94 protein-coding genes, 2 tRNA genes and 1 pseudogene (1 of these 97 running past the window's edge) are annotated in these 115343 nt (G+C 59.8%); 52 read left to right on the top strand and 45 right to left on the bottom strand.

The features are described from left to right. Window positions 1–1014, top strand: the 3' portion of a protein-coding gene (locus P272_RS0106145; protein WP_029678664.1) for a deoxyguanosinetriphosphate triphosphohydrolase. Its footprint begins 270 nt before the window's first position; only the last 1014 of its 1284 coding nucleotides appear in the window; its start codon lies off the left edge, out of view; it ends in the stop codon at window positions 1012–1014. Between the two features lie 57 nt (window positions 1015–1071). Next, window positions 1072–3162, top strand: a complete 2091-nt coding sequence (dnaG, locus tag P272_RS0106140; RefSeq protein ID WP_029678662.1) for a DNA primase — start codon at window positions 1072–1074, stop codon at window positions 3160–3162. 92 nt (window positions 3163–3254) lie between these two features. Here dnaG and P272_RS0106135 read toward each other — a convergent pair whose 3' ends face one another. Beyond that, window positions 3255–5174 carry an alpha/beta hydrolase gene (locus P272_RS0106135; RefSeq protein ID WP_029678661.1) on the bottom strand — a complete coding sequence of 640 codons (1920 nt, stop codon included), beginning with the start codon at window positions 5172–5174 and terminating at the stop codon, window positions 3255–3257. A gap of 564 nt (window positions 5175–5738) precedes the next feature. Here P272_RS0106135 and P272_RS0106130 point away from each other — a divergent pair. Further along, the gene (locus P272_RS0106130; RefSeq protein WP_081709076.1) at window positions 5739–6512 is read left to right on the top strand and encodes an HAD family hydrolase; all 774 of its coding nucleotides are present in this window, start codon (window positions 5739–5741) and stop codon (window positions 6510–6512) included. A 10-nt stretch (window positions 6513–6522) separates the two neighbouring features. On the opposite strand, the gene P272_RS0106125 is transcribed toward P272_RS0106130, so the two are convergent. Further along, window positions 6523–6855: a nucleotide pyrophosphohydrolase gene (locus tag P272_RS0106125; RefSeq protein WP_029678659.1), complete on the bottom strand. Its 333-nt coding sequence runs from the start codon at window positions 6853–6855 to the stop codon at window positions 6523–6525. A 67-nt stretch (window positions 6856–6922) separates the two neighbouring features. Here P272_RS0106125 and P272_RS0106120 point away from each other — a divergent pair, with 67 nt between their 5' ends. From P272_RS0106120 to P272_RS0106100, 5 genes are all read left to right on the top strand, one after another. Next, window positions 6923–9076: a DUF2075 domain-containing protein gene (locus tag P272_RS0106120; protein ID WP_029678657.1), complete on the top strand. Its 2154-nt coding sequence runs from the start codon at window positions 6923–6925 to the stop codon at window positions 9074–9076. A 105-nt stretch (window positions 9077–9181) separates the two neighbouring features. Next, complete coding sequence (gene uriH / locus P272_RS0106115) at window positions 9182–10126, top strand: uridine-preferring nucleoside hydrolase UriH (protein ID WP_029678656.1); 945 nt, start codon at window positions 9182–9184, stop codon at window positions 10124–10126. A 5-nt stretch (window positions 10127–10131) separates the two neighbouring features. Next, the gene (uriT, locus tag P272_RS0106110) at window positions 10132–11580 is read left to right on the top strand and encodes a uridine transporter UriT (protein WP_029678655.1); all 1449 of its coding nucleotides are present in this window, start codon (window positions 10132–10134) and stop codon (window positions 11578–11580) included. 244 nt (window positions 11581–11824) lie between these two features. After that, the gene (locus P272_RS0106105) at window positions 11825–13006 is read left to right on the top strand and encodes an SLC13 family permease (protein WP_029678654.1); all 1182 of its coding nucleotides are present in this window, start codon (window positions 11825–11827) and stop codon (window positions 13004–13006) included. A gap of 100 nt (window positions 13007–13106) precedes the next feature. Then, window positions 13107–14309, top strand: a complete 1203-nt coding sequence (locus tag P272_RS0106100; protein ID WP_029678653.1) for an MFS transporter — start codon at window positions 13107–13109, stop codon at window positions 14307–14309. Window positions 14310–14355: 46 nt separating this feature from the next. Here the strand turns inward: P272_RS0106100 and P272_RS0106095 are convergent, their stop codons facing one another. From P272_RS0106095 to P272_RS0106085, 3 genes are read right to left on the bottom strand one after another with little or no spacing between them, the layout of a single operon-like run. Continuing rightward, window positions 14356–14961, bottom strand: a complete 606-nt coding sequence (locus P272_RS0106095; RefSeq protein ID WP_029678652.1) for a DNA-3-methyladenine glycosylase — start codon at window positions 14959–14961, stop codon at window positions 14356–14358. Continuing rightward, window positions 14958–15344, bottom strand: a complete 387-nt coding sequence (fdxA, locus tag P272_RS0106090) for a ferredoxin (protein ID WP_029678651.1) — start codon at window positions 15342–15344, stop codon at window positions 14958–14960. The genes P272_RS0106095 and fdxA overlap by 4 nt, the downstream gene beginning before the upstream one ends. After that, window positions 15341–16072, bottom strand: a complete 732-nt coding sequence (locus P272_RS0106085) for a helix-turn-helix transcriptional regulator (protein WP_029678650.1) — start codon at window positions 16070–16072, stop codon at window positions 15341–15343. Before P272_RS0106085 ends, fdxA begins: the two co-directional genes overlap by 4 nt. Window positions 16073–16130: 58 nt before the next feature. Between P272_RS0106085 and P272_RS08900 the strand changes: the two genes are divergently transcribed. Then, the gene (locus P272_RS08900; RefSeq protein ID WP_052323216.1) at window positions 16131–18788 is read left to right on the top strand and encodes a multicopper oxidase domain-containing protein; all 2658 of its coding nucleotides are present in this window, start codon (window positions 16131–16133) and stop codon (window positions 18786–18788) included. 25 nt (window positions 18789–18813) lie between these two features. Here P272_RS08900 and P272_RS09440 read toward each other — a convergent pair whose 3' ends face one another. From P272_RS09440 to P272_RS0106065, 3 genes are all read right to left on the bottom strand, one after another. Then, the gene (locus P272_RS09440) at window positions 18814–19059 is read right to left on the bottom strand and encodes a TM2 domain-containing protein (protein ID WP_172636718.1); all 246 of its coding nucleotides are present in this window, start codon (window positions 19057–19059) and stop codon (window positions 18814–18816) included. Window positions 19060–19609: 550 nt separating this feature from the next. Further along, window positions 19610–19686 (bottom strand) — tRNA-Arg (locus P272_RS0106070). A 44-nt stretch (window positions 19687–19730) separates the two neighbouring features. Then, window positions 19731–21626 carry a 1-deoxy-D-xylulose-5-phosphate synthase gene (locus P272_RS0106065; RefSeq protein ID WP_044097845.1) on the bottom strand — a complete coding sequence of 632 codons (1896 nt, stop codon included), beginning with the start codon at window positions 21624–21626 and terminating at the stop codon, window positions 19731–19733. A gap of 178 nt (window positions 21627–21804) precedes the next feature. On the opposite strand from P272_RS0106065, the gene purE reads away from it, so the two are divergent. The 3 genes from purE (at window position 21805) to P272_RS0106050 (ending at window position 23974) form a co-directional block, all read left to right on the top strand. After that, complete coding sequence (gene purE / locus P272_RS0106060) at window positions 21805–22311, top strand: 5-(carboxyamino)imidazole ribonucleotide mutase (protein ID WP_029678645.1); 507 nt, start codon at window positions 21805–21807, stop codon at window positions 22309–22311. Next, a complete protein-coding gene (gene purK, locus P272_RS0106055; RefSeq protein WP_029678644.1) occupies window positions 22295–23461 on the top strand; it encodes a 5-(carboxyamino)imidazole ribonucleotide synthase in 1167 nt (388 codons plus the stop codon). The genes purE and purK overlap by 17 nt, the downstream gene beginning before the upstream one ends. Before the next feature lie 69 nt (window positions 23462–23530). Further along, window positions 23531–23974, top strand: a complete 444-nt coding sequence (locus tag P272_RS0106050) for a Fur family transcriptional regulator (RefSeq protein WP_029678643.1) — start codon at window positions 23531–23533, stop codon at window positions 23972–23974. On the opposite strand, the gene P272_RS0106045 is transcribed toward P272_RS0106050, so the two are convergent. Next, window positions 23946–26555 (bottom strand): bifunctional lysylphosphatidylglycerol flippase/synthetase MprF, encoded by a 2610-nt coding sequence (locus P272_RS0106045; protein ID WP_081709073.1) that lies wholly within the window; start codon window positions 26553–26555, stop codon window positions 23946–23948. The genes P272_RS0106050 and P272_RS0106045 overlap by 29 nt on opposite strands. A gap of 52 nt (window positions 26556–26607) precedes the next feature. After that, on the bottom strand, window positions 26608–27972 hold the full coding sequence (locus P272_RS0106040) for an alpha/beta hydrolase (protein ID WP_029678641.1): 1365 nt from the start codon (window positions 27970–27972) through the stop codon (window positions 26608–26610). 189 nt (window positions 27973–28161) lie between these two features. On the opposite strand from P272_RS0106040, the gene P272_RS0106035 reads away from it, so the two are divergent. Continuing rightward, window positions 28162–29082, top strand: coding sequence for a metal ABC transporter solute-binding protein, Zn/Mn family (locus P272_RS0106035; protein WP_029678640.1), 921 nt, complete (start codon window positions 28162–28164; stop codon window positions 29080–29082). A 169-nt stretch (window positions 29083–29251) separates the two neighbouring features. Then, window positions 29252–31372, top strand: a complete 2121-nt coding sequence (locus P272_RS0106030) for an LTA synthase family protein (protein WP_044097866.1) — start codon at window positions 29252–29254, stop codon at window positions 31370–31372. On the opposite strand, the gene purD is transcribed toward P272_RS0106030, so the two are convergent. The 6 genes from purD to purT form a co-directional block, all read right to left on the bottom strand. Beyond that, entirely contained in the window at window positions 31369–32640 is a 1272-nt protein-coding gene (gene purD, locus P272_RS0106025) for a phosphoribosylamine--glycine ligase (protein WP_029678638.1), read from the bottom strand. The genes P272_RS0106030 and purD overlap by 4 nt on opposite strands. Before the next feature lie 18 nt (window positions 32641–32658). Next, window positions 32659–33708 carry a phosphoribosylformylglycinamidine cyclo-ligase gene (purM, locus tag P272_RS0106020; RefSeq protein ID WP_029678637.1) on the bottom strand — a complete coding sequence of 350 codons (1050 nt, stop codon included), beginning with the start codon at window positions 33706–33708 and terminating at the stop codon, window positions 32659–32661. A gap of 45 nt (window positions 33709–33753) precedes the next feature. After that, on the bottom strand, window positions 33754–35259 hold the full coding sequence (purF, locus tag P272_RS0106015) for an amidophosphoribosyltransferase (RefSeq protein ID WP_029678636.1): 1506 nt from the start codon (window positions 35257–35259) through the stop codon (window positions 33754–33756). 17 nt (window positions 35260–35276) lie between these two features. Next, window positions 35277–39056, bottom strand: a complete 3780-nt coding sequence (locus P272_RS0106010) for a phosphoribosylformylglycinamidine synthase (protein WP_029678635.1) — start codon at window positions 39054–39056, stop codon at window positions 35277–35279. 79 nt (window positions 39057–39135) lie between these two features. Further along, window positions 39136–39888, bottom strand: a complete 753-nt coding sequence (purC, locus tag P272_RS0106005; RefSeq protein ID WP_029678634.1) for a phosphoribosylaminoimidazolesuccinocarboxamide synthase — start codon at window positions 39886–39888, stop codon at window positions 39136–39138. 77 nt (window positions 39889–39965) lie between these two features. Next, entirely contained in the window at window positions 39966–41273 is a 1308-nt protein-coding gene (gene purT, locus P272_RS0106000) for a formate-dependent phosphoribosylglycinamide formyltransferase (protein WP_155805026.1), read from the bottom strand. Between the two features lie 134 nt (window positions 41274–41407). Between purT and P272_RS0105995 the strand changes: the two genes are divergently transcribed. The 5 genes from P272_RS0105995 (at window position 41408) to P272_RS0105975 (ending at window position 46206) form a co-directional block, all read left to right on the top strand. After that, window positions 41408–42460: a methionine ABC transporter ATP-binding protein gene (locus tag P272_RS0105995; RefSeq protein WP_216476238.1), complete on the top strand. Its 1053-nt coding sequence runs from the start codon at window positions 41408–41410 to the stop codon at window positions 42458–42460. Next, on the top strand, window positions 42457–43137 hold the full coding sequence (locus P272_RS0105990; protein ID WP_029678630.1) for a methionine ABC transporter permease: 681 nt from the start codon (window positions 42457–42459) through the stop codon (window positions 43135–43137). Before P272_RS0105995 ends, P272_RS0105990 begins: the two co-directional genes overlap by 4 nt. A 25-nt stretch (window positions 43138–43162) precedes the next feature. Beyond that, window positions 43163–44044: a MetQ/NlpA family ABC transporter substrate-binding protein gene (locus P272_RS0105985; RefSeq protein ID WP_029678629.1), complete on the top strand. Its 882-nt coding sequence runs from the start codon at window positions 43163–43165 to the stop codon at window positions 44042–44044. 33 nt (window positions 44045–44077) lie between these two features. Beyond that, window positions 44078–44941, top strand: a complete 864-nt coding sequence (locus tag P272_RS0105980; RefSeq protein ID WP_029678628.1) for a MetQ/NlpA family ABC transporter substrate-binding protein — start codon at window positions 44078–44080, stop codon at window positions 44939–44941. A 77-nt stretch (window positions 44942–45018) separates the two neighbouring features. Continuing rightward, complete coding sequence (locus P272_RS0105975; protein WP_029678627.1) at window positions 45019–46206, top strand: glycosyltransferase; 1188 nt, start codon at window positions 45019–45021, stop codon at window positions 46204–46206. On the opposite strand, the gene P272_RS0105970 is transcribed toward P272_RS0105975, so the two are convergent. Both P272_RS0105970 and P272_RS0105965 read right to left on the bottom strand, forming a co-directional pair. Next, window positions 46203–46979, bottom strand: a complete 777-nt coding sequence (locus P272_RS0105970; protein ID WP_029678626.1) for an ABC transporter permease — start codon at window positions 46977–46979, stop codon at window positions 46203–46205. The genes P272_RS0105975 and P272_RS0105970 overlap by 4 nt on opposite strands. Beyond that, window positions 46976–47908, bottom strand: coding sequence for an ABC transporter ATP-binding protein (locus tag P272_RS0105965; protein ID WP_029678625.1), 933 nt, complete (start codon window positions 47906–47908; stop codon window positions 46976–46978). Before P272_RS0105965 ends, P272_RS0105970 begins: the two co-directional genes overlap by 4 nt. Window positions 47909–48065: 157 nt before the next feature. Between P272_RS0105965 and P272_RS0105960 the strand changes: the two genes are divergently transcribed. Next, complete coding sequence (locus P272_RS0105960; protein ID WP_029678624.1) at window positions 48066–48758, top strand: response regulator transcription factor; 693 nt, start codon at window positions 48066–48068, stop codon at window positions 48756–48758. Window positions 48759–48808: 50 nt separating this feature from the next. Next, entirely contained in the window at window positions 48809–49714 is a 906-nt protein-coding gene (locus P272_RS0105955; protein ID WP_216476237.1) for a sensor histidine kinase, read from the top strand. Window positions 49715–49938: 224 nt separating this feature from the next. Here the strand turns inward: P272_RS0105955 and P272_RS0105950 are convergent, their stop codons facing one another. The 6 genes from P272_RS0105950 to P272_RS0105925 form a co-directional block, all read right to left on the bottom strand. After that, a complete protein-coding gene (locus P272_RS0105950; protein WP_029678622.1) occupies window positions 49939–50988 on the bottom strand; it encodes an NAD(P)-dependent alcohol dehydrogenase in 1050 nt (349 codons plus the stop codon). Window positions 50989–51248: 260 nt separating this feature from the next. Further along, complete coding sequence (locus P272_RS0105945) at window positions 51249–52274, bottom strand: threonine aldolase family protein (RefSeq protein WP_029678621.1); 1026 nt, start codon at window positions 52272–52274, stop codon at window positions 51249–51251. An 81-nt stretch (window positions 52275–52355) separates the two neighbouring features. Further along, window positions 52356–53765 carry an NAD(P)(+) transhydrogenase (Re/Si-specific) subunit beta gene (locus P272_RS0105940; RefSeq protein ID WP_029678620.1) on the bottom strand — a complete coding sequence of 470 codons (1410 nt, stop codon included), beginning with the start codon at window positions 53763–53765 and terminating at the stop codon, window positions 52356–52358. Further along, window positions 53762–54130: an NAD(P) transhydrogenase subunit alpha gene (locus P272_RS0105935; protein ID WP_029678619.1), complete on the bottom strand. Its 369-nt coding sequence runs from the start codon at window positions 54128–54130 to the stop codon at window positions 53762–53764. Before P272_RS0105935 ends, P272_RS0105940 begins: the two co-directional genes overlap by 4 nt. Further along, window positions 54127–55317 (bottom strand): NAD(P) transhydrogenase subunit alpha, encoded by a 1191-nt coding sequence (locus P272_RS0105930; RefSeq protein WP_029678618.1) that lies wholly within the window; start codon window positions 55315–55317, stop codon window positions 54127–54129. Before P272_RS0105930 ends, P272_RS0105935 begins: the two co-directional genes overlap by 4 nt. 487 nt (window positions 55318–55804) lie before the next feature. After that, window positions 55805–56410, bottom strand: coding sequence for a hypothetical protein (locus P272_RS0105925; RefSeq protein WP_029678617.1), 606 nt, complete (start codon window positions 56408–56410; stop codon window positions 55805–55807). 732 nt (window positions 56411–57142) lie between these two features. Between P272_RS0105925 and P272_RS09295 the strand changes: the two genes are divergently transcribed. Then, on the top strand, window positions 57143–57802 hold the full coding sequence (locus P272_RS09295) for a hypothetical protein (RefSeq protein WP_155805025.1): 660 nt from the start codon (window positions 57143–57145) through the stop codon (window positions 57800–57802). A 580-nt stretch (window positions 57803–58382) separates the two neighbouring features. On the opposite strand, the gene P272_RS0105910 is transcribed toward P272_RS09295, so the two are convergent. The 3 genes from P272_RS0105910 to P272_RS09125 form a co-directional block, all read right to left on the bottom strand. Next, complete coding sequence (locus tag P272_RS0105910; RefSeq protein WP_029678615.1) at window positions 58383–58811, bottom strand: hypothetical protein; 429 nt, start codon at window positions 58809–58811, stop codon at window positions 58383–58385. A gap of 217 nt (window positions 58812–59028) precedes the next feature. Then, window positions 59029–59166, bottom strand: a complete 138-nt coding sequence (locus tag P272_RS09130) for a helix-turn-helix domain-containing protein (RefSeq protein ID WP_301280130.1) — start codon at window positions 59164–59166, stop codon at window positions 59029–59031. A gap of 874 nt (window positions 59167–60040) precedes the next feature. Continuing rightward, entirely contained in the window at window positions 60041–60670 is a 630-nt protein-coding gene (locus P272_RS09125) for a DUF1643 domain-containing protein (protein ID WP_081709071.1), read from the bottom strand. Between the two features lie 1075 nt (window positions 60671–61745). Here P272_RS09125 and P272_RS0105900 point away from each other — a divergent pair. Beyond that, window positions 61746–62861, top strand: a complete 1116-nt coding sequence (locus P272_RS0105900; RefSeq protein WP_155805024.1) for a hypothetical protein — start codon at window positions 61746–61748, stop codon at window positions 62859–62861. A gap of 151 nt (window positions 62862–63012) precedes the next feature. Here P272_RS0105900 and P272_RS0105895 read toward each other — a convergent pair. The 4 genes from P272_RS0105895 to P272_RS08710 all read right to left on the bottom strand — a co-directional run bounded on the left by P272_RS0105895 (window position 63013) and on the right by P272_RS08710 (window position 65227). Next, window positions 63013–63088 (bottom strand) — tRNA-His (locus tag P272_RS0105895). Window positions 63089–63208: 120 nt separating this feature from the next. Beyond that, a complete protein-coding gene (locus P272_RS0105890) occupies window positions 63209–63667 on the bottom strand; it encodes an ASCH domain-containing protein (protein ID WP_029678612.1) in 459 nt (152 codons plus the stop codon). Beyond that, on the bottom strand, window positions 63657–64232 hold the full coding sequence (locus P272_RS0105885) for a DNA-deoxyinosine glycosylase (protein ID WP_029678611.1): 576 nt from the start codon (window positions 64230–64232) through the stop codon (window positions 63657–63659). Before P272_RS0105885 ends, P272_RS0105890 begins: the two co-directional genes overlap by 11 nt. Further along, a complete protein-coding gene (locus tag P272_RS08710; protein WP_155805023.1) occupies window positions 64229–65227 on the bottom strand; it encodes a YwiC-like family protein in 999 nt (332 codons plus the stop codon). The genes P272_RS0105885 and P272_RS08710 overlap by 4 nt, the downstream gene beginning before the upstream one ends. 112 nt (window positions 65228–65339) lie before the next feature. Between P272_RS08710 and P272_RS0105875 the strand changes: the two genes are divergently transcribed. The 10 genes and pseudogenes from P272_RS0105875 to gmk all read left to right on the top strand — a co-directional run bounded on the left by P272_RS0105875 (window position 65340) and on the right by gmk (window position 77690). Beyond that, window positions 65340–65708: a DUF488 domain-containing protein gene (locus tag P272_RS0105875; RefSeq protein WP_029678609.1), complete on the top strand. Its 369-nt coding sequence runs from the start codon at window positions 65340–65342 to the stop codon at window positions 65706–65708. 541 nt (window positions 65709–66249) lie between these two features. After that, entirely contained in the window at window positions 66250–66621 is a 372-nt protein-coding gene (rpsL, locus tag P272_RS0105870; protein WP_015022141.1) for a 30S ribosomal protein S12, read from the top strand. Between the two features lie 3 nt (window positions 66622–66624). Continuing rightward, window positions 66625–67095: a 30S ribosomal protein S7 gene (gene rpsG, locus P272_RS0105865; RefSeq protein WP_015022140.1), complete on the top strand. Its 471-nt coding sequence runs from the start codon at window positions 66625–66627 to the stop codon at window positions 67093–67095. Between the two features lie 26 nt (window positions 67096–67121). Continuing rightward, complete coding sequence (fusA, locus tag P272_RS0105860) at window positions 67122–69248, top strand: elongation factor G (RefSeq protein WP_029678608.1); 2127 nt, start codon at window positions 67122–67124, stop codon at window positions 69246–69248. A 195-nt stretch (window positions 69249–69443) separates the two neighbouring features. Next, a complete protein-coding gene (tuf, locus tag P272_RS0105855) occupies window positions 69444–70643 on the top strand; it encodes an elongation factor Tu (RefSeq protein WP_015022138.1) in 1200 nt (399 codons plus the stop codon). Between the two features lie 236 nt (window positions 70644–70879). Continuing rightward, window positions 70880–71443, top strand: a complete 564-nt coding sequence (gene efp, locus P272_RS0105850; protein ID WP_015022137.1) for an elongation factor P — start codon at window positions 70880–70882, stop codon at window positions 71441–71443. A 22-nt stretch (window positions 71444–71465) separates the two neighbouring features. After that, window positions 71466–71894: pseudogene (nusB, locus tag P272_RS09680) on the top strand (transcription antitermination factor NusB); the annotation flags it as partial. Between the two features lie 478 nt (window positions 71895–72372). Continuing rightward, window positions 72373–73602, top strand: coding sequence for a glutamine-hydrolyzing carbamoyl-phosphate synthase small subunit (carA, locus tag P272_RS0105840; protein ID WP_044097841.1), 1230 nt, complete (start codon window positions 72373–72375; stop codon window positions 73600–73602). Next, window positions 73595–76969 (top strand): carbamoyl-phosphate synthase large subunit, encoded by a 3375-nt coding sequence (gene carB, locus P272_RS0105835; protein ID WP_029678605.1) that lies wholly within the window; start codon window positions 73595–73597, stop codon window positions 76967–76969. The genes carA and carB overlap by 8 nt, the downstream gene beginning before the upstream one ends. A 97-nt stretch (window positions 76970–77066) precedes the next feature. Beyond that, complete coding sequence (gmk, locus tag P272_RS0105830; protein ID WP_044097862.1) at window positions 77067–77690, top strand: guanylate kinase; 624 nt, start codon at window positions 77067–77069, stop codon at window positions 77688–77690. A gap of 74 nt (window positions 77691–77764) precedes the next feature. Here the strand turns inward: gmk and ilvD are convergent, their stop codons facing one another. Next, window positions 77765–79624 carry a dihydroxy-acid dehydratase gene (gene ilvD, locus P272_RS0105825; RefSeq protein ID WP_029678603.1) on the bottom strand — a complete coding sequence of 620 codons (1860 nt, stop codon included), beginning with the start codon at window positions 79622–79624 and terminating at the stop codon, window positions 77765–77767. 178 nt (window positions 79625–79802) lie between these two features. Here ilvD and rpoZ point away from each other — a divergent pair, with 178 nt between their 5' ends. The 10 genes from rpoZ to P272_RS0105770 all read left to right on the top strand — a co-directional run bounded on the left by rpoZ (window position 79803) and on the right by P272_RS0105770 (window position 91312). Next, window positions 79803–80087, top strand: a complete 285-nt coding sequence (gene rpoZ / locus P272_RS0105820) for a DNA-directed RNA polymerase subunit omega (RefSeq protein WP_015022131.1) — start codon at window positions 79803–79805, stop codon at window positions 80085–80087. 62 nt (window positions 80088–80149) lie between these two features. Next, entirely contained in the window at window positions 80150–81370 is a 1221-nt protein-coding gene (metK, locus tag P272_RS0105815) for a methionine adenosyltransferase (RefSeq protein WP_029678602.1), read from the top strand. 92 nt (window positions 81371–81462) lie between these two features. Next, window positions 81463–83766 carry a primosome assembly protein PriA gene (locus P272_RS0105810; RefSeq protein WP_029678601.1) on the top strand — a complete coding sequence of 768 codons (2304 nt, stop codon included), beginning with the start codon at window positions 81463–81465 and terminating at the stop codon, window positions 83764–83766. A gap of 101 nt (window positions 83767–83867) precedes the next feature. Then, a complete protein-coding gene (locus P272_RS0105800; RefSeq protein WP_029678600.1) occupies window positions 83868–84572 on the top strand; it encodes an HAD family hydrolase in 705 nt (234 codons plus the stop codon). Window positions 84573–84617: 45 nt separating this feature from the next. Then, window positions 84618–85592, top strand: coding sequence for a methionyl-tRNA formyltransferase (gene fmt / locus P272_RS0105795; protein ID WP_029678599.1), 975 nt, complete (start codon window positions 84618–84620; stop codon window positions 85590–85592). A 66-nt stretch (window positions 85593–85658) separates the two neighbouring features. Next, window positions 85659–87221, top strand: a complete 1563-nt coding sequence (gene arc, locus P272_RS0105790) for a proteasome ATPase (protein ID WP_029678597.1) — start codon at window positions 85659–85661, stop codon at window positions 87219–87221. After that, window positions 87218–88723, top strand: a complete 1506-nt coding sequence (gene dop / locus P272_RS0105785) for a depupylase/deamidase Dop (protein ID WP_029678596.1) — start codon at window positions 87218–87220, stop codon at window positions 88721–88723. The genes arc and dop overlap by 4 nt, the downstream gene beginning before the upstream one ends. Before the next feature lie 93 nt (window positions 88724–88816). Next, complete coding sequence (locus tag P272_RS0105780; RefSeq protein WP_029678595.1) at window positions 88817–89653, top strand: inositol monophosphatase family protein; 837 nt, start codon at window positions 88817–88819, stop codon at window positions 89651–89653. Window positions 89654–89707: 54 nt separating this feature from the next. Then, entirely contained in the window at window positions 89708–89881 is a 174-nt protein-coding gene (locus P272_RS0105775) for a ubiquitin-like protein Pup (protein ID WP_441293860.1), read from the top strand. A gap of 3 nt (window positions 89882–89884) precedes the next feature. After that, window positions 89885–91312, top strand: coding sequence for a proteasome accessory factor PafA2 family protein (locus P272_RS0105770; protein WP_044097840.1), 1428 nt, complete (start codon window positions 89885–89887; stop codon window positions 91310–91312). Between the two features lie 99 nt (window positions 91313–91411). Here the strand turns inward: P272_RS0105770 and P272_RS0105765 are convergent, their stop codons facing one another. From P272_RS0105765 to P272_RS0105710, 12 genes are all read right to left on the bottom strand, one after another. Continuing rightward, on the bottom strand, window positions 91412–91699 hold the full coding sequence (locus P272_RS0105765; protein WP_015022121.1) for an HU family DNA-binding protein: 288 nt from the start codon (window positions 91697–91699) through the stop codon (window positions 91412–91414). 169 nt (window positions 91700–91868) lie between these two features. Then, on the bottom strand, window positions 91869–94340 hold the full coding sequence (locus P272_RS0105760; protein ID WP_029678591.1) for a lysylphosphatidylglycerol synthase transmembrane domain-containing protein: 2472 nt from the start codon (window positions 94338–94340) through the stop codon (window positions 91869–91871). Between the two features lie 2 nt (window positions 94341–94342). After that, a complete protein-coding gene (purB, locus tag P272_RS0105755; protein ID WP_029678589.1) occupies window positions 94343–95788 on the bottom strand; it encodes an adenylosuccinate lyase in 1446 nt (481 codons plus the stop codon). Between the two features lie 72 nt (window positions 95789–95860). Then, complete coding sequence (locus P272_RS0105750; protein WP_052323214.1) at window positions 95861–97288, bottom strand: alpha/beta hydrolase; 1428 nt, start codon at window positions 97286–97288, stop codon at window positions 95861–95863. Then, entirely contained in the window at window positions 97285–97611 is a 327-nt protein-coding gene (locus tag P272_RS0105745) for a hypothetical protein (RefSeq protein WP_029678586.1), read from the bottom strand. Before P272_RS0105745 ends, P272_RS0105750 begins: the two co-directional genes overlap by 4 nt. A 201-nt stretch (window positions 97612–97812) precedes the next feature. Then, window positions 97813–98364: a DUF6466 family protein gene (locus P272_RS0105740; RefSeq protein ID WP_155805022.1), complete on the bottom strand. Its 552-nt coding sequence runs from the start codon at window positions 98362–98364 to the stop codon at window positions 97813–97815. Further along, complete coding sequence (locus P272_RS0105735) at window positions 98361–99389, bottom strand: vWA domain-containing protein (RefSeq protein ID WP_029678584.1); 1029 nt, start codon at window positions 99387–99389, stop codon at window positions 98361–98363. Before P272_RS0105735 ends, P272_RS0105740 begins: the two co-directional genes overlap by 4 nt. Next, window positions 99386–100462 (bottom strand): vWA domain-containing protein, encoded by a 1077-nt coding sequence (locus P272_RS0105730; RefSeq protein ID WP_029678583.1) that lies wholly within the window; start codon window positions 100460–100462, stop codon window positions 99386–99388. Before P272_RS0105730 ends, P272_RS0105735 begins: the two co-directional genes overlap by 4 nt. Further along, a complete protein-coding gene (locus P272_RS0105725) occupies window positions 100459–100992 on the bottom strand; it encodes a hypothetical protein (protein WP_052323213.1) in 534 nt (177 codons plus the stop codon). Before P272_RS0105725 ends, P272_RS0105730 begins: the two co-directional genes overlap by 4 nt. Beyond that, window positions 100989–101921 carry a DUF58 domain-containing protein gene (locus P272_RS0105720; protein WP_029678581.1) on the bottom strand — a complete coding sequence of 311 codons (933 nt, stop codon included), beginning with the start codon at window positions 101919–101921 and terminating at the stop codon, window positions 100989–100991. Before P272_RS0105720 ends, P272_RS0105725 begins: the two co-directional genes overlap by 4 nt. After that, a complete protein-coding gene (locus P272_RS0105715) occupies window positions 101918–102973 on the bottom strand; it encodes an AAA family ATPase (protein WP_029678580.1) in 1056 nt (351 codons plus the stop codon). The genes P272_RS0105720 and P272_RS0105715 overlap by 4 nt, the downstream gene beginning before the upstream one ends. Before the next feature lie 45 nt (window positions 102974–103018). Further along, window positions 103019–103807, bottom strand: a complete 789-nt coding sequence (locus P272_RS0105710) for a uracil-DNA glycosylase (protein ID WP_253269675.1) — start codon at window positions 103805–103807, stop codon at window positions 103019–103021. 150 nt (window positions 103808–103957) lie between these two features. Between P272_RS0105710 and P272_RS0105705 the strand changes: the two genes are divergently transcribed. The 3 genes from P272_RS0105705 to groL all read left to right on the top strand — a co-directional run bounded on the left by P272_RS0105705 (window position 103958) and on the right by groL (window position 106911). Beyond that, window positions 103958–104602 (top strand): LytR C-terminal domain-containing protein, encoded by a 645-nt coding sequence (locus P272_RS0105705; protein ID WP_044097839.1) that lies wholly within the window; start codon window positions 103958–103960, stop codon window positions 104600–104602. Between the two features lie 169 nt (window positions 104603–104771). Further along, entirely contained in the window at window positions 104772–104975 is a 204-nt protein-coding gene (locus tag P272_RS0105700; RefSeq protein WP_015022108.1) for a cold-shock protein, read from the top strand. A 316-nt stretch (window positions 104976–105291) separates the two neighbouring features. Further along, complete coding sequence (gene groL / locus P272_RS0105695) at window positions 105292–106911, top strand: chaperonin GroEL (protein ID WP_029678577.1); 1620 nt, start codon at window positions 105292–105294, stop codon at window positions 106909–106911. A gap of 193 nt (window positions 106912–107104) precedes the next feature. Here groL and P272_RS0105690 read toward each other — a convergent pair whose 3' ends face one another. After that, window positions 107105–107398, bottom strand: a complete 294-nt coding sequence (locus P272_RS0105690; RefSeq protein WP_015022106.1) for a WXG100 family type VII secretion target — start codon at window positions 107396–107398, stop codon at window positions 107105–107107. A gap of 159 nt (window positions 107399–107557) precedes the next feature. On the opposite strand from P272_RS0105690, the gene P272_RS08705 reads away from it, so the two are divergent. The 6 genes from P272_RS08705 (at window position 107558) to P272_RS0105660 (ending at window position 115266) form a co-directional block, all read left to right on the top strand. Next, on the top strand, window positions 107558–108259 hold the full coding sequence (locus P272_RS08705; RefSeq protein WP_052323212.1) for a TPM domain-containing protein: 702 nt from the start codon (window positions 107558–107560) through the stop codon (window positions 108257–108259). A 4-nt stretch (window positions 108260–108263) separates the two neighbouring features. After that, window positions 108264–109022 (top strand): response regulator transcription factor, encoded by a 759-nt coding sequence (locus P272_RS0105680; RefSeq protein WP_029678575.1) that lies wholly within the window; start codon window positions 108264–108266, stop codon window positions 109020–109022. Then, window positions 109012–110931 carry a sensor histidine kinase gene (locus P272_RS09580; RefSeq protein WP_029678574.1) on the top strand — a complete coding sequence of 640 codons (1920 nt, stop codon included), beginning with the start codon at window positions 109012–109014 and terminating at the stop codon, window positions 110929–110931. Before P272_RS0105680 ends, P272_RS09580 begins: the two co-directional genes overlap by 11 nt. A gap of 122 nt (window positions 110932–111053) precedes the next feature. Further along, window positions 111054–111443 (top strand): cold-shock protein, encoded by a 390-nt coding sequence (locus P272_RS0105670; RefSeq protein WP_015022102.1) that lies wholly within the window; start codon window positions 111054–111056, stop codon window positions 111441–111443. Between the two features lie 68 nt (window positions 111444–111511). Then, entirely contained in the window at window positions 111512–112516 is a 1005-nt protein-coding gene (locus P272_RS0105665) for a DUF3027 domain-containing protein (protein WP_044097838.1), read from the top strand. Window positions 112517–112617: 101 nt separating this feature from the next. Further along, window positions 112618–115266, top strand: coding sequence for an ATP-dependent Clp protease ATP-binding subunit (locus P272_RS0105660; protein WP_029678572.1), 2649 nt, complete (start codon window positions 112618–112620; stop codon window positions 115264–115266). The last annotated feature ends 77 nt before the right edge of the window (window positions 115267–115343 follow it).

Here is a 115343-nt window from a genome sequence, read left to right as displayed (position 1 = left end):
TGCGACCCCGATGTGGTGGACTGCGCCTGCCTGGCCCATGACCTGGGTCATCCGCCCTTCGGCCACAACGGCGAGCGTGCCCTGTCCTCGCTGGCCTCCGAAATAGGAGGATTCGAGGGCAACGCGCAGACCCTTCGCCTACTGACCAGGCTGGAGCCCAAGGTCTTCCACCCGGACGGACGTTCAGCAGGGGTCAACCTGACCAGGGCCGCCCTGGACGCTGCGGTCAAATATCCCTGGACCCTGGCCGAGGCCTCGGCTCATCCCAAGGGGGAGAGGACCGCCAAGTTCTGCGTCTATCCCGATGACCAGGAGGTCTTCCATTGGCTTAAGCAGGGAGCACCGCAGGCCAGCACGCCTATGGAGTGCCAAGTCATGGATCTGGCTGATGACATCGCCTACAGCGTTCACGACGTGGAGGATGCCATCGTGGTCGGCTCATTCGTGCCCGAACGACTGGCTGAGCCTCGAATCATCGATGGCGTGGTCCGGGCCGCCCGATCCTGGTATGGGGACCGTTGGAATGCTGACCAGCTGGTCCGGGCATTGGAGACCGTCCGTGGCATGTTGCCGCTGGGTTTCGATGGGTCACGCCGCGCCCTGGCTACGTTGAAGAACACCACCAGCTATCTGATAGGCCGCTTTGCCGACTCCGTGGAGGCAGCCACTCGAAGCCGTCACGGCCAAGGTCCGCTGACCAGGTACTCGGCTGGGCTGGTCATTCCTCCCCGGACCTCCTATGAGATTGTGGCCTTGAAGGGGATTGCCGTCTACTTCGTCATGGCTCCACGCGAGAAGGAACCCTTCCACGAGGAGCAATTGAAGATTGTGACTGACCTGGTTGAGGTAATGATGGCCGACTCGCCAGCACCCTCGGATGCTCTGGAGGATGTCTTCCTGGAGGATTGGCGCCAGGCGGGTTCGGATGGGGAGCGCCTGAGGGTGGCCATCGACCAGGTGGCCTCACTGACGGACGGTTCGGCGCTGGCCCTGCATTCCCTGGTCTGTCCGTAGGCCTGCGGTATTTATGCCGGGCGCAACACATCGCCCTGGGCCGGTAGGCTGGGTGTCATGTCCGGAATGATCAAGAAGGAAGACATCGAGAAGGTCAGAGCCAAGGCCGATCTGTATGAGATTGTATCTGAAAGCGTGACCCTGAAGCCTTCCGGTTCCGGTACTTACATGGGTCTGTGCCCCTTCCATGACGAAAAGTCTCCTTCTTTTTCGGTGCGTCCGTCAATGGGGGTCTGGCACTGCTTCGGTTGCGGTCTGGGCGGTGATGTCTTCACCTACGTGGAGCAGGAGGAGAACGTCGAGTTCGGCGATGCCGTCGAGATTCTGGCAGACAAGTACCAGATCGAGCTGCATTACGAAAACTCCCGTCAGGATAAGCGCCGCGGGTCCAAACGTTCCCGGTTGCTGGAGGCCAATGAGGAGGCCCAGCGTTTCTTCGTCTCGCAGATCATGAGCAAGGAGGCGTTGGCGGCGCGTAAGCTCTTGGCAGGCAGGACCTTCTCCCAGGCTGACAGCGCGCATTTTGGCTGCGGATATGCCCCACGCGGATGGGACAACCTGGTTCGCCACCTGTCCACCAAGGGTTTCACCCAGCAGGAGATGCTGGATGCCGGACTGGCCAGGCAGGGGCAACGTGGGGTTTACGACTACTTCCGGGGCAGGGTCACCTGGCCTATCAGGGATTCCACGGGTCGCACCCTGGGCTTCGGCGCTCGCAAGCTCTATGAGGACGACGGCATCAACGCCAAGTACATCAACACGCCGGACACACAGCTCTACCGCAAGAACCAGGTGCTCTACGGCATCGATTTGGCCAAGGACGCCATCGTCAAAAAGCGGCAGGTGGTCATCGTGGAAGGCTATACCGACGTCATGGCCTGCCACCTTGCCGGTGTCGACACAGCTGTAGCCACCTGCGGCACTGCCTTCGGCGAGGATCATGCCAAGATCGTCCGCCGGCTCATCTCCGACGATGCCCTTGGTGCCATTCAGCTGGTGGGGCCGGTCCAAGGCTCCCGCGTGGTCTTCACCTTCGACGGGGATGCCGCCGGGCAGAAAGCCGCCTTGCATGCCTTCGGCCTTGACGGGAGTTTTCTGACGCAGACCTTCGTGGCGGTGGCCCGGGAGAATCTGGATCCCTGTGACCTGCGCATCCGCTATGGCGATGAGGCTGTGCGATCCCTGGTAGAGCACGCCCGGCCGCTGTACGACTTCGTCATCGACACCGCCGTGGCCATGTTCGATACGCAGTACACCACCGGGCAAATGGGGGCGGTCAAGGCTGTGGCGCCCATCCTGGCCCAAATCAGGGATCGCTCCCTGGTGGGGGCCTATACCCGCAAGACCGCCAGAAAAATCGGCGTGGATCTGGATCTGCTGCGCCAGGAGGTCAACAAGGCCCGTCGCAAGCTGCATGTGAAGGATCAGGATGCCTATGCGGTCCGCACTCCTCACCGCGGTGCGGGTGAATCGGAAGGTCGCGCGGGCCATGGCAGTGACGATGCCATGCGACGCCGCAGGATACAACGTGAGGACGCCCTCCGACAGGGTTACCATCACATCGATGATTCCGTCTTCATTTGTGAGCAGCAGTTCATGGGTGTGCTTATCCAGATTCCTAGAGCGGTCGGATCGGATGCTTTCGCGCAGCTGAGTCCGGACAGTTTCGAGGTTCCTATTTTCCGCTCGCTCTATCGGGCGGTGCAGGCCGCCGGAGGGCTGCCTGACAGGAAGACGCCCCAGGGACTGTGGATGCATAATCTGACCAAGGCGGGCGGGCCCATGCTGGAGTCGGCCATCAATGAGCTGGCCGTCATGCCACTGCCGCTGAATTTGGAAAAGCAGGAGGATAAGCAGAGGGGCTCAGGACTGGGTTCCAAGAAAGGCAATGAGGGGGGCGATCAGGGCGCAGGCTCCGATGACGTGGATGTTCAGTTGAAGCAGCCTAGCGCGGAGGAGCGTCAGTACGCCTCGGAGCTGCTGGCAAGACTGCTGGATGCCACTTACATGAGGCTGATTGCCTCAGCAAAACACCGGATGAACCAGTTGCCAGACGGGCAGGAGAAGTTCGACCTTCTTGGCCAGCTCACCCAATACGAGACCCAACGCAACGAATTGCGCAACCAGGTCTTCGGCAACGCCGAGTGAACTGGTGATCAGATAGGTTAGTCCTCCCAGTCCTTGTCGAAGTTTTTCATGTAACAGGGACGGAGAGGACTTGGACTAGGTGAGGTTTCCTGTTAGGCGGGGAATGAGATCTGGGAGTTGATGCAGGTCATCACAGTGACGATGATCGCGGTAATGATGCCACCCAGATAGGGATTTCTGGTGTGACGGTAGATCGCCCGGGTCACCAGAGGCATGACGGCCAGCGGGACCAAGGGTGTCAGCATCCAGTCCGGTATCTGCGTGTTGTTGCCGAACAGGCCGTTGACTCCAGTGACGAAGAAATACCCATATCCAACCACTGCTATAAGCAGGGCCGGCAGCATGTTGAAGAATGCCAGCAGACCTATGTTGGCTGTTGAGTTCCTCCCGAATGAGGTGGAGTAATTCAGGCTATTGATGAAGACCGATGTGGTTCCGTAGGCTACAAGGAAGAAGGGCAGTAGCTTGAGCATCTCAGGAATCTTGTCAGCAGTGAATGGCCTGGCGGCCCAGTACCAGAACCTGAAATCGGAGTTGAAAAGGAACTTGCAGGTGAAGATCAGCAATATCGCCAGAAGACTCACCGTCAGTGCAAGTGTTATTGTCTGCCACAGTCTTTTTCCGCCGATAGGCAGATCCAAGTCCGAGACTTTGGTGCCCCTCTTTCGGGCATACATGCGGTACCACAGAACTGTCAGCGCAATCATGAATATGGCGTTCAGGCAGCCCCACACACCATAGAACAAGGGCATACCTTGCCGAAAGTAGTTGCCGATATGCTTGTCGACTTTCAGCCCGAACAACGTCAAGGCGCTGGCAACTGAGAAGGCGGTGGCCAACAGAAGGCAGACCCAAAGCCATACTGAACCTCCCTTATAGGCATCAGCTTGACGCATGCGTGCCGGTTCCTCTGATCCGGCCTTTTTGAAGAGGCTGGTTCTGACTAGACATAGTGTTCCATAGACCATGAAGAGCATGAGGCCGATCAGTCCAAGAAGCCCTCCGATCATTTTGACAGGATAGATATGATTGCTGTCGGCAAGGTTGGTTTGCATGTTGAAAGCTCTAACCATGAATTGAACAGCATCGGTGCATGGCTGGGATAGGAAGAGCACCGTTCCGTGCGTCCCGTTCTCCATGTAAATGACGTGCGAGGCTTGATGGCCATTGATCTGTTTGTGGTACCACCGGCCGCTGACCCCTGCCGGTGTATGGTCAGTGGGCGTGATGCCGAAGTTGAGGAAGGATCGTGCGTTATTTGATTTGAGGTACTGCGGGTTGGGCTTGATTTTGCCAGTTGACGTATCTTTTTCCTTGAAAGAGTAGTCATCGTATTTGCCTGCGAGTACTCCAACGGTGCGCTCGCGGTAGTAGTTGAAATACTTGCCATTGGTGTTTTTCTTGGCTGCTTCGACGACGTTCGTCTTGCCGGGAACATACCCGAAGGCGGCTGTCTCGTTGTCCTTATACACCGGGTCTCGGCTGACATAGAGCACGGTCTTGATCAGTGGATGCTGGCGCTTGTTGTCGATCAGGATGGATTCATGGATGGTGTTCCCACCTCTTGAATGTCCTGAAACTCCTATCCGGTCAGCATCGACGAAGGGGAGCGAGGTGAGGTATTCCACTGTGTCATAAAGTCCTCGTCCGTTTACCAGCCATTCCTGGTCATTGAGAATTTCGGATTCACCATGGCCATAAAGGTCGAAAGATACCACCACGAAACCTCTGCGAGCCCACTCAATCTGGAAGTCATCGCTTTTTTCCTTGTTGGTGTTGCCTCCGTGAGCAAAGACAATGGCAGGTGCCGGGTGTTTAGGAGAAGCTGTTTTTGGCTGGAGCATATCCATGCTCAATCGGTGGCCTGACGGCGATTCAATTTGCAACGTCTCCTTGGTAACGTGTCCCCCATCGGTTTGAGCCAGATTGGACATAAGTCCACACGCCAGACAGAGAATGAGGGAAATGGCCAGACCGACGGCTGGATTATGAATAATGTCGGATTTTTTCATGGATTCATCCTTTTTGCGATGTTTGCGTAGTCGTCCAGGATTGTTTCTTTCATTGATGATCCTCTTTGCTCATCGGGTATATGGGTGCCGAAACCAGCAACGACTACGGCAGACCTTGTTTTGGTGCAAGACAGAGCGCAGTAATCGATCCCCGTGCAGATAACCGGTAATGCCTTACTAATATAGTATTACCGGTAAGGCATGACAAATTGTTTTTTTGTACCTAATTTGGCTCTGTGGCACATTCTCAAGTACCGAGTGGGTGGGCGGAATACGCTGCGGTATTAGGCTTGAACATACAACGCCGAAGGACAGCTTTACATTACAGCCAAGAGTTCGTCGCCTATAATGCCAACCTTTCCCGATTCGCATATCAGCAGTTGGAGCATGGCCAGTCCCGACCTGGGAGTCCAGCCAATCCCAGTTTGATCAACATAATGGCAGTTGCTCAAGTGCTTAATCTGAGTCTGGATGAGCTGCTACCTGATCCATGGCCGGATCTTCATACTAAGTAATGTGCAGTAGCGCTATTCTCAAGACAAGCCCTGCCGATAGGGTGAATGCATGAATACGGAGCATCAAGAGGAAGAAAGTCGTGCCGGGTCGAATGACAAAGCCCAGTCTGCTGTGGGTCGCCGACCGCTTGCGGTCTTTTGGGACATGGACGGAACCCTGATTGATTCAGAGCCTTATTGGCATCAGGCGGAGGTTGATCTGGTGCGTGAGCATGGAGGAGACTGGAATGCCGACATGGGCTGGCAGGTTTCCGGCAAACCCCTGACCAAGGTGGCAAGGGTGATGCGAGAGCGTGGTCTTGATCTTCCTGAGGATCAGATTCCAGATTTATTGATTGATGGAGTGATCGCCATGGAGGAGCTTCACATGCCATGGATTGAAGGGGTTCGTGCCATTCTGACAGACCTGGTTGAGGCTGGAATCCCCTCGATCCTGGTCACTACTTCGCCACGCCGCATGGCTCAGGCTGTGGTCGCTAAGGCGCCCGAGGGGGCTTTTGCCGACTACGTTTGCGGTGATGATGGGCTGGCGCAGAAGCCCGATCCTGCACCCTATCTGCATGCGGCCAGTCTGGTGGGCATCAACAGCCATGATTTGATGGCCTCCTGTTTGGCTTTCGAGGATACCTTGACCGGTATCACCTCAGCTGTAGCCTCAGGAGCAACCACTGTGGCCTATACCGGCACCAACCCGGTCGACACCTCATCAGGTCCTCAGTTCACTTCCATAAATAACTATAGGGGAGTCACCGTGGATGATCTGACCGCGCTGATTGCCAAGCGACTCGGACAATCAGGATCGCTAGATGTGCGGACTTGTTGAATTGATGTAGTTAGTGCAGCGGCCGGTATTTTCGACTGGAGCCACGTGAAGTGGCCACCGGATACCTTTCAGTCGTCCTTTGCAGTTTATCCATGATAATTTGATCCATGTCCAGATTCAGCCGGTCCGCCAGCTGGATGCAATAGGTGAGCACGTCTGCCAGTTCGTCGGCCGCGTGGTCTTCATCTCCGTCCCTGGGATCATCCCCCCACTGATAGCATTCCAAGAGCTCTGCAGCTTCGATGCAGATTGATTTGGCCAGGTTGGCTGGCGTGTGGAATTGATCCCAGTCGCGCTCGTGCACAAAATTCATCACCGCTGTTTCTGTTTCCTTGCTGATCATGATCCCGAGCCTATCAGCCGGCCCTCCTGCCTTCAGATTGGTGCGGGTTCGTGGCATAGTGAAAACCATGGATTCATCAAGCGCGCCGCAGCCTGTGGTGATGACGCTGCCTTATGGCGATTTCAAAGATGAGGATTTTTCCAAGGCTATTACCGAGTACAAGCAGGCGAAAGCTGTTGGCAGTAAGGGCAGTAAGTTGGAGGGGAGGTTGCTTGAGGAGCTGTTCCTACGCTATCCCACTGTATATATTGTCTCTGCAGACGAAAGGGACAGCAGCAAAAAGCATGGTGGTGGGCCCCCTTATGTGGTTTACGTCGGGGAAACCAACGACATCCGTTCTCGAACCAGGCAGCACATTGAGCTGGATCCGCGGACCCGGACAGATTGGGAACGCTTGGTGCGATTCATGCGCAATCATCAGGACAGGGTCTGCCAGTACATTATCGGTGATCGCCACTTCAATAAGTCCTTGACCCTGGATATGGAAAATCGGTTGATGGGGTATATGCAGAGCGTCGACACGGTCAAGCTGGTTATGAACCGTAGAACCAACGCTCAGGACATGTACTACACCAGTGATGAGTTCGACAGCATCTTTTCCAAGGCCTGGCAGACCCTGCACGAGATGGAGCCCGATCTGTTCCCGGAAGAGAAGGCGATCCTGGACTCCGCCCTGTTCAAGGCCTCGCCCTTCCGCAAACTCACCGATGAACAACGGCGGGCTGAAGAGGCTGTTCTGCATGTGCTGGAGTCGGTCATTATTCAAAACCGTGATGAGGGTTTCCATTCGATGACGGAATCGACAGGTCCGGTTCGAATCAACGATAAAGCCCATACACAGGTTATTGTCGTTCAGGGTATGTCAGGGACTGGCAAGACCGTTTTGCTCAGCCATCTCTTCTACCAGATATGTGCCAGATATGGCATCTATGGGAACCTGAACGGCAGGGACGATGACCGTTCGGCAAAAGCCAGGCAGCGTTCCTACATCATTGTCAACCAGGCCGAGCAGGCTAACGTCTACAACCAGATGGCTCTGAAGCTGGGATTGCAAAAGCAACGCGGACAGTGCGTGGTTGGCGCTGTTCAGTTCATCAACCGGTTCAGCAAGCACACGAATCGAAATGGTCGGTCCACGGGCAGGGCGGCGGACCCCATGAATAGCGTGGACGCTCAGGCGGATGTGGTGCTGATTGACGAGGCGCACCTGCTGCTGACGCAAGGGTCTCAGAGCTACTCCGGAAGCAACCAGCTCTACGACATTCTGCGGCGGGCAAAAGTAGCCATCGTGGTCTTCGACCCGGAACAGGTCTTGCGTGGATCCCAGTTCGTGGATGCCCAGGAAAGTCGGCTTCTGGGATTGACGGGTTCTGAATCCGAAAAGACCTTCTCACGACCCATGATTATCCGCGAAAGGTCACGGGACGGTCAGCATGCACGCGAGGATACTTTCCAGGTCAGTCATGTTCGTTTGGATCAACAGATGCGCATTCAGGCTGACCCTGCAACCTGCGCCTGGCTGGATCGGATGACAGCCAAGGATGGCATCATTGGCCCACTGCATCCGGATCCTTGGGAGCATCCTTACGAGATCAGGGTTTTCGACTCGCCTAAGGTTTTGGAAAAGTTTATTCGCCAAAAGGACCAGGAGCAAAGGGGCGAGGGTTCCTTGGGCCTCTGCCGACTCCTAGCCACCTATGACTGGCCTTATAGCAGCAAGAATCATCCTGATCCACAGGATCCCTCAAAACACTGGCAGGTTGTGTTGCGCCAAGAGGATTCAGGCCGATGGGTGTGGGCCGAGGAGGGGCAGGATGGTGAAGGTGAATTCGCCATGCCCTGGAATTACGAGCTATATGAGGCACAGGGAAACTCTGCTGCAAATCATCGGATTGCCTGGGCTGAATTGCCTTTTACTATCGATGAGGTGGGCTCCATCTTTACCATCCAAGGTTTTGACCTCAACTATGCGGGGGTCATCATCGGCCCCTCAGTTACCTACAGGAATGGAAAAATCGAATTCAAACCAAAGCTCAGTTGCAACACGTTGGCGACCAATCGGCGGTCGGAGCCGGAGATGAATCCTGTGGATAATCTTCGGCACGAGTTCAATGTGCTGCTCAAACGAGGGGTGCACGGATTGGGGCTATTCGCGGTCGATCCCGAGCTTCGGGATCGACTGGCCTGGGCAGTGGGTGGGTTCGCCCAGGTCCGGGACTGACCAGCCTAACGCGCCTACATCGATTGAATGCCAATCAGCGGTATCATGTCCTGGGCCATGATCCATGGCCCAGGACATATTCATGAGAAAGGTGTAGGCGAGTATATGACGACGCGCAAGATCATCCTGGACTGCGATCCAGGTCATGACGATGCGGTGGCTATCCTTCTGGCAGTAGGCGATCCGCGGATCGAGCTGATCGGAGTGACTACGGTTGGCGGCAACCAGAGTCAGGACAAGGTTACCTACAATGCGAGGGCTGTGCTGGAAAAGGCTCATGCGCGCCAGGTGCCGGTCCATGCCGGATGCGATAGGCCGTTGGTGCGTCCTCAGGAAGTGGCCGCGTCCATCCATGGCCAGACCGGCCTGGACGGTGTCGAGCTGCCTGAGCCTACCCGGCCCCTGGATCCTGGCCACGCCGTCGATTGGATCATCGAGACCATCATGCGCGAGGAGCCGGGCACGGTGACTCTGGTTCCCACTGGGCCTCTGACCAACATCGCCATGGCCGTTCGCAAGGAACCCCGCATTGTTGATCGCGTCCGCGAGGTCGTGCTCATGGGCGGCGGCTACCATGTGGGCAACTGGAGCGCTGTCGCTGAATTCAATATCAAGGTGGATCCCGAGGCTGCTCATATCGTCTTCAATGAGTCTTGGCCGGTCACCATGGTGGGGCTGGACCTGACTCATCAGGCCCTGTGCACACCAGAGGTTCAGCAGCGCATCGAGGGCATCGGCACCGATTTGGCCCATTTCGTCAGCGGGCTGATGGACTTCTTCCGCAAGTCCTACCAGGACAACCAGGACTTTGTGGATCCGCCTGTGCATGATCCCTGCACCGTTGCCTATCTGATCGACCCCTCTATTGTGAGCACCCGTCGCTGTCCGGTTGATGTCGAGCTGCGCGGGGACCTGACCTGCGGGATGACCGTGGCCGACCTGCGTGGTCCCGAGCCCTCTGCCGAGGATTGCCACACCCAGGTGGCCGTCAAGCTGGACTTCCAGGGATTCTGGGACCTGGTGGTCAAGGCCATCACCGCGATTGGATGAGATCAATGAAGACTTCGAACACAGTCGAACCCAAGACTGACAAGCCCGATACCACGACCGTTGGCGGCTCAGGCTCTTCCATCGTCGCCTTGATGACGGCACTGATGGCCGCCGTCTTCGCCTTCCAGCTCAATGCCTCCATGCTCTCGCCGGCCCTGACGACCATGGGGACCGAGCTCAATGCCAGCAGATCCAGCATCGGTCTGACCCAGACGGTGTTCTTCACTTCTTGTGCGGTCTTCTCTCTCTTTCTGCCTCGGCTGGGCGATCTGGCCGGCCGCAAGAAGGTACTGCTGGGCATGCTGAGCCTGACGGCGCTGGGATGCGTGGTTTCTGCTCTGGCGCCCAATGTGACGGTGCTTATGATTGGCCGCGTCATTCAGGGAGTGGCCGGTCCGGTCGTCCCCATGACCCTGATCATGCTGCATGCCGAGGTGACTGATGAAGCCCGCTACGCCAGGCTCATGGCTGTCCTCACTGCGGTCAACGGCGGCATCGGCGGCGTGGATGCCATCCTGGGTGGCTGGTTGGCCGGCACTTTCGGCTTCCGCTCGGTCTTCTGGTTCATGGTGGCCATTGCGGTAATCGCCGTACTCCTGGTGGCCCTCTTCGCCCGTGAGAGCTATGCGGACAATCGCCCCCGCATGGACTGGGCCGGTGTGGTCTTCCTGTGCATCGCCTTCCTGGCGGCCTACCTGGCTATCAATGAGGTCGAGAAGCTGGCCCAGGCGCGCTGGATTCTGGTAGTCGTCGAGATCCTGGTGGCTGCGGTCTTCTTCATGATCTTCTGGAAAGTCGAGAGCACCACTTCGGCGCCCATGGTCACCACCACCTACCTCAAGCAGCGGCGTACCTGGGGCCTGCTGCTGACGACTCTCACCACCATGGTCGGTGTCTTCGCCATCATGAACGGGATTGTTCCGGCTCTGGCCCAGGACGGCGAGGTCGGCGTCGGCTTGAAGGCCAGTATCGTCTCCTTTGCCACACTGACCCCATATGCCCTGGTTGGCCTGGTCTTCGGCCCGGTGGCCGGGACGCTGGCCTCGCGCTTCGGCTACCTCAAGGTTCTGAGAGTGGGCCAGTTGGTCAGCGTGCTGGGACTGGTCTTTGGCATCTACGTCTGCCTGGTCCCCAGTATCTGGAGTCTGGTGCTCCTCTCCCTGATCCTGGGCGTCTCCTATGCGGGGACGGCCAACATCATGCTCAACGGGCTGGGCGTGGTTCTGTCTCCTTCGGACAACACCGGGTATCTGCCGGGACTCAACGCCGGAGCCTTCAACCTGGGTTCAGGCCTGAGCTATGCGGTCCTCTATGCATTCATGAGCGGCTTGGCGGCTTCCGGTGGAGCCCGTACCGGCTATGTGGCGGCCATGATCGGCGGCGGCGTGCTGGTGCTGATTGCCCTGGCTCTGTCCTATCTGATTCCGGATCCGGAGCGAATGAACGACAAGTAGTATTGCCATCTGATAGGGGTCCTGCAAATGCAACCTATCCGCAGGACCCCTATTCACGTTTTATGAGCATCCGACTCTGCGCCTATCCGACAAGGGTCAAAAGTCGGGGCCGGACAGACTAGCAGCCAGTAGCGCAAAGTGTTCCGACCCTGGGATCAGGGGCGGAAAATAGCGCCAGGAGAGGTCCTGTAAGCCATGGGTGGGCGCGTAAACTAAGTGAGGAATTCGTTCGCCGGAGGTGACCATGCAACATCGGGTGATCGGACTGCTGAAAAACGAGACCGTCCTGGTCGTCGCGGCAGTCGTCGCTCTCGTATCCTGCATCCTCATTCCTCCCGATCGGCAATATCTGGGTTACATCCACGTCAATACCCTCACCCAGCTGGGATCCCTGATGATGGTGGTTTGCGGATTTCAACGCATCGGGGTCTTCCATGCCATTGGTGCCGGCCTGCTGAGTCGTGTCCGCTCGGTGCGGGGCCTGGCCTTGGTCCTGGTTTCTCTGCCTTTCTTCTCCAGCATGTTCATCACGAACGATGTAGCCTTGGTCACCTTCGTGCCCTTTGCTATTGCTGTTCTCATCATGGCCGGGCTGGAAAACCATGCTCTGCTGATCATCACCCTGATGACCCTGGGTGCCAATGTGGGCAGCATGCTGACGCCCATCGGCAATGCTCATAACTTATATCTCAAGGCCCGCTCCGAGATGCCTACTGGTGAGTTCCTCCTCCTTATGGCGCCTTATGCCTTAGTTGCCGCTTTGATGCTCTTCCTGTGTTGCTGGTTCGCCTTCAGGAATCAGCATCTGAACAAGTTTGAAGGCATGGATGCGCAAGAGATTCGACGCAGTATATTAGCACCCAGGGAGGAGGGCATACAGCCTCAGGTCAAGGAGATGCAGCAGTCCAGCGGATGGCGCATCGCCATCTATCTCCTGCTCTTTCTCGTCTGCTTGCTGGGTGTGGCCAAGCTGATTCCCCAATGGGCCATGGTCCTGGTGGTGGCGGTGACTTTCCTGATCTGTGACAGGCGGATCTTTCTGCATGTGGATTGGGGACTGCTGCTGACCTTCGTGGCTTTCTTTATTTTCATAGGCAATGCCAGGCGGATCCCCCAGTTCTACAACCTGGTCAGTGGCCTGGTCAATATTCATCCTCTGATTACCTCGGTCCTGTGCAGCCAGGTCATCAGCAATGTGCCGACGGCCCTGCTGGTCTCAGGTTTTTCGACAGCCTGGCGTCCGATTATTCTGGGCACCAACCTGGGTGGGCTCGGAACCCTGGTCGCTTCAATGGCCTCACTGATTTCCTACAAGGCTGTAGTCAAGCAGTATCCAGGCAAGAAAGGCGATTACCTGAAAATCTATACCGTTTTTAATCTGCTTTTCCTCGTCGTGTTGGTTGGCATGGCCCTGCTGCTGGAGTAGACTACCCCCATCAACCAGGAATGGTGCCGCTGATATTGAGAGGGAGGCAGCAACGGTGGAACCGGACCCGTGCGCATCTAAGCCTAAGAACACAGGAATATTGGCCAGACGAAACCTTGGGGTTCTGGTCGGAATCATGGCCTTGGCCATCATGTCGCGGTTTGACTCCATCATCTCTCCTTCCGTGGCTGCCATTCAGGCATCCTTTCCGCGCGCCGATCCTTCCACTGTCGAGTCGGTGGTTTCCATCGGCTCCTCGGCTGCCATAGTTTCAGCTCTTTTGTTTGGTCAGCTCTTGACCAGAATGAGTTTCAGAACCGCTGCCTGCATCAGCTGTCTGTGCGTTGCACTGGGTGGCTTGATGCCCCTTGTTGTGCACAGCAGCGTAAACCAGCTGCTCTTGTTTGCTTTGGTTGTCGGGTTTGGCGTGGGCATCGCCACTACGGTTCTACCCAGCCTGTCGGCCAGGTTCTTCCGTGGAGAACAGTTGGCGGCGCTGATGGGATTGGTTCTGGCTGTTCAGGATGGCTCTTCCATGTTGGTTCTTGCTCTGGGCGGTGTCCTGGCTAGGGGAGGGTGGCTACACAACTATTGGCTCTATTTTCTGGCCTTGCCTGCCCTGGTCTTGGTCATCTTCATGGTTCCTGGGGTCGGCGCCGTCGAAGAGGAGTCGGAAAAGGCCGTAAGATCTGAGGCGTCGTCGTCTAAAAAAAGCGGACAATGCTGGTGGGCTACAATTTCCTGTATTCTCATCGGGTTTCTGAGCATTTTCCTGGTCGCGGTCCTGTACAACAAGCTCGCGGTCTACATAGCCAAGTACGGTCTGGGCGGCACCAGCGCAGCCGGGGTGGCCCTGATGTTCAACACGGGTTCCTCGGTCGTGATCGGGCTTGGTATCAACGCCATCAAGCGGATTTGTCGACAATGGACCATTCCGGTCGCCTTCCTTCTGATGGCCCTGGGCGCCCTGCTCTTCCTGACCACCCGCTCCTTCCCGCTGGTTTGTTTATCGGCCTTTTTGGTTGGTTTGGGCAGTGCCATAAATATGGCTACCTGCCCCTTCCTCCTGTCCAATCTGACTCCACGCAAGCGCTATCCACTGGTAATGGGAATCTTTTCGGCCACCACCAGCCTCGGTTTTACGGCATCCACCTGGGCCTTCAAGGCTTTTTCATCAGTGTTTGGTCTGGATCCGGTAACAGGTAGTTTCATAGGAATGCTGATCATCGCTCTGCTGGCTGCTGTCATTCTCTCGCTTGTCCGCTTCCAGAGCTGTGTGGAATCCCGCTACATTGAGCAATAAGCCACCCTTTAGGCTGTAGAAATCAGAATTATAGGATTCTGTCCTTTCATCGCGACAGGTAGGGGTTGCCGGTGATGACGAATCGTCGTAGGGTCTCTTTGGCATGGGAGATGCCTATTCGGGGGGTTGCCGTGATGGTCTCGTCCTGATTCAGCCCTGCGGCTGCCAGTCGTATGGGCGGTTTCCTGAGGTCATGGCCGTAGTTACGCTTGTCGATGTCCAATGCCTGGCAGAGCTTGGCGGGGCCGTTGGTCAATTCCCGATCCGGGTGACGGCCGTGCCTGTGACTGCGTAGAAGATCCAGACCCTGCACTGGCTGGCAGGCTCGAATCAGTACCCCGGCGCCGAATCCGTCCTCCTGACAGGAGACGTTCATGCAGTAGTGCATTCCATAGGTAAAGTAGACGTACATGTGTCCGCTGGGGCCGAAAAGGGCATCGTTGCGGGCCGATCGCCCGTGATAGGCATGGCTGGCCGGATCATTCTGATCGTAGGCCTCGGTTTCCACGATCCGAACTCTGGCCTGTTCACCTTCCGACTCGTAGTCCCGGATGATCAGGCAGCCCAGAAGCATCCGGGCGGCCTCCTCCACAGGACGGTCCAAAAAGTCAGGGAAGACCAGGTGACCGTCCTGGCTTGAACCGGCCTTCATTCCGTTTGGTCCTTGCGTACCCAGACCGCGCGCTGGCCGCGTGATTCCGGCTGAATGCAGACGAAATTATCCTGGTGGGGCAAAGCTGCGACCTGTGGATGGTCATGATCGTAGGGTCCCTGGGCCTGTGCGCCGCCTGCATCGCCGACCTGGGCAAAGAAGTCTTCGGAGGCATCCTTGAACCAGGTCCATTCCTCAGGCAGGTCCTCTTCGTAGAAAATCGCTTCCACGGGGCAAACGGGCTCGCATGCGCCGCAGTCGATGCATTCGTTGGGGTTGATATACAGGTTCCTGGGGCCCTCGTAGATGCAATCCACCGGGCACTCGTCCACGCAGGCCTTGTCCTTGACGTCCACGCAGGGCTGGGCAATTACGTAGGTCATTGCTTTACTTTCCTCCTTGGTTTGTTGTCCACTTTCGCTACTTTCAGAAAGCATCCCTTTGGCGAAGACAGAGGTGTCAGCAGTATACTGGCTTTTTTATTCTTGACCGCTCTGCTACTGTTCTCCACAAGTCCCAGGACCATACCCAGATGGATTGTGCAAATAATGGGATGGGTGTTGACGCTGTCCAGGAAGGGACATGAGGTCAGATACAGGCTTGATGAATCCGGTTCTGCCGTAACAGGAGCAAAGCCCAGGGTGGCCAGAGTATCCAACAGTGTCCGCGTCATGCTCGGTGACAGGTCCTTTTCTGCATTCCCTCTGCTTTGTCTGGCCAGGGCACGACCCCAGACCTGACCTGCTTTCAGTGCGGCTCTATCCCTGCTGTCCGTATCGGGGCAGGCGGTTTCCAGAGCCATGCAAAGCGAGGAGATCATATCCTCCCTGACCCGGTTCATGAATGTGGGGGAGTAGATGACAGCCGGTCTGCCTCGACCGGTTGATTGACCGTCGCTGTCTTTTCTCTGACGGACTGCTTCGCCCTGTTCGACCAGACGTTCAAGATGGAAACGAGCGGTCGTCGGATGGATGTCAAAGGCTTCTCCGATCTGCCGTGCGGTTAGACCTGTACCGGTCTGTTCGGCCGCCATATGCAGATAATCCAAGATTGCAGAGCGGATCTCCTCCCCGCTTCTACGCTTGCCGTGGGCTTGAATTTCCTGACTCATCGATTAAATTGTATAACTATCAAATCAATTATCAACCCAGGACAAGGCGGACAGACTCATGCACAATGACCAGAAGATGCGCAAGTCCGGCGGCAGAATGGCCTTGCCCAGGTCCAGGATGGTCCTCCTTATCGGCGCAGTTCTGGCTGCATTGCTTGGCCTTGTTGCGGCGTTGATCCGGTCGGATCTGATCCACCCCTCGGGCAGGGTCCCCCTGGCTGATCTGCACGGCATGCTCATGGTCTATGGGTTTTTGGGCGCTGCCATCGGCCTGGAGAGGGCAGTGGCCTACCGTAGCGGCGGATCCAGCAAACCATCTTGGGGGTTTCTCGCTCCTGCCTTGGGCCTCTTGGGGTCTCTGCTCTGCCTGCTGACGTTGATAGTTTCAAGCCGCGCTACTGCTCCGGCATGGGCCAGGGTGGAGCTTTTTGGCGGTATTCCGTGGACTTTGTCCATGTTGGTTCTGACGGCCATGTACTTGGCCATCTGGCGTCGGCAGCCTTCTGCAGAGGTGCTCATACAGGTTCTCGGGTCCTTGGTGGGTCTGGTCGGGGCCGCTGGCTGGGTTGCAGGATTGGATGCCTCGGTTCTAGCTCCAACCTGGCTCTTCTTTCTGGTTCTGACCATCGTCGGTGAGCGGGTGGAGCTGGCCAGGGCGGTCTTCTCGGATATCCGTCTTGAATCAGGAATCCTGGGGCTCAGCCTCCTGACCGTCCTGATGCTGCCGGTCCAGGCCATGGCGCCTTCGGTCGGCTATCCACTTCTGGGGCTGTCTCTGGGCCTGCTTCTTCTGGTAATGGCCAGTCATGATGTGGCCAAGGGCACCTTCCGTCATGGTGGTCTGCCGGGATTCATGGGCACCTGCATGCTGTCGGCCTACGCTTGGGGGCTTCTGGCTGCTTTCATATGGATGGTGGCACCCCTCGATTCCAGTACCTACTGGGGCGACATGGCGCTGCACGCGCTGGCTGTCGGATTCATCATGACCATGGTCATCGCCCATGTCTGCATGATTGTCCCTTCGGTCATTCGAAGGCCTCTGCCCTTCCACCCGCTCCTTTGGGGTGCCTGGGCACTTATGCAGGTTGGTTTGCTGATCAGGCTCCTTGGAGCCATCAGGGTATACACGCCCTTGTGGAAGGCAGGGAACCTGCTGAATGTTCTGGGAATCCTCTCCATGATGCTGACCGTGGTGTATCTGGCTGCTCGCGGCAAGCAGATTCTGGCGTCCAAACGCTACCGTCGGCGTCAGCCCGAGGATTCGCAAAACGAACGAGTGGGGACCCTGGCCCTGAGGACGGACCTGATTGCCACCTCGGCTGCAGTGTTGGTCCTGGTGGCCGCCGTGGTTTTGATGGCTCTGCGGCCGACGCTGGCTGTCTCGGTCGGGGCAGCACCCAGTGTCGGAGGCGTCCATGAGGCTTCGTCGAAGAGCGTCCAGCCGACGGGTCACACCAGCAGAGCTTCAATCAGGGTACGGGGTATGGCCTTTGTGCCGGATGTCATCAACATCGAGGCAGGCGACCGGCTGGTTGTAGATTTTCAAAATACTGGAGATCAGCGGCATGACTTGGTTTTCGCCAATGGCAAGAGCACCGGGTCAGTTCCGGTGGGCCAGAGCGTCTCGGTCGACGTGGGGGTCCTGGGGGGCGACACACTGGGCTGGTGCTCGCTGGCAGGGCATCGCCAGATGGGTATGGAGCTCAAGGTCCAGGTAAAGGGTGGAACTGTTGCTGGGCAAGGTCAGTCCTCCGCAGGGAAGACGGCCCTAAGCCATATCCCATCAGCCGCCAAGCTCAAGTCACAAGCCGAAAAGAGCGATCCTGCCAAAGCCATTCTTCCGCCACTGGACAATCAGGGAAAGGCTGGAACCAGAAAGTACACGCTGGTGGTCAAAGAGCGCAAGGAGCAGGTGGCAGCAGGGCTTGAGCGCACGGTCTGGAGCTTCGACGACGCGAGCGATTCACGGGATAAGGGATCGCGGCCCCTGGCTCAAGGTCCGGTGCTCAGAGGCCGGGTGGGAGACACCTTTGAAGTAACCATCAGAAACAAGGGAAGTATGAGCCATTCCATTGACTTTCACGCCGGCCCGGCCGTCCCTCAGACCATGATGCGCAACATAGAGCCAGGCAAGGAGCTCCTGTATACCTTCACCGCTGATCGGGCTGGCATTTGGATGTATCACTGCAGCAGCGACCCCATGTCAAACCATATCGCCAACGGCATGTACGGGGCCGTGGTTGTCGATGACGGTACCCTGCCGCCAGTGGCTGCGGAGTATGTTCTGGTCCAGTCTGAGATTTATCTGGGGTCCAATGGAGGGAGTGCCGATGCTGAAAAGGTGGCGACCATGAACCCGGATATCATGACCTTTAACGGACGGGCCTTTCAATATGACGCCCACCCTCTCAAGCTGGAGAAGGGGCAAAGGGTCCGCATCTGGGTTCTGGATGCGGGTCCCAATCAGCCGCTGTCCTTCCACATCGTGGGCACCCAGTTCGATACGGTCTGGACCGAGGGCCGCTACCTGATTGGCGGAGGTTCAGGAGCGAATTCTACCGCTGCTTCATCGGCCGGGGCGCAGGTCCTACCCCTGCTGCCGGCCCAAGGTGGCTTTGTGGAGCTCAAGGTCGATCAGCCAGGCGACTATTCCATAGTCAACCACGTCATGAGCCTGGCCGAGAAGGGTGCGCATGGCATCCTGCGGGTGTCATGACGCAATTAATCGGCGTCTGTCGTCTTCAATCCTGCAGCTGGAGTCCCTTGCCGTCCATGTGGTAAGGCGAGCCTGGATGTGAGCCAAGAATCTGCGCACCTTCTACGATGGCCCATACTGAAGAGATGAGAGGGCCGATGAAGAGGACGAAGATGGTGATCAGCAGCTGTGCGACCCCACGCCCGGTCTTACCCAGATAAAAGTTGTGTATGCCGAAGCCGCCTAGGAAGAAAGCCAGAATGGCTGCTGTGACCTTCGACTTGTTCGACATACCCGGTCCGTTGATATATTGGGCCTGAAGCTGCCAAGGTTGAATTTGGGCCGGTCCGCTGGTGCTGTTGGATTGAGGCGTATATGTGGTTTGGCCATAGGGATTCTGCGGCTCTCCCTGGGTGCTCGTGCTCGGAGCCTGCCAAGACTGATCCGCGTTAGGGTATCCATTGGCAGCTGTAGAGGGAATTTCCTGTCGGGAAGCGGACTCGTAGTTGCTGTTGGCAGGCTCTTGGCCGTATCCCTTGTAGCCAGGGTAATTCTGGCTTGTCTGAGACGGGTCTTGGTTGTCGTCTGTTTGCTGATCTGTTGGTTTATGCCAATCGTTCATGGTTGCCTTTCCTGTGGATGCCATCGGGGAATCTTCCATTATATCTCTGGAGGGGCTCAATCAAAGAGCTGACATCGCATTGAAAACTATTTAGGCTTGTCCATATTGCTTCTATCACTGCAATCGTCGTGGGTTGTGCATGGGTAATACATGCTGCTACAGCGATATCAACACGAACACGAAGAACCCTTGCCTCTTATGTAGGAGCAAGGAGCGCAATTGGTGACCCCGGAGAGATTCGAACTCTCGACCTACAGATTAGAAGTCAGTTGCTCTATCCAGCTGAGCTACGGGGCCAAACCCTTTCATTGTACCCGCCTGGGTCCACCGGCGGGTCAGATCTATGAAGTCTGGTCGGTAAGGGCATCCGATATGGCTCGAGTCATTGCCGGAACGGTCATGCCATACCTTTCCAGCAGGGTGGTCTTGGGGACCCGGTCGTTGAACTCCTTGGCCGCTCCGAAGGCCAGGGTGTGAACCTGACTAGGCCCGTAGTATGCAGCCACGGCTTGGCCCCAGCCGCCGTCCAGCTGACCGTCCTCGATGGTGACCACCAGGGGGTGGGTACTGGCCAGGGCATCCAGGGTCTGCTCATCCAGGCGGTCATAGCGATGTGGGTCCACCAGTGTGGGCTTCAGCCCCGTGGACCTCTCCAAGGAATCAGCAAGATCGCGGCCAAGTGGAAGGGCATCGCCGAGAGCCAGCAGGGCTACGGTCTTACCTTCTTGCAGGATTCGATAGTGATCCCAGGGAGCAGCGTCCGATCCGCATTCAGCATTGGTCTTCGAGGGATTTGCAACCAGCTCCATTGGCTTGCCTGTGCGTTCTGTCGCCAGCGTGCGCTCGCCGGGCACCCTGATGACCACCGGCTGCCGGGCCGGACCCGTGGCCCAGGCCAGCATGTCCAGGAATTCAGCCCCGCTGGTCGGAGCCAGGCAGGTCAGTCCGGGGATGCCTCGCATCATGACCATGTCGGCCGTACCTGAATGCGTGGCATCGGTTTTGGCAATGCCAGTTGAAAAAACCAGCAGAGTCACCGCGCTGCCGTTCAAGGCCATCTCCTGCTCAATTTGGTCGTAGGCCCTCTGGAAGAAGGTGGCCGATGTGGCGACCACGGGCGTGCCTCCGGCCTTGGCGATGCCCGCGGCGTAGGCTATCGCGTGGGATTCGGCGATGCCCACGTCCCGGTAGTGGTTCCCGGCCCGCTGGCGGAAGTCGGGATCGATACCGTTGGACAGCGGCGTAGCAGGGGAGATGACTACCAGGCCCGGCTCTTGTGGGAACCTGGCCTCCAGGGCCTGCATGGCCATTCTTCCGTAAGTCTTTCGTGAGTTGGGCTGGCGACCAAGAGAGTCCAAGCCGTCCTGCCAGTGGTTGGCCTCCACCGGACCTTCAGCGGGCAAATCCGGCAGGGAAGTCATATGAGCTGTTTGTCCATCGCTCTGAGTTATGGAAGTCGGGCCGATTTGTCCCTGACTGCCCTGTCCCAGCCCCAGGCCTTTGCGGGTGTGGATATGGACCACCACCGGATGGTCGGTGCCTTTAACCTGACGGAAGGCCTCAATCAGATTCTCAATCCGGTTGCCCTTATCCACGTAGCGGTAGTCCAGTCCGAGGGCGCGGAAGGGATTGTCCGGGCTGCGTCCCCCACTGGCACGCAGGGCCGCCAGGCTCTTGTAGAGTCCCCCGTGGTTCTCGGCGATGGACATTTCGTTGTCATTAACCACGATGATCAGATTGCCGCCCTGCTCTGCTGCCCAGTCCAGCCCCTCGAAGGCCGGTCCGCTGCTCAGTGAACCATCCCCGATGAAGGCGATGATGTTGGCCTTGTCGCCGGTCGCATCCCGCTGGGCGGCCATTCCGCAGGCCAGGCCGATGGAGGTGCCGGTGTGTCCCAGCATGAAGTCGTCGTAGGGGCTCTCCTTGGGCGAGGTGAATCCGGACAGATCCTCATGATGCTCGGGGTCCGTGTAGGCCCGGCGCCGACCGGTCAGGATTTTGTGGGTGTAGGCCTGATGGGAGACGTCGAAGATCAGATGATCATGAGGCATATCGAAGACGTAGTGCAGGGCGATGATGGGCTCGATGGTGGCCAGGTTGGAGCCCAGGTGGCCGCCGTGACGTCGACAGAAGCGAATCAGCAGCTGACGGATCTCGTCGGCCAGTCGATTCAGCTCTTCCAAGGAGAGAACCTTCAGATCCTGTGGGGAGTCGATGCTGTTCAGAAGCTTGCCCATAACCCTCCTGTCGGTTTCTGTGATGCAATCCAATGATTCTAGGTCTGGGGCGGGGGTTTGGAGCCGCTGAAGGCCCGATGTTCACCAGGCCCGGCCCTTACATCCATAGGACCGTCACGATTGGCTGATTCTCCCCGGTCTTGCGTAGTATCGAATGTGTATGAACATTGGAGGGCCAATGGCTGACAATACACATGAAGGGGCACGTGTCGCAGTGATCATGGGATCATCAAGCGACTGGGAGACGATGAAGGAAGCCTGTCGGATGCTGGACCGGTTCGCTATCATCTACACCAAGGAGGTCATCTCCGCCCATCGCACACCTGGCCGCATGGCGGAGTTCGCGCATCAGGCCCGTAGTCAGGGTATAGGGGTCATCATCGCCGGGGCCGGTGGGGCAGCGCATCTGCCGGGCATGGTGGCGGCCCAGACCACGCTGCCGGTCATCGGGGTGCCGGTGAAGTCCCATGCCTTGAGCGGGGTTGATTCGCTCCTGTCCATCGTTCAGATGCCTGCCGGTATTCCTGTGGCGACCACTGCCATAGGGGCATCCGGGGCCACCAACGCCGGTCTGCTGGCGGCTTCGATCCTCTCCATCAACGATCCAAGGCTGGCCCAGGCCCTGGATGACTACCGTGCCGAGCTGGCCCGATCCGTGGAGGCTTCCAATGCCAAGCTTGTCTGAGGAGACCAAGGGAAGAATTGATTACCTGGAGCCAGGGTCCGTCATCGGGATCGTGGGCGGCGGCCAGCTGGGACGGATGATGGCACTGAGCGCCCGCTATCATGGCTTCCGCATCGGTGTGCTGGATCCCACGCCCGATGCTCCCGCGGCCCAGGTGGCCGACTTCCAGGAGACAGCCGACTATGGCGACCTCGATGCCCTTAAGCGGCTTGCCGAACGCAGTGATGTGCTCACCTACGAATTCGAGAATGTGGATGCCGATGCTCTGGATCAGGTGAGGGACCGTGTGGCCGTTCCCCAGGGGACCGACCTGCTCAGGGTCACCCAGGACCGGGTCCACGAGAAGACCTTCATCAACCGTCATGGCATCGATACCGCCCCTTGGAGGCAGGTTGACAGTCTTGACCAGCTGGACACGGCTTTGAAAGAGCTGGGAATGCCCGCTGTGCTCAAGACGCGAACCGGCGGCTATGACGGCCATGGCCAGGCGGTCCTGCGCACCAAGGAGGATCTGCGGGCCTTGAAAGCGCAGATGAAGGGCCGGGACTTCCCGCCCTCCGTGCTGGAGGGATTCGTGGACTTCGCCTTCGAGGCCTCCATACTGGTCTCAGGCAATGGCAAGGACTATGTCACCTTCCCCATGGTGCACAACGAGCATCGTCACAACATCCTGCACATGACCCTGGCACCGGCACAGGTTGAGCCCGAGATGGCCGACCGCGCGCGTGACATGGCCCTGACTTTGGCTGACGGCTTCAAGTTGGCCGGCACCTTGGCCCTTGAGCTCTTTGTCATGCCCGATGGCGGTCTGGTGGTCAACGAGTTGGCTCCGCGCCCACATAACTCCGGTCATTACACCATCGAGGCCTGTTCCATGGATCAGTTCGATGCCCACGTCCGGGGCATTGCCGGGTGGCCCCTGCCCAATCCCCGCCTGCTCAGCCCAGCAGTCATGGTCAACGTTCTGGGCCAGCATGTGGCCCCGGTCAGGCGGCTGCTGGGTGAGCACCCCGAATGGTTCCTGCATGATTATGGCAAGGCCGAAGTGCGCACCGACCGCAAGATGGGGCATCTGACGGTGCTGACCGACGATCCGGAGCGGACAGCCAAGGATCTGGAGGCCACAGGCTGCTGGTCTGACCTGGACTGAACCGAATCCTCACATCTGTCCCGGTAATCCGGATGTAGGCTTGGTGGAGTCCAAGGAGTGTATCTAATCATGAACGCTGGCTCATCCGTCGGCCGCCGGACGCGGCAGAAGAATGCCATCTGGAGGGTTCTTCAGGCCCAGAACGACTTCGTCTCAGCCAAGGAGCTGCACAGACTTCTTCGTGATTCGGGCCAGCGAATCGGCTTGGCCACGGTCTATCGACAGCTGGGGTCCCTGCAGATGTCCGGCAGCCTGGACTGCATTGAGCACGGAGGCATTCGCCTCTACCGGGTCTGCCTGGCCCAGCGGAGGCACCATCACCATCTGGTCTGTGAACACTGCGGCAGGACCATCGAAATCAGCCCGCCCGATGATGGCTGGCTGAAGGCCGTGGCAGCTGAACATGGCTTTACGGTCTCCTCGCACACCTTGGAGGTCTACGGCCTGTGCAGCAGCTGTCGGGACCGCTTCGGTCAGACAGGCGTCAGTGATTCTCCCGGCCCTTGGGCATGATGGTCTTGATGGCATCCCAGGCCTGCGAAGCCTTGAGATTAGGCAGGTAGGCCTGGACCACGGCCAGTCCGATTTGGGCCAGCTGGGCCGGGTCAGGATAGCAGATATAGACCGGGTGCTCGCTGGGCTGGAACTTCTTCTTGAAGAAGAAGAGCGATCGGAAGCCATAGGCCGGTTCCATCAGGTCGGCTACCATATGCAGGGCATGCTGCAGGAAGGCAGTTCGATCCTCGCCCTGATCATCGTCATCGTCTTCGCCGCTGTCCATTCCGGCCAGGGGAGCGGCCGACAGGCTCATGAATTCCGCCGTGCCCTGGTCGCGCAACCGTTCGGCCATGCGTGCTATCAGGAACTCCATGATCCCATTGGGGCTGTCGGTCCTGTGCCTCATGAAGTCCAGGGTCCAGCCGATCACCTGGCCCTGTCGGTAGGTGGGCATCCAGCTGGTCACGGCCAGCACCTTGCCCTGGTCGTCCACGGCGTAGAGGATGGCCATGCGTGGGTCCCTCAGCTCATCCAGACCACCCAGGGTGAACTTCATCTCAGGAAGCGCCTTGAGCTCGGCCCACTGCTCGGAGATGTCCACGATCTGCGACTGAACATCCCAGGAGGCGTCGTTGAATGTGGTCAGCACGTCGGTGATGTTGTCACGCTTGGCTTTGTTGATGGCTGTGCGAATGTCCTGCCACTTCTTGCCCTTGGTCTGCCAGAGGCTGGGAGTGACCACCATCTCCGTGCCGACTGTCAGGGTTGACCAGCCGCGTGCAGCCAGCAGATCGCGCTGGGGCTTGTGGACGCTGTAGAAGACCGGCGACCAGGAATGGGCGTTGCAGAAGTGCGTGAATTCGTCCAAGTCGTCCGCATACTCCTCAGGGTCGCCGAATGGGCCAGTGGTGGTCAAGGCTATGCCGTGCAAAAGCCGGTAGGCGATGCCAGAGCGGCCGCTGGGGGAGAACCAGTAGCTGTTGCCCTCCCAGGTGGTCATGAAGGACATGCTTTCGCCACCGTACTCGACCAGCTTGTCAGCCTCCTGGCGTTCGCTGCCATTCTGGATGACCGAGCTGCGCATCCAGGAGAGCAGAACCACCAGAACCACCAGCCAGAAGATCAGCCCTATTCCATGGCTGACCATTCTCCCTGTGGGGGTACGCGGCACCAGGGCTGGAAGGAAGCGTGAAGCTACTCCATTGGGCAGGTAGAGCGAAGGCAGCTGGGAGAGTGCTCTGCTGGTGGTGGGCCGGGGATTGAAGGAGCCGGGACTGATGGTAGTGAAGGCCATGTAGCCCATGGCGGTGGCCAGGAAGGCCAGGACGATGGCTGCCCAGCCCAGTTGTAGACGTGAAGTCTTGGTCCGCACCAGGAAGATTCCCAGGTTTCGCACCAGGAACCAGCTGAGAATCAGCGGCGGCAGGGTGATGATCAGCAGAGAGGGCAGTGCGCCGTGACGTATGGCCTGGGGCAGCCCTTCGCCGATGGTCAGTGGGAATACCAGGAAATAGAGCAGGGCCATGACGACGGTCAGGGCGTTGAGAACCACCCCGGTGACAGCGGCGACCCGGCGGCCGTGGTAGATTCCCCAAGCTGCAACCAGCATAACCAGGGTGGGCATGATTAGGGAGGAGATGCCAGTGGGGGCGTGACCGGCGACCAGGCCGTAGTGGGCGTAGCAGCTGACCTGGTTGTTTTCTGCAAGGCAACGAGACAGTGCAGCGCTTCCGCCTGTATTGGAGCCCATGAATGTACCAAGAGGGGTGAGGAAGCCGGCGCGGATGCGGGAGGAAACGGTGACCAAGGGGCCAAGTGCCAGAACCGTGGCGACCGCCCCCAGCAGGTGGCGGGTCTCGTAGGATCCGCTATGGCCGTGCGGATTGGCATCCTGGACCGGTCCGTGCCAGAGGTGGCCGGTCAGGTGTCCGATCAGCGCTGCCGCCAGGGCGCAATAGGAGCCGGGGTTGCCGGTGTAGAGCACCATAAGGATCAAGGCTGTGTAACCTATGGTGGCGATCCTGCGTCGCCAGAGGAAGTCGCTGAAGGGGATGGATGCCATCAGGGACCCGACCACCAGGATGATAGGGCTGAGCGACATGGGCACTTTGATGAACCAGGCCCAATGGTCCTGAAGGGCATTGATCAGCCAGCAGATGATCAGACCGACCACCGCACCGCATACAGCGCTAATGACTGAAGCCAGCACAGTGCGCCTGCGCCCCAGCCGGGTCTCGGCGATGCACAATATGACCAATACCAGGGCAACGTCTATAACCAGCGGCAGGGGACCCGGGGTGATGACCAGGGATACCAGCAGTCGTGCAAACTGAACCAGGAGTGAGGGCCGACCCTGTCCATGGAAGGGCCGGGAGGCCTGACGAATAATCAGATCGGACAGAGGCATGCCTAGCCGGTTTCTGCCAGGAATGCGCAGCAGCCAGATCAGCAGCCAGCTGATCAGATTGAGCAGGATCAGTCCGAGGCTGAAGGCCAGTGCAAGGGCGTGGCGTCTGACCCATCGTGCCAAGTCTGTCAGCAAGACACTCTTGGCTGAAGGTTCCATCAGTCTGGATCCCTTATTCGTTGTCTGCATGATTGTGGCGGCTCTTTCTGCTGATGATCTCTATTGACCTGCTGTATCGGCTTCAGCTGATGTTCATCTCAACAATATCCGGAAAGTCCTGGACTGGTTGGGACATTGGTCCAAGTCCCATGGCTTCGCCCAGCCATTCCAGTCCGGGCTTCCAGGCTGTCTTGACTGTATGCCAGTCATGGCCCGACCCTTGGGTTATGACGGCCTCCACGCTCATACCAGCCTGGTCGGCGGCCTTGGCGATGACCATCATATTGTGTTGGGACTCCTTGTCGTTGGAACCGGCGGCAGTGAATAGCCGCTGGCTCGATGGCGCCCGATCCTTGATGGCTTTGGCGGGAACCTGGGCCAGGAAGCGTTTCCGGTCGCCGCCGAAGTAATCCTGGATCATCTGGTCCTGTCGACCCTGGGTCGGTTCCAGCTCCCCGTCGGCCGGGAGCATGTTCCCGTAGACGTCGGGATGCCGCGCACCCAGCTGAGTGGAGCAGGTCCCTCCCTGGGAGAATCCTCCGATGGCCCATAGCTGGGGTTTGCTGTCGACCGGCAGGTTGGCCCGGATCCAGGCAGGCACGTCACGGCTCAAATAGGTTTCGGCCTTTCCGTAGACGGGTGAGTCTACGCACAGGCTGTTGTGGAAGGAGGACCCGTTCTGGTCGGGGGAGACCACCACTGGAGCCAGTCCATCGTGTTCGGCCGCATAGGCATCCATCATGGCGGGGATGGACCCGGCGGTGAAGAGCCGGTCGGGGCTGCCGGGTTGACCGGCCAGAAGGACGAAGACGGGCAGAGCGGGGGGCTTCTTGCTCAACGCAGCGGGCGGTAGGTAAATATCGGCTGGACGTGCCAGGAAACGTGAGCTGTCATTGGGGATGTGCACGCTGTAGGAGCGGCCGGTGCGGGGATAGGTCGGCAGGTTGCCCCGGGAGGCACGGGCACGCCACTGGGCCACACTCATGGCTGGTCTGACTGCCTGATGGCTCCCGTAGTCGGGATAGAGAGTGACGTCGAACAGGGATCCCAGAGTGGTGAACTCTCCGTAGATGATATCCACCCGCAGGCCGGTGGACAGCAGACAGAGCAGGACGCTCAGGGCTGCCAGGAGCCGTCGCCATCCATGTGCAGTGATGAGGATGCATACGGTGAACCCCACGGCCAGGAAGCCCAAGGCCACGGTGATGATGACCATCCAGCCCAGGGAAACCCCGAAGAGCATGAAAACGTCGGAGACAAGCCAGGTGGCCAGCAGTCCCAGGGCTCCTATGCCTACGGCGATGGCGATCTGTTTCAATAGGGTCCGCCAGCGTCCATGCGTCAGTCCGGTCAGCACCAGCAGGGCCAGGGCCAGGGCCGTCAGTGTGAACAGTGTTGCGGGAAGCCATCCCTGGGTCAGATGGACCTTAGCCAGCCATGTACCCATGCAATTCCTTCCAGCCAAAACGTATCCGCAGTTCAGTATAGGGAGTGTCTAGGCGGATGGCTGCCATTTGTATGGGCAACCTTTCTGGCCATTGATAGTTCTATGGTAGATTTATTGATAATCAATCTCAGTAACGGTTCAAGGGTCGTTAAGAGGCCCCTGGCCGTCGCCAGGAAGGAACCCTCATCCATGCATGCCAGCAGCCCACGCCTTCGCCGGACCCGCACCTTGGTCGCCGCCCTTCTGGCCGGACTGACTCTGCTGACCAGCCTGACAGGCTGCGGGAAGGGCGAATCGACCCCATCCGCCTCCGGACCCGGACCTCTGCAGGTGGTGGCCAGCATCAATCAGTGGCAGTCCCTGGCCGAGGACCTGGGCGGGGATCAGGCCCAGGTGGATACCATTTTGAGCAACACCTCGACTGATGCCCATGATTATGAGCCGACAACGGCTGACATCGCCCGAATCAGCCGTGCCGATCTGGTCATAGTCAACGGGGCCGGCATCGACGACTGGGCTGCCAAGGCCGCTGAAACCGGGCAGGCCAGGCTGGTGGACGTATCCAAGGCATCGGGGCGCGAGTCTGGCGACAACCCCCATCTCTGGTTCTCCTCCCAGGGCAGGAGAGCGGCCGCCAAGGCCGTGCATGAGGCTTACCAGCAGCTGCGCCCAGGCCGTGAGGCCGACTTCGACAAGGCCTACCAGGACTGGCAGGGTCGACAGGCCCGACTGGACAATCTGATTGCCGATGCGCGCAAGCAGACCCAGGGACGTCACTATGCGGCCACGGAATCGGCTGCCTACTATCTCTGCCATGATCTGGGCATGAAGGATCTGACCCCAGAGGGGTACCTGCGGGCGGCCGCCAACGAGAGTGAGCCCTCGCCCGAGGACTTGGTGGCCTTCCGCCACCTGCTGGCCTCCGGGCAGTTGGATATGCTGGTGCTCAACACCCAGGAGGTCAATCGAACCTCCAAGGAGCTAGCCACTGAGGCCCGCAAGGCCCATCTGCCGGTCTTCGAGGTCAGCGAGCAGCGACCCGATAAGTACCGGAACCTGGAGGATTGGATCAGCGCCCTGGTCCAGCAGGTGCCGGGTGCCAAGGCCTGACGGGCCCGCTTGCTCTTCATGTTCGCTAAGGGGTGTTTTTATAGGGCTTGTCGTCCTTAATGGGAACAATGGCACAGGTATCGGTAAAAGGCCCATGGGGCCCAGTCACCAAAGTCAGGAGTAAGCGGTGAAGGATCGTGAACGTCAGCCCGGCCGGTGGACATCCTGGATGCAGATCGTGACCGGACGTCTTCGGGTGCGTGGGTGGGTCTACCTGCTCACCTTCATCCTGATCGACTTCCTGTCAGTGGGCATCCTGCAGTGGGGGGTCTCCCTGAACAGCTCCCGCGTTGAGCTGTCCAACCCGCTGATTGGCTTCTGGGGCTTCATTTCGGCCATGTGGACCCAGCGTCGATTCGTCCTGGTGCTCAACATGCTGGCTGTGGGCCTGGTCTACCTGGCTCTGGTCTACCTGACCAATCGCTTCTGGGCGGCATCAGGGCTGATCATGGCCATCTGCGCGATCATTGCCATCATCGAGCGTTTCAAGGTGCGCGCCCGCTACGAGGCTGTGCTGCCCTCCGATCTGGATTTCCTCCATGCCGATGCGGCCAACCTGGTCTCCTTCCTGCCGGCCCGTTCCCTGCTCATGATCGGGTTGGGTGTCGTGGCCCTGATTATTCTCGGCGTGCTCTGCTGGGTGGTGACACGGATGGATGCCCGTCGTGGCCGTCCTGTGGCCACCGGCAACAAACCCCTGGGTGCCGGGCTGCGTACGGTAGGGGTCCTGGTCCCGGTCCTGGTGGTGGCGCTCTTCATGTCCACTGTGGGCACTTACGGCAGCCTCGCCTATCGTTTCTCGCAGTTCATGGGTGACATACCCTCCATGTGGGACTCGGTCTATGACGCCCAGCGCAACGGGGTCTTCGTGTCCTTCTCCCGGCAGCTGCGGCCCAAGGTCATGGACCAGCCCGCCGGATACAGCCGTGCCACCATGAAATCTCTGGCCCATCGCTACCAGCTTTCGGCCGACCGCATCAACCGTGACCGCAAGTCCTATATGAATGAGTCGAGCCTGGTCTACATCCTCTCCGAGTCGTTCTCGGATCCCACGCGGGTACCGGGCGTCGCACTCAACCAGGACCCCATGCCCCATATCAGATCCATCAAGGATGGCACCACCAGCGGGCTCATGCTCTCCTCCGGCTACGGCGGGGGCACGGCCAATCTGGAGTTCCAGGCCATGACCGGCCTGTCCATGGCCAACTTCGATCCTTCGCTGACCTCCCCCTATCAGCAGGTCATCCCTCATCTGAATTGGATACCTACGGTCAATCAGGCCTGGGGGTCGCCATCCAGGTCCCTGGCCTTCCACCCCTATGAGTCCTCCATGTACTCCAGGGCTGAGAACTACAAGAAGTTCGGCTTCTCGCACTTCTACTCGCTGACGGGCCCTGACCAGATAGCCCACCAGGACCGCATCGACCGTAGCCAGTATGTGGGGGATCGCTCAGCCTACGACTCCGCTCTGGAGCAGATGGGCGACGATAAGGGCAACCAGTTCGTCGAGGTCATCACCATGCAGAACCACATGCCCTACAACGATTGGTATGACAACAACAGTTTCTCTGTCAGCTCCTCTGACCCCAACATGCCCCTGGGCGACGATGAGATGCAATCCATCCGCACCTACGCCAAGGGGGTCAGTCTGACCGATCAGGCCACTGCCGATTTCCTGAACAGTCTGGACTCCCAGAGCAAGCCGGTCACTGTGGTCTTCTATGGGGATCACCTGCCTGGCATTTATAGTACGGCCAGCTGGGACGAGCACAACTCCCTGGCCCTGCATCTGACCGACTATTTCATCTGGTCCAACAAGGCCTCGGATTCCTCGGGAGCACAGGTCAGCAACAGCGCCTACTCCTCGCCCAACTTCTTCCAGGCCCAGGCGGCCGAGCACATGGGCGCTAAGGTTTCGCCCTTCACGGCTTTCCTGACCGAGCTGCACGACAAGATCAGCGCCATCGAGCCTCCGGTGGCCAATCAGATCCAGGACTGGAACAGGATCCCGGCAGGGCAGACCAACTATCTGGATGCCCAGGGCCGGCCCATGAACGCCCGTGACTTCGATCGGGCCACCCGACAGCTCCTGAACGACTACAAGCTGATCCAGTACGACATCATGGCAGGCAAGCACTACCTGCAGGGAACCGGTTTCAATACCACTCCCACCCGCCGTTCGGATGCCGCACGGCAGAAGGCTGAAATGGAGCGTCAAACCAAAGAGCAGGCCAAGGAGGAGCAGGGCCAAGATAAGGACGGCGAGGGTCCGACCAGCTCGGCCAATTAGGCTTCCAGGCCGCGGTGGCCGATGTCGTGCCGATAGAAGAGGCCAGGCATCGACAATCCATCCAGCCGGTCATAGACTCGGCGGGCTGCCTGGGCCAGGTCGTCGCCTTGGGCCACGACCAGGGCCGTCCTTCCCGAGGAGGATGTCAGACCAGTTGAAGCCGAGCCGGACACTCCGGCGTAGTAGGCTCTGAGGTCCTGCTCCGGAGCGATCAAGGGCACGGGCACCCCGGTCTTGGGATTGCCAGGATAGCCTTCTGCTGCCAGGACCACACCCAGGCGGCTGTGGGAGTCGTCCCAGGTGAATTGCGGCTCTCCACCCTGCATCAGCGTGCGGATGGCTGTACCCAGGTCGCTGGTAAGGGCAGGCAGCACCACCTCGGTCTCCGGGTCTCCCAGTCGTGCGTTGAATTCGATGACTTCAGGACCCTTGTCAGTGACCATCAGCCCTGTGTACAGAACTCCGGTGAAGGGACTGCCCTCCTGGGCCAGGGCACGGACGGTGGGCGCGACGATGGTATCCAGGGCCTTTTGGGTCAGTTCCGGGCCGAACTGCGGCAGAGGGGAGTAGGCCCCCATGCCACCGGTGTTGGGACCCCTATCCCCGTCATAGGCCGGCTTGTGGTCCTGGGACAGAGGCATGGGCCAGAACTGCTCACCTCTGACGAAGCACATGAGCGAGCACTCCTGACCCACCAGCTGATCCTCGATGACCACCTGGGCTCCGGCCTGTCCGAACTTATGATCGATGAAGATGGCATCCAGGGCCTGCATAGCCTGGTCAAGGTCGGCGGCCACCGTCACGCCCTTACCAGCTGCCAGCCCGTCAGCCTTGATGACCACAGGCGCGCCATGCGAGCGTACATAGGCCTTGGCTGTCTCAAGGTCATGGAAGACCGCATAATCAGCGGTCGGGATTCCATGCCTGCGCATCAGGTCCTTGGCAAAGCCCTTGGATCCCTCGATTCGGGCTGCAGCCTTGCTGGGCCCAAAGGCGGGGATGCCGGCAGCCTGCAGTTCGTCGACCAATCCGGCCGTCAAAGGGGCCTCGGGTCCAACGAAGACCCAGTCGATTCCCAGCTCGCGTATTGCAGCGATCAGTTTTTCAGGCTGTGAGGAATCCTCTCGCAGCAGGCTGATGCCGTCCGGCTCCATGCCCGGGTTGCCTGGGGCGCACCAGACCCGATCCACTCCTGGCCCAGACAGCAGGGTGGTGGCGATAACGTGCTCCCTGGCTCCCGACCCAATGACCAGTACCTTGTCCGCCATGACGGGCTCCTCTCGCTATTACTGACGATCGTTTTCGTTAAGGATGACCCGCTGTCCGTTTTGAGCACCTGTCACCTGTCCGATCAGGCTGTAGGGCTCCTGCTCCTCATCCAGGACTGCACGGGCCTGGTCCAGCTGGTCAGGGGAGACGACCAGAACCATCCCTATGCCCATGTTGAAGATGTTGTACATCTCCAGATGGTCGATCCTGCCCATCTCTTCAATCATCGTGAAGATGGGCGGCACCTTCCAGGCATCAAGGTTGAAGCTGGCAGCCAGACCGTCTGGCAGAATACGGGGCACCTTCTCCACGAAGCCGCCACCGGTGATGTGTGCCACGCCCCTGAGCAGACCGGAGGCGAAGAGCGGGCGCAGGGCTTTGACGTAGATGCGGGTGGGCGTCAGCAGTTCCTCTCCCAGGGTCCGTCCGCCAAGTTGATAGGGACGGTCCTCCAGCTTCATGCCTCCCTGGTCCAGCAAGACCTGACGAATCAGGGAGAATCCGTTGGAGTGGACGCCAGAGGAGGGCAGACCGATCAGTTGGTCGCCTTCCTTGATGGTCGATCCGTCCACCAGGGACTCCCGCTCGACCACACCCACGGTGAATCCGGCCAGATCGTATTCGTCAGGCTGGTACATGTCCGGCATCTCGGCGGTCTCCCCGCCTACCAGGGCGGCCCCGGCCTGGACGCAGCCGTCGGCCACACCCTTGACAACCTGTTCCAGCAGAGCCGGGTCGTTGTGCCCGCAGGCGATGTAGTCGAGGAATATCAGCGGCTCGGCCCCTTGGGCGATGATGTCATTGACACACATGGCCACACAGTCCTGGCCGATGGTGTCATGGCGGCCGGCTTCCCGGGCCACCATCAGCTTGGTGCCTACGCCGTCGGTGCCCGAAACCAGAACAGGATGTCGGTAATTGAGCGCAGACAGATCGAAGTCGCCGCCGAAGCCGCCGATGTCGCCGGCGCCCGGCCTGCGGGTTCTGGCCGTGTGGGAGCGGATTCTGTCGATCAGTTCGTATCCGGCCTCCACCGATACCCCAGCCTGCTCATATGCTTTCGGCATGGCTGCCCCTTTCTCTGCCCTGTCTGTTCTGCTCTTCGCTATTACTCATTGGTTGGCTTCCTGCCTCGATCCTGCAGGCATGTCAAGCCCGTAGGATCCCTTGGATGCTTCCAGCCGGGCCCGGTCCTCCTGAGTCAGCGAGGCCAGGAAGCCCTGTTCATAGTCGTCAAGCCGCGTTGGATAGTCTCCGTTGAAGTAGGCCACGCATAGCCCCTGGTAGGGAGCATCACGGCCCAGGCCGATGGATTCCACCAGACCGTCCAGACTCAGATAGGCCAGGGAATCGGCTCCGATGGCTTCTCTTATCTGCTCCACGGACTTCTTGGCAGCGATCAGTTCGGAGGTCCGTTGGATGTCGATGCCGTAGTAGCAGGGGTAGCGCAGGGGCGGGGAGGCGATGCGCATGTGCACTTCGCTCGCCCCGGCCTCCCGAAGCAGGCGGACGATTCTGCGCGAGGTGGTGCCTCGGACGATGGAATCGTCGATGACCACCACCCGTTTGCCGGCCACGACCCCGCGCACTGCGGCCAGTTTCATCCTGACACCCTGCTCGCGCATGGCCTGGCTGGGTTGGATGAAGGTGCGCGCCACATACTGGTTCTTGATCAGCCCCATTTCATTGGGCAGTCCGGCCGCCTCGGCATAGCCTGAGGCTGCCGACAGGGAGGAGTTGGGCACCCCGATGACCATGTCGGCGTCCACCGGGGCCTCCCGGGCCAGCCTTGCCCCCATCCGCTTGCGGGCCGAGTGGACGTTGACCCCATAGATATTGGAGTCGGGCCTGGCGAAGTAGATGAACTCCATGGAGCAGATGGACAGGCAGGTCTGATCGGTATAGCGCTCGATGCTGTAACCCGAGTCATCCACCCGGACGATTTCGCCGGGGCCGATGTCACGCACCAGGGTGGCGCCGACCAGGTCCAATGCACAGGTCTCCGAAGCCAGAACGTAGGCCCCACCTGGCAGCCGGCCCAGGGAGAGGGGACGGAAGCCGTTGGGATCCATGGCTCCGATCATGGCATCCTCGGTCATGAGCAGGTAGGCGAAGCCGCCATGGACCTGGCGCAGAGCCTGTTTGAGCGCCGCCATGAAGTCCTTTTCAGGGCTACGGCGAATCAGGTGCATGAGCACCTCGGTGTCGGAGTTGGAGTGGAAGATGGCCCCCTGATCCTCCAGCTGCGCCTTGAGGCTGTTGCAGTTGGTCAGGTTGCCGTTGTGGGCCAGGGCTATGTCCCCGTCATGAAAGCGGAAGATGAAGGGCTGGATGTTCTCGATGGACCCTGAGCCTGTCGTGGCGTAGCGCACATGCCCGACGGCCCGGTCCCCGGTCAGCGGTGTCAGGCTGGACTCGTCCGGGAAGACCTGAGTCAGCAGGCCCAGGCCCCGCCGTCCGATCAGGTGCCCCTGGTCGTTGGAAACGATGCCGGCACCTTCCTGGCCGCGATGCTGCAGGGCGTGCAGGCCGAAGTAGGTCAGCCGGGCGGCATCGGGGTGTCCCCAGACCCCGAAGATCCCGCACTCCTCGTGGATGCCTTCAAGCTCCAACGACATGGTCTATGTCCTTTCCCCTAGGCGGCAAAGTAATCCACTCCAGACTGGAATAGCGGCTGCGTGCGGTTTCCTGGCACATTCAGATACAGGTCAGGGCCGCTGCGTTCCGTATGGCCCATCTTGCCCAGCACCCGGCCGTCCGGGCTGGTGATGGCCTCAACGGCCATGTCGGATCCATTGGGGTTGACCCGCAGATCCATGGAGGGGCGACCCTGCTCGTCTACATACTGGGCGGCCACCTGTCCTCGGTCGATCAGAGTGCGCAGGAGGCCAGGCTCGGCCACAAACCGCCCTTCGCCGTGGCTGATGGGCATGGTATGGATGTCGCCCACCCGGCAGGCGCTCAGCCAGGGGGAGCGCGTGGAGCTGATCCGGGTGTGGACCAGACGGCTCTGATGGCGGCCGATGGTGTTGACGGCCAGGGTGGGATCCTCGGACGAGCCGGTGACGATTTTCCCATAGGGGACCAGGCCCAGCTTGATCAGCGCCTGGAATCCATTGCAAACGCCCAGAATCAACCCGTCACGGTCCTGTAAAAGCTCCTGGAGGGCATCGGCAACCTGGTTCGAGCGCAGGAAGGATGCCACCAGTTTGGCCGAACCGTCGGGTTCATCGCCGCCGGAGAAGCCTCCGGGTAGCATCAGTATCTGGCTGCTGCGGATGGCCTGGGCCAGGCGGCGGGAGCTCTCGGTCACGTCTTCGGCATTCAGGTTGCGGATGACCACAGTCTCCACCTGAGCTCCAGCGTCCCGGAAGGCCCGTGCGGAGTCGAACTCGCAGTTGGTGCCGGGGAAGACGGGCATGACCACCTTGGGTCGGGCGGTCCTGAAAGCCTCCTTGGTTCTGCGCGCAGAAGGCCTGCCAGGCTCACGGTCGGTGCGGCCAATGGTCGGCACCGGGTCGCCCTGGCCTCGGTATGGGAAGATTGATTCCAGACCCGTGGCACGGATCTCCTCAAGCTCAGACAAGTCCAGATCCTCGCTGCCGCAGCGTAGGTGATAGTCCTCGCGGGTGTGCCCAAGGAGGCGCAAATGCAGGCCGGAATTCTGAATGAATAAAGACTCCGGACCAGAGGCCTCCAGGATGAAGCTCCCATAGGCGGGACGGAAGAGTGCTGATATGGCGGTGTCTGGCGCCAGATTCAGCCCGATTCTGTTGCCCAGGCACATCTCCATCAACGACTGGGCCATGCATCCGTAGCCCGGAGTGGCTGCAGCATCCACCAGACCCTGGCTGATCAGCGTCTCGACCTGGTCCATGACGGTCCGCAGGCTCTCCGGATCGGGTAGCAATCCGTCCTCCTGGTATTCGGGCGCCAAGAGATAGACCTGGCGGTCCGCTGCCTTGAATTCGGGGGAGACTGCATCCCTGGCCTGCCCCAGGGCGACGGCAAAGCTGATCAGGGTGGGCGGCACATCCAGGTCCTCGAAGCTGCCGGACATGGAGTCCTTGCCACCTATGGCACCCACGGATAGATCCAGCTGAGCCTGGAGGGCGCCTAGGACACCTGCCACCGGCAGTCCCCAGCGTCGGGGGTCTTCACCGGGCTTGGGGTAGTACTCCTGTAGGCTCAGGTGGGCCCGGGAACGGCTGAAGCCGCTGGCAACCAGCTTGGCCAGGCTCTCGACCACGGCCAGGTAGGCGCCGGTGTAAGGGTCCTGGCTACTGATCCAGGGATTGAATCCCCAGGCCATGGCTGAGGCGGTGGTGGTGTGCCCATCCACCGGCAGCTTGGCTACCATGGCCTGTGCCGGCGTCAGCTGTCGGGCTCCGCCGAAGGGCATGAGAACGGTACCTGCGCCGATTGTGGAGTCGAACTGCTCGGCCAGACCCTGCTGGGAGCAGACGTTGATGTCTGTAAGCAGGGCCCTCATGCGTGCGTTCAGGCTGCCTTGAACTTCGAAGGGGGCGTGGTAGGGAGCAGGGACCGGTACCTGGGCATCGGTCTTATGAGGGGCGCCGTTGGAGGCCAGGAATGCTCGGGGGATATCCACGATGGTTTCTGACCGCCAGGTCATCCGAAGCCGGGGTTCCTCGGTGACCTCGGCGATGACGGTGGCCTCAAGGTCCTCCTGTCGGGCGTAGTTGATGAAGGCGGGCGCGTCTTCGGCAGCCAGGGCCACGGCCATTCGTTCCTGACTTTCGGAAATGGCGATTTCGGTTCCGTCCAGCCCCTGGTACTTGAGCGGCACCCGGTCCAGATCCACGCTCAGCCCGTCCGCCAGCTCACCTACGGCCACGGCAACGCCGCCGGCTCCGAAGTCGTTGCAGCGTTTAATCAGCCTGGCTGCCTCCGGGCGTCGGAAGAGGCGCTGGAGCTTGCGCTCCTCGGGAGCATCGCCCTTCTGCACCTCGGCCCCGCAGCGTTCCAGACTTTCTTCATCCTGGGACTTGGAGGCTCCGGTGGCGCCGCCGATTCCATCACGGCCGGTCCTTCCGCCCACCAGGATGATCAGATCACCGGGGGCGGGTCGACGACGGATCACATGGTCGGCCGGGGTGGCTGCCACCACTGCGCCCACCTCCATCCGCTTGGCCGCATAGCCGGGGTGGTAGATCTCCCGCACCTGCCCGGTGGCCAGCCCGATCTGGTTGCCATAGGAGGAGTAGCCATCGGCAGCCTGACGGACGATCCGGCTCTGAGGCAGCTTGCCCGGCAGGGTCTGATTCAGGGGCTGACGGGGATCTGCTGCTCCGCTGACCCTCATGGCCTGGTAGACGTAGCCCCTTCCGGACAGTGGATCGCGTATGGCTCCGCCAATGCAGGTGGCGGCGCCTCCGAATGGCTCGATCTCGGTGGGATGGTTATGTGTTTCATTTTTGAAGAGGAAGAGCCAGTCCTGATCCTGGCCATTCACGTCGACCTTGGTCCGGATAGTGCAGGCGTTGACCTCCTCGGACTGGTCCACGTCGTTCAGGATGCCGCGCTTCTGCAAGTACTTGGCCACGATGGTGGCCATGTCCATCAGGCATTCCGGTCGGTCCTGGCGACCAAGTTCTTCGCGGATTGCCCGATACCGTTCCAGCGTGTCACGAGCCCTGGGGTTATCCGCCTCGATCCGCTCCAGCCTGGTGTTGAAGGTGGTGTGCCGGCAGTGGTCGGACCAGTAGGTGTCAATCACCTTGAGCTCGGTCAGGGTGGGATCGCGCTTTTCCTGACGGTAGTGGTCCTGGCAGAAGCGGATATCCGGCAGATCCATGGCCAGATCCAGCTTGTCAATCAGCGCTTCGAGTTCAGGATCACCCAAATCACGGAATCCGTCCAACACGGGCACTGGATCGGGGTCGTCATCAGGCATGGCCAGGGTCTTGGGCTGCTCCAGTCCTACCACTCGTGAGTCGACCGGATTGACCAGGTAATTGCGGATGGCTTTAATCTGCTCGGCGTCCAAATCGCCTTTTAGCAGATAGATGGTGGCCGTGGCCACTAGGGGTCGGGCGCCCTGGCCGATCAGCTGGACACACTGGGCTGCGGAGTCGGCTCGCTGATCGAACTGACCAGGCAGGGGAGCTACGGCGAAGAGCTTGGGTGAGTCCAGTGGCGGCAGATCATCGGCGTCCTTCATGCCCAGGGCTTCCTCCAGACGGGTGGCCACCAGGTCGGTCTGGGGCTGGGCGAAGACCGTGGGCAGGCAACGTTTGAAGAGGTCTTCGTCGATTCCCTCCAGATCGTAACGATTGATTATGCGCAGGCCGGTCAGCCCTTGCACGCCCGGCAGGGTACGGAGCTGTTCGGCAAGCCTGTCGGCGGCCTGGTCAAAGCCCCGCTTTTTCTCGGTATAGACACGGAAGAGCACAATGGATCCTTTCGCGATGGACTGGTTGGGGACCAATGAAAAACCCGGAGGCGATATGCTCGCTTCCGGGTCTACCGATTCAGCTGTTCGATTGGCTTTCGCGTTCCTCCAATTCGGTCAGCCCATCCAGAATGGTTTGATAAGCCGGAATGATGCTGCCCAGGTCCCTGCGGAAGATGTCCTTGTCCAGGTGGGTGACATGGCCGTCATTATTGTTGCCAATCGCCCAGAGCCTGCAGGTGTCGGGGGTGATCTCGTCGCCGAGAAGGATGATGCCCGATCCGGTCTTGCCCATTTCAATCTTGAAGTCCACCAGCTCCACGTTGATGGCGCGGAAGATGCTGGTCAGCGCCCCGTTGATCTCACGGGTCTTTGCGGCGATGATGTCCAGATCCTGCTCAGTGGCCAGTCCCAGGGCCAGAATGTCGTCCCGATTGATAAACGGATCATCCAGGGGATCGGACTTGTAGAAGAACTCCAGCACCGGCTGCTTCAAGGCAGTGCCTTCCGCAACCCCATACCGCTGGGAGAAGGAGCCTGCAGCCCGGTTGCGCATGACGATCTCCAAGGGGAACATGTCCAGCCGGCGATTGAGCTGCTCGGTATCCGAGATGCTGCGTACGAAGTGGCTGGGGATGCCCCTGCGGGCCAGCAGGGAGAATATCACCGTGGTGATCCTGTTGTTCAGTCTGGCCTTGCCTTCGATGTTGGCCTTCTTGGCTCCGTTCCCCGCGGTTGCCTGGTCAGTGTACTCAACCCAGAGTATGTCCGGGTCATCCGTCTCGTACAGTTTCTTGGCCTTGCCTTGATAGCGCATTCCCAACTTTTCCACTGTTCGCCTTCCTCGAGTTTGTTGCGAATTGGAAACTTCTGCACTGCTTGGGACACGACCACCATAGCAAGCCCGGGTTACATCCCCGCGCCCACTCGTGGTTTCAGATTGTTGACCACGGCTTCGGCACGCCCGATGGCGGTCTGCAGGTCAGGACCCAGGGCCAGGGCTACGCCCATGCGACGTTGGCCATGCACTTCGGGCTTGGAGAAGATGCGCAGATCGGTGCCAGGGTGGTCCAGGGCCTGCGGCAGGCCTTGGAAGCTGACCGGTCCCTGGCCCCTGACCAGGATGGGTCGGCTGACCGCGCAGGTGCCCTCCGGCAGATTCAGGGCCAGATCCTCCTGATGGACGGGAATGCCCAGGATGGCCCGGGCGTGAAGGTCGAACTCGGTCAGGCGTTGGGAGATCATGGTCACCATGCCGGTGTCATGGGGGCGCGGGGCCACCTCGTTGAAGAGCAGCGAGCCGTCGCGCAGGGCGAAGACCTCCACACCGTAGATTCCCCAACCAGTCTCGCCACTTTGGCGGGCCAGGGAGGTCATGGCCTCAACCAGTCGGGTGGCCATGCTCCGGGCCTGCTGCAAGATGTCGGGATTCAGCGCCGCCGGTTGCCAGGAGAGCCGGTAGTCCCCGTCCTCCTGTCGCTGACCGATGGGCGTGCAGGTGGCCACGCCAGCCGAGGAGGCCACGGTCAGAACAGTCAGCTCATGGGCCAGGGGGGCCAGAGCCTCCACAATGACCTCGGCTTTGCCCTGGTGCCTGGTGGCTGCCCGGCCTTGGGTCAGTGCCGAATTCCAGGCTTGAGACAAGCCCTCCTTGCTCCGTACCAGGGTCTGTCCGTGCCCGGAGGAGCTCATCAGGGGTTTGACCATGCAGGGGTAGCCCACCTGATCCGCCGCGCTGGCCAGTTCTTCGGGGGAGTCGGCGAATCGGTAGGGGGTGGTGGGCAGGCCCACCTGCTCGTGGGCGAAGACTCGTAGGGCCCGGCGGTCCATACACATGGCAGCCAGGGGAGCGGCAGGCACTACCTGGATGCCCCGGGCCGCGGCGCCAATCAGGCGGTCTGTGGCGATGGCCTCCACTTCGGGCACGATCAAATCAGGCTGGACCTTGTCGATCAGGTCCTCCAGGGCCTGCGGATCACTCATCTTTACATGGTAGCCGACATGGGCCACCTGGGTGGCCGGTGCGCCGGAGTATGAGTCTGCCGCACCTACCCAGGCACCCAGCCGCATCAGGCTGATGGCAATCTCGCGGCCGAGTTCGCCGGCTCCCAGGAGAAGGACTCGTGTAGGTCTTGGCCCCAGAGGAGAGCCGAACGGTCGCTCCCCAGGATTGATGGTTTTGATAATCCGCTGCTGACCGGATGCGCTCATACCCATATTCTGCCACCGACCCGTAGACCAAGCAGGTGAATTATCGATACATGCCTATAAACGACATCTATAGAGGCCTTCTTGTCCGCTGACCGCCGGGACGATTACCATGTCAGGCAGTCGACCAGGAAGGCGGGAACGTGAGCGAGCGGACACCGGCGGTGCGGATGGAGCACCTGACCAAGACCTATCACAGCGACGACGATGAAGACAAGACGGCACTGGCCGATATCAATCTGACCGTCGAGGCTGGGGATATCTTTGGCATCATTGGACTGAGCGGGGCTGGCAAGTCCACACTGGTCCGCTGCATCAACGGGCTGGAGGATTATGACTCAGGCAGCGTCAAGGTCCGCGGCCGCGAGGTCAAGGATCTGGCTCCAGCCGAGTTGAGGGACTTGAGGCGTCGTACCGGCATGATCTTCCAGCACTTCAACCTCATGCCCTCCAGGACGGTGGCCGACAATGTGGGCCTTCCTCTGCGAGGGAGCGGCCGCGACCGTGCATCTCGACGGGCCCGTGTGTCCGAGCTCCTGGAATTGGTAGGGCTGACCGAGCTGGCCGACCATTATCCAGCCGAGCTCTCCGGCGGCCAGCAGCAGCGGGTGGCCATCGCTCGAGCCCTGGCCAACGAGCCGGATATCCTGCTCAGCGACGAGGCCACCAGCGCACTGGACCCGACCACCACACGCTCCATTCTTCAGCTGCTGCGTGACCTGCACGACCAGCTGGGCATCACTGTGGTCATGATTACCCACGAGATGTCGGTCATCAGGCAGATCTGCAACCGGGTGGCGGTCATCGACCAGGGTGTCATCGTGGAGCAGGGAAGGGTCTTCGATGTCTTTGCAGACCCCAAGGCTCAACTGACCAAATCCTTCGTGGCCACCACCTCCAACCTGGACAAGGTCAAGGATCTGTTGGCCGCCGATTCGCCCCTGGTGGCCCTGGAGCCCGGGCAGATCCTCATGCGCATGTCCTATGTCTCCAAGGAGGTCTCCGAGGCTCTGGTCTCCACCATCAGCCGTCGCTACAACCTGGACGTCAACATCATCTTCGGCGACATCGACGTGGTGGAGGGTGCGCCCCTGGGAGGACTGGTAGTCAGAATGGGCGGCGATCCTGAAAATATTCGCCAGGCCATGGAATACCTGCGCTCGCGCAACATCGGAATCGAGGTTCTTAAGTCATGACGTCCCTGCTTACCACTTGGTTCCCCAACGTCATGAGCCGGCTGCCGGAGTTCTTCAGCAGCATGGTTCAGACCCTGGTTATGGTCGGCGTCTCCGGGGTGATCTCCTTCCTGCTGGCTCTGGTCATCGGGGTGGGACTGATCATCAGCCGACGTGACGGCATCCGTCGCAACGGCCTGGTCTTCACCATTCTGGACAAGCTGATCGACCTCTTCCGCTCCATCCCCTTCATCATCCTGGCGGCAGCCCTGGTGCCGGTGACCAGGATGCTCATGGGCACGGCCATCGGGCCCAAGGGGGCGATCTTCCCGCTGGTCGTGGGCATCACCCCCTTCTTCTCACGACAGATCGAGTCGGCCCTTGCCGGTCTGGACCCCGGGTATGTCGAGGCGGCGGAGTCCATGGGCATGACCACCTGGCAGATCATCTGGCATGTCTACCTGCGTGAGGGCATCCCCTCCATCATCCGGGTGACCACCATCACCATCGTCAGCCTGGTGGGGGAGACCGCCACCGTGGGCATCGTGGGCGGCGGCGGGCTGGGTGACTTCGCCATACGTCTGGGCTACCAGCGGTCCATGAACGACGTGACCATCGCCACCATCATTGTGCTGGTGATCTTCATCGCCCTGATCGAACTGTTCGGTCGGCTTCTGGCCGAAGTCCTCGAACACTGAGCAACCCTGGAAAGGTCAGATTATCGTGGTCGGTCGTAATCGCGTCGGCAAAAAGAACAGAGCCAAGGTACAGCTGGCGGCACTCAGCCTGGTCATCGTCCTCCTGCTGGCGCTGGTTGTAGGCACCGATGTGCGTCTGAATCAGGTGGGTGCCGGTGTCAAGGTCGTCAGGGTCGGTGTCATCGGCAGTTCGGACGACCAGATCTGGAAGGCTGTCCAGGCAGAGCTGGATCGGCGGGGTGAACACATCAGGATCGAGCTCAAGCCCTTCCAGGACGCCATCTACGTCAACCAGGCCACGTCCAACCGCGAGGTGGACTTCAACGCCGCCCAGCATTACGCCTACCTGGAGGACGATGTAAAGACCAACCACTACCAGCTGGCCGTGCTTGGCAATACCTACATCTCGCCCATGAACCTCTACTCGCAGCGCTATGCCAAGCCCTCGCAGTTCCAGGATGGCGACCGGGTGGCCATCCCCAACAACGCCACCAACATGGGCCGTGCCCTGAAGGTCCTGGCCGATGCCAAACTCATCGGTCTACGCGACCCCGAGGCCACCAACCCGCTGCCCGAGGATGTGGTGGACAACCCCAAGCATTTGCACATCGAGCAGGTGGATCCGGCCGGCATCCTCAACCTGCTGCCTGATTATGCGGGCGGGGTCACCAATGCCAACTTCGTGGTCGACGCAGGCCGCAGCGTGCACGATGCCATCCACGAGGTTCCCTACGATCTGCAGAACCCGGCCAACAAGCCTTACATCAACATCATCGTCACCACCAAGGATCAGCGGGACAACCCCACCTATGCCGCAGTGGTGCGCGCCTACCATTCCAAGCCCGTGGCCGACACCATTGTCCGTGTCTACAAGGGCGCCTGTCTGCCGGCCTTCAAGGTTTCCTGATGCGATAGGTTCCAGCAATGAAGGAGGACGGATATGAGCACCAGAAGAACCAGAGCCAAGAGAGAGCTCGCGGCTGTCTCGGTCGTCATCCTGGTGGTCGCCGTCCTGATGGGCGTGGCCTATGTCAAGGTCAACCAGCCCGAACGTGGCCAGCGGGAGATCAGCATCGGCCTGGTGGGCGATGCCGACGAGGAAATCTGGAAGGCTGTTCAGCACGAGTTGGACCAACGCCGGGCCGGCATAAAAATCAAGCTCCGGTCCTTCCAATATGGGCGCTACGCCAATCAGGCGCTGTCCAACGGGGAGATCGACCTGAATGCCTTTCAGCACTACGCCTTTCTGGAGCAGGAGTCCAAGCAGCACGGGTACCGGTTCGCAGCCATCGGCGACACCTACATCTCACCCCTTAACCTCTACTCAAAGAAGTACAGGAGTGTTGACCAGATTGGCTATGGCGAGCGTCTGGCTATACCCAGTGATCCCATCGATCTGGGCCGCTCCCTGAAGGTGCTTGCCAGCGCCGGGCTGATCGGTCTGCGAGACCCCAAGGCCACCACGCCGGTTCCAGAGGACATCGTCGACAACCCACGTGGGCTGGTCCTGGACCAGGTCGATCCACCGGGAATCGTCAAGGTTCTACCCGACTATGCGGCCGGCATCACCAACACCAATTTCATCCTGGATGCCGGCATGAAAATCCAGGATGCCATCTACCAGGTGCCCGGCGATCTGAAATCGCCTGCCAATCACCCTTATGTCAACATCATCGTGGCCAGGCAGGCCGACAAGAACGACCCCGCCTACAAGTCCCTGGTTTCCGCCTACCACAGTCGATATGTGGCCGATGCCATCAACCGCTATTACCGCGGTGCGGCCGTCCCGGCCTTCTCCTACTAATAGTGGGTGCAATCGGGTCGTCGCCCTGTCTTGGTCCGGCCCAAGCCTGCTAATGATGTACAGCGGAGGGAAGGCTGATGAGGGATCATGATAGCCTGACGCTGGCCCTGGTCCTGGATTCCTTCGGCAACAGGGGCAACGGGACTTCCAACTCCGCCATCCAATACGCCCAGGGTCTGGAGGCGCTTGGACACCAGGTCCGTCTGGTGGGAGTGGGATCTACCGACTATCCGGCACGGGTGCATCGCATTCCTTTGGTATCCGCAGTGGCGGCCAGGCAGCAGATGAGCTTCGCTCGTGCCGATCCGGAACTCTTCCGAAGAGCCTTTGCCGGTGTGGACCTGGTCCATATCTACGAACCTTTCGCCTTCGGCCGCGCCGCCCTGGCGCAGGCCAGGTCCATGGGTATACCGGTGACCGCCGGGTTTCACATCCAACCTGAAAACATAACCTATTCTGCAGGCCCATTACGCTGGCTGCCCGGGGTGGATGCGGCCATCTACAGGCTGTTTCGGTTCTGGCTTTACGATCATGTCGGGCACATCCACGTTCCCACCCAGCTGACGGCCGATCTGCTGCGCTCGCATGGGTACAGGGCCCGTCTGCATGTCATATCCAACGGGTACCAGCCTAGGTTCAACCCCGGTAACCGATATGAGAGGGGCCGATACGAGCGGCAGCGATCCGGTCGGTTGATCCAGGTCGTGGCCTCTGGCAGGCTGGCTCGGGAAAAGGATCATCTGACCCTGATCCGTGCCTTGGCCTTGTGCAGGAACAAATACAGGATTCGCTTGACCATAGCAGGTACAGGTCCTATGGAGCGCCGGCTGAGAATGGAAGCCGCCCGGCAGCTGGCCGGCATGCAGGTTTCGATTGGATTCCATCAGAACGCGACCATGCCTGATCTGCTCAGGCAGACCGACCTGCTGGTTCACCCGTCTATCGCGGATCTGGAATCCGTCAGCGTCCTGGAGGGGATGGCCTGCGGCGCAGTCCCGATCATCGCCCAGTCTGATCTGAGCGCCGCAGGACACTTCGCCCTGACGCAGCACTCGCTCTTCCCGGTCGGCAGGGCCCGATCCCTGGCTGAGCAAATCGATTGGTGGATAGACCATCCTGATGTCCTAGCAGTCTGGTCTAGACGCTATGCCGAACATGCCAAGGAACACTACTCTCTGGATACCTCCGTCAGGGCCTTTGCCCATATGGCTGTGCAGGCCGTCAGCGATCAAGAGCCGGACCAGGTGCAATCCAACCCCGCTTAGATCTCCTGCTTGGATATGATCAGAGCCGACCCGAAGATAGCCACCAGGACCACGCCCATGGATACTCCGGCATAGATCCAGACCTGATCGGCCGTCAGAGTGTTCAAGACAATCTGTTCGCCGAACCCGACGAAGTCGAAGTATTTCAGCCATTTCCATTTCGCAGTGAACTCCACGATGCCGATCAGAATGGGCCATATCACAATCACCACCGCTGGAATGACCAGGGATTTGGTAATGATCAACAGGACGATGCCCAGGCTGATGATGACGGAAATGCAGAAGCTGACTGATAGGGTCATGACAGCGACATCCGTGCACAAAATGCCCCAGCCGGCCCCAGTCTTCCTTCCCAGGGCTAGTCCGGTCAGCAGAATAGTGATGAAGTAGCACAGGGTCAGAAGGATGATGTCAGTCAGGATGGTCACGTACTTGCCCAGGATGAACTGTATCCGCGAGATTCCCGATGTCAGCGTGTTCTTCAAGGTGTGCTGGCTGTATTCCGCACCAATGACGATAACAAAGACCGCGATGTAAAAGTAAATTAGAGATGAGGCGGAGGCGACACCCACTTGCAGGCCAGTCCTGATGGTCCAGCTTTGGCCTTCGATTTCCATCAGTTTATGATCGTATTCTTCGCCCCCAGTGCTAATTCCTATGGTCGTCTTGCACCATGTGGCCACTATGCCGAGGGCCACAGTGGCAATCAGCAGAATCAACATGCCGATGGAGCGTCGCTGCCTGTAAAAGTCGGCCCTGATCTGGTTAATCATTGTTGTCTCCTCGACTCTTGAGAGTCCTTGTTCAGCAGATCTGCGAAATATTCCTCCAGCGATCCCTTCTGCTGGTTGATTTGATTGACCAGGATGCCTTCCTGAACCAGAAGTCTGTTGATGGGGCCCGGTTCCAGATTCCCCTGCTTGATCAGAATCTGATGGTCGTCAAGGACTTGGAAGGGGCCGATTCCCTCGCGATCCAGGATCATGGCGGCCTTGGAACTCTGGTCCACGTCGATCAACAGTCCATTCTGATTGATCCGATCCAGTTCATCCTTGTCTACCTCCTTGATCAGGCGGCCGTGGCTGATGAATCCGAACCGGGAGGAGACCAGGTAAAGTTCGCTCAGAATGTGACTGGAGATGAGAATGGTCGTCTGGCGCTCCTTGTTGAGCTTGTCCAGGAGTGTTCTGAATTCCATGATTCCTGCCGGGTCCAGGCCGTTGATGGGCTCGTCCAGAATCAGGAAATCGGGTCGGGTGAGGATGGCCATGGCCAGACCCAAGCGTTGACGCTGGCCCAGAGAGAGGTGACCGGCCCGAGTCTTGGCCTTTTCGCTCAGGCCGACGAAGTCGATGGTCTGATCGATGGCCTTGCCGTCGGCCAGCCCGTGCTGGATGGCTGTCAGTTTCATGTTCTGGCTGACGGTGAGTTTTTTGAAGGCAGCCGGGGCCTCAATGATTGAGCCTATCCTGCTTAGTATCCGGCTGTTCTTGCCAATCGTGTGCCCCATCAGCCTTATGCTCCCCTTTTGTATGGGGGACAGTCCGGTGATCAGACGCATCAGGGTGGTTTTGCCAGCGCCGTTCTCGCCGATCAGCCCGTAGATCTCGCCCTTGTTTATGGAGAGGCTGAGATCGTCCAGTGCTTGGAAGCGGCCGAACCGTTTGCTGACATGGCTAATATCCAGAATGGTATCGTCCATGGGGTTCCCTTCTCTATGTCGCTATCAGAGAATCTAAAATGCCTTTCTTAAGTGCTCGGCTAAGAAATCATTAAGAATTTCATAAATCCGATTGGGCGAGATCGGCCTCGTTAGACGACTTCAGTAACATGAGAGTGACCTGCGAAAGGAAGAAAGTATGCCGACGATTCTGGTCGTGGAGGATCAGGAGGACATCCAGTCCCTGCTCAAGGATGTGCTGGGCGGGACCTATCGGATCATCCAGGAGACGACGGGCGCCCAGGCCTTAGACCGCTTCCAGCAGGAGGAACCCGACCTGATTCTTCTTGACCTGATGCTCCCTGTAGTCACCGGGGACAGTGTCCTCAAAGCCATTCGACGTATCTCGTCGGTGCCGGTCATCATCCTCACGGCCATCCAGGACAAGACCAGGACCGTCAGCCTCTTGGAGCAGGGCGCCAATGATTATGTGACCAAGCCTTTTGACATCGACGAGCTTCGCGCTCGTGTCCAGGTCCAGCTGCGCCAATCCGGGGCACTGAAAGCGGATGCGGATCCAGCAGGTGAATCCGATGCCAAGATTTGTTTCGAGGGGATTGAGCTGGACCGGATGGAGCACACGGTCAGCGTTGATGGACACCGGGTCGAACTGGCGCGTAAGGAATTCGCCATCCTTGAGCTTCTGATGGACCATCCACATCGGGTTTTCGAGAAGGAGGACCTCTATCGACAGGTTTGGAACCAGCCATACATCAATGCCGAAAATACTCTCAATGTGCATCTGAGCACCTTACGAACCAGTTTGAACAGATACGCCGGCAGTCAACGCTACATCGTGTCGGTCTGGGGCATCGGCGTTCGCCTGGTTTGAATTCACACGGAGGGAATAACGATGAATAAGGGGTCGTCGGAGGTGAATCCGTGAAGGTGGTTGCACTTGTTCTGGGTCTTGTCGTCCTCGTCCTGGCGATTGGCCTGATAATGCTGACTACCGACCTCAAACGGATCAGTGATGATCTGGACTTCATCAACCATGCCGACACTAATGCCTTGGTAACCACTGGGTCCAATATCGGGCTCATCCGCACTCTGGCGGATAGGATCAACGCCGTTCTGAACAAGACCAGACGGCTGCAGATCACTCATGCTGAGCAGAACAAGCAAGTCCGGCAGATGCTGACCAACCTAACCCATGACATCAAGACCCCGCTGACCGTGGCCAGGGGATACGCCCAGCTGCTCAAGGAAGGATCGGCTGATCAGGAGCAATTGGGCAAGATCCTCAACAACCTGCAGTCAGTGGATCACTATCTGCATTACCTGATGGATTTCAATCTGATCCAAGAGAAGAGTGTGAGCCTGGATCTGACCCGGGTGAACCTATCGGAACTGGTTCAGCAGGAGCTCTTCAGCGCTTTCGATTCGCTGACTGCGCGGTCCGTCACGGTGAAGCCCAGAATTGAAACTAATGTGGAAATTACGACGGACCAGACCATGATGAGTCGAATAATTCAGAACCTGATCGGCAACTGGCTCAAGTATGCTGAGGAATCAGCCTGGGTTGAACTGAACAAGGGTGAAGATGGGCGGATCCGTCTGGACTTCGGCAACAAAACCAAGGGCGGGGCCGTCGATGTGGACAGGCTCATGGAACGTTTCCAGACCGACGACCAATCACGGACCAAGATCAGAAGCACAGGCCTGGGTCTGAGCATTGTTGACTCCCTGGTGGATTCACTCGGGGGCTCTATGAGGCTGGAATCCAGCAAGGGTATTTTCTTGGTCCACTTGCTACTTAGTGATGTTCCTCAACCGAAGGAACTATGAATAACGTGGTTTTGCGACCGTTTGGTAAGATGCAGCGGCCTGCCATGGCCTTTATGGCAAGACCTTGACAGGCCGCTGCGCATATAGGCGGAGAATAGTGTCAGCAGATGAATCTAACAGAACTTAAATAACAGTACTTAAATCTAAATAACAGTACTTAAATCTGATTGTGCTTAAGTCCGGCTGATAGATGAGTCGCTTCTCCGTCTACAATCAAGGGGAAATCAGGCCTTGGTGTGGGGCACTATAACAGCCCTGGCCGAGAGCTTGTTGTCGACCAGCTTGTGGTAGGCATCCAGGGCATTGTCCAGCGAGTAGGTTTCGATTTCGGTCTCGATCTGGCCGTTGCGGTACATGTTGGCCACATCGTAGAGCTCAGGGATGGAGCCCCAGTAAACGCCAAGCAGCTCCTGCTCCCAGGGCTTGGAGTACCAGTCGTATTCCGCCTTGCCGCCGGCGATGCCGACCACGGTCACCCGGGATCCCGGGCCACCTGAAGCCTGTGCGGCAGCAATGGTCGGGGCAACACCCACGAAATCGAAGGCGGCGTCCACGCCCTCGCCATGGGTGATCTTCCTGATGTTCTCCACCTGGTGCTCGTCGCTCATAACGGGAATGGCACCCTTGGCCTCAGCCTTGGCTAGAGCCTCTGGTTTGGTGTCGGTGGCAATCACGGTGGCGCCGGTCAGAGCGTGCAGAATCTGAATGGCGATCTGGCCCAGTCCGCCTAGGCCAATGACCAGAGCGTACTTTCCACCGCCGTTCAGGTGTGGCATGGCAGCGCGTATGGCGTGGTAGGGAGTCAGGGCCGCATCAGCCAGGGGTGCTGCGCCGATTGGATCCGCATCGCCCAGAGGCACCAGGTTGCGGGCAGGGACAGTCATGTATTCAGCCATGCCGCCGTCGCGTCCCAGACCCAGGGCCAGTGACTTATTGGTCGCGGCGCTGGAGCAGTAGTTCTCCTGGCCGGCCACGCAGTGAGGGCAGTGACCGCATCCGGTGGGCCCATAGACGATGTAGGCATCACCCTTCTTGAAGCCCGTGACATCGGGTCCTACCTCTTCGACCCAGCCGGTGGTTTCGTGCCCCAGAATGAATGGAGGCTTGGTGTGGCTCCCAGTTTCTGGGGTGTAGTCCTGGAAGACGGAGACGTCAGAATGGCAGCAACCTGCCCCAGCCACCTTGAGCAGAACTTCGCCGCTTCCAGGGGTCGGCTCCGGCACTTCCTTGAGGGTGGGGAAGGTGTTGAATTGTTCGAAAACAACGGCTTTCATAAGTTTCCTTTCATCGTTGAAGCATTTCCGCCCCTATGCTCAGAGCGGAGGTGTGTGCATCAGCATCGTTGCAATAAAAATCTTACTGAAGACCAGCTTCGCACTCACCCGAACGAGTGTGATATGTCCAACAATGTGGGATTGGCCGTGTTTACGGGACGGATGAAAAATTCTCGTATAAATACGAATACCCCTCCCCTAAGGATGACCAACAGGGGAGAGGATGGCTTTGATTTGCTTGGGTTTAGCTTGAGCGGCTTTTACAGCAAATTGATCAGAGCCTGGGTGTCTTCGACTGTTGTCGCCCAGGAGGTGGCCAGCCGGATCACGGTGTGGGTGGCATCGCTGCGTTCCCAGAAATCGAAGGCGACCTGTTTGGACAGCTCCTCCATGCGCTCATTGTCCAGGCGGACGAAGGTCTGATTGGTGGGGGAGTCCATGACGATCTGATATCCCTTCTCCCGCAGGGCCTTCTTGATCATCGCTGCCGTCCGTATGGCGTTGCGGCTGATTCGTGAGTAGAGGTCGTCGGTAAAGAGGGCATCGAACTGCACCCCCAGGAGCCTTCCCTTGGCCAGGAGTGCACCCCTCCTTTTGATCATGGTGCTGAAATGCTCGGGAGCATTCCCCCTGGGGAAGACCACCGCTTCGCCGCAGAGTGCACCGACCTTGGTTCCACCGATGTAAAAAACATCGCAGAGACGGGCTATGTCCGTCAGGTCAACGTCGGTTCCGGGGGCCACCAGTCCGTACCCCAGCCTGGCCCCGTCCAGGTAGAGCGGAATCTTGTGTTCCCGACAGATTTGCGAAAGGTCCTCCAGTTCTTGACGGGTGTAGAGGGTTCCATATTCGGTGGGGTGGGAAATGTAAACCATGCCTGGGAAGACCATCTGTTCATGGTTTTCGTCGGCGTAGAAGCCATTCAGGAAGGCCTTGAGATCCTCTGCAAGAATCTTGCCCTGTTCGCCGGGGATGGTCAGGACCTTGTGGCCTATTGCTTCAATGGCACCGGCCTCGTGGACGTTGACATGGCCCGTGTCCGCGGCGACCACTCCCTGGTATGACTTCAACAGGCAGGAGGTGACGACTTGGTTGGTCTGGGTTCCACCGGCCAGGAAATAGACCTGGGCCTGGGGACAGCCACAGGCCTGGGCGATCTTCTGAGCAGCGGACAGGCAGTATCGATCCTTGCCATAGCCGGGAAGGTGCTCCATGTTGGTGTCGATCAGCCGCTGCAGGACTTCGGGGTGGGCGCCCTCGGAATAGTCGTTGACGAATGACAGCATGCGGGTCCTTCCTGTTCGATGATAATTGGCTCCGGACCAGCCAAGCCGATCCGGAGCCATGACTCTCATTACAGCATATGCTCAGGCGATGAGTTCCTTGACGGATGCAATGATCGCTTGCAGGCTGACCTTGGCGTCGTTGAAGAGCATCTGCGTGTTTGGATTGAAGTAGAGCTCGTTCTCGATGCCGGCGTACCCCTTACCTCTGCCTCGTTTGAGGACGACAACATGCTGGGCCTTGTCAACGTCCAGAATGGGCATGCCGGATACAGCAGTTCCCGGTCGGCGGGCTGCCGGGTTGGTCACGTCATTGGCGCCGACCACCAGGGCAACATTGGCTGATGGGAACTGGGGATTGATGTCATCAAGGTCGATTAATTCCTCATAAGGGACGTTGGCCTCGGCTAAGAGGACGTTCATATGTCCCGGCATGCGGCCGGCCACCGGATGGATGGCATAGGAGACTTCCACACCACGGCCTTTGAGCAGTTCGCCCAGGTCGGCCAGTTCGCGCTGGGCTTGGGCCTGAGCCAGACCAAAGCCGGGGACGAAGATGACCTTGTCGGCATAGACCAGCTGAACGGCCACATCGTCGGGTGTGGTCTCCTTCATGGTCCCCTGGGTACCCTGATCCTGGCTGGTGCTCGCAGAGGAGCCGCCGAACCCTCCGGCCAGTACGCTCAGGAGCGGCCGGTTCATGGCCTGGGCCATCAGGACGGACAGGGTAGCACCTGCTGCGCCGACCAAGGCGCCTGCCACGATCAAGGCGACGTTGTCGATGGCCAGACCGTTCATAGCCACAGCTGTGCCGGTGCAGGCATTCAAGACGGAGATGACCACGGGCATGTCGGCGCCGCCGATGGGGATGACGAAGACCAGTCCGTAGCCTAGGGCGAAGATGGCTGTGAGGATGGCCCATAGGGGCCGATTGCCAGGATTCAGGCAGAGCATGACCAGGCTAAGAACCGTCAACAGGGCGAATAGCACATTCCAGACAGCCTTGGCCGGCAGCTTCAGGTTTTTGATCATGCTGATGCCCTGGAGCTTGCCGGCGGCTATCAGGGAGCCGGTGAAGGTGATGGAACCGATGACCACGCCCAGACCGGCGGTGATCAGCACCACCAGAGTCGGGGTGCCCTCAGAAGTCAGTATGTCGTTCAGGGCGACCAGGGCTGCAGCGCCGCCGCCGACCGTGTTGAAGACGGAAACCAGCTGAGGCATGTCCGTCATTTTGACCTTCCTGGCTGAATAGACACCTGCTGCGGATCCAATCAGGATGCCGAGCACGAGCAGAATGATAGCTAGGGAGGAGTTGAAACCGGTGGCAAACAGATGGATGAAGGCCATGGCTACGGCGATGACCATGCCCGCTGCAGAAACCCTATTGCCTGTACGGGCCGTCTTGGGTGAATTCATGTAGTGCAGGCCCATGACGAACATGACTGAGGAAAGGAGGTAGACGAACCAGGTGATGATGTCGAGGATGTTCACTTGTCGGCTCCCTGGTTCTTAGCGGTCTCGGTCGTGACGGCCGAAGCCTGTTCGTCCTGGCTGGCCTTACCCTTCCCCTTGTCGGGTTTGGAAGACTTGAACATCTCCAGCATCCGGTCGGTTACCACGTAGCCGCCCACCACGTTCATGGCGCCAAGGACGGCAGCCAGCAATATGAGTACGTAGGAAAGCGGGGAGTGAGCCTCCGCCGCGATGATGACTACCCCGACGATCACAATGCCATGAATGGAGTTGGCGCCTGACATGAGCGGTGTGTGAAGCGTGGCCGGAACCTTTCCAATCACCTCCACGCCGATCAGCAGGGCCAGAATGAAGAGCGTAATTGCTATGACCACAGAATTCATTGCTCTTGACCTTTCTCTTCGGTCTCTTCGGTACTTGGAGCATCCTCGCTTTCACTCGTGCCGGATTCGGCTGCTCCTGTTACAACCAGCGCTTGGTCAATCTCGTCGTCTGCTTTGATGCTGAGCTCGCCGTCGCGAATGAAATGCACCAGCACGTCCGCCACATTTCTGGACAGCAGGTTGGAGGCCGTCGTGGCTACGCCGCTGGCCAGGTACGGGGCTCCGATCATGGTGACTCCGTTATCGGTGGTTTTTGTTCCCATCTGTGACCCCTCGACGTTGCCGCCCAGCTCGCTGGCAGCGCAGTCCACGATTACGGCTCCGGGATGCAGGTTGGCCACACCCTCGGCGCTCAGGAGGCGGGGAGGCTTTCCACCGGGAACCTTGGCTGTGGTGATGACCACGTCGAAGCCTGCCGCCTTGGCATCCACAGCAGCCTGCTGCTGGGCCTGTTCCTGATCGGTCAGCTGGCGTGCATAGCCGCCCTGCCCCTGTCCCTTGGAGAAATCCAGTCCCAGGTCGAGGAACTTGGCTCCCAAGGATTCCACCTCCTGCTTGGAAGCGGGTCTGACATCGTAGGCGGTGACCACGGCTCCCAAACGTTTTGCGGTCCCGATGGCCTGCAAGCCTGCGATACCAGCCCCCAGAACCAGGACCTTGGCCGGTCGGATGGTTCCTGCTGCAGTGGTCATCATGGGGAAGAAGGATCCATAGGCATCAGCAGCCACCAGAGCCGCCTTGTATCCCATGACCGAATTCTGCGAGGTCATCTCATCCATGGACTGGGCTGAGCTGAGTTGTCGGGGGAGTCGCTCCATAGCTATTCCGGTAAGCCCGGATGCCTCCAGGGATTCGGCGTAGTCCTTGTCGCTCAATGACCCCAGCATGCCGATGATCCATGTTCCGGCTGGAATTCGCTTTAGCAAGGAGCTATCCGGTCTGCCGACGAAACCCAGGACTGTCGATTTGGATAGGACAGTATCCCTGTCGGTGACGGTGGCTCCTGTCCGTTGGTAGTCCTCATCTCGGAAGCCGGCTCGGACCCCGGCTCCGGACTCCAGGAGGCAGGTAACGTCTTGCCTGGTCAGCCGGGTCACGATGTCAGGCGTCAAAGCCACACGGGCCTCCTCATCGTCTGTCTCTTTGAGGACCCCGAAGGTTACAGGAGATTGTTCTGGTCCACTCATGTCTTTCCTTCTTCAAGCACAACTGTGTGTGAACAATTTCATCAATGATTCTAGTTACTGAATGTTCTTGTTGGGAGGCCAAGACAACTTATTATGCATCTGTGCTTTATAAGTATCAGTCGAGGATAAGATAAATTCAAGATATCTTGTAAGGTATCTTGGCTTGAAGGATGAGAAACAGAAAGGGCAAAAGCTATTCTCACCCAGTTGTGCCTGCACAGCTCATAAATTGTCTGAAGGGTGGTTTCGCGGTTTTGATGCCGGATTTTTGTGAGCCGGGCGGCATAGTGCACGGCATTGCGGCCTGAGTCAAGCTGCAGCAGTGACATGATCAAATTAAAGGGTGCCGCGCATCGTCATGAACGATGAACGGCACCCTGAGGCGGAAGGCCTTGGCAGGAAGAACGCTGTGGGGATTTCACATGCACGGCCGGCTATTTGGCCTTCCCGGCCTTCTTCGCAGTTTCAGACCAATGCTCGCCGCCCCTTATTGCTTCCCCTTGCGTTGATCGTTTGCCGCAGGGTCCTTGGGCTTGGATTGCAGGGGATTGTGATGATAGATAAGGGCGAAGGCGGCCAGGGTTTCGATCATGCTGGCGATGATCCAGGTGATGACGATGGCGTTCTGGTGTTTGCCTACTGTTCCCATTCGGGTGAAGATGAACACATCCATGATGAAGGTCTGCAGAACCAGAAGGACCGTCGCCACAACTACCGTCCTGGTGTGCCTGTCCGTCTCCGTTCCCTCTCCTTCTGGTTTGCCAGGGGACTTGAAGCTGGCATAGGAGAGGAGCCAGATGCCGATTCCAAAGAGGACAGCGGCAAGAGGCAGGGAGAAGAAGATTGGCATGGTGCTCAGGCTGAGGCCCAGAGCTGCGACCAGGACTGCCGAGGCCAGGCCCAGATAGAAGGAATCATGGTTTTTCGCCTTGCGCGGTTTAGGTAAGCTGGCAGCGCTCGTCGGCTGAGATGGCTTGTCGACAGGCTTACTGGGTTGATTCGACTTGTCGTCAGGGGAGGGGCCATGCTCTTTGTCTGGATGGCCGGCTTGCACATGGCTGGCGGTTAGATCCTGTTCCTGCTTATTTTGCATTTCAGGTCTGCCATGGTCAGCGTTCTTGCTGGATGAATCCCTGCCTTCTTTCTCACCTGTTTGTTTTAATGCAGGCTTGGGGGCATTTTCTGCTGGGCTTTCCTTTCTGACGTTCGCATTCTCCACTGGTTTTGGCATGCGGTTCTTGTCATTCATCGGTGAGTGTTGGGAACTGTCCCGGGTGTCATTGCTCCGTGAGGAGTTGCCCTCGTACCTCTTTTGCTGGTTATCGGGCACCCGCGATTCCTCATGCCTGCCTTGGTTCTTATTTGCACGTTCGTTTCGATTGTTGCTCATCTGACCCTCCAGGCTTGTTCTTCCCCATTACTTGTGGCAGGTCATCTGGCGGCCTGCCCATTTTCAGGAAGCAACCTCCGTTGAGGCCAGTGTATGTGCCGTTTTCTTGTAAAAGTGGCATTGACCGGCACTAGGCCAGCATCATTTTGATATTGACTTTTGCGGGTGAAGTGCTGGATTCGTTGCAGTGTATTCAAAGACGAAAGACGTTTGTTTATGGACGTGCAGAATTAGCGGTCATATTCTAGACTTTGACTCTTGACTAGGCTGCTTGTGCACTCTCACGTACTTTTATTCCTCTGCTCATTTTTATGCAGAAGATGTATCCTGCGCCGCTATGTTGCTGTGTGTCAATCAGATGATTATTGAAGAAAATGCTCCGACTTCGCGTACGCGGTAATTGCGTCGGAAGCCGCTGTCCTATCAGGAGTAATAATGATCAGCCTGCTGACAGGTCTCGCGATCGGACTCGTTTTTGGAATGCCTGTTGGAGTTGCGGGAATTATGGGCATGCAGCGAACCCTGTCCGCAGGGCCAGCAGATGGTTTCATCACCGGCATGGGGCAGCCGTGGCAGCGTGCTTGTATGGTGCTCTCGGATTTTTTGGCCCCAGCTTGCTTTCTCAGACTTTTCTCAGTTAACAAAAGCCAATTGTATTTGCGGGAGCCATACTGGCTGCGGCAATCGGCGTCCTCAGACTTTACGACTTCCTTAAGCCAGAAAGGCCTGCCGAACGAGCTGATCGCAAAAAACGATGTTCGCCCTGCGGGGGACGAAATAACATCTCGTAGTTGTGAGCAGCTTGTGTATTCGCAATCGCAGCTGTTCATGATACCTTATATCTGTAACAGATATAATCTAATTTCTTTCGCTTTCGGTCTGGCTGCAGGTGTTACCAACCCAGTTTCAATGCTTGGACTGTCGCTCTCTCGCTCTGTTCTCAATGCTGACTGGAATCAGCATTCTTTCGGGTGTATGGATCATAATTGGCATATTTATAGGGATGATGATTTGGCGGTTCCTCTTAACTGCCATGGTGGAGGTATTGCAAAAGAAGACACAGCCACCCATCGTAATTTGGTTCGATTTGGCTAGCAACCTGCTCCTTATCATATTCGGAATCTCGGTCTTCATCTTCAACTTGTGAACTGTGCCGCTCTTGAGATAAGAGGGTATTTCTGACGTACCAAACCAACACATCGCATGTTGTTGTCGATGTATTTCGTCTGAATATTGGCCTCACCCTTGGGTAGAAAAGCGTTGTGCAGGTTCGCGACAGAGGATTGGTGCCTTGTCCAATTATTTTATTGTCGGGAACAATACGAGAGGAGCTCGTTAATGCAATACATAAACTATCCTGCCTTGCATATTTTGAAGACGGCTTCTAAAGAGGCTGAAAAGAAATTGAGAAAACCTACCCGTCAATGGATACGAGCACGTTATGGAGTCGGGAGTTTGGTGTCGGAACTCGGTTTCGACTTCATTCAGCTCTAATAGCTTTGTGATGAGTCATAACCTTCCATGTCGAGTGTCTACCGACAGTGGTTTCTCCCAGAATGGTGAGAAAAGCGGTCAAACTTCAAAGTCAGTAAGGAAAAGAACAGACGGATTTGATGCTGTAGCACGGTATGGCCCGTGCATGTCCGCATACTGCGTAATGGGGATCATGGCCATGTCAGTCCCCCTGCCCGCGCAGTGCCTCCTGAGCGTCCAGGATGGCATGGACGGGCTCCTGATGATCGACCCACCATGATGCGGACGCCTGGGCCTTGAGCCAGGCGGAGGTGCGGTCGGCCAATTCTGTCCCCTCTTCGGTGGCCCCGCTCTCGGCCCGGCCGTCGTGGTCCTCCTGTGTCTCGTCCAGCATCTCCAGCAGTTCCATCATCTTCTCGCGTATGTCGGCGGCGCGAGCCACCTGCTCGTCGCTACCTTCAAGTGCGGGCAGGCTATTGAGCTCTCGGCGGACCTTCGCCGCCCGGCAGGCTGGGCAGTCGATAGTCCCGTACCAGGCGGCCTTCTTCTTGCGCCTCCCGAACCAGTTGATGCCCTTGATCTCCACCGTGTCCGTGTGCCCGCATCTGTAGGTGATGCCGCAGAGTGCCATCTTATCCTCTTTGATTGTGTGTACCCCTTGCTGATGTCTATATTACATCTCTAGCGGTGTGACGCATGATGGGGATACTAGGCCGCGTCGCACTGGGGCGGCGACCTCTCGGCCCTACTCATATCATCATATGAGTCCGGCTCATCATCCATGTATGGCCTATATCCTTGATGACATCTCCCAGATCCCCGACAACCACCCCGGCTATGTGCCCGCGTCAGAAGACTCGCGGAAGCGGCTGACTATCCTCCCTATCTTTTATCTGTCTCGACAGGGATGGCTGGGATATGCTCAGGTACTCAGCTGCCCCAGTGATGCTTCCCTCTTCAACGATGGCCAGGAAATACCTCAGCACCCGTAAATTCAATCTAAGCCTCCAAGCGTTTCTCTCTTGATAAGACCATGATCAATGGCCTTGATTCTTTGCATGTTGATTCTGCCTATATCAAGTTGGCAACAATGCGTGAGTTAAATGATGGATTTGTATGGGGATTGTCTGTGCTGTCCAGAACAACAGATATGCATCTGTATGAATCAGAGAGCCGTCTACCCTTGGACTTATCTCATCCAACTAGTTCTCTCCTTCCCCCCCCCCCCCCCGTACCTGAGAGACAGAGTTAAGGGTTTGAGCGTGTCAACATGAGCGAACTATGTATCATGTACCATCTTTTACATATCCAACACATATCAGTAGAAGAAGGCCTATTCAATGCTGGCACGCTCTGATTGGCAGGCGTCAGACGGTTACGATTTGCGTTTGCTGCGCGGCTCTTAAGTACTTAAAGTGCCAAGTTCTGTACCTATTGCAACGCTTCCACATTGCCTAATTGGTGCCTTGTGTCGTTCAAGAAGACCCAAAGAGTATCCGCAATCCACAGGAATCCCCTCGGGGATGTGACGAAGTGTTGGTCTTGTCAAGTGTGCTGGGTTGAGAAGCTCTGTTTCGCAAACAGTTTGCGAAACAAGTTCCAGTGCTATGGCATTCCTCACTCTGTTAAATGTAGAGGTTCTCATCACAGTAGAAACAGGTGTTCGCTTTTATGCAGCTGTGATTATGCACCACCCAAACCATTGTCGGTTCTTTACTCGGCAAATTCGGGGCGATTGATTGTCTTGCTCACAGCAGCGAAACGTTTATTTTGAGCCAACTGTTACGCTATTCGCGACATATTTGATTATAAATATAAGGCCTCACAGAAATGTCCGACCTTTACTAGTGTTTCTCTTAGTCAGTTAAACTTGTATCTTTTTTTCACTACTTTTATGTATCTCTCTGTCTCGTGGTATGAATCTGACTTTGAAATATTGTTTGGGATGCCGCGTGGATGATGGGGCTGATTCTTTGCAGTGGTGCGGAATACACATATCTTCCCCAAATGATCTTCCTGAAGAACCTCTTTAAGTACCTCGGCTGTACAAGTACGATTTCCCCAGGCGCAAACTATTTTGTCGTATTGGTCACAATTGAATACTTGCTCAAGTATCTCAATATTGTGAGGACCAATTGCTTCAGCTTCTTTTCCTCTTTGAAGCAACTCCTCTATCTTAGAAGGATCAGAAGAGCGCTTTGCATAGAGGTTGTAAAGTGCAATCCCGTCATAACCCCATTCGCGAGCTATAGTTTCACAATGTGTTGTGGTCCAATCGCTGTAATTTTCTCTGGAAGTTGATGGATTGTACATGATGAAGCAAAGAACTTTACCATCTCCCCATGTTCTTTTTAGTTCGTAGCGGTATGTGTGGCAATCGTCGTCTTTTTGGAAGTCGTTGTCTTCGTGGCAGTCTTTAAGTTTCGGGCTAAAAACTACATGATTTTTTCCTGTATGTATATCAAAATCTGTAGATGGTAAAAACTCCATATTTATGCCTTTCTGTCCTGATTAGAGGTTTTGGAGTCAGTTGCAGCTTACGTGATGTCCCTAGTGTCTTTAGTGCTGAGCTTGTAAGACATATATGTTGCAGGGCTCCCACCCTTGGATAGTGTCGATGCCAACCTTGATGAAGGTAGTTTGTAATATTCGAGCGCACTCGCGCTAATGGCAAGTTGACAGTCTAACTGCTCGAGCAAGACTTAGTGATTGGTCATTGTTGCGAGTCCTTTGTCGGGTACAGTTTTTCTTTTCTCCTATTGCTTGTTTTGTTGAGCGAGGACGTGTATAAGAATGGTGAATTTTGTTTCTGCAGATGCCTCTGTGTTCGTGTCTTTCATTCAATTTATTATCCTGATACACACCTCTTTATATGTAAACATCTATATAATAACTTAGTTGCGTAATTATGACCACACACTGGTAATTTGCTCAGTACGCACTCCTTTGTCATATCGCGTACCATCTGCGTCATCGGTCGGCAGAGGGTAGTATGCGGAGACTATAGGGCAGAGAGGTAAGTTTGCGCGTGTGGTCTCTATGAGTCTGGAAAATTCTCAAGATTTATTTCACGAGGTACAATATTCGGGGCATTATACTTGAGCGGTTCAACATCATAACAACAGACTCCGGCGATCCGGCTTATTGGCAGCTAGAAAATACAGACCGATACTGAAAGTGATGACCCGTCACTTCTGCAATAATTGCGCGTTTATAATGGGAGCTTGACGGTTGTGTCACAGACATGCTTCGGTGATCGCCGTCGTCACTACGCTCACTATTCTGAGCATGTTTTTAGTAGTCAGTGGCGAAGACATCTAAGCAAAAGCCGCTATGCTGACAAGCGCTTCTACTTCACATTATCTAGTAGAAATTACCTTCGTCTTCGGCACGTTGTAATGCGAAAGACAATTTCTGTTTTGTCTGTAACCCACCTAGTGGTCAAAATAACGAGTAAGGTATTGTTTTCTAAAAAATAGGCTCATCAACTGCATGGTTAAATGACGTGAAGGGTGTTTGATACGGATGGTTTTGGGTGACTCTATTGGCGAAGCTGCTAAAAAAAATGAAAGAGAAGAAGGTTTTGACAGATGTATTGAAGTTTTGTCTTGTGGCCGGTGGAGCTAAGGCGCGGAATGCTAGGCTTCTTGATGGTAAACTTGATTCAAGTCACGAGCGTCCGGATTTAATAGTTACTACTGGTAGTGGAACTGTCATAGGGCTGGAACATTTTTGTGTTTATCATCATATTTCCCATGACAAGAAAAGTAAATCCAAGTCGGCAGAGCTAGATGCCTACATGGAAAAGCAGCGACAAGCAATACTTCATTTATCGGATGAAGATAAACAGCTAGAAGAAATGGCGAGATTGATTGCCCAGTCGATAACTCACAGAGTTCAGGATATTCACAATTCCTGTCTTGATGATCTGATTACTTCTTTCCGAAAACGCCTCATCAGCGAAGAATATGGTCATTTGCCAAAGGTTGCATCTTATAGGGAAAATATCGCACACACTTATACCAATTTCACCACTCACGAATTTGGTTTCCTTATTGAGATTCGTACAGATTTTGGAGGGTTGTTCTTAAACGACGATTATCGGGTTCGACAGCTGAAAACTGGTGAGATGCCATTATTCGATGATATTTTCGATATGCTTGAGGCTGCATCAGCTGAAGTTGATTGGATACTATTAGGTTTTTACCCATCGCATGGTGCGGAAATAGTAAATGCTGCCGTACTAGACTGCCGAAACAATAAATTTAAGCAGAGTTGTAAAAAACAAGGTTTGAGAAAAACGACATACTTAGGCTTGGGGAAAACTAGTCCGTTCAGAAAGCAAAAAGATGTGGAAGAACCTACTGTTGTTAAAAACGGTGATCAATTTGATCTAACAATAGGTAGCGGCTTTCAGGTTGTAAGCCAAGCTGAACTATTTAGTAACGTTCTGGAAGATACAGCGACTGCACTAAACCTCTACCGCAAAAAACGGCAATTTACGGCAACAATCCCTGTGCAGATGGTTTTTGAAGCTTTACGATCAGAGAGTAAGACCCACCGCTTTTTATATAAGTCAGAATATGTATTGAACATCCTAAGAAAGATGCCAGAAGGGGTGATACGCGCATATTTCAGAGATTTTTGTAGAAGATATTTAGATGTGGGAAAGACAAAATAAAATAAATGTGCTGCATAAATGTCATGATTTCAGGCAGTCTACTCGCTAATTTTATTTTATTGCGATGTGTGCGCCTAACATAACATTACATTTTTAAATGACTCGATTAAAAATAAAAGAAATCGAATCTCTGGAGTGCCGGGATTTTAGATGGGGTGGCTAACGCGGCTCGAACGCGCGACCTCCTGAACCACAATCAGGTGCTCTACCGACTGAGCTATAGCCACCATGGTGTATCAATCCGTATCGCGGATCAATGCAACAGATGAAACTATACACGATGGCATGACATGGCACGCCGGTGAAATGTGACCCATGTCTAAAGACAGTGCTTTGTCTTTGGGCCTTCAGTTCACGACCATGGCCTCTACATAAAAAGTCTCCAGCACCACCAGGGTCTGGTCGTCGACGGTGAAGTTCGGATTATCCAGTGCCTGTCGCATGTTCTCTGAGGTCCAGAAGGACTCATGAGCCTGGCGCCACTCAGGAAGGCTTTTATAGTCTTCTCCTTCATTCAGAACATGCTGCAACGTGACCAGGCCGAGTCGTGTCACGCTCACCGAGGCATATCTGAGGACGGCAACTGGCTGGTTATCTGAGTTCACCAGAATCGTTCGTCGGCCGGCGGAGGGGAGTGGCTCATGATCATGAATGAACTCTGCCATCAGGCTGGTCGTAGTAGTTTTGCGCCCCTCCAGGATCGCTTCCACCAGGCAATCACGTTCTGGGCCTGGGAAGGCGAATTCATCCTTGGGAAGGTTCGCAACATCTTGGGCTTTGACCGCTGGTATTTGCTTATTTGTCATAGTCGTTGTGACTGTCTTGCCTATCAAGCTTAGGCTTTTTGTCGTCGAGCACTTTTCTTATGGGTTGGTAGGCCTTGATCAGATCGGCCAGGCTCATAGCGGCATTGGCGGGGCTGGTGGATGGCAGATTGATCATCGTCGGTCGATACCCTTTCTCCTGCAGGATAGGCAGGCAGTAGCGACGGTAAAGCTGGCTGGCCTTGCGTCCTGTGGTGAATATGGTGCCGATGGGCACACGGTCCAGCAAGCCAGCGATGTCAGTCGGCACGACATTGGTTATTGAAGTGTCGGAGGCACCGTGAATGTCGCATTCCTGGATGACATCCCAGAGTGCTATGCAATGATTGAGGGCAAACCTAGCACGGACAGCCGGATCAGGCCCTGGAACAGGCTGGTCGAAGAGTGCAGCCAGCACGGGCCAGAAGCGGTTGTGCGGAAACATGTAGTAGAAGCCGGCTTCGCGCGAACTCGGGCTGGGAATGGATCCCAGGATCAGCACACGAGATCGGTCATCCCAAATGGGCCCGAACTCGTGGGTGACGTGTGTGGCCGAACCTGCAGTCATGCGCCAAGCAGTCCAGTCAGAGACGCGGTCATCACGTTAGCCTGTGCAATCACCAGAATGAAGACCAGCAGGCTGGTTGCGCATTCGACCAGGCCCACATACAGAATGGGAATGCGGCGCCGACGGGAGAGGGCAGGCAGTAAGGCCGCGCGAACCAGCAGAACCAGGGCGGTCAACAGAGGCCACCATCCTGCGGTGCGTACCATGGCGACCCCGATCAGGCAGAGGGCCAGGTTCCAAGCCAGCGAAAGCAGGTAGCACCAGGTCTTGCCGCGCTCGCGGATCATGGTCTTGACGAAGATGACCGAACCGAACTGGGTCACAGCGAAGACAGCTGCACTGACCACTCCAATCGATGGCAGGGCAGCGCTTGGGAAAAATCCGCTGGCGAAGCAGTCCACAGCAGGATTCGGTTGGCATCCGAAGAAGCCAGAGTTGGCACTCTCCAGTCCTGGTCCAGGCTTTTGGAATTGTGACCCTAGGGAGACGGCGATCAGACAGAGCGTGCAGGCCGCGATCACGGCTACGGTATCGTTCCACCAGGAGCGTTCCGTGCGTAGCCAGGCGGCGGCAAAGTTCAGCACACCTAGCACCAGGTAGAGCGGGGCCCATCGCAGGAGCCCAGGGGTGCCGACCAATAGGATCAGCCCGGTCACGGCCGTGAGCAGAGCATACCCTAAAGCTGGTGGTGCGAATCTGGCGGCTCGGTGCGAAACCATCCACCTTGAGCCGGTGAACTCAAAGCAGTAGCAGAAGGCCCAGGCGACCATGAGCAGCAGGCTCCTCCAGGTCGGGCCTCCGACCAACAGCCCAGCCAGGCCCGGCATCAAAGCCATGGCCCAGCCGCCTATCTGGTCGGGTATCCATAGGCGTCGCCACTGTCGTCCTTTGGGTCCTGATCCGTTCGTGGTCGTCGATTTGCGGGCTTGAGGGTTTGGTCTGCTGCCGTTCGACCCGGCGGCCTTGCCCCTGTCTGCGTCTGTAAGCATACTCATCAGCCTACGCCCCGGTATGGCTGTCACTGCCTCTTCCGTAATGCCGATTCGGTCAATATCATGGTCGAAGGAGTCACGAATCACACGGGTTCCTGGTTTCAGGAGGCAGATGATGGGTCAGGTGGATATCAAGCGCGTATACGAGCAGGCAGCTGACGGGGACGGGGTCCGCATCCTGGTCGACAGGCTTTGGCCGCGCGGCGTCAGTAAGGAGCGGGCAGCCTTGTCCGGCTGGCTCAAGGATGTCGCGCCCAGTCCGGACCTGCGGCGCTGGTGGCACCATGATCCTGACCGCTTCCAGGACTTCGCACGCCGCTACCGCACTGAGCTGGATGACAATCCCGCCTTGGAGGATCTGCTCAGCATTGTACGCGAACATGACCGGACGACACTGGTCTATGCAGCCAAGGATTCAGCCGTCAACCATGCTCTGATCCTGCGTGACTACATCCGGCAGGCTCTGGAGAAAGAGGGCATGTAGACAGCCGGACATTCACGAATTTCAGAGAATAGCCGGACAATGGCATTTGTGTCACCGGACACCGGCCGCTATATTCCCAGTCATCCATATTTACTGATTGAGATATCAATTTCCGACACCTATATATAAGGGATCTGTTATAGGCGGACAACCGATTATTAATCAATAGATACCTATAAATACAGGTATGTGCAAAGATCTGTTAGATATTCCTGCCAGAGCTTTCCCGCCAGCTGTTCCACTGCGTCATCACAGTGGGCAAAGCCCAGAGCATACTTCCAAGTTCATGATGTGGCCATGTCTGCCCTGGTGATATACTGTTCATCGTGTGTGCCGACAGCACGCCTTATGTCACAGGTGAGCTTGTCGGGATATCCCCGAATCCGAAGAGTGCAGGCAGCAATGCCCGGCAGGAGGATCAGGGGCCATCGGGCCGGTGGACAGTGGCTGATCTCTCCTACTTGGAGCGACTGCGGCTGCGGTGCGGCGGTCTCGCAGCGCAAACGAAGACAAGTTCATCGAAGGAATCGGAGAGAGTCAGTTGCCAACAATTGAACAGCTCGTCCGCAAAGGGCGCAAGGCCAAGCCTCGCAAGTCGAAGACTTTGGCACTCAAGGGCAGCCCGCTGCGTCGCGGCGTGTGCACCCGTGTCTACACCACCACCCCCAAGAAGCCGAATTCGGCTCTGCGGAAGGTTGCCCGTGTCCGTCTGAGCTCCGGCATTGAGGTTTCAGCCTACATCCCCGGCGAGGGCCACAACCTGCAGGAGCACTCCATCGTGCTGGTACGCGGCGGACGTGTCAAGGATCTGCCCGGCGTGCGCTACCACATCGTGCGCGGTGCGCTGGATACCCAGGGAGTCAAGGATCGCAAGCAGGGCCGTTCCCTGTATGGAGCAAAGAAGGCCAAGTAACACATGTCACGCAAAGGACCAGCTAAAAAGCACCAGCTCCTGCCCGATCCCATCTACGGTTCCACCGTGGTGGCCCAGCTGATCAACAAGATCCTGCTGGACGGCAAGAAGTCCATCGCTGAGAACATCGTCTACACCGCTCTGGAGCAGGTCAAGGAGAAGACCGACCAGGAGCCCGTGGCCGTGCTCAAGCGCGCCCTGGACAACATTCGTCCCAGCCTGGAGGTCCGCAGCCGCCGTGTCGGCGGCGCCACCTACCAGGTCCCTGTCGAGGTCAAGCCTAACCGCGCCAATACGCTCTCATTGCGGTGGCTGACCGATTACAGCCGCGCCCGTCGTGAGAAGACCATGTCGGAGCGGCTGGCCAACGAGATCCTTGATGCCTCCAACGGCCTGGGTGCAGCGGTCAAGCGCCGCGAGGACACCCACAAGATGGCCGAGGCCAACAAGGCGTTCGCCCACTATCGCTGGTAATCCCAAGAGAGCGAGAACAAGGAATTATGGCACAAGACGTGCTCACGGACCTGACCAAGGTCCGCAACATCGGCATCATGGCCCACATCGATGCCGGCAAGACAACGACGACCGAGCGTATCCTCTACTACACCGGCGTCAACTACAAGATCGGCGAGACCCACGACGGCGCCTCCACCATGGACTGGATGGACCAGGAGAAGGAACGTGGCATCACGATCACCTCCGCCGCCATCACGGCCTTCTGGAACCGCCAGTCCCACGATCCTGAGGACCGCTATCAGATCAACATCATCGACACCCCTGGCCACGTGGACTTCACCGCCGAGGTGGAGCGCTCCTTGCGCGTGCTCGATGGCGCTGTGGCGGTGTTCGACGGCAAGGAGGGCGTGGAGCCCCAGTCCGAGACCGTCTGGCGTCAGGCCGACAAGTATGGCGTGCCCCGCATCTGCTTCATCAACAAGATGGACAAGCTGGGCGCCGACTTCTACTACTCGGTGGACACCATCAAGGACAAGCTGGGCGTCAAGCCGCTGGTCATGCAGCTGCCTATCGGCGCTGAGAGCGACTTCCACGGCGTGGTCGACCTGGTGCGCATGGTGGCCTACTACTGGAAGGACGAGGCCGACCTGGGCGCCAAGTACGACACCATCGAGATCCCCGACGATCTCAAGGACAAGGCCGAGCAGTACCACACCGAGCTGCTTGAGGCCGTGGCCGAGTCGGACGAGGACCTGCTGGAGAAGTACCTGGGCGGTGAGGAGATCTCCCAGCAGGAGATTCGTACCGCTGTGCGCAAGATGACCATCGAGCAGTCGGCCTTCCCGGTCTTCTGCGGATCCGCCTTCAAGGACAAGGGCGTGCAGCCCATGCTGGACGCGGTTGTTGACTACCTGCCCAGCCCCGAGGACGTTCCGGCCATCAAGGGCTACAAGATCGGCGACGAGTCCGTCGAGATCGATCGCAAGCCCACTGTGGACGAGCCCTTCTCGGCCCTGGCCTTCAAGGTGGCCACCCACCCCTTCTACGGCAAGCTGATCTACGTGCGTGTCTACTCCGGCAAGGTGGCCCAGGGCGAAACGGTCCTGGACTCCACCAAGGACAAGAAGGAGCGCGTAGGCAAGCTCTTCCAGATGCACTCCAACAAGGAGAATCCGGTCGACGAGGCCATCGCCGGCAACATCTACGCCTTCGTCGGACTCAAGAACGTCACCACTGGTGACACCCTGTGCGACGAGAAGGCGCCGCTGGTGCTGGAATCCATGACCTTCCCCGATCCTGTGATCGAGGTGGCCGTGGAGCCCAAGACCAAGGCCGACCAGGAGAAGATGGGCATCGCCCTGCAGAAGCTCTCCGAGGAGGATCCCACCTTCCAGGTCAAGACGGACGAGGAGTCCGGCCAGACCCTGATCTCCGGCATGGGCGAGCTCCAGCTGGACATCCTGGTGGACCGCATGCGCCGCGAGTTCCATGTGGAGTGCAACGTGGGCAAGCCCCAGGTGGCTTACCGCGAGACCATCCGCAAGCCTGTCATGAACCAGGAGTACACCCACAAGAAGCAGACCGGTGGTTCCGGCCAGTTCGCCAAGGTGCTCATGAACTTCGAGCCCCTGGACACTTCCGAGGGCGAATCCTACATCTTTGAGAACAAGGTCACCGGCGGCCACATCACCAAGGAGTTCATCCCTTCGGTCGATGCTGGTGTGCAGGAGGCAATGGAGTCCGGTGTGCTGGCAGGCTTCCCGGTCGTGGGTGTCAAGGCGACCCTGACCGATGGCCAGATCCACGAGGTCGACTCTTCGGAGATGGCCTTCAAGATCGCCGGCTCCATGTGCTTCAAGGAGGCTGCTCCCAAGGCCAAGCCCGTCATCCTCGAGCCCATCATGGCTGTCGAGGTCCGTACTCCCGAGGAGTACATGGGCGACGTCATGGGTGACATCAACTCCCGTCGTGGCTCCATCCAGTCCATGACAGACGCCACCGGCGTCAAGGTCATCGACGCCAAGGTGCCCCTGTCGGAGATGTTCGGCTACATTGGCGACCTCAGGTCCAAGACCCAGGGACGCGCCATGTTCACCATGCAGATGGACTCTTACGCTGAGGTTCCCAAGACTGTCAGCGACGAGATCATCAAGGCCCAGCGAGGCGAGTAAGGCTGGTTTGGCCCGCCGCCACGGCGGGCCCCTGCAAAAAGGCTCTTCTGTCACAAGTCGGCGTTACACTCTTGTAGCGCTGACTGGGCGGAGGGCAAAAGTGGCAAAGAACCCGATAACCCAGTAATATGTAGCGAGTGCTCTGTGCGTGGTTCGCGCAGGCAACCTACGAGACGTCCAGGAGGACAAAACACAATGGCAAAGGAAAAGTACGAGCGGACCAAGCCGCACGTTAACATTGGCACCATCGGCCACGTCGATCACGGCAAGACCACCCTGACCGCGGCCATCTCCAAGGTGCTGCATGAGGAGTACCCGGACGTCAACCCCGAGTACGATTTCGCTCAGATTGATGCTGCTCCTGAGGAGAAGGAGCGCGGCATCACCATCAACATCGCGCACATCGAGTACCAGACCGCCAAGCGCCATTACGCCCACGTGGACTGCCCTGGACACGCCGACTTCGTCAAGAACATGATTACCGGCGCTGCTCAGATGGATGGTGCCATCCTGGTGGTCGCCGCCACCGACGGCCCCATGGCCCAGACTCGTGAGCACGTGCTGCTGGCCCGCCAGGTCGGCGTGCCGAAGATCCTGGTCGCCCTGAACAAGTGCGACATGGTCGACGACGAAGAGCTGATCGAGCTGGTCGAGGAGGAAGTCCGCGATCTGCTGGATGAGAACGGCTTCGACCGCGACTGCCCCGTCATCCGCACCTCCGCCTACGGCGCCCTGCATGACGATGCCCCTGACCACGACAAGTGGGTTCAGACCATCAAGGACCTCATGGATGCCGTCGACGACTACATCCCCACCCCTGTCCATGACCTGGACAAGCCCTTCCTGATGCCCATCGAGGATGTCTTCACCATCTCCGGCCGTGGCACTGTGGTGACCGGTCGTGTCGAGCGTGGCAAGCTGCCCGTGAACACCAACGTGGAGATCGTCGGTCTGCGGGACACCCAGTCCACCACCGTCACCTCCATCGAGACCTTCCACAAGCAGATGGACGAGGCCGAGGCTGGCGACAACACCGGTCTGCTGCTGCGCGGCATCGGCCGTGAGGACGTCGAGCGCGGACAGGTCGTGGCCGCTCCCGGCACCGTGACCCCTCACCACAAGTTCGAGGGCGAAGTCTACGTGCTGACCAAGGACGAGGGTGGACGCCACTCGCCGTTCTTCTCCAACTACCGTCCGCAGTTCTACTTCCGGACCACCGACGTTACCGGCGTCATCACCCTGCCCGAGGGCGTGGAGATGGTTCAGCCTGGCGATCACGCCACCTTCTCCGTCGAGCTGATTCAGCCCGTCGCCATGGAGGAGGGCCTGACCTTCGCTGTTCGTGAAGGCGGCCACACGGTCGGTTCAGGTCGAGTCACCAAGATCATCGAGTAGGATTGCCTGTCGCTTATCGGCACAATCCAATGACGGGGCCCGGAATCCTTCCTGTGATTCCGGGCCCCGCCCATATCCGGCAGGTCTCGCCGCCGGACCGTTCACGGTGTTCATGCGCCGTGGCATAATAGGCGAGGATTTATCGCGAGCGGGCCGGATCCTGTGTGGCCCGGTGCTTTCGGCAGATGGCCAGGAGCCCTCCGAAGGAACGTTCATCAGAATGAGGTGGTATCAAGGTGGCACAGACTTCCAACGACATCAAGAACGGATCGGTCATCAACCTGGACGGCAAGCTTTGGACCGTCATCAAGTTCCAGCACGTCAAACCGGGCAAGGGGCCGGCCTTTGTGCGCACGACTATCAAGGACGTCCTTTCAGGCAAGATCGTGGACCGTACATTCAACGCGGGCATGAAGATGGACTTCGAGACCGTGGACAACCGGACCATGCAGTACTCCTACCGGGACGGTGACTCCTTCGTCTTCATGGATATGAACACCTATGAGCAGGTCAACATCCCCGAGGCCCTGGTCGGCGATCAGGAGCGCTTCCTGCTTGAGGGCACCGACTGCATTATCAGCTTCCATGATGGCAACCCCCTGTCTGTGGAGTTGCCTGCATCCGTGGTGCTGACCGTGACTGCAACCGAGCCCGGCGTCCAGGGCAACCGCTCCAACGCCGGCACCAAGCCCGCAACTGTGGAGACCGGGGCCGAGATCCAGGTGCCCCTCTTTGTAGGCGAGGGTGAGAAGGTCAAGGTGGATACCCGCGACGGCTCCTACCTGGGCCGCGAGAACTGAGCAAGGCGGAAACCACACATCCATGGCACGTTCCACAGCCCGCAAGCGGGCCTTGAACACCCTGTATGAGGCCGATGAGAAGAGCCAGGATTTCCTCTCTCTGCTGGAGGAGCGCAAGGTTCGGCCGGGGGCGCAGACACCTCTGCCCGCCTATGCCGTGACCATCGTTGAGGGCGTAGCGGAGCACCGTCGAGATATCGATGGGTCCCTACAGACCCATTCCACCCGGTGGCCGCTGAGCCGCATGCACGCCATCGACCGCAACATTCTGCGTATCGCCGCTTGGGAGATGCTCTACAACCCTGACGTCCCCGACAAGGTGGCCATCGATGAAGCTTTGTCCTTGGCCAAGACCCTGTCGGATGCCGATGCTCCCTCCTTCATCCATGGCGTTCTGAGCGCCTTGGAGCATGAGAAGGATGAGCATCAGGCCCGTCGCGAACAAGCCGATCGGATCGCTGCCTTGGCTGATGCCGAGGCCGATGCGGACATTTCTGATGATGAATTCGACGGTGCAAAAGCAGAGGTTGCGGATCCCGAGCCTGCCTCCTCAAAGTCCGCCTATGTTGGCAGCGAGTCGGAATCGGTAGCGAGGGGATCTGCAGGAGAGGACTCCGACTCCGACCAGGTTCTTGACCATGCGGTGGACCAGTCGGCCCCAAGCTTGGACCAGCTGAAACTGACCTTACCGGATGAACTGACCCCCGGCGTGGATCGTCCTTCAGCCGACTGAGCAATGATCCGGATAAAGGCCGACCGATGTCCGCTGGCTGTTAGGGCATCAGGTCGGCCTTTTGTCATATCCGGACTGGTTGACCTGCAGTCTATCCTGCGAAATTTACCCAACGGTCTTTTGGATGATTCGACCGGCATAATCCATGGGGGTCATTAATATGGATGCGAATATCCGCGGTAATCAAGGGGGTTCGGTGAACCTGAAAGACACCAACACCATCACCTCCGATAGCCGTTTCTCCAATCGAGCCTTGCTCATCCTTGAGGATGGGGAAGTGTATCCGGGGAGAGCCTTCGGAGCGGTGGGCACTAGCATAGGTGAAATTGTTTTCTCGACCGGAATGACGGGGTATCAGGAAACCCTGACGGATCCCAGCTATGCACGGCAGATCGTTGTGCAGACCTTCCCCCACATCGGTAATACCGGTGTCAACGACCAGGACGGGGAGTCGGACAGGATTTGGGTGGCAGGGTATGTGGTCCGGGAACCCAGCCCCGACTTCAGCAACTGGCGGGCCCGTGGCAGTCTCCACGACCAGCTGGTCGATCAAGGCATCGTCGGTATCAGTCATATAGACACCCGCCGGCTCGTGCGGCACTTGCGTTCTGCAGGTGTCATGCGGGCCGGTATTTTTTCAGGCCCGGAGACAACTTTCAACGACGGCGGCAGGCCTGGAACCATGCAGGAACTCCTTGACCAGGTCCGTTCGGCCCCTCAGATGAGTGGATCCCACCTGACCGGCGAGGTCAGCACGGACAGGCCCTATATCGTCGAACCAACCGGAGATCGTCAGGGGAGCGAGCCCGTCTGCACGGTGGCGGCGGTGGATTTGGGAATCAAGTCAATGACCCCTCACAGGCTGGCTGAGCGCGGGTGCAGGGTCCACGTACTTCCCGTGGACACCACTATCGAGCAGATACAGGCCCTGGGGCCTGACGGGGTTTTCTTCTCCAACGGTCCAGGCGATCCATCGACTGCAAACGGAGAGGTGTCGCTCCTCAGACAGGTTCTGGATGCCGGGCTGCCATTCTTCGGCATCTGCCTGGGCAACCAGCTTCTGGGCCGTGCCCTTGGTTTCGAGACCTATAAGCTGAAATTCGGTCATCGCGGCATCAATCAGCCGGTCATGGATTTGAGCACCGGCAAGGTTGAGATCACCGCCCATAATCACGGATTCGCAGTCAAGGCACCCAAGGGGGACCCGGTGCCTTCGCCCTATGGTGAAGGCCGGTATGGTCGAGTCCGGGTCTCTCATGTCGATCTCAACGACGGAGTGGTCGAGGGTCTGGAGTGCCTGGATATCCCGGCCTTCTCCGTCCAATACCATCCGGAGGCGGCGGCTGGCCCGCACGATGCCTCCTATCTGTTCGACAGGTTCGTCACTTTGATGCAGGACGCCAAGGAAGGGAAGGCACATGCCTAAGCGGCAGGACATCCATTCGGTCATGGTCATCGGCTCGGGGCCCATCGTCATCGGGCAGGCGGCCGAATTCGACTATTCGGGGACCCAGGCCTGCCGGGTGCTGCGCGAAGAGGGGATTCGCGTCATCCTGGTCAACTCCAATCCCGCCACCATCATGACGGACCCCGAGATGGCCGATGCCACCTACATCGAGCCCATCACCGTGCCCTTCCTGGAGCGTATCATCGCCAAGGAGCGGCCCGATGCCCTCCTTCCTACCCTGGGTGGCCAGACCGCGCTGAATGCGGCCGTGGAGCTGGGCAAGGCCGGCGTGCTGGAGCGCTACGGGGTTGAGCTGATCGGCGCGTCGCTGGAGGCCATCGACAGGGGAGAGGACCGTGAGCTCTTCAAGCAGGTGGTAGATCAGGCCGGTGCCGAATCAGCCAGGTCCCGCATCGCCCACAGCCTGGATGAGGCCGAGGCGGTAGCCGGCGAACTGGGCTATCCCCTGGTTGTTCGCCCCTCCTTCACCATGGGCGGCCTGGGCTCGGGAATCGCCCATGATCGCGAAGAGCTGCAAAGGATCGCCGGTGCAGGAATCCACTATTCACCCACCGATGAGATCCTCCTGGAGGAAGGCATCGAGGGGTGGAAGGAGTATGAGCTTGAGCTCATGCGCGACCGCCTGGACAATGTGGTCGTGGTCTGTCCCATCGAGAACGTGGACCCGGTCGGCGTGCACACCGGCGACTCCATCACCGTGGCCCCGGTCTTCACCCTGACCGACCGGGAGTATCAGCGCATGCGCGACATCGGCATCGCCATCATCCGCGGTGTGGGGGTGGATACGGGCGGCTGCAACATCCAGTTCGCCGTCAATCCCAAGAACGGCCGGATCATCGTCATCGAAATGAACCCGCGTGTTTCGCGCTCCTCGGCTCTGGCTTCCAAGGCCACCGGTTTCCCCATTGCCAAGATTGCGGTCAAGCTGGCCCTGGGATACACCCTGGATGAGATTGAGAACGACATCACCCGCTCAACCCCTGCCTCCTTCGAACCGACCATCGATTACGTGGTCACCAAGATCCCGCGCTTCACCTTCGAAAAGTTCCCCGGGGCCGACCCGACCCTGACCACCTCGATGAAGTCCGTAGGCGAGGCCATGGCCCTGGCCGGCAACTTCCGCGAGTCCCTGGGCAAGGCCATGCGCTCCATCGACAAGCGGCACATGACCTTCTCCTGGGATGGCCCCCGGCCCGACCAGGCCGAGACGAACCAGCTGCTGGAGGCCATGCACACTCCCACCGAGCACCGCTACCTGCAGATTCAGCGGGCCTTCTGGGGCGGAGCCACCGTGGAGCAGGTCCACCAGTCCACCAGGATCGACCCCTGGTTCCTGGAGCAGATCAGCATGATCAACGAGTTGGCCCTTCAGGTGCGCCAGTCCGAGGTCCTGGACGAGGATTTGCTGCGCCGGGCCAAGCAATCGGGACTAAGCGATCTGCAAATCGCCCACCTGCGCGGTATGGGCGACCAGGGTGAGGCGGTCGTCAGGGAGCTGCGCTGGGCCTTCGGTCTTCATCCTGTCTACAAGACTGTGGACACCTGCGCAGCCGAGTTCGATGCAGTAACGCCCTACTACTACTCCTGCTACGCCGACGAGTCCGAGCTGCGACCCCGTCAACGCGAGGCGGTCATCATTCTGGGCTCGGGCCCCAACCGGATCGGCCAGGGCGTCGAGTTCGATTACACCTGCGTGCACGCTGTCCAGGAGCTGGGCAAGGACTATGACACCATCATGGTCAACTGCAATCCCGAGACGGTCTCCACCGACTATGACATGTCGGACAGGCTCTATTTCGAGCCGCTGACCTTCGAGGACGTTCTGGAGATCTACCGGGCCGAAAAGGCCATGGGACCGGTCAAGGGGGTCATTGTTCAGCTGGGCGGGCAGACGCCCTTGTCCCTGGCGGCCAGGCTCAAGGCGGCCGGGGTCCCTATTCTTGGAACCAGTCCCGAGTCCATCGACCTGGCCGAGAACCGCGAGCTCTTCGGTCAGGTGCTCAGCAAGGAGCATCTGAACGCTCCACGGTACGGCACCGCTCTCTCCCTGGATGAGGCCAAGGAGGCAGCCCACGCCATCGGCTACCCGGTTCTGGTAAGGCCCTCCTACGTGCTGGGGGGACGGGGCATGGAGATCGTCTACGACGACCAGCAGCTGGCCACCTACGTGGATCGCGCCCTGGATGAGGCCAAGGCCGATACGGTGGTCTCTGGCCGTCTGCCCTCGCCCCTGCTGATTGACAAGTTCCTTCAGGATGCCATCGAGATCGATGTGGATGCCCTCTATGACGGGCAGGAGCTCTATATCGGCGGAATCATGGAGCATGTGGAGGAGGCCGGGGTCCACTCCGGTGATGCTGCCTGCACCTTGCCGCCCTCAACCCTCTCCGATGATCAGATCAACCGGCTGCGGCAGGCCACCCTGGCTATAGCCCAAGGCTGCGGGGTCCAGGGGCTGATCAATGTTCAGTATGCCTTCATGGCCAACACCCTCTATGTAATCGAGGCCAATCCTCGCGCCTCCCGGACCGTTCCCTTCGCTTCCAAGGCCACGGGTACGGCACTGGCCAAGGCAGCGGCGCGGATCATGGTGGGGGAGACTATCGAGCAGCAACGAGCCAATGGTCTACTCCTGCCCGTCGGCGACGGCGGCATGGTTCGTGTCGGCCAGCCTGTGGCGGTCAAGGAGTCCGTCCTGCCCTTCAAGCGCTTCCGCACTCCGGTGGGTCGGACCGTGGACATCCTGCTGGGTCCGGAGATGCGCTCAACCGGAGAGGTCATGGGCTTCGATCGGGACTTCCCCCACGCCTTTGCCAAGAGCCAGCTGGCCGCCTACCAGGGCGGTTTGCCCACTGGTGGGGTCGCCTTCCTGTCGGTCAATGACGCGGATAAGCGCCAGCTGCCCATGCTGGCCGCCCGTCTGTTGGAGCAGGGCTTCAGCATCTGCGCCACCAGTGGCACGGCCTCCGTCCTGCGTCGGTACGGCTTCGATGTGGCCGTTGTCGACAAGATCAGCGATGGCGAAGAGCAGGGTCGGGCCTTCACGGACTCGGATGGGGTCAGGCATATGGGTAGGAATCCTGTCCAGCTTATTGAGGATGGAGCCATCGACATGATCCTCAACACGCCCAGCTCCAGGGGTTCGCGCTCCGATGGCTATCTGATCCGGGTGGCTGCCATAGCTGCGGATCTGCCGCAGTTCACCACCATCACCGAATTCTCAGCCGCCCTGATGGCCATTGACGTGGTCAAAAAGGACGACTACGAGGTCATGAGCATTCAAGAACATGCCGCCCGACTGCTGGAGCTGGAGAAGGCCAGGTAGGCACTGGCTATATGATTGACCCATGTTCCGGTCCGGATATGCCGGAGGATGACCTTTAGGAAAGGAAGTGGCCGTGTCAGCGATCAACGGTGCCGACATGTCGAGTCAGGACTCTTCGGAAGAGCAGACCGGGGGGCCGGGGAAGACGGGCGGCCGGTTGATCGTGCTGACGGGGCCCACGGCCGTAGGCAAGGGCACTGTGGAAGCAGCCCTGCGCCATGCCCACCCTGAGGTCTGGGTCTCCGTCTCGGCCACAACCCGGGCGCCGCGTCCGGGTGAAAAGGACGGCATCACCTACTGGTTCATGGATGAACAGGAGTTTGCCCGCAGGGAGGCCGCTGGGGACTTTCTGGAGACCGCCCTGGTCCATGGCATGTCCCACTATGGCACCCCGCTGCAGCCGGTTCTGGACCATCTGGCGGCAGGGGTGCCCACGATTTTGGAAATAGATCTGCAGGGGGCGCATCGTGTCCGCCAACGGGCGGGGGAGCTGGGCCTGGAAGTGTTCTACGTCTTCCTGGCGCCGCCCTCATTCCAGGACCTGGTCACCAGGCTGAACATGCGGGGAACCGAAAATGAGGAACAGCGGGCCCGCAGGTTGGAGACGGCCAAGGTGGAACTGGCCTCAGAGGATCAGTTCGACCAGGTCATAGTCAATGACAGCGTGGATAAAGCAGCCCAGGCGCTCTGGGAGGTAATCGCCAAGGAATACGGTCTCTGAGTACCTGGCCTTTACTTCGGAAGAGTCAAAAATCCCCCAATCGAGTCAGAGCCCGATTGGGGGATTTTGTTTTATCAGTCCAGACCGGACAGCCGGTTGATTAGATCCGGATCGCGGGTGGCGCCCTTGTCTGCCGAGCGGGCGAAGGCGGCATAGGCCTTCAGCGCCAGGGAGACCTTGCGGTCCCTGTGAGCCACATAACCTTCGCCGGCCTCCAGCTCTGCGCGACGCTGGGCGAGTTCCTCATCGCTCAGCTCCACGTCTACACGCCGGTTGGGGATGTCGATGCGGATCATGTCGCCGTTGCGGATCAGGGCGATGGGGCCCTTATTGGCTGCTTCAGGAGCGATATGGCCGATGGCCAGGCCTGACGAGCCGCCGGAGTAACGGCCATCGGTCAACAGGGCCACGTCCTTGCCGATGCCCTTGCCCTTGACGAATGAGGTGGGGTAGAGCATCTCCTGCATGCCTGGGCCGCCCTTGGGTCCCTCGTAACGGATGACCAGGGCCTGACCCTTGTGCAGGGTACCATTGAGGATGACCTCCACGGCCTGCTCCTGTGATTCGACCACCAGGGCCGGTCCGCGGAAGTTCCAGATCTCCTTGGGCACGCCTGCGGTCTTGACCACGCAGCCATCGGGGGCCAGGTTGCCACGCAGGATGGCCAGACCGCCTTCTGAGACGGCCGGATGATCCAAGTCATGGATGGCGCCGTTGACGCGGTCGGTGTCCAGGTCCTCCCACTCCTTGGACTGATTGAAAGGCTCTGGGGAGGTGATGTGCCCGGGCGCTGCATGGTAGAGCTCCTTGGCCTGGTCCAGGCAGGTGGGGCGCATGATGTCCCAGTCGTTGAGCTTGGACTCCAGGTCCGGGTAGTCGATGGAATGCGTGTCCTGGTGAAGGACTCCGCCACGGTCCAGCTCGCCCAGGATGCCGCAGATGCCACCGGCCCGGTGGACGTCGGATATCTCCCAGTCTCCGGAGGGAGAGGCCTTGCAGATGCAGGGGACCGTGTGGGAGATGCGCTCGATGTCGTCCAGGGTGAAGTCCACATCCGCCGACTGTGCGGCAGCCAGGATGTGCAGGACGGTGTTGGTCGACCCACCCATGGCTACATCCATGGTCATGGCGTTTTCGAAGGCTTTCTTGGTGGCGATGGAACGCGGCAGGACCGAGTCGTCGTCATCCTGATAGTACCGGTTGGCGATTTCGACGACCAGCTTGCCGGCCCGTTCGAAGAGCATCTTCCGGGCTGTGTGGGAGGCCAGGGTGGTGCCGTTGCCGGGCAGAGCCAGACCCATGGCCTCAGTCAGGCAGTTCATTGAGTTGGCAGTGAACATGCCGGCGCAGGAACCGCAGGTGGGACAGACCGTCTTCTCCAGGGCCAGCAGACCTGCATCGTCGATGCTGTCATCCGCCGATGCATACATGACGTCAATCAGATCCGTGCTCTCTTGGACTGTTCCGTCGGGCATGACTGTACGTCCGGCCTCCATGGGGCCGCCGGAGACGAAGACCGTGGGAATGTTAAGACGCAGAGCGGCCATGAGCATGCCGGGGGTGATTTTGTCACAGTTGGAAATGCAGATCAGGGCATCGGCGCAGTGGGCGTTGACCGAGTACTCCACAGCGTCCGCGATCAGGTCACGGCTGGGCAGGGAGTAGAGCATGCCCGTATGGCCCATGGCGATGCCGTCGTCCACTGCGATGGTGTTGAACTCGCGGGGGATGCCTCCCGCTTCCTTGACGGCCTTGGAGACCAGGCGTCCCACCTTGTTCAGGTGGACGTGGCCGGGCACGAACTCAGAGAAGGAATTGGCGATGGCCACGATGGGCTTGCCGAAGTCCTCACCCTTGACGCCAGCGGCACGATAGAGAGCACGGGCGCCCGCGAACTCTCGTTCCTTCATCAACTTGGCTGATCGCATCTGCATAGTTTTATTCAAGTGAACAGGGACAGCGACGGCGCCAACATGACCACATGTTGGAATTTTTGGCGTGTTTACAATGCTTTTCCCGGCAGAGAAGTATCCGAGGCTAAAATCGAGCCCCGGCGGTAAAATCATACAGATTGAATGAATGGTTCATCCAGTTGAATTGGAGAAACATCTTATGGCATTCGGTACCGAGCCCCATCCGCAGGGATTTGCGAATCCTCCCATCGACGACCTCATGAAGCACGCCGATTCGAAGTATGCGCTCTCTATCTTCGCGGCCAAGCGGGCCCGTCAGATCAATTCCTATTTCACACAGCTCAATGAGGGCCTGTTGCAGAACGTCGGTCCACTGGTCGAGTACCAGAACCAGGAGAAGCCCCTGTCCATCGCCTTCCGCGAGATCAACGAGGGTCTGCTTGAGGAGACCCTGGGCGAGGACGATCTGAGCGAAGGCAACTGAGCCTTTCGACTCTCGGTACAGGGTCCTCGGGCGGTGACGGTTTCTAGACAAAGGTGAATGAAATGACAGAGCGACGGCTGATTTCGGCTGAATCAGTGACCGAGGGCCATCCAGACAAGGTCTGCGACCAGATTTCCGATGCCATCCTGGACGATTTGATCGCCCAGGATCCGCACTCGCATGTGGCAGTGGAGACCTCGGCGGCCACTGGTCTCTTCTTCGTCTTCGGAGAGGTCTCATCCCAAGGCTACACGGACATTCAGTCCCAGGTCCGGTCGGTGCTGCGTAGAATTGGCTACACATCGTCAGAAATTGGACTGGATGCGGATTCCTGCGGTGTGACCGTGGCTCTGAGCGAGCAGAGCAAGGAAATCAACCAGGGTGTGGAACGGTTGTCGGCCAGCCAGGAGAGTGCTGCCACCCGTGAGGAGCGTTATCAGTCCCAGGGGGCCGGTGACCAGGGCGTCATGTTCGGGTACGCCTGCGATGAGACCGACACGCTCATGCCCCTGCCCATCTATCTGGCTCACCAGCTGGCCTTCCGGCTGGCACAGGTGCGCAAGGAGGGGATCATCCCTCACTTGCGGCCCGACGGCAAGACCCAGGTCACCATCGAATACGATCAGGATGACCGCCCCCGTCGTGTTGACACGGTCCTCATCTCCACCCAGCACGATCCCGAGGTCGGGCATGACTGGCTGCAGGAGCAGTTGATGGAGCATGTCATCACGCCCGTCCTGGATCGCGTCTGCGGCAAGGCCGTCGAACACCAGGGCTACCGGGTGCTGGTCAATCCGACCGGTTCCTTTGTTCTGGGCGGTCCTGCGGCTGACGCAGGGCTGACCGGACGCAAGATCATCGTGGACACTTATGGCGGTGCGGCCCATCATGGAGGCGGCGCCTTCTCCGGTAAGGATCCCAGCAAGGTCGACCGGTCCGCTGCCTATGCGGCGCGTTGGGTGGCCAAGAACATCGTGGCCGCTGGGTTTGCGCACAAGGTCGAGGTCCAGGTGGCCTATGCCATTGGCGTGGCCGATCCGGTCAGCGTCAACGTTGAGACCTACGGCACCGAGGAGGGGGTCAGCCGGGAGCAGATCCAGGAGGCCGTGCGCGAGGTCTTCGACCTGCGGCCTGCTGCCATCATCGACGAGCTGGATCTGTTGAGACCTATCTATGCCAAGACTGCAGCCTATGGGCACTTCGGCCGGGAGGATCCCGACTTCACCTGGGAGCAGGTGGACAAGGTGGGCGAGCTCAAGGCCGCCATCGGCATGACCAGGTAGTAGCTGTTCATCAAGAGCCACGGCGGGTTCCCAGGTCATCGACTGGGGAATCCGCCGTGGCTCTCTTAATTGTGAAAGCGAGGGGAGAAGCCATGGATTCGCAGGATGTCAGTCAGCCCGCCCTGGATGGTCTTGCCCCGCGCCGTCGTTCGAGCAGCAGTCGAAAGAAACCTCCGCGCCGACCGGCCCATGAACTCCCTGTGGCACGGGTGGTGCTGGATGTGCAGGCCACTCATCTGGGCGGGACCTTCGATTATCTGGTGGATGCGGACCAGGACGATCATGCACAGCCGGGATGTCTGGTTCGCGTCCGGTTCGGGGCGCGCAGGGTCAACGGCATCATCTGGGAACGCGCGGCAGACAGCCAGGTTCCCCGCGCCTCCCTGCGTTTCCTGGAACGGGTGGTGCTGGATCGCAGCCTGATCTCATCTTCCCTGCGCGCGGACATCACTGCCATCGCCAGAGCCTATGGGGGTACTGAGGCCAACATTCTACGGTTGGCCCTGCCTCCTCGCGTGGCCCGCATCGACAAGGAGCAGCAGTTGGTTCCCGGTCAGCCTCGTTTGGCATCCGACCCCGCCTGGGTGGCTGGGCTGGCCCAGCGACAACAGAAGCTGAAGCAGAGGCTTGACTCGGGCTACCAGGGGCTGGGAAAACTGGATCAGTCGCTGGAAGATGATGCCTTCGCCGCCTTTTTGGCTGACATTCTGCCTGGCATGGATCAAGCCGCCCTGTTGGCTGCCAGGGTGCTGATAGCTGCCTTGCTGGCCGACCGGTCGGCGGTTATGGTGCTGCCGGGCACCCGTCAGGTGGTCCACCTGTCCGCAGTCCTCCAGCAACTGGGGTTGCGTCCCTTCGGCCCTTCTGTCGTCGCAGGTCCTGGCAAACAGGAGACCCGTGGCTGGTCCGGAGATTTCGCCATTCTGGACAGCGGTATGGCTCCTGCCGAGCGTTACAGGGCCTACCTTGCCCTGGCCTCAGGTCAGGTCCGCTGCGTCATAGGGCTGCGGGCTGCCATGTACGCCCCGGTGGAGGGTCCGGCCCTCTTCGCTCTGATGGACGACGCCAGCTACCAGTACGCCGACGGGATGATGCCATACGCCAACGCCCGCGGAGTGCTGAGGCTGCGGGCGCGTGCCCACGGCGGAGTCTTCCTGGCCATGGCCCGTGCCAGAAGTGTACGTTCCCATTGGGAGAGTCTGCCCGAGGCCACCGAGGCAGACTCTGGCGTGACCGGTCCAGGCACTGCTTTGTCGCTTGACCGGTCCGCAGTGACGACCCTGCTGCCCTGGATCCGCTGGCTGAATAGGGAGGAACTGAGCCATCTGGCCGACCCGACCGTGGGCGCCCGGGTTCCTCATACCGCCGTCGCCGTTATAAACAAAGCCTTGGAGCGTGGTCCGGTTCTGCTGTCCATTCCTCAGGACGGCATCTTCGAAAGTCTGAGTTGCGCTCGTTGCCATCATCAGGCCCGTTGCCCGCGTTGCACCGGACCCCTGCGGGCAAGACGACCTGGGGCGCCCCGATGTGCCTGGTGCGGGGCCGCGGCTACGGACTGGTCCTGCCCGGATTGCGGGGGTTCACGGCTCCGGGTGGTCAGGGTAGGCGCCGCCGGGACGGCCCAGGAGCTGCGCATGCTCTTCAGAAATGTGCCCATCGTCATTTCTTCGCCCAGCCAGCCTCGCGGGGTGGTCGAATACATAAAGGATCGTCCCAGTCTGGTCATCGCCACCCCGGGCGCCGAGCCCAGGGTGGTTGGCTCGGGCGTCGATGGCAACAATACAGATACTGGCGATTCGGATCTGCCCCGGCTGTCGCGAGGATACCGGGCCGTGGCAATTCTGGATGCCTGGACCAGCCTGTATGCCCCTGGCGTCGATGCGCGTATGGACACCCTGGGAGCCTGGATGCGCGTGGCCTCCTTCTGCCGCTCCCGGGCCCAGGGAGGTCAGGTGCTCCTGCTGGGGGAGTGCGATCCCCAGCTGGCCCAGGCGCTGATGACCTGGCAGGGGTCGGTATTGGCGGCTGCCGATCTGGAAGACCGTCGGTTGACTGCCATGCCCCCTGCTGTTGGTATGGCAGCAATCTGGGGCGAAAGGGAGGCCGTCGTCTGGATGCTGGACGCCGTCGGGATTACGCCGGGTCAGGAGGCCGTGACAGATGCTGGCCCTGAGCCTGTTCCTGCCCTGCTTGGGCCTGTGCCCATACCGGCGCCGTCCACGCTGAAAGCCGGCTATCTGGAGGGAACGCAGGACAGGGTCCGAGCCCTGGTTCGGGTGCCCACCAGCCGCCGGGACAAGCTGGCTGACGATCTCAAGCAGGCTCAGGCCAAGTATGTGGCCGGTCGCGGGCGAGGAGAGCTGCGCTTCCGGATGGATCCCAAGGATTTGACCTGATTGGTGCTTCAAGCGGATATGCAGGGGGTCTATGCGGAGTGGTTTCATGAGGGGGCGCAGGCAGAGGCGCATACGAACGAATTCAGGAAAGGCGGAGAGTCATGAAGGGATGGCCGGGCGAGATCCAGGTTGAAGCAGATGTGATCCAGGCCGAGCAGAAAGCGGCTCAGGCCCAGGGGCAGCCCATTGAACAGGTCATCTTCGACTTCGGCAACGTCCTGATTCGTTGGCAGCCCGAGATGGCCATGGTGGCCCGATACGGGCGCAGGAGCATCGAAGCCATGCTGGACGACAGCCGTTCCGGCTTCTACCGGGCCAACAACATGATGGATGGTGGAGCCACCTGTGCCCAGGCCCGTGACTGGGTGGCCGCCAACTGCGGATCCCCCTGGGATGACATGTTCGCCTACTACTGTGACCACTTTGTCGATTCGCTGACCGGTCCGGTTCCTGGTGCCCGCATGCTGGTGGAGGACCTGAAGGCGGCAGGCTTGGGCGTCTGGGGGTTGACCAACTGGGGCGCCGAGCTCTTCCATCACGCCTGGGACGGCGACTCCTTCCTGCATAGGCTGGATGGAGTGGTGGTCTCCGGGCCCATCCACATGCGTAAGCCTGACCCGGCCATCTACCGGTATGCCCTGGATCGGTTCGAAATCCGGGCTGACAGGACCCTCTTCGTGGATGATAAGGGTATGAATGTAGTCGGCGCCAACAAGGCCGGCATCCGCAGCCTGCGATTCAGTGACCCTTACGGGCTGCGCACTGCCCTGATCGAGGCAGGGGTGAATATTCCTCAGGTGCAGTGAACGTGCAGAGGTCCACAGTCGTCAGATGAAAAGGAGATTGCCCATATGGTCATGACATTGCTGTTTGCAGGCACGCCTCAGGTCGCCTTGCCATCTCTGAGATTGCTGGCGGCCGATCAGGAGCATTTCCGGGTTGCTGCCGTGCTCACTAGACCCGATGCCCCCCAGGGGCGTGGAAGGCATCTGCATCCCAGTCCGGTCAAGGCTGAGGCACTGAAGCTGGGGATTCCTGTTCTTGAGAACAACCCCTCCGATCCGGACTTTCCAGCTCGGCTGCAGGATACGGGTGCCAGCTGTGCGGCCGTCGTGGCCTACGGGCGGATCCTGCGCCAGCCGGTTCTGGATGCCTTTGAGGGTGGCTGGTACAACCTGCACTTTTCACTGCTGCCGCAGTGGCGGGGGGCAGCTCCGGTACAGCGGGCCATCTGGGCCGGGGATACCATTACCGGCGCCACGGTCTTTCGGCTGACGGCCGGTATGGATGAAGGGCCAATCCTGGCCCAATCCACCGTGGAGATCGGGCCGCACGAGACCTCGGGCGAGCTGCTGGATCGCCTGGCTGAGGACGGATCCCACCTGCTGGCTGCCAGCCTGGAGGCCCTTGCTAAAGGTCGGATTCAACCCAAGGAGCAGACGCAGGGCGCCTACCAGGTGGCCGCCAAAATCACCCATCAGGACGCCCACATGCGTTTCGATGTGCCCGTTTTCGCCCTGGATCGACAGGTCCGGGCCTGCAGCCCGGAACCGGGAGCCTGGTGTCTGTATCGGCAAGGCGATGACCCGCAGGACAAGCAGACGGGACTGACCGTGCTCAAGGCTGCACCAGCCCGAGGGGATGAGCCTGGTCTTCCTTCGCATCTGGAGCCGGGTCGGCTGGCCATGGACCGTCGCCATCTCTGGGTGGGTACCAAGACTCTGCCCTTGGAGCTGCAGATGGTCAAGGCCGCCGGCAAGCGTGCCATGAAGGCCATGGACTGGGCCCGTGGAGCTCGTTTGGAGGACGGAGCCCGTTGCAGCTGAGTCCTTCCGCCCGGCTGGCTGTCCAGGCCGAGCGAGGCTCCCAGGGACGGACGAAGGAGGGAAGTCATGCAGTCCGATGATGTTGAGCAGGCTGAACCTGCCAATGACCAGGACCAGGCCGCTGATCGGCGCAACCGGGCCCTGGCTGCGGCGCTGACCAGGGCTGCCAAGGAACTGTCCAAGGCCAAGAGCCAGTTGGCCCAGCTGGGCCAACCGCCCTTGACGGTCGCCCTTGCCCTGGGCGTGGATTCCGTCGCCTATGACAGCCAGGGGGTGCAGCAGGCCCGCCTGCTGATCCTGAACGGTTCCAGACGGATGGTGGTGCCTCTGGCGCCCGATATACACGCCGAGCGGATCAGGGCCGGCCAGGAGGTTCTGCTCAATGCCGATATGGTGGTGGTGCGTGTGGGCGATCAGCCGGTGACCGGGCAGGTTCGCACGCTGCGGGAGACCTTGGAATCCGGAGCCTTGCTGGTGGAAGACTCCTCGGGACAGACTCGCGTTGTTGCACGCGCAGGATCTCTGCAGGACCAGCCCATCGAGGCGGGTAGCGCCTTGCTCATGGACGAAAGCTGTTCAATGGCCCTGGCTGTTCTGCCTGAGTCTGACCAGTCCGACATGCTGCTGGAGGAGACTCCTGACGTGGACTTCTCTGACATTGGCGGTCTGGACAGGCAGATTGAACGTATCCGGGATGCTGTCCAGCTGCCCTTCCAGCACGCCGATCTGATGCGTCGTTATGGGCTTCAGGCTCCCAAGGGTGTTCTGCTCTATGGGCCGCCCGGCAATGGCAAGACCATGATTGCCAAGGCCCTGGCTCGAGCCCTGGCCCAGGAGAGCGACGGCCACGGGGTCTTCCTGTCGGTCAAGGGCCCCGAGGTGCTCAACAAGTTTGTGGGCGAGTCCGAACGTCTGGTCCGCCGTCTCTTCGCCCGGGCCCGTAGCCTGGCAGACCAGGGTGGGCCCGTGGTGGTTTTCATCGACGAGATGGATGCCCTCTTGCGTACCCGAGGATCGGGCATCTCGTCGGATGTGGAGACCACCATCGTCCCCCAGTTCCTGACCGAGCTGGACGGTGTCGAGTCCCTGGACCAGGTCATGGTCATCGGTGCCTCCAACCGCATCGACATGATTGACCCGGCGGTTCTACGTCCAGGACGGCTGGATGTCAAGATCCGCATCGACAGGCCCGACAGGATCAGGTCCGCCGCCATCCTGGGCAAGTATCTGAGCTCCGATATGCCCATGGAGGATGATGCCAGGCCAGAGGAGCTGATCCAGGTACTGGTTGACGGACTCTTCGCTCAGGATGATGACCACCTGCTGGGCAGGATCATGGATGCCACGGGCCGCTGGCAGCCCCTCTACCTGGAGTCCGTGGTCTCCGGCGCCATGCTGCATAACCTGGTTGATCGGGTCAAGACCATGGCGGTCAAAGCCTCCATCGAGCAGGGACAGCAGGTGGGCCTTGACCGTGGACTCTGCATGAGGGCGGTTCGTGGGCAGTATGAGGACACTCTGGAGGAGCTCCGCGGCCAGGATCCGAACCGTTGGGCTGATCTGGCCGGACTGCGCCCGGGACAGGTCCAGGAGGTTCGCCCAGTCGACGGGCCAGGAGAGCGGTCATGAGTTCCGGACGGGTCATGGGTACCGAGACGGAGTATGCCATTGCCGACCCCCAGGATCCCGGCGCTGATCCGCGTACTTTGGCCCTGCGTCTGGTAAGGGCCGCTGCCCAGCCGGACTTGGCGCACATCCGCTGGGACTACGGGGGCGAGGATCCGGTCAATGACGCCAGGGGAGGTCGGCTGCCGCGTTCCGCTGCCGCGCCGAGCATGCTCACTGATGCGCCCGGTGCCCGGCTGATCGATGTGGCAGCTCCCAATGGTGCGCGGATTTATGTGGATCACGCCCACCCTGAGTATGCCTCGGCGGAGACAGTGAATGCCTTCGATGCTCTGGTCCAGGACCGCGCGGGGGACCGGATGATGGCACAGGCCGCAGAAAGAGCCGGAGGCCTGGCCCTTTACAAGAACAACGTGGACGGCAAGGGTGCCGCCTGGGGATCGCATGAGAATTACCTGATGGATAGGGCAGTGCCCTTCGCCAGGGTGGCGGCCCTGATGACCATTCACTTCGTTACCCGCCAGATTTATACCGGTTCGGGCAGAGTGGGCCTGGGGCCCAGGAGCGAGGAGGCTGGCTTCCAGCTCAGCCAGCGCGCCGACTATCTGACCAGCCGGATTGGACTGCAGACCACCTTCGGACGACCGATCATCAATACCCGGGACGAGTCACACGCCGGGCCGGGCAGCCGCCGTCTCCACGTGATTGTAGGCGATGCCAACCGGTTGGATGCACCCTTGGTCCTCAAGCTGGGGACCACCGATCTGCTGCTGGAGCTCTTGGAGTCCGAGGGTGGTTCGACCAGTCAGGTCGATGAGCTCCTGGATCGCTGGGCGCTGGATGATCCGGTGGCGGCCCTGCACACGGTTTCGCGAGATGTAACTCTGACCAAGCCTTTGGCTTTGGCAAACGGAGGATGCGCTGATGCGCTGACCATCCAAAGGGCACTGCTGGATGCGGTCCGCCAGACTAGACGGGATGCCGACCGGCCAGGTTCTTCCGAGGACAGGGTTCTGAACCTCTGGGACCAGGCGCTCGAGGATCTGGCTCTGGTGCGTTCGGGTGATGACGAGGCCCGTCTGGCCATGCATGACCAGGCAGGCAGGTTGGAATGGCTGCTCAAGTGGCAGCTCTTGGAGCGTCTGCGCCGTCGTCGGTCCATATCCGACTGGTCGGATCCCCGTCTGGCGGCCCTGGATCTGGCCTGGGCACGGGTGGATCCCGGCCGTGACCTGCCTTGGCGACTTAGAGGATCCTTGCTGCGACTGGCCAATCCCGAACAGGTCACCAGAGCCATGGACCAGGGTCCTGAGCAGACTCGGGCCTGGTACCGTTCCCAGCTGCTTCACCGTTGCCCTGATGCAGTCAGGGCCATTTCCTGGAGTCGTGTCATTCTTGAGGAGCAGGGACCGGAGGGAGAGCCTAGGACCAGGGTTGTGGACCTGTCCGATCCGCTGGGTCACACACGGTCTTTCTGCCGGGATGGCCGCGGCATATACTGCTGATAGCGCAGAAATTAGTCCGATATCCGACCGGACGACCACCGGTGGACCACGGTCGGCAATGCCTCGACCACCCGTTTGAAAGAGAAGAGAAGTATGGAATTGCGCGATTTGGCCATGCAGGCCGCCACCATTGCCGTGGAGGCCGGCCGTCATGCCCTTCAGGACCAGATCAACCCCCACGATCCCCGATCCACCTCAGCCATCGGCCAAGGCACCCAATTCTCGCCGAGCATTGACACGCGTCTGATCCGCTACTGCCGGACCAAGATCGCTGCCCTGGACCCCATGGACGGCTTCTGGGAGGAGGAGGCCGGCAACCGTCGTCCGGGCGGACGCTACTGGTGCCTGGGCCACATCGACGGTCCGGTCAACTACGTACGCAACATGGCCGAATGGACGCTGACCATCTCCCTCTTTGCCGTGGACGAGAAAGGCCACGCATCACCGGTCCTGGGCATCGTGCATGCCCCGGTCCTGGGCCTGACCTATCTGGCGGCCAAGGGCCAGGGTGCCATCAGGATTCGACGGACCATCGTGGGCGACAAGCGGGAGAAGATCATCCCCTCCACGATGACCACCCTGACCGGATCAGTGATCAGCTTCGGCATGTCCTACTTCCCCAACGAGTCCGAAAAGGTCCTGCAGATCGTCTCGCGCATGGCCGGCAAGCCTGCCGACATCAAGCGCGTCGGTCCGGTCTCGTTGGACCTGTGCCGGGTGGCGGATGGTAGCTACGATGCCTACTTCGAACCGGCCCTGCACTCCTGGGACATCCCTGCCGTCTCTGCGGCGGCTGTCGTGGTCCGGGAGGCCAAGGGCACCCTCTGGCGCTGGGATGGCGGGCATGTGCGCTGGGAGGGCAGCAACGACGTTGTGGCCACCAACGGACTCATCGCGGGGGATCTGAACACGTATCTGAGCGGGCGCTGATCCGCTCCGGGAAGGAGAGCGACCATGGTTGAGGCATTCCAACAGGGACGACGCATGGCAGCCGGGCAACAGCATGAGCAGGAAGAGGATCTGCCGCAGATCGGTGCACAGGAACAGGACCAGGCGGCTGGATCCGATCTGGATGCCGTCCTGGATGACATCGAGACCACCCTGGAGACCAACGCCAAGGAGTACGTGCAAGGCTTCGTCCAGAAGGGCGGCCAGTGATTCATGGCGGACGGGCAGGGCAGTGACTCGGACTTTCGCAGGATATTCGGTATCGAGACCGAGTACGGACTGAGCCTGACCGGTGCCAGTGGCCCCTATGCCGCCGGCAGGGTGGCTATGGCCATGTTCCGTCCTCTGATTGATAAGCATGGATCAACCAACATCTATCTGCCCAATGGCGCTCGACTCTATCTGGACGTGGGCTCCCACCCGGAGTATGCCACTGCGGAGGCTCGTGATCCGCTGACAGCCCTGACCCAGGTGCTTGCCGGGGAACGGATCATGACCGACCTTGCAGAGCGCGCCGGGAAACGTCTGACAGAGGACCTGAACAGGTCCGTGAAGGTTCACATCTTTGCCAACAATGTGGATGCCCAGGGCCATGCCTTCGGTTGTCATGAGAACTACCTGCTGGACCGGCGAGTTCCCTTGGACATGATTGGGGCCTGTCTGGTCCCCTTCTTGGTCACCCGGCAGCTGATCACCGGGGCGGGTCGTATGAGCTCTGATGGGTTCCAGATCAGCCAGCGGGCCGACTATCTGGACGAGGCGGTCTCCTCGGCCACCACCCGTGCCCGTCCCATGGTCAACACCCGTGACGAGCCTCTGGCCGATCCCGAACGATGGCGGCGTCTGCATGTGATCGTAGGGGATACCAACCGGTCGCCGCTGGCCACCTGGTTCAAGATGGCCAGCACCCACCTGGTCCTGAACTTGATCGAACAAGCCTGCCGCCAGGGCCGCCGACCCGACCTGGCAGACTGGGCCCTGGCTGATCCCGGTGCAGCAGTCCGCGCTGTCAGTAGGGATCGGACCGGCCGGGTCACGCTGGACCTGCAGGCTTCCACGAAGACCGGTGGCATCAACGCTCTGGGTCTACAAGAGTCCTATTGGTCGGCCTGCAAGGCCTTGGTGGACCAGCAGGAGGATATGGGCATCGACCGGTCCCAGGCTCTGCGTGCCCTGCAACTTTGGAGGGCAGCATTGGATGCGCTGGACGCGGGGCGTTGGCAGGATCTGGCTGACTGGGTGGATTGGGCCGCCAAGCTGCGGTTGCTCCAGGGCCTGAGTCGACGAGGCGCCGGACGGGATCTGGAAGAGGCGCTGGACCTGGACTATCACGATCTGAGCGAGGGAAGGTCCTTCCCCGGTCTGGTCAGGCATGGGCTCATGCGCTCGCCGGTCGACGACTCCGAAGTTCAGCGCGCCATGGACCAGCCTCCAGAGGATACCCGGGCCCGTCTGCGTGGCGATTTCGTCCGGGTGGCAGACCGGGGAACGCGCACATGGTCATGCGACTGGAGCCACCTGGTCCTGGGTGGTTCCCACCGAGTCGAGGTGGCCCTGCCCGATCCCTTCGACCATCTGGGTCCACCCCGATATCACTCTCTGATGGACTTCCTGAAGGGTGCTACAGAGCCGCGTACTTAGCGACGGTTTGCACTGCTGATCATCTTTCGGGTTTTACTGCAAAAAGAAGAGCCCCGGCAGCCGTGGATGGATGCCGGGGCCCTTGCAGAAAGGCTGGTTTCACTTCTTGTTGGTGACGGCCTTCTTCAGCAGCGAACCGGCAGAGATACGCACGCCATAGCTGGCCGGAATCTTGATGGTCTCACCGGTACGGGGGTTGCGTCCGGTACGGGCGGCACGCTTGACACGCTCGGCTGAGAACAGACCGGTCAGCTTCAGACCCTCACCGGACTTCATGGCCTCGACGAAGACATCCTGGAAGGCGTTGACAGCAGCTTCCGCCTGAGCCTTGGTCAGGTTGGACTTCTGCGCAATCTTCGAAACGAGATCAGACTTGTTGTATGCCATAGAACATCCTTCTTTCGGGGGCCTCCCATTGCTTGATTTGGGGAAAGCCCAACGGTCAATGACTGATATTACCGCAGATTAGGCCCAAACACCGCATTTTCCGGGGGTTTCCGACATTTCACCATGCGATTTTTGAGGCCATCTGGATTGGTGCTGCCCGAAGAGCTCCTCAGATGCGATTGTGATTGCTCAACCAGCGCATGGCCAGGGCTCCCAGGGGGATGCGTAGCCAGTAGGTGGCCACCCGGAAGACCAGAGTCGCCGAGATGGCCACACCCGAGGGAACGCCAGCCAGGCGGAAGGCGGAGAAGAGCACCGCCTCTATGGCCCCCAGGCCGCCGGGAGTGGGGACGGCCGAACCCAGCGTGTTGGCCAGGAGGAAGACGAAGGTGGTCTCGAACACGTTGGTCCTGCAGCCGAAGGCCATCAGGGCGGCCCAGAAGCTCATGCCCAGGGCGGCAGACTGCAGGACGGCCCCGAGCACGGCCACCACCAGTTGCCTGGGCTGAGTCAGAATCTCTACAAGGTGGCGGGCGTAGGAGGCCACGATGGGCATAAGCCGCTCCATGACCAGCCGCCGTGTGTAAGGTACCGCCATGATCAGGGCCGCGATGATGGCCACCGTCCCGATGACGATGACCAGGGTGTTGGTGGGAATCATCCCGGATAGGGTGTTGCGCCCGGTGAACAGGCCGATGACGATCAGCAGGCAGAAGGTGGTCGCGAACTGGACCGCCACCACGGCGCTCATGATGGCCGTGGCCATAGTGTTGTCGTAACCGTCCCGCCGCAGGAACTGCAGGTTGACAAAGGCCGGTCCAACTCCGGCGGGCATGGAGACCGAGGTAAACGAGGATGCGACCTGGGATAGGAAGATGCCCCTGAAGTCGCGCTTGGCCGGGTCGATGAAGACTCCCAGGGTGATGGCGCAGCCCACCCAGGACAGTGATCCCAGCAAGAAGGAGAGTCCGGCCATCCAGGGGTTGGCGTTGCGGACGGCGCTGATGACCTGGGGCAGGTTGAACTGGGTGATGATGACCGCCACTGCCACTACCAAGAGGGCCAGGGCCACGAAGCTTCGCAGGCTGAAGCGGGAGAGGGTCACCTGGCCGGTCTCCGCCACCGACTCAGGAGGAGCCAGGGCCCGCAGCTGTTTGCGCAGGTCGGTCAGAATCTGTCGATCCCAGCCGGGCAGGGCCTGGGTCTGTGAGGGAATGGCCACCATCTGGCAGAAGGGCGACAGCCCCGCCAGGGTCTTGACCCCCCAGGAGGCACGGGCGGCCTCGATGGCCTGGTCTACACCAATCAGCGTGGCGACCAAGGTCAGAAGCTGGATACGGTCCAGGGCGATGTTGGCCTGAGAACTGGCGCTGTCACCATTCTCCCAGCCGGCGATGACCATGCAGCCTGACTGGTCTACGGCCAGAGTCTCCGGGCGGATGCGGCGGTGTGTAAAGCCGCGCTCGTTGGCCCGACGAAGGTAGTCCATCAGCTGCTTGGCCCTGTCGATGTCTAGGCTTGCGGGTTCCAAAGGCCGAAGGTGGACGTCATCCTCCAGGGCCAGAATCGAGGATTCCGCGCTCTCAGCCAGACCGTAGGGGTGTAGGGCGGTCAGCCCCAGATCGCGCAATTCAGTCAGCATGGCCATGTGGTGTTGCATGGAGTTTCTGACCGAACGGTCCCGTCGCATGGAGACTCCGGACAGCTTGATCCACTGCCAGAGTTGCATCAGATAGCCCATGGTGTGCAGCTGGCCATCCATGACCGACACCGTATAGTTGCGGCCATTCCTGTCCTGGGCTCTGTAGATGCGGGAAGCTTCGATAAGGTCGTCGTCGAGGGCGGGCAGGGGCTGGCCATCGGCATCCATACTGGGATCCTGACGTTCCAGGCTGGCGGCGTGGATGCCGATGGAGGCTATGGCCTGTATTACTCCCTGTCCCCAGGCGCCCTTGTTCTGCGTCCCCGCCAGGTATCGGACGACCATGCCCATGATCCGTCCCAGAATCAGCGAGACCAGAACCCCGCTGGCCGAATTGGAGGATATGGCGACCATGATGATGGCCACGACGTATAGAGCGTTCCATCCCCACTTGACCGAGCTGCGCAGGCGACGGGGTCCTGCTGCGCTCAGAAAGGCAGCCAGACCGGCATAGAAGTCAGGCAGCAGGACGGGCGACCCTATGGCATTCTGGGAGCTGAATGAGGCAATCAGGGTCGGGTTGCCCGCCTTCAGGATCAGGTTTGAGGTCAGTACGACCAGTCCGAACCCAAGAAACATAGCCAGGGGTGCAGTGATGGCCTGGATCCACTCCCTATTGACCAGCAGGTGGATAAGCACGGCCAGGACCACGGTCACGGTCACTGCCTGTTGGAGGAATGTCGTGGGTACGTCCATGAGCCAGTCCATGGCATTGCCGGCTTGACGCATGTCCGACTCGACCCCGGCCGCTATGCCCTTCAGATAGACAGCCGCCAGGGTGACCAGGATTCCCAGGATCAGAGCCGCCAAGGCACGAAGTAGGTCCTCGGCGTCATGGACTCGTTGGGGCGGAGTATCCCGTATGACGACCTGATCGGCCTTAACAGGTTCGGCGGAATCGGTGTCCTCGGGGGTAATGGTCGACTGGGACGGGGTCATGGTCAGTCGCGATCGAAGTCCACCAAGGTTCCGGCTGCACCGGTGTAGGTTGCCGGCGTCAGGGCCTTGAGCCGACTGGCCGTGTCCTGGTCCAGGTCCAGGCTATCGATGAAGTGCTCGACATCCTCCCGGCCAATCCTCTTGCCCCGCATCAGCTCCTTGACCTGCTCATAAGGATGATCCATGCCTGAGCGTCCAGCCAGTCCAGCGGCCCTCATGGCCGTCTGAATGGGCTCGCCCAGGACCTCCCAGTTGTTGTCCAGCTCGCGGGCCATCAGTGCCTTGTCAGGGTGGATGGTCTGCAGGCCGCCGTCCAGGTTGTCCAGAGCCAGCAGGCTGTAGCCCAGGGCCGAACCGATGTTGCGCTGGGTGGTGGAGTCGGTCAGGTCCCGCTGCCAACGAGTTTCGGTCAGGGTGGTGGCCAGGGTGTCCAGCAGGGCTCCTGAGATCTCCAGATTGGCTTCGGCGTTCTCGAATCGTATGGGGTTGACCTTGTGGGGCATGGTGCTGGATCCTGTCGCGCCTTTGACGGGTTCCTGGGCAAAGACGCCACGGGAGATGTACATCCAAATATCCACGGCCAGATTGTGCAGGATCCGCCCTAGGTGGGCGATGTTGCTGAAGAGCTCGGCTTGCCAGTCGTGCGACTCGATCTGGGTTGTCAGCGGGTTCCAGACCAGACCCATCCGTTCCACGATGAAGGTCCGCGTCAGATCTATCCAATCCACCTGCGGCAGGGCGGCAAGATGGGCGCCAAAGGTTCCAGTGGCGCCATTCATCTTGCCCATGTAGTCCTGATTGTGGATCCGGTCCAACTGGCGGTGCAGCCGGTGGACGTAGACTGCCATCTCCTTGCCCAGGGTGGTGGGTGTGGCCGGCTGGCCGTGGGTCAGGGCGAGCATGGGCAGATCCCGGTATTGCTCCGCCATGGTTGACAGATGGTTCTCGATCCGGGTGGCCTTGGGGAGCCAGACCTGCTCGACCCCACCTCGGATGCAGCGGGCATAGGCCAGGTTGTTGATGTCTTCGCTGGTGCAGGCGAAGTGGACCAGGGGTGTCAGACTCGGAAGTTGGGACTCGGAGCCAAGTGCTGTGGCTGCAACCTCCAGACGGCGGTCGATGTAATATTCCACAGCTTTGACATCATGGTGGGTCTGGGCTTCTATGCCCGCCAGCTCGGTGATGCCATCGGCATCGAAATCCTCGGGTATGGCTCGCAGGTAGGCCATTTCTTTCTCGGTCAGAGGCTCTACGCCCGGCAGGACCGGGTGCTGGCCGTTGCCCTGATAGCCGTTGGCCAGCATGATCATCCATTCGACCTCGACTCGCATGCGCTCGCGGTTCAGGGCGGGTTCGCTCAGATACTCCACCAGATCGGCGGTTTGTCTGTGGTAACGTCCATCCAGGGGATTGAGGGGGACGACTGGGGTGATTCGGCTCAGGTTCATGCCTCCAGCCTAGACGACCGGGTCAACCAGCGGGAACCGGCACGGGCGCTCCTGGGGGCCCGCGTGTCCTGCTCATCGTCGTAGCCTGCCACGATAGTAGCGGGTCTCCTGCAGGTCGCCTTCAATGGCATGGGTGAAGTGGTCGTCCTGACGTCGTACTGCTGGTGAGTTCTGATCTCGGGCGTCAGCCCAGGCCGCCTGCTGGTAGGCCATGCCGTGGGTTGATTCCTTGCCGGGTCCAGCTGTGGTCACTGTTCGGCCAGTCTGGCTGCCGCCGGGAGGGGGAGGTCCACCTGCTCGTCCCCTGACTGTCAGCTGATTGGAGCGAGAGGGGTTGTCGGCTCCGTCAAGGCTGGAGACCAGCTCTTCGCGCATCTCCACGCTGGTCACCCAGGTGCCAGGCTGTATTTTGCGATGGGCGATGGGCGAGCCGACGGTCACGATGTGATCGAAGCTGTAGCGGTCCGAAAGATCCGAGGCCATGGTGGCGGCCACGATCCCACCCTGGGAGTGGCCTACCAGGCTGACAGGATCGTCCGGGCGCACCCCCGCATCACACATGGCCTGGTCCACCAGACGCAGGGAGGCCGCCCTGTCGCGCACCGAAGCCTTGTCGCTCATGAGCTGGATGTTCTGGGCCCATCCGATGGGGGAGTCCAGATGGGAGCTGGTGCCGGGTATGTAGACCAGCCAGTGATCCTTGCCGTCGGCCTTTCGGTAGCGCTGTACGGCGACGGTTGCGTAGGGAATGCCGTCCCGGCAGGAACCCAGGGTCTCCAGGTTGTGCAGGGCGCCTGCGATGTCATGGGCCTCGCCCAATCCTTTGCCCTGTGGCTGAACGGAATCCATCGTGATTCGGTCACCCTGGAAATGAGCGAGTATCAGGGGCATCAAAAGGCCCGGGCCGGTGACCAATCCGCCGATGGGATCATGATGGTCCGAAGACAGGCCGGATGCGACAGCGGTCAGCAGGGGCTGTTGGATGCTGGCTGTGGTTTCCATAAATTCCTGGAATTGCGATGTGTCCAGGTGACCGGTTAGTTTGGCCACCCCCAGGCCCAAACCGATGGATCCCAGCATGAACGGGGCAATAGGCTCAAAGACGGTCAGGGCCTTGGACGTCAGGGAGCCCATCAGCCGGTCCATGAACGATTCAGCCTGCGAGTACAGCCCGTAGGCTCTGGTCAGCCTGTCGGCCACAGACTGGAGCCGGTCGCGCAGGTCTTCGCAGGCCCGGGCCTGGTCACTGCAGAAGGACACCATCCGATCCATGGGCAGATGGGCATGGCCCGGCGGCGGTACGGCAGCCTGGGTGCAGGGGAGGGCAGGCAGTCCCGGCATGGTTCTGCAGATGGCCTGATTGGTCAGAACCCATTGGGACTGCATGGTGGCCAGGGCACCACCTGCCTGGTTGAGCCGGTCCGCCATGCCGGTCAGGTGGTCCAGCTCGGTGCGCGTATAGCCGTTGGCGTCGGGGGCGGCAGTGATTGTCCGCTTCATGGCCGGATCTCTTGATCGATCAGGCTCAGGGTGCGGCCTGCCTGGATGCGCTGATCCTGGCAGACGGCATCCATGGCCCGCACCTGGGCCCTATAGGCCTCAGCAGCCCGGCCTTCCCAGTCGACCCTCAGAGCTTGGTCGGCTAATTCACTCAGATGGACCAGAGTGGTTCGCGACTGCCGTGCCATATCGGACAGCATGGCCCGGCAGCGGGCCGCTCTAGCATGACAGGGGCAGGTTTGGGCCGCTTCCGGATCAGCCAGGAAGGATTGCTGCTCAAGGAAGGGACCCAGGGCGGGTAGTGACGAGGATGACCTATGCATGTCTCCACTACAACATTGCAATCATCCTGAAATGATCCCCGTAGGGCCATGTGGTCGAATGAGGTCCGATTCATCCGGCTGTGGACGGATTTACCGTTAATTCTGTCGGTCTGATATTCATGGGACGTTCGTCTGCATGGGGATCGATTTATTGGGAAAGAGGGTGGTGGAATGACTCACGCGAAAGGTTGTGTGGGCCGGTCACCAAGGCTTGACGTTCTTCCCTTGACCCTTGTTGTCGCCCGCCTTGCCTGTCGGCGTGGGGGAGGTCGACGGTTCACTCTGTTGCTGGTTGCGTTTGAGCAGATCCTCCACCTCGGCCTCCTGCTGCTTGGTCAGTCCTTGGGAGGAGTCCTTGCCGGATCCGTTCCTTTTATCCTGGGCCTTATCGGCCTTCTGCTTCTTGAGCAGATGCTCCGTGCGGCTGGTCAGCGCAGCGTTGGCGGCGCGGTTGGCCTGGGCAGCCTTTCTGGTCTGTGGCAGAATCAGGGGTCCCGGCCGTTCGACCTGGGCGAAGAGATGTTCGGCCTGGTCCTGCAGGGCCTTGATGGATGCTGGATCGGCCTGGGGGTTTTGGGCCTGTCGAACGTTGGTGCTCAACGTGTGCGTGCCCTCGTTATAGGTGGCGATGGCCTTGACGTTGATCAGGCCCCAGGCCCCGGCCAGGGCTGCGACCAAGGCCAAGCCAGCCAAAATCAGGCGCACTCGCAGGCGGCCTCTGCTCCTTGCTCTCTGCTGGGATTTCCTACTCATAGCAGTCTCCTTGAAGTATGGACCCACAGCCCCGCCTCAATCAGGATCAGGGCCAGTTCCACCAGTGCCAGCGGCCAGACCAGCGGAGTGACATGCTGGCGGACCTGGTCGACCCTGGTAACCCGGTAGCGCTTGGAAACCGCAGCCGTGACCCCCTCACGCACCGTGGTCCCCTTGGCCAGGGCCTGATAGTGGCCGCTTATCTCGTCGGCCATGGCCTTGAGGGTTTTCGGGTCCATGGCGGAGATCCCCGGCTGCCCGGTCTTGGGGTCCGTCACCCAGCCGTCGGCATCGCTGCCAGCGACATCCGAGCTCAAGGGCACCATGCCGCCCTTGGCCGAGCCGGTTCCCAGCACGAAGGCATCGTCCAATCCCTCCCTGAGCACGCTGAAGGATCGTCGTTCATCCGGTCCGGTCTGTTCGCCGTCGCTGATCAGGTAGAGCAGGATTCTGTCGTCAGGATGCCGGTCCTTGGTCTGTTTCAAGACCAGACTCAGGCGATCCAGCGGAGCATCCAGGCTGGAGCCGGCGGACCTGGAGGTGGGTTCAGTAGCCAGCCCTCTGGCCCAGTTGTCCACAGCCCGCACGTCGGGGGTCAGGGGCAGATCGACGCTGGCCGAGGCGCCGAAGCTCAGGGCCGAGAAGGAGGCATCAGGATAGATGCGCGTCAGGTCGTGCACGGCTGACCGGGCCGCATCCAGTCGGCTGATTCCTTCCTGGTCGCCATATCCGGCATCCTTGACAGCCATGGACCCGGTCACGTCAACCGCAATGAAGACATCTGTGGCGTTGACGGCTTTATTGGTGGTCTTGCTGACCGTGCTGGGGGTCAGGACCATGAGGGCCAGAATCAGGACCATGGCGGTGCGTCGGGTCAGGGCCCAGCGATCGGCATCGGTATCCCGGCCCTTGCGCAGTCCATGGATGACCAGCGCAAGGGCCAGGAGCAGCAGCAGACCCGCCAGAAGGCCGCCGGCCACCCAGCCCAGGGCAGGCTCAAAGGTCAGGAATTTGAGTATGTTCATCGCTTCAGCCTCCAGGCCAGGAGCAGATAACCCGACAGTGCCAGGGCCAGGGCCAAGGTCCACCAGCCGGGTGCATCCACCAGGCTGGACTGCTCCTGCTGGCGGGGGTCGGCTCCGTGCCGATGCTCAATTTGGCGGACCAGCGCGTTGATGGAGTTCCCGTCCTGCCGTCTAAGGAAGATGCCGCCACGGGCCTCGATCAGCCGCTGCATCTGCTTGGTGCTCTCATCCTCGGTACCCTGGTCCGGTCCCGAATAGAGGCCGTCCACGGCGATTCCTGCTGCCGAGGTCAGCTTGAGCGCCTCCTCCAGGGTGTAAGTGGGTTTGCCGGAGACCACGTTATCGGTGGCCAGGACCAGGGAGCTCGATCGTTGGCCGGCCTTTGCCGGTTTGCTCTGGTCCTTGGGGGCGAATTGCGGCAGGAGCGCAGCGCAGCCCACCAGCCCGTCGCCGATCAGTGAGGTGGTGTCCCGGCGGTTCTGTGTGCCCTCCAGCCAGTCGCTGATGTCCTGGTACTGTCGCCCGCTCATGGCATCGATGCGGTCCTGGGACTGCACCCCGTCCAGGATCCGCCGCGCCTTGCTCAATTCGGCGGTGATCATGTCGTAGTCATCGGTCAGGGGGAAGACGGTGCGCGAGGTGGAGTTGAATATGCTCAGAGCCATGCGTTCGCCCCGGAAGTTGCGGACCAGATCAAGGTAGGAGGCGATCACCTGCCGGTCGTAGGGCAGGGTGGAGCCGGACACATCCAGGCATAGGACAATATCGCGGTTATGGCCCTGCTCCAAGGTCCGATCGACCCGGGCGGGCCTTGCAGCCAGGCTCAGAACCATCAACAAGGCCAGAGAGAGCAGGGCTGCGGCGCAACGGTTCAATCGCCGCCAGCGCCGCAGGGCTTCATGCCCCTCCTCGGTGTCCAGGTCGCTGTTCAAGGTCCAGACCCGGGCTCCCGGTTCCTGATCAGACCTGCCACGACGCGCCTTACGGTAGGCCAGCAGGCTGAACGCCAGGGCCAGGACCAGGGCCAGAACAGGCAGCCAGGGCCATCTCCAGGACAGATTGCCTATGCTCATCGCGGCCACCGTTCAATCAAGTCCCGCACCCAGTCGGCCGCCTGATTCACCGTGGCGTCGGTTCCTGCGCTGTCTCGGGGAAGGGCGAATTCAGGCGGGTAAAGGGCATCTATGGTCTGCCGAAGCAGGTCCAGGCCCTTCCGGGTGCCCGGCGTACGGGGCTGGGCCTGGATTTCGGCCAGGGTCTTGGTCTTCATGTCGCTGTTCCAGGAGCGGGAGGCGAATCCACGAGCGATGGTGGCCAGTGCCGTCATGGCCTGGTCGCGGTCCAGCTCGCCGTTGTCGTACCGGGCCACCACCTGATCAATCCGTTGCCGCCATGCATCGCGGGAGTCGGAGCTCACCTGGGCCGGACCCTCCTCTTGCTGACGCCGGAACCTGGGCAGGAGAACGGCCGCTGCGGCCAGAGCCAGGGTCAGAATGATGGCGGTCGTCGTCAGGGTCAGCAACCAGGTGGGCTGGGTCATGGTGGGCATGACCTTGATCCGGCCATGACCTGACGCAAGACGAATAAGGGCGACAGCGTTCATGCCGCCATCACCGTCCGTCGCATGGGGATGCCCGGTCGGCCGGCTGAAAGCAGGTGGATGAACCTGTTGAACATGGCTGTGCTGGAGTCGGCACGGATCAGCGAGGCTCCGATTCTGGACAGTTCCCGGCCAAAGGCTTCAATTTGATAGCGTCTGTGCAGGTCCACAGCCTTTGTTCCGTTCGCAGTGCGCAGGAATGCCGGGATCTTCCGTCCGCTGGGCGCATCCGTTACCGAGCCCACAGCGGGCTGCTGGCGCAGGGGGTTCATGGTCTCCACACCGATGAGATTCACGGGGTGGGTGGTGGCCAGCCGGCGGATGGTCGGCATCAGGTCAAGGTTCAAGGCCGACTGGTCGGTGGCGATGACCAGCATGGCCTGCCGGTCCTGGATGCCGGTGGCGTAACCCAGCAGGGCCTCAAGGTTGCGTGGCTGATCCGGCGGTGACTCCAGAGCCCGGTCCAGGGTCTGCTCGAAACGGGCGAAGCCGCCCTGGCAGGGTATGCGGCGGATGGCGGTTGAATCGACCAGGACCAGGTCCACCTCATCACTGCGGCGCAGGCAGAGGGAGGCGAACATGCACAGGGCGTTGGCCGCTACCTGGATGGCCTGCTCCCCATCAGGGCATGTTCCGGACATCTCCCGGCCGATGTCCAGCAGCAGCCAGACCCTGCTGGTGACCAGGCGCTCGCGCTCAACCACCATAGGCCGACCCACCCGTGCGCTGGCGTGCCAGTCGATCATGCGGGTTTCGTCGCCGAACTCATAGGCGCGCAGATCGGCACGTTCGTCCCCGCCGCCTCGACGGCCGGAGGAATGCTCGCCCTCCAACAGGCCCAGGGCCCGGCGCACCGTGGGAAGGCGCAGGCTGGTATCCAAGGACTCGATCCGTCTGCGGACCGGGTCGCGATCCGAGCGTCGACGGCTCATGGCACCGGCACCGTGTCGACGATCTGGTCGATGACATCATCGCTGCTGATGCCATCGGCCTGGGCCTCGAAGGTCAGCAGGATCCGGTGGCGGAGCACCGAATGGGCCCAGTCCTTCAGATCCTCGGGAATGACGTAATCCCTGCCTGTCAGCAGGGCTCTGGCCTGGCCGATGCGCACCAGGGCGATGGAGGCGCGTGGACTGGCTCCTAGCCTCACCTGCTCGGCCAGCCCTTGGATGGGCCGCGATCCAGCCCCCCTGCTGGTGGCTGCCAGATCGACTGCATATCGCATGATGGGCTGTGCCACGTGGACCTGCCGGGCCTTCCGCCTCAGGAAGTCCACATCGGCGATGGTCAGCGCATCCCGATCGTCCTTGCCGGGCATATCAGTGCCGCGGCTGGTCAGCATCTGCAGCATCCGGGTCTCCTGGTCGGCATCAGGATAGGTCATGACGGCCTTGAGCATGAACCGGTCCATCTGGGCCTCGGGCAGGTTGTAGGTGCCCTCCTCCTCGATGGGGTTCTGGGTGGCGATCACCATGAAGGGCCTGGGCAGGGCTATGCGCTCGCCGCCGATGGTGGTGGCGCCCTCGGCCATGGCTTCCAGCATGGCCGACTGGGTCTTGGCGTTGGAGCGGTTGATCTCGTCCAGGAGGACGAAGTTGGCGTGGATGGGGCCCAGCTGTGTGGAGAATCGTTGGGTGGAGAAGTCATAGACCTGGGTGCCTACCAGATCCGAGGGCATCAGGTCGGGTGTGCACTGGATCCGCTTGAAGCTGCCGGAGACCGAAGTGGCCAGGGTCTGGGCGGCAGTGGTCTTGGCCAGTCCGGGAACGGATTCGATCAGGATGTGTCCGGAGGCCACCAGCGTCAGGATCAGTGCCTCGCGCAGGTTTTCCTGCCCTACCAGGGTCCTTGAAAAGCGGGTCCGGATGCGGTCGGCCAACTGACGGCAACGTTGCAGGTCGTCCTGGCTGATCGGCGGAACCTGCCGGTCCTGACTGGGCTGAACAGATGGGGACTGACTGGGTCGAGGTGGGAATAATGCCATAGCAGACATGGTAACGGCATTTCCTGACGACTCAGCCAGCAGGATTCAGGTCAGCGACCAGTCCACCGGCTCGGCGCCCATGGCCTCCAGCGCTTGGTTGGCCTTGGAGAACGGACGGGAACCGAAGAAGCCGTACCGGGCCGACAAGGGGCTGGGATGCGGGGATTTGATGATGGCCGCGTTGGTCAGCAGGGGCTCCAGGCTCTGGGCCTGTCGTCCCCAAAGAATGGCCACCAGGGGACGGATCTTGCCCTCCTGGTCGCGTCTGTCGTTCAGAGCCCGGATGGCGGCGTCGGTGATCTCCTCCCAGCCCTTGTTCCGGTGGCTGGCCGGCTTGCCCACCCGCACGGTCAGGCAGCGGTTGAGCAGCATGACCCCTCGCCTGGTCCAAGGCGTCAGATCGCCGTTGGAGGGTGTGGGAAGGCCCAGGTCGGCGCTCAGCTCGGCGTAGATGTTCCGCAGGGAGCCGGGGATGGGGTTGACAGCGGGGTCCACGCAGAAGCTCAGGCCCACCGGATGGCCGGGCGTTGGATAGGGATCCTGACCCACGATCAGGACCTTGATGGAGTCGAAGGGGATGGTAAAGGCGCGCAGAATGTTTTTGCTGGCAGGCAGGTAGCGATGGCCCTGGGCCAGCTCGCTCCTGAGGAAGTCGCCCATCCGGTGGATGTTGGGTTCGACTGGTGCCAGAGCGCGGGCCCAGCCGGGGTCCACCAGGGCGCTCAAAGGTTTGCGCTGGGTTCGGCCCTGGCCTCCTGCTATGGTCGGAGGATTGGTACCGGTTCGGTTCGTCGGCTCAGGGGAGGTTGCGGCAATTGGCTGGCTGCTGTTCATAAGGTCACTATATCGCTTGGCGTTATGGGTCGGTCAGGGCTGCCTCGGCCATTCCAGGGTTGGCGGAGGACGTCGAATGGTCGGTTGAATGTTGACCCGGCGACGCATTACTTATAATGGTTCATGATCCGGTGGAGCAGAGGAGAGTTCATGGCTAGCACGCGCGACAATGGGACGCAGGCGCGCCCTCAGGTTCATGATGCGTTCGACAACCCTCCCAAGGGGCCGGTCGGCGTGCATCGCGGGCCCCGTTCCCTGTCGGTCAGGGTCCTGCCCTACCTGTTGGTGGTTGTCTTGGCGGTGCTGTGCGGTCTGGGCCTATGGGCTGCGGTCAGCGGCTCCCTGCCCTGGCAGCAGACGCACAATGAAGCCTCCAGGGTCATCAGCAGTCATCTGCCGAAGCGTTCAGCCTCCTCTTCGGCTTCAAGCAGCGCGACCGCTACCGATCAAGCCTCCCAGGAACAAACTTCTGAGCCCTCCTCCCAGTCGCCTTCAGCGAGCGCTTCCAGCAGCAGCCCGGCTCCTGTGGTCAACCGGGGCACGCGGGTAACCGTCATCAATGGAACCAGGGTCACCGGGTATGCCGGCAAGAAGCGCCAGGTTCTGGTCAATGCCGGGTACACTGCGGTCACGGCATCCAACCCGCAAGGTGCCCTGCCTGGCGTAAGCATGGTCCGCTACCGTGACGAGGCCGACAAGGCCACAGCCCAAGAGGTGGCCAACGTGTTGGGTATTGCCCAGGTGGAGCAGTCCTCCGTGACCACGACTCCGGTTGAAGCCATCCTTATGCAGTGAAGTTCGGCCAACCGGAGAGTGGAAGAAATACCACGGCAAAACATTCGGAATTTCGGCTCGGCGTTTTGCAATTGCCCCATAAATAGGCCTAAACTGACCTTGCCGACCAGGCAGATGCGGTCAGTCTCGTATCTGTTGTGACGCGGCACCTATGTTAAGGAAGTTAGTTATGGCACAAGGCACTGTGAAATTCTTCAGCGCTGGCAAGGGTTACGGATTCATCAATCCCGACGATGGCGGTGAGGACGTGTTCGTGCACTACTCGGCCATTCAGTCCGATGGCTTCAAGACCCTTGATGAGGGAGATAAGGTCGAATATCAGGTGGAGCAGGGCCCCAAGGGTCTGCAGGCAACCAAGGTCACCAAGCTCTGATTGTCGTCTTCTGTATTCGTCATGGGGACCCCGGTCATTCCGGGGTCCTTTTTTATGACACGTCGCCTGTAGCCAGATGCCGAGCCAGGACTGTGCAGGGTGTGGATTATCTGTCGGCGCGTCCGATATGCCCGGGCAAGATGACATACAGCCTGCAGCGTATTTTCCCTTCGGGTTGGCACTCGGCCTCATCGAGTGCTAATCTGCTGAATTAGCACTCGAGGTGCGGGAGTGATAACGCGACAGCTGACGGTCGGGTTCCGTTCCACGCCGACGGTGGGTCATGAAACCTCAAGCCATGACGGAGGAAGCAACAATGGCAAAAATCATCGAGTATGACGAGGAAGCTCGTCAGGGCATGCTTGCCGGCCTGGACAAGCTGGCCGATACAGTCAAGGTCACTCTGGGCCCCAAGGGTCGCAATGTGGTGCTGGATAAGTCCTATGGCGCACCGACCATCACCAACGATGGCGTCTCCATCGCCAAGGAGATCGACCTGGAGGATCCCTACGAGCGCATCGGCGCCGAGCTGGTCAAGGAAGTCGCCAAGAAGACTGACGACGTCGCCGGAGACGGCACCACCACCGCCACCGTGCTGGCCCAGGCCCTGGTGCATGAGGGGCTGAAGAACGTGGCCGCCGGGTCCAACCCCATCGCCCTGCGCCGCGGCATCGAGAAGGCCGCCGACGCCATCGTCAAGGAGCTCGTGGCCCAGTCCAAGGAAGTCGAGACCAAGGACCAGATCGCTGCAACCGCCACCATCTCCGCAGGTGACCCCGAGATCGGCAATGAAATCGCCGAGGCTCTGGACAAGGTCGGCCAGGATGGTGTGGTCACCGTCGAGGACAACAACCGCTTCGGACTGGACCTGGAGTTCACCGAGGGCATGCGCTTCGACAAGGGCTACATCGCTCCCTACTTCGTCACCAACAACGACGACCAGACCGCTGTCCTGGATGATCCCTACATCCTGCTGACCTCGGGCAAGGTCTCCAGCCAGCAGGACGTGGTCCACATCGCCGAGCTGGTCATGAAGACCGGCAAGCCCCTGCTGATCGTGGCCGAGGATGTGGACGGCGAGGCGCTGCCCACCCTGATCCTCAACAAGATCCGCGGCACCTTCAACTCTTGCGCCGTCAAGGCTCCTGGCTTTGGAGACCGCCGCAAGGCCATGCTGCAGGATATGGCCATTCTGACCGGCGCACAGGTTGTCTCCGATGAGCTTGGTCTCAAGCTGGACTCCATCGACATGAGCGTGCTGGGCACCGCCAAGAAGGTCATCGTCTCCAAGGACGAGACCACCATCGTCTCCGGTGGCGGTTCCAAGGACGAGGTCTCCGCCCGCGTGGGCCAGATCCGCACCGAGATCGAGAACACCGATTCCGACTACGACCGCGAGAAGCTGCAGGAGCGGCTGGCCAAGCTGGCAGGCGGCGTGGCCGTCATCAAGGTCGGCGCAGCCACCGAGGTCGAGGCCAAGGAGCGCAAGCACCGCATCGAGGATGCTGTCCGTAACGCCAAGGCCGCCATCGAAGAGGGCCTGCTGCCCGGAGGCGGCGTGGCTCTGGTTCAGGCCGCTGCCAAGGCCGAGAAGGAGGTCAAGCTGGACGGCGACGAGTCCACCGGTGCCTCCATCGTCTTCCGCGCCATTGAGGCCCCCATCAAGCAGATTGCCGAGAACAGCGGCGTCTCCGGTGACGTGGTCATCAACAAGGTCCGGTCGCTGCCTGCTGGCCAGGGCTTCAACGCCGCCAACAACGAGTACCAGGACCTGCTGGAGGCCGGCGTGGCCGACCCCGTCAAGGTGACCCGTTCCGCCCTGCAGAACGCTGCCTCCATCGCCGGGCTCTTCCTGACCACCGAGGCTGTCGTGGCCAACAAGCCTGAGCCTCCGGCACCTGCTGCCGCTCAGCCTCAGGGCGACATGGGCTACTGATCCCTTGAGGTTCGGCCGGAGTTTCGGCTGAACCGGGTGATTGCCAGAGACAGGGGCCTGCGCACCGGACAATGGTGCGCAGGCCCCTGTCTCTGTTATGTTCTGCCTTTCCATGTGCCTGTCAGGTCTGGATCCGATACGTCATGAATACCCTGTGGTTGTATGGCTTTGAGCTGCCTCATCATCCAGGCGTTCAGGCTCCGGCGAAGAGGCGGGTGGCCTGGGCCTCGGTGTCTGCGTAGAGAGCCGAGGCCTGGGTCAGGGCCGCTTGGATGCCTTCAAGTGCCTGCTCCATCTGGGCCTGCGAGGCGCGCCACTGCTGGGCCACCGTGGCGAATTGGCTTGCCGCCGAACCCTGCCAGACGCTTTGGAGGTTGTCCAGATTGGTATACATGCCCGCCACGGCATCTCTGATGGCCCCTATCGAGCCGCTGACCGCGCCGGAGGCTGTCTGTATCTGATCCGAATCAACTTGGAATCGTGTCATGGTTGTCCTTTCCGTGAATGGCGGTGATGGTGGGGGAGTCCAAGGCCGTCAACCGCTACTGTGGACACTATGACAGTGTTCACGCAGTTGCCCCGTCCGCGCACCCATGTGGTCGAACGAGTTTCCCTCCACAAGACGAGCCCGTTCAGTCTTTCAGCAGTGAAGCGGATTCTGGCTTTCCTGCTCTTGATGGTTTTGGCGGTCGGCATCCTTGGACCGACCAGTGCTTTTGCCGATGGACCTCAGACCGGGGCCGGAACCATGACCGATACAATCACCGATCCGCAGAATCTGCTGGGTTCTGATGTGGGCTCCGTCAAGGATGCAATCAAGGAGACTGCAGAGCAAACCGGAGTATCGGTCCGACTGCTCTACCTGCCGCATTTCTATTCGGGCGTCAAGCCGGAGACCTGGGCATCCCGGGTGCTCGAATCGATGAAGCCCGCCCACGACACAGTCATGCTGGCCGTGGCCTCCCAGGACGGCAAATTGGTCGTGGCGGTCTCCAGCAACTCGCAGGCCTGGCTCAAGGATCAAACCAGCGTGGATCAGCTCTCACAGGCTGCTCTGGAGCCGGTGACCAAGGGTCGGAACCCTGACTGGGTGGGCTCGGCCAAGGCCATGATGACCCAGGTGGAGACCCTGAACCAAAACCAACGACATCACCGAATCATGATCATCGCTCTTTCGGCGACGGCTGTGGTCCTGGTCATTCTGGCCGTGGTCGTTGTGATCTGGTGGCGTCGCAGCAGCCGAGCCGGGGCTCATCATCGCAAGTCCAGAGCAGCAAAGAAGGAACCAAAGCCAATAGAGACGATCAGCGAACTTTCAGACAATACCCAGAAAGAGGCGGCAAGCTGAAGTCATGAGCAAACCGACGCAAGCACAACTGGTCGTGGTCGACGACGAACCGTCCATCAGGGATCTGCTGGTGGCCTCCCTGCACTTCGCGGGCTTTGCTGTCGAGACCGCGGCATCCGGCTCCGAGGCCATTCAGGTCATCGAGCGCGTCCAACCGGATCTGATTGTCTTGGATGTCATGCTGCCTGACATCGATGGGTTCACGGTCACCTCCCGCATCCGTCAGGAGGGAATCGATGCGCCGGTGCTCTTCCTGACCGCCAGGGACGACACCCAGGACAAGGTCATGGGGTTGACTGTGGGCGGCGACGATTATGTGACCAAGCCTTTCAGCCTGGAGGAGGTCGTGGCCAGGATCAAGGCCATACTGCGCAGGACCCGCGAGCACCAGGAGGACGACCCGATCATCCGCGTGGGCGATCTGGAGATCAACGAGGATTCCCACGACGTCACCAGGGCCGGCCGACCCATCGACCTGAGCCCGACCGAATACAAGCTGCTGCGCTACCTGATGGACAACGAGGGTCGTGTGCTCAGCAAGGCCCAGATCCTGGACCACGTCTGGCAATACGACTGGGGCGGCGATGCGGCCATTGTGGAATCCTACATCTCCTACCTGCGCAAGAAAGTGGATGGCATCACCGTCAGCGACGGACACGGCGGGGAGCACAAGGTCACCCCGCTGATCGAGACCAAGCGGGGCATCGGCTACATGATCCGGGCACCCAGGCAGAACGCATCGGACGGCGGCGATGGTGACTAGTCGCCAGGGTCCGGCCCCCAAGAAAGAACCGTCGGCCGCTCCCGACCCGAGGACGGCTGAAAGGTCCGGATCCTTCATGGGTTCGGACTCCGGCAAGGCAGCCGGCTCCGGCAAGCCGAGGGGGCGTTCTTTGCCCAGGTCGCCTCTGGCTGCCATTCCCCTAAGCACCAAACTTGTGGCCAGCATGCTCATCCTGCTCATCGTGGGCACGGTGGGCGTCTCCGTAGCCATCTGCCAGATGGCCGACGACTATCTGATGAAGCGTACGGACACGCAATTGATCCGCCAGGCCAACCTGGGAATTCGCAACGCCACCCTTCTTCGCCAGGAGGATCTGAGCAAGAACGGCCTGGGCCCAACCGACTACTTCCTGCAGATCCGTGACAACGACCTGCACATCATTTCGGACGATCTGAACCCCATGCAGGTCAACGGGGTCATCTCCCGCCCGCGCCTTCCAACCGACGGCAGCCTGGGCTCGATACCCCTGGGCCAGCCGACCACGGTACCAGCCTACGTGCGCATCTCCAAGCAGGCCTCGCCCGACCGGGACACCATGAAGCGGGCCCGGGCCTCCTGGCGTGTTGTGGCCATGCAGTGGAAGCTGCGCAACGAACTGGACGGTTCCGAAATCAGCGGCGTGCTCTTCATCGGCCTGTCCATGAGCGACCAGGACGAGGCTGTGCATGATCTGACGGCTTTCTGCATGATCATTTCCGTCGTGGTGGTTCTTTTGGGCGGAGTCATCTCGGTCCTGCTGATCCAGTCCACCCTGGTTCCCCTCAAACGCATCGAGAAGACCGCTGCAAAGATAGCGGCCGGCGACCTTTCCCAACGCATTCCCAGCTTCCCGGAGAATACCGAGGTGGGCTCCCTGGCGGCATCCCTCAATGCCATGCTGGCGCGAATCGAGCATTCCTTCGACGAGCAGCGTCAGACCACCGAGAAGATGAAACAGTTCGTTTCGGATGCCAGCCATGAGCTGCGCACCCCACTGGCCGCCATCCACGGCTACGCTGAGCTCTATAGGATGCAGCGCGACTATCCGGGGGCTCTGGAGCGGGCCGACAAGTCCATCCAGCACATTGAGGACTCTTCCACCAGGATGACGGTCCTGGTCACCGATCTGCTCTCGCTTGCACGCCTGGATGAGGGCAGGGGAATCGACCCGACCCTGCCGGTCGATCTGACCGGACTGGTGGGTGACGGGGTGGACGACTTGCATGCCCTGGATCCGGGAAGGGATGTGGCTACAGGAAAGGTTTGCCTGCACACCGAGGATCAGCCAGCCCCCCAGGAGGTCCCGGTCGCAGCCAACAAGGGTCTGCCGGGCCTCAAGGCACGCAGCAAGGAGAAAATCACGGTGGGCGGGCACCTGGGTCCATCCGTCAGCCTTGACATTCAGGAGGGCCCCCTGCCCCCGGTACAGGTGACTGGCGACCCCAGCCGCCTGCGTCAGGTGATCACCAATATCGTGGGCAATATCCACCGCTACACTCCGTCTGATTCGCCGGTTCAGGTGGGATTGGGCCTGGTCAAGGCGACCATTGCTCCAACGGATCTGACCAGGCTGGAGGCCACCGAATCCTCTCTGGGACACCTGACCGAGGCGATCCAGGTGGCGGAGAACAGCCATGTGGGCACTGACTACGCCATCATCCGGGTGGTCGACCACGGGCCAGGTGTCCCGGAGGAATCCAGGTCCAGGCTCTTCGAGCGCTTCTACACAGCCGATCCGTCCAGGGCTCGGGAGAAGGGCGGCACGGGGCTGGGCCTAGCTATCGTCCAGTCCATTGTCAAGGCTCATCAGGGGTTCATCTGCGCCTCGCAGACCCCGGGAGGCGGTTTGACCTTCACCATCGTCATACCCCAGGGCGTCAGGCGGGGTCAGGGGGGAGCTGAGGGTTAGGCCAATCCTGCCACCAACCGCCCCGTACGCCTATGACAAGATGGGTCGTCCTGCCCGTCCTGTTCAGGTAAACTGATTTCGGATATACCTGTTCAAGAAGCAACGTAAGGAAGTGGCAGAGCATGCCCAGCGGGAGAGTACGGTGGTACGACGCCAAGCGGGGGTTCGGGTTCATCACGGATGAACAAGGTGGGGATGTCTTCCTGCCCTCATCAGCCCTGCCCGCTGGTGTGTCCACCATACGCAAGGGATCCCGGGTGGAGTTCTCGGTGGCTGAGGGCCGCAAGGGCCCCCAGGCCCTGGATCTGAAGCTGGTGGGGCCGACCCCCTCCATTCTGCGCGCCAAGCGACCTGATCCGGACGATATGGCCGCCATCGTGGAGGATTTGATCAAGCTGCTGGATTCGGCTGGCAATGGCCTGCGTCGGCACCATTATCCGGGTCGGGCCGAATCCGCCAAGCTGGCCACCCTCCTGAGGGCTGTGGCAGATGACTTTGACGTGCCGGACTGAGTGGACGGCGAGAAGAATCCGACGTGGATCGGTCTTGTCCGATCCCACTGATGATGAAGGTGTGATAGATGGTTCAAGAGGACCTGGATCCTGAGGAACTGGCCAGGCGGGTGGCTCTGAGCGTGGCTGCCGACAGCGATGAGGTCGGTGCGCTGGTCGGCCGTACCCTGATCGGGGATGGAGTCTGGGACTACCGGTTCGCCTCGGCCATCAAGGGCTATGAGGGCTGGCAGTGGTCGGTCACTCTTTACCGTGATGAGGATGCCGATACCTGGACTGTGGATGAATCCTCTCTGGTGCCCACCGATGCGGCCCTGCAGCCCCCGGCATGGGTTCCCTGGAAGGATCGTCTGCTGCCCTCGGATCTGAGCGTGACCGATGCCATGGGAACCGACCCCGACGACCCCAGGCTGACGGCCGGATACAAGCCTGTGCAGGCTAAGCCTCAGAATTCTGAAGTACAGCAGACCCCAGGGGACAATGAAGAAGGCCAGAAAGCATTAACCTCGGCGCAGACTGACGACTCTGATCAGCAGACCGACGGTGCGGTCTTCCGCCTGGTGGACCGCTCGGGTGACGAAAAAGACGTTCATGAGCAGGAAGCGGATGATCAGGTTTCCTTCGGCGCACAGACCTCCTCCGACGACCTGGACGAGGCCGTCGATCGCTTCGCTCTGACCCGTCGGCACCTGATGACCCCTGAGGCCAGGTCCGCCACTGCCAAGCGCTGGTACGAGGGGCAGCACGGTCCCAAGTCCCTGTCGACCCGGACGGCCAAGGGCAAGGCCTGCGAGACCTGCGGCTTCATGATTCCCCTGGCAGGTGATCTGGGTACCATGTTCGGCGTCTGTGCCAACCGTTGGAGCCCGGACGACGGGCGCGTGGTCTCCCTGGATCATGGCTGCGGCGAGCATTCCGAGATTGAGCCCCAGGAGGAGTCCCATCTCTGGGTACAGTCCCAGCCGGCCTATGACGATCTTCATATCGATGTGGTCAGGCAGAAGCCACGGGAGGAGCGTCCTGAGGTGGAACTCATGGAGCAGATGCAGTCGGAAGACGGCTCAGAGGACTGATTCCAGGCCTCGTTGCGTTCAGAGCGCAATCACCGGCGGGCCGAGAATAAACGTCACCGTAAATCTGTAGAGTGAATTACGGATCAAAGGGAAGGACAAGTATGTTCGAACGGTTTACCGACCGTGCGCGGCGGGTGATTGTGCTGGCGCAGGAAGAGGCCCGCACCCTGCAGCACAATTACATCGGCACCGAGCACCTCCTCCTGGGCCTGATCAGGGAGGGTGACGGTGTCGCCGCCAAGGCCCTGGCCTCCAAGGGCGTGGAACTGGATGCCACCCGCAAGCAGGTTGAGGAGATGATCGGTAAGGGCAATGCGGTTCCCAATGGGCACATCCCATTCACGCCGCACGCCCGTCAGGTCCTTGAGCTGTCGCTGCGCGAGGCGCTTCAGCTGGGTCATTCTTACATTGGCACTGAGCACATTCTGCTGGGACTCATCCGCGAGGGTGAGGGCGTCGGCACCCAGGTGCTGATCAAGATGGGTGTGGACCTGGGCGATCTGCGGACCGCCACTATTGACATGATTCGCGGCAACCATGAGGGTGGCGATGCCGGCAAGGGCGATCTGGCCAATGCCGGCGGCGTTGCCAACAAGGGCGGACAGACCGGTTCGGCCATTCTGGACCAGTTCGGCAGGAACCTGACCCAGGAAGCCGCTGAGGGCAAGCTGGACCCGGTCATCGGCCGGGCCAACGAGATCGAGCGGGTCATGGTCGTCCTTTCCAGGAGGACCAAGAACAACCCCGTGCTGATCGGTGAGCCCGGCGTGGGCAAGACCGCCGTGGTCGAGGGACTGGCCCAGAAGATCCATAACGGCGATGTCCCCGAGACCCTCAAGGGCAAGCAGGTCTACTCGCTGGATCTGGGCTCCATGGTGGCTGGTTCACGCTACCGGGGCGACTTCGAGGAGCGTCTGAAGAAGGTGCTCAAGGAGATCAAGACCCGCGGCGACATAATTCTCTTCATCGATGAGATTCACACCATCGTCGGCGCAGGTTCGGCGGATGGGGCCCTCGGTGCCTCTGACATGCTCAAGCCCCTGCTGGCCCGCGGCGAGCTGCAGACCATCGGAGCGACCACTACCGACGAGTACCGTAAGTACATCGAGAAGGATGCGGCCCTGGAGCGGCGCTTCCAGCCCATCCAGGTCTCCGAGCCCACCATCGCCCAGACCATCGAGATCCTCAAGGGTCTGCGCGGCCGCTACGAGCATCACCACCACGTCACGATCACCGACAAGGCCCTGCAGTCGGCGGCCGAGCTCTCTGCGCGTTACATTCAGGACAGGAACCTGCCTGATAAGGCTATCGACCTGATTGATGAGGCCGGCGCACGTCTGCGCATCAAGCGGCTGACCGCCCCGCCGGAGCTCAAGGAGCTGGACGCCAAGGTGGATCGCATCTCCGCCCAGAAGGACCAGGCCATCAAGGACCAGGACTTCGAGAAAGCCGCTCAGCTGCGCGACAGCCAGGAGAAGCTGGAGGCCGAGCGCAAGGAGAAGGAGCAGGCCTGGCACGAGGGCGAATCCGACGTCAAGATGGTTGTCGACGAGGATGTGATCGCCGAGGTAGTCTCTTCGACCACCGGAATCCCGGTCTTCAAGCTGACCCAGGCCGAGTCCAAGAAGCTCCTGGGCATGGAGAAGGAGCTGCACAAGCGGATCATCGGCCAGGATGAGGCTGTCTCCGCCCTGTCCCGCTCCATCCGCCGTACCCGTGTGGGCCTCAAGGATCCCAAGCGTCCCGCAGGTTCATTCATCTTCGCCGGTCCCACCGGCGTGGGCAAGACCGAGCTGGCCAAGGCTCTGGCCCAGTTCCTCTTTGACGACGAGAATGCCCTGATTCGGGTGGATATGTCCGAGTTCTCGGAAAAGTACTCCACCTCTCGTCTCTTCGGTGCCCCTCCGGGGTACGTGGGATACGAAGAGGGCGGCGAGCTGACCGAGAAGGTCAGGCGCAAGCCGTTCTCCGTGGTCCTCTTCGACGAGATCGAGAAGGCTCATCCGGACATCTTCAACACCCTTCTGCAGGTGCTGGACGACGGCCACCTGACCGATGGGCAGGGTCGCATGGTGGACTTCAAGAACACCATCATCATCCTGACCACCAACCTGGGAACCCGTGACATCGCCAAGGCGGCCAACACCGGCTTCAACGTGAGCGGCAACACCGAGACCTCCTATCAGCGGATGAAGGACCAGGTGACCAGTGAGCTCAAGCAGCAGTTCAGGCCCGAGTTCCTGAACCGCCTGGATGACATCATCGTCTTCCAGCAACTGACCGAGCCCCAGGTCCGGCAGATCGTCGATCTGGACATCGCTCAGCTCAACGACCGTCTCTTCGAGCGCCACATGTCCCTGGATCTGACCGACAAGGCCAAGGATCTGCTGGCCGAGAAGGGCTTCGATCCGCTCCTGGGTGCCCGGCCCCTGCGCCGTGTCATCCAGCGGGATATCGAGGATGCCGTCTCCGAGAAGATCCTCATGGGCGACCTTACGGACAATGAGTCCGTCCAGGTCGATGCCGAAGGCGAGGGCATCCTGGGTGAGTTCACCTTCACTGGAAAGCCCTTCGAGGGACCCCGGCATGCGGCCAGCTCCGCTGATAAACAGGACCAGAAGTCTGAACTGGTCGGAGCTTCGGTGAGCTCTTCCGACGCTGATGTTCCGCCAGTAGGCGAGGCCGACAGCCAGAGCCAGGATGGTCAAGGTTCTGAGCAGTCCGCTCAGAGTTCGCCTGCCAGTGACTGAGATAAGGGTTGAGGCCTGACGCAGCTGACTGAAGAGGGGTTGGAGCACATTACAGTGCTCCAACCCCTCTTATTCGG

The organism is Bifidobacterium sp. 7101, assembly GCF_000499285.1.
Lineage (GTDB): Bacteria > Actinomycetota > Actinomycetes > Actinomycetales > Bifidobacteriaceae > Bombiscardovia > Bombiscardovia apis_A.
Note: the sequence above shows the minus strand (reverse complement) of the source record. Positions and strands in the feature narration are given on the sequence as shown.

Excerpts from the sequence above, each read along its gene's own strand:
- dnaG (WP_029678662.1), top strand. The coding sequence starts at position 1,072 with ATGTCCGGAATGATCAAGAAGGAAGACATCGAGAAGGTCAGAGCCAAG.
- P272_RS0106135 (WP_029678661.1), bottom strand. The coding sequence starts at position 5,174 with ATGAAAAAATCCGACATTATTCATAATCCAGCCGTCGGTCTGGCCATT.
- P272_RS0106130 (WP_081709076.1), top strand. The coding sequence starts at position 5,739 with ATGAATACGGAGCATCAAGAGGAAGAAAGTCGTGCCGGGTCGAATGAC.
- P272_RS0106125 (WP_029678659.1), bottom strand. The coding sequence starts at position 6,855 with ATGATCAGCAAGGAAACAGAAACAGCGGTGATGAATTTTGTGCACGAG.
- P272_RS0106120 (WP_029678657.1), top strand. The coding sequence starts at position 6,923 with ATGGATTCATCAAGCGCGCCGCAGCCTGTGGTGATGACGCTGCCTTAT.
- uriH (WP_029678656.1), top strand. The coding sequence starts at position 9,182 with ATGACGACGCGCAAGATCATCCTGGACTGCGATCCAGGTCATGACGAT.
- uriT (WP_029678655.1), top strand. The coding sequence starts at position 10,132 with ATGAAGACTTCGAACACAGTCGAACCCAAGACTGACAAGCCCGATACC.
- P272_RS0106105 (WP_029678654.1), top strand. The coding sequence starts at position 11,825 with ATGCAACATCGGGTGATCGGACTGCTGAAAAACGAGACCGTCCTGGTC.
- P272_RS0106095 (WP_029678652.1), bottom strand. The coding sequence starts at position 14,961 with ATGAAGGCCGGTTCAAGCCAGGACGGTCACCTGGTCTTCCCTGACTTT.
- fdxA (WP_029678651.1), bottom strand. The coding sequence starts at position 15,344 with ATGACCTACGTAATTGCCCAGCCCTGCGTGGACGTCAAGGACAAGGCC.
- P272_RS0106085 (WP_029678650.1), bottom strand. The coding sequence starts at position 16,072 with ATGAGTCAGGAAATTCAAGCCCACGGCAAGCGTAGAAGCGGGGAGGAG.
- P272_RS08900 (WP_052323216.1), top strand. The coding sequence starts at position 16,131 with ATGCACAATGACCAGAAGATGCGCAAGTCCGGCGGCAGAATGGCCTTG.
- P272_RS09440 (WP_172636718.1), bottom strand. The coding sequence starts at position 19,059 with ATGTCGAACAAGTCGAAGGTCACAGCAGCCATTCTGGCTTTCTTCCTA.
- P272_RS0106065 (WP_044097845.1), bottom strand. The coding sequence starts at position 21,626 with ATGGGCAAGCTTCTGAACAGCATCGACTCCCCACAGGATCTGAAGGTT.
- purE (WP_029678645.1), top strand. The coding sequence starts at position 21,805 with ATGGCTGACAATACACATGAAGGGGCACGTGTCGCAGTGATCATGGGA.
- purK (WP_029678644.1), top strand. The coding sequence starts at position 22,295 with ATGCCAAGCTTGTCTGAGGAGACCAAGGGAAGAATTGATTACCTGGAG.
- P272_RS0106050 (WP_029678643.1), top strand. The coding sequence starts at position 23,531 with ATGAACGCTGGCTCATCCGTCGGCCGCCGGACGCGGCAGAAGAATGCC.
- P272_RS0106045 (WP_081709073.1), bottom strand. The coding sequence starts at position 26,555 with ATGCAGACAACGAATAAGGGATCCAGACTGATGGAACCTTCAGCCAAG.
- P272_RS0106040 (WP_029678641.1), bottom strand. The coding sequence starts at position 27,972 with ATGGGTACATGGCTGGCTAAGGTCCATCTGACCCAGGGATGGCTTCCC.
- P272_RS0106035 (WP_029678640.1), top strand. The coding sequence starts at position 28,162 with ATGCATGCCAGCAGCCCACGCCTTCGCCGGACCCGCACCTTGGTCGCC.
- P272_RS0106030 (WP_044097866.1), top strand. The coding sequence starts at position 29,252 with ATGCAGATCGTGACCGGACGTCTTCGGGTGCGTGGGTGGGTCTACCTG.
- purD (WP_029678638.1), bottom strand. The coding sequence starts at position 32,640 with ATGGCGGACAAGGTACTGGTCATTGGGTCGGGAGCCAGGGAGCACGTT.
- purM (WP_029678637.1), bottom strand. The coding sequence starts at position 33,708 with ATGCCGAAAGCATATGAGCAGGCTGGGGTATCGGTGGAGGCCGGATAC.
- purF (WP_029678636.1), bottom strand. The coding sequence starts at position 35,259 with ATGTCGTTGGAGCTTGAAGGCATCCACGAGGAGTGCGGGATCTTCGGG.
- purT (WP_155805026.1), bottom strand. The coding sequence starts at position 41,273 with ATGGGTATGAGCGCATCCGGTCAGCAGCGGATTATCAAAACCATCAAT.
- P272_RS0105990 (WP_029678630.1), top strand. The coding sequence starts at position 42,457 with ATGACGTCCCTGCTTACCACTTGGTTCCCCAACGTCATGAGCCGGCTG.
- P272_RS0105980 (WP_029678628.1), top strand. The coding sequence starts at position 44,078 with ATGAGCACCAGAAGAACCAGAGCCAAGAGAGAGCTCGCGGCTGTCTCG.
- P272_RS0105975 (WP_029678627.1), top strand. The coding sequence starts at position 45,019 with ATGAGGGATCATGATAGCCTGACGCTGGCCCTGGTCCTGGATTCCTTC.
- P272_RS0105970 (WP_029678626.1), bottom strand. The coding sequence starts at position 46,979 with ATGATTAACCAGATCAGGGCCGACTTTTACAGGCAGCGACGCTCCATC.
- P272_RS0105965 (WP_029678625.1), bottom strand. The coding sequence starts at position 47,908 with ATGGACGATACCATTCTGGATATTAGCCATGTCAGCAAACGGTTCGGC.
- P272_RS0105960 (WP_029678624.1), top strand. The coding sequence starts at position 48,066 with ATGCCGACGATTCTGGTCGTGGAGGATCAGGAGGACATCCAGTCCCTG.
- P272_RS0105950 (WP_029678622.1), bottom strand. The coding sequence starts at position 50,988 with ATGAAAGCCGTTGTTTTCGAACAATTCAACACCTTCCCCACCCTCAAG.
- P272_RS0105945 (WP_029678621.1), bottom strand. The coding sequence starts at position 52,274 with ATGCTGTCATTCGTCAACGACTATTCCGAGGGCGCCCACCCCGAAGTC.
- P272_RS0105935 (WP_029678619.1), bottom strand. The coding sequence starts at position 54,130 with ATGAATTCTGTGGTCATAGCAATTACGCTCTTCATTCTGGCCCTGCTG.
- P272_RS0105930 (WP_029678618.1), bottom strand. The coding sequence starts at position 55,317 with ATGAGTGGACCAGAACAATCTCCTGTAACCTTCGGGGTCCTCAAAGAG.
- P272_RS0105925 (WP_029678617.1), bottom strand. The coding sequence starts at position 56,410 with ATGCAAAATAAGCAGGAACAGGATCTAACCGCCAGCCATGTGCAAGCC.
- P272_RS09295 (WP_155805025.1), top strand. The coding sequence starts at position 57,143 with ATGATCAGCCTGCTGACAGGTCTCGCGATCGGACTCGTTTTTGGAATG.
- P272_RS0105910 (WP_029678615.1), bottom strand. The coding sequence starts at position 58,811 with ATGGCACTCTGCGGCATCACCTACAGATGCGGGCACACGGACACGGTG.
- P272_RS09125 (WP_081709071.1), bottom strand. The coding sequence starts at position 60,670 with ATGGAGTTTTTACCATCTACAGATTTTGATATACATACAGGAAAAAAT.
- P272_RS0105900 (WP_155805024.1), top strand. The coding sequence starts at position 61,746 with ATGAAAGAGAAGAAGGTTTTGACAGATGTATTGAAGTTTTGTCTTGTG.
- P272_RS0105890 (WP_029678612.1), bottom strand. The coding sequence starts at position 63,667 with ATGACAAATAAGCAAATACCAGCGGTCAAAGCCCAAGATGTTGCGAAC.
- P272_RS0105885 (WP_029678611.1), bottom strand. The coding sequence starts at position 64,232 with ATGACTGCAGGTTCGGCCACACACGTCACCCACGAGTTCGGGCCCATT.
- P272_RS08710 (WP_155805023.1), bottom strand. The coding sequence starts at position 65,227 with ATGAGTATGCTTACAGACGCAGACAGGGGCAAGGCCGCCGGGTCGAAC.
- P272_RS0105875 (WP_029678609.1), top strand. The coding sequence starts at position 65,340 with ATGGGTCAGGTGGATATCAAGCGCGTATACGAGCAGGCAGCTGACGGG.
- rpsG (WP_015022140.1), top strand. The coding sequence starts at position 66,625 with ATGTCACGCAAAGGACCAGCTAAAAAGCACCAGCTCCTGCCCGATCCC.
- fusA (WP_029678608.1), top strand. The coding sequence starts at position 67,122 with ATGGCACAAGACGTGCTCACGGACCTGACCAAGGTCCGCAACATCGGC.
- tuf (WP_015022138.1), top strand. The coding sequence starts at position 69,444 with ATGGCAAAGGAAAAGTACGAGCGGACCAAGCCGCACGTTAACATTGGC.
- carB (WP_029678605.1), top strand. The coding sequence starts at position 73,595 with ATGCCTAAGCGGCAGGACATCCATTCGGTCATGGTCATCGGCTCGGGG.
- gmk (WP_044097862.1), top strand. The coding sequence starts at position 77,067 with ATGTCGAGTCAGGACTCTTCGGAAGAGCAGACCGGGGGGCCGGGGAAG.
- ilvD (WP_029678603.1), bottom strand. The coding sequence starts at position 79,624 with ATGCAGATGCGATCAGCCAAGTTGATGAAGGAACGAGAGTTCGCGGGC.
- rpoZ (WP_015022131.1), top strand. The coding sequence starts at position 79,803 with ATGGCATTCGGTACCGAGCCCCATCCGCAGGGATTTGCGAATCCTCCC.
- metK (WP_029678602.1), top strand. The coding sequence starts at position 80,150 with ATGACAGAGCGACGGCTGATTTCGGCTGAATCAGTGACCGAGGGCCAT.
- P272_RS0105810 (WP_029678601.1), top strand. The coding sequence starts at position 81,463 with ATGGATTCGCAGGATGTCAGTCAGCCCGCCCTGGATGGTCTTGCCCCG.
- P272_RS0105800 (WP_029678600.1), top strand. The coding sequence starts at position 83,868 with ATGAAGGGATGGCCGGGCGAGATCCAGGTTGAAGCAGATGTGATCCAG.
- fmt (WP_029678599.1), top strand. The coding sequence starts at position 84,618 with ATGGTCATGACATTGCTGTTTGCAGGCACGCCTCAGGTCGCCTTGCCA.
- arc (WP_029678597.1), top strand. The coding sequence starts at position 85,659 with ATGCAGTCCGATGATGTTGAGCAGGCTGAACCTGCCAATGACCAGGAC.
- dop (WP_029678596.1), top strand. The coding sequence starts at position 87,218 with ATGAGTTCCGGACGGGTCATGGGTACCGAGACGGAGTATGCCATTGCC.
- P272_RS0105780 (WP_029678595.1), top strand. The coding sequence starts at position 88,817 with ATGGAATTGCGCGATTTGGCCATGCAGGCCGCCACCATTGCCGTGGAG.
- P272_RS0105775 (WP_441293860.1), top strand. The coding sequence starts at position 89,708 with ATGGCAGCCGGGCAACAGCATGAGCAGGAAGAGGATCTGCCGCAGATC.
- P272_RS0105770 (WP_044097840.1), top strand. The coding sequence starts at position 89,885 with ATGGCGGACGGGCAGGGCAGTGACTCGGACTTTCGCAGGATATTCGGT.
- P272_RS0105765 (WP_015022121.1), bottom strand. The coding sequence starts at position 91,699 with ATGGCATACAACAAGTCTGATCTCGTTTCGAAGATTGCGCAGAAGTCC.
- P272_RS0105760 (WP_029678591.1), bottom strand. The coding sequence starts at position 94,340 with ATGACCCCGTCCCAGTCGACCATTACCCCCGAGGACACCGATTCCGCC.
- purB (WP_029678589.1), bottom strand. The coding sequence starts at position 95,788 with ATGAACCTGAGCCGAATCACCCCAGTCGTCCCCCTCAATCCCCTGGAT.
- P272_RS0105750 (WP_052323214.1), bottom strand. The coding sequence starts at position 97,288 with ATGAAGCGGACAATCACTGCCGCCCCCGACGCCAACGGCTATACGCGC.
- P272_RS0105745 (WP_029678586.1), bottom strand. The coding sequence starts at position 97,611 with ATGCATAGGTCATCCTCGTCACTACCCGCCCTGGGTCCCTTCCTTGAG.
- P272_RS0105740 (WP_155805022.1), bottom strand. The coding sequence starts at position 98,364 with ATGAGTAGGAAATCCCAGCAGAGAGCAAGGAGCAGAGGCCGCCTGCGA.
- P272_RS0105735 (WP_029678584.1), bottom strand. The coding sequence starts at position 99,389 with ATGAACATACTCAAATTCCTGACCTTTGAGCCTGCCCTGGGCTGGGTG.
- P272_RS0105730 (WP_029678583.1), bottom strand. The coding sequence starts at position 100,462 with ATGAGCATAGGCAATCTGTCCTGGAGATGGCCCTGGCTGCCTGTTCTG.
- P272_RS0105725 (WP_052323213.1), bottom strand. The coding sequence starts at position 100,992 with ATGAACGCTGTCGCCCTTATTCGTCTTGCGTCAGGTCATGGCCGGATC.
- P272_RS0105720 (WP_029678581.1), bottom strand. The coding sequence starts at position 101,921 with ATGAGCCGTCGACGCTCGGATCGCGACCCGGTCCGCAGACGGATCGAG.
- P272_RS0105715 (WP_029678580.1), bottom strand. The coding sequence starts at position 102,973 with ATGGCATTATTCCCACCTCGACCCAGTCAGTCCCCATCTGTTCAGCCC.
- P272_RS0105710 (WP_253269675.1), bottom strand. The coding sequence starts at position 103,807 with ATGAACAGCAGCCAGCCAATTGCCGCAACCTCCCCTGAGCCGACGAAC.
- P272_RS0105705 (WP_044097839.1), top strand. The coding sequence starts at position 103,958 with ATGGCTAGCACGCGCGACAATGGGACGCAGGCGCGCCCTCAGGTTCAT.
- P272_RS0105700 (WP_015022108.1), top strand. The coding sequence starts at position 104,772 with ATGGCACAAGGCACTGTGAAATTCTTCAGCGCTGGCAAGGGTTACGGA.
- groL (WP_029678577.1), top strand. The coding sequence starts at position 105,292 with ATGGCAAAAATCATCGAGTATGACGAGGAAGCTCGTCAGGGCATGCTT.
- P272_RS0105690 (WP_015022106.1), bottom strand. The coding sequence starts at position 107,398 with ATGACACGATTCCAAGTTGATTCGGATCAGATACAGACAGCCTCCGGC.
- P272_RS0105680 (WP_029678575.1), top strand. The coding sequence starts at position 108,264 with ATGAGCAAACCGACGCAAGCACAACTGGTCGTGGTCGACGACGAACCG.
- P272_RS09580 (WP_029678574.1), top strand. The coding sequence starts at position 109,012 with ATGGTGACTAGTCGCCAGGGTCCGGCCCCCAAGAAAGAACCGTCGGCC.
- P272_RS0105670 (WP_015022102.1), top strand. The coding sequence starts at position 111,054 with ATGCCCAGCGGGAGAGTACGGTGGTACGACGCCAAGCGGGGGTTCGGG.
- P272_RS0105665 (WP_044097838.1), top strand. The coding sequence starts at position 111,512 with ATGGTTCAAGAGGACCTGGATCCTGAGGAACTGGCCAGGCGGGTGGCT.
- P272_RS0105660 (WP_029678572.1), top strand. The coding sequence starts at position 112,618 with ATGTTCGAACGGTTTACCGACCGTGCGCGGCGGGTGATTGTGCTGGCG.